Annotated in this window: 104 protein-coding genes, 3 tRNA genes, 2 pseudogenes and 1 riboswitch (2 of these 110 only partly in view); of the genes and pseudogenes, 67 read left to right on the forward strand and 42 right to left on the reverse strand. The window is 64.3% G+C overall.

The annotated features are described in order from the left end of the window. Positions 1-303: the 5' portion of a universal stress protein gene (locus QM701_RS21505; protein WP_415169037.1), read on the reverse strand. 150 nt of this gene lie to the left of the window's left edge; 303 of the gene's 453 nt are visible here — the first part of the coding sequence; the start codon lies at positions 301-303; its stop codon lies beyond the left edge, outside the window. A 145-nt stretch (positions 304-448) separates the two neighbouring features. On the opposite strand from QM701_RS21505, the gene QM701_RS21510 reads away from it, so the two are divergent. The 5 genes from QM701_RS21510 to hemN all read left to right on the forward strand — a co-directional run bounded on the left by QM701_RS21510 (position 449) and on the right by hemN (position 4,364). Continuing rightward, entirely contained in the window at positions 449-892 is a 444-nt protein-coding gene (locus QM701_RS21510) for a hemerythrin domain-containing protein (RefSeq protein ID WP_415169038.1), read from the forward strand. Between the two features lie 7 nt (positions 893-899). After that, positions 900-1,145, forward strand: coding sequence for a DUF2249 domain-containing protein (locus tag QM701_RS21515; protein ID WP_415169039.1), 246 nt, complete (start codon positions 900-902; stop codon positions 1,143-1,145). 5 nt (positions 1,146-1,150) lie between these two features. After that, positions 1,151-2,461 carry a hypothetical protein gene (locus QM701_RS21520; protein WP_415169040.1) on the forward strand — a complete coding sequence of 437 codons (1,311 nt, stop codon included), beginning with the start codon at positions 1,151-1,153 and terminating at the stop codon, positions 2,459-2,461. Then, a complete protein-coding gene (locus tag QM701_RS21525) occupies positions 2,458-2,850 on the forward strand; it encodes a SirB2 family protein (protein ID WP_415169041.1) in 393 nt (130 codons plus the stop codon). The genes QM701_RS21520 and QM701_RS21525 overlap by 4 nt, the downstream gene beginning before the upstream one ends. A 113-nt stretch (positions 2,851-2,963) precedes the next feature. Further along, positions 2,964-4,364 carry an oxygen-independent coproporphyrinogen III oxidase gene (gene hemN, locus QM701_RS21530; RefSeq protein ID WP_415169042.1) on the forward strand — a complete coding sequence of 467 codons (1,401 nt, stop codon included), beginning with the start codon at positions 2,964-2,966 and terminating at the stop codon, positions 4,362-4,364. A 123-nt stretch (positions 4,365-4,487) separates the two neighbouring features. On the opposite strand, the gene QM701_RS21535 is transcribed toward hemN, so the two are convergent. Further along, positions 4,488-5,762: a diguanylate cyclase gene (locus QM701_RS21535; RefSeq protein WP_415169043.1), complete on the reverse strand. Its 1,275-nt coding sequence runs from the start codon at positions 5,760-5,762 to the stop codon at positions 4,488-4,490. 131 nt (positions 5,763-5,893) lie between these two features. Between QM701_RS21535 and QM701_RS21540 the strand changes: the two genes are divergently transcribed. From QM701_RS21540 to QM701_RS21550, 3 genes are read left to right on the forward strand one after another with little or no spacing between them, the layout of a single operon-like run. Continuing rightward, on the forward strand, positions 5,894-6,574 hold the full coding sequence (locus tag QM701_RS21540; protein ID WP_415169044.1) for a sulfite exporter TauE/SafE family protein: 681 nt from the start codon (positions 5,894-5,896) through the stop codon (positions 6,572-6,574). Position 6,575: 1 nt separating this feature from the next. Continuing rightward, positions 6,576-9,002 (forward strand): heavy metal translocating P-type ATPase, encoded by a 2,427-nt coding sequence (locus tag QM701_RS21545; RefSeq protein WP_415169045.1) that lies wholly within the window; start codon positions 6,576-6,578, stop codon positions 9,000-9,002. A 17-nt stretch (positions 9,003-9,019) separates the two neighbouring features. Then, positions 9,020-9,259 (forward strand): heavy-metal-associated domain-containing protein, encoded by a 240-nt coding sequence (locus QM701_RS21550; RefSeq protein WP_415169046.1) that lies wholly within the window; start codon positions 9,020-9,022, stop codon positions 9,257-9,259. A 23-nt stretch (positions 9,260-9,282) separates the two neighbouring features. Here the strand turns inward: QM701_RS21550 and QM701_RS21555 are convergent, their stop codons facing one another. Continuing rightward, positions 9,283-10,524 carry a diaminopropionate ammonia-lyase gene (locus QM701_RS21555; protein WP_415169047.1) on the reverse strand — a complete coding sequence of 414 codons (1,242 nt, stop codon included), beginning with the start codon at positions 10,522-10,524 and terminating at the stop codon, positions 9,283-9,285. Positions 10,525-10,747: 223 nt separating this feature from the next. Here QM701_RS21555 and QM701_RS21560 point away from each other — a divergent pair, with 223 nt between their 5' ends. Further along, complete coding sequence (locus tag QM701_RS21560) at positions 10,748-11,353, forward strand: MSMEG_1061 family FMN-dependent PPOX-type flavoprotein (RefSeq protein WP_415169048.1); 606 nt, start codon at positions 10,748-10,750, stop codon at positions 11,351-11,353. 166 nt (positions 11,354-11,519) lie between these two features. On the opposite strand, the gene QM701_RS21565 is transcribed toward QM701_RS21560, so the two are convergent. After that, positions 11,520-12,443, reverse strand: a complete 924-nt coding sequence (locus QM701_RS21565) for a LysR family transcriptional regulator (protein WP_415169049.1) — start codon at positions 12,441-12,443, stop codon at positions 11,520-11,522. A gap of 96 nt (positions 12,444-12,539) precedes the next feature. Here QM701_RS21565 and QM701_RS21570 point away from each other — a divergent pair, with 96 nt between their 5' ends. Beyond that, positions 12,540-13,040, forward strand: a complete 501-nt coding sequence (locus QM701_RS21570) for a DMT family transporter (protein ID WP_415169050.1) — start codon at positions 12,540-12,542, stop codon at positions 13,038-13,040. A gap of 611 nt (positions 13,041-13,651) precedes the next feature. Here the strand turns inward: QM701_RS21570 and QM701_RS21575 are convergent. The 7 genes from QM701_RS21575 to uvrC form a co-directional block, all read right to left on the reverse strand. Beyond that, a complete protein-coding gene (locus QM701_RS21575; RefSeq protein WP_415169051.1) occupies positions 13,652-14,488 on the reverse strand; it encodes an SAM-dependent methyltransferase in 837 nt (278 codons plus the stop codon). Next, a complete protein-coding gene (locus QM701_RS21580; protein ID WP_415169052.1) occupies positions 14,485-15,840 on the reverse strand; it encodes an APC family permease in 1,356 nt (451 codons plus the stop codon). The genes QM701_RS21575 and QM701_RS21580 overlap by 4 nt, the downstream gene beginning before the upstream one ends. Before the next feature lie 338 nt (positions 15,841-16,178). After that, a tRNA-Gly gene (locus QM701_RS21585) sits at positions 16,179-16,254 on the reverse strand. Between the two features lie 7 nt (positions 16,255-16,261). Further along, a tRNA-Cys gene (locus QM701_RS21590) sits at positions 16,262-16,335 on the reverse strand. A 61-nt stretch (positions 16,336-16,396) separates the two neighbouring features. After that, positions 16,397-16,472, reverse strand: a tRNA-Gly gene (locus QM701_RS21595). A 59-nt stretch (positions 16,473-16,531) separates the two neighbouring features. Then, complete coding sequence (pgsA, locus tag QM701_RS21600; protein WP_415169053.1) at positions 16,532-17,110, reverse strand: CDP-diacylglycerol--glycerol-3-phosphate 3-phosphatidyltransferase; 579 nt, start codon at positions 17,108-17,110, stop codon at positions 16,532-16,534. After that, complete coding sequence (uvrC, locus tag QM701_RS21605; protein ID WP_415169054.1) at positions 17,110-18,927, reverse strand: excinuclease ABC subunit UvrC; 1,818 nt, start codon at positions 18,925-18,927, stop codon at positions 17,110-17,112. The genes pgsA and uvrC overlap by 1 nt, the downstream gene beginning before the upstream one ends. Positions 18,928-18,974: 47 nt before the next feature. Here uvrC and earP point away from each other — a divergent pair, with 47 nt between their 5' ends. The 3 genes from earP (at position 18,975) to QM701_RS21620 (ending at position 21,809) form a co-directional block, all read left to right on the forward strand. Next, complete coding sequence (gene earP, locus QM701_RS21610) at positions 18,975-20,147, forward strand: elongation factor P maturation arginine rhamnosyltransferase EarP (RefSeq protein WP_415169055.1); 1,173 nt, start codon at positions 18,975-18,977, stop codon at positions 20,145-20,147. A gap of 57 nt (positions 20,148-20,204) precedes the next feature. Then, positions 20,205-20,762, forward strand: coding sequence for an elongation factor P (gene efp, locus QM701_RS21615; RefSeq protein ID WP_415169056.1), 558 nt, complete (start codon positions 20,205-20,207; stop codon positions 20,760-20,762). Positions 20,763-20,855: 93 nt separating this feature from the next. Then, positions 20,856-21,809 carry an AEC family transporter gene (locus tag QM701_RS21620; RefSeq protein ID WP_415169057.1) on the forward strand — a complete coding sequence of 318 codons (954 nt, stop codon included), beginning with the start codon at positions 20,856-20,858 and terminating at the stop codon, positions 21,807-21,809. A 12-nt stretch (positions 21,810-21,821) separates the two neighbouring features. On the opposite strand, the gene QM701_RS21625 is transcribed toward QM701_RS21620, so the two are convergent. The 3 genes and pseudogenes from QM701_RS21625 to QM701_RS21635 all read right to left on the reverse strand — a co-directional run. Beyond that, on the reverse strand, positions 21,822-22,454 hold the full coding sequence (locus QM701_RS21625; RefSeq protein ID WP_415169058.1) for a LysE family translocator: 633 nt from the start codon (positions 22,452-22,454) through the stop codon (positions 21,822-21,824). Positions 22,455-22,568: 114 nt separating this feature from the next. Continuing rightward, positions 22,569-22,982 carry a universal stress protein gene (locus tag QM701_RS21630; RefSeq protein ID WP_415169059.1) on the reverse strand — a complete coding sequence of 138 codons (414 nt, stop codon included), beginning with the start codon at positions 22,980-22,982 and terminating at the stop codon, positions 22,569-22,571. A 43-nt stretch (positions 22,983-23,025) separates the two neighbouring features. Continuing rightward, positions 23,026-23,796: pseudogene (locus tag QM701_RS21635) on the reverse strand (universal stress protein); the annotation flags it as partial. 158 nt (positions 23,797-23,954) lie between these two features. On the opposite strand from QM701_RS21635, the gene rnk reads away from it, so the two are divergent. From rnk to QM701_RS21650, 3 genes are read left to right on the forward strand one after another with little or no spacing between them, the layout of a single operon-like run. Further along, positions 23,955-24,341: a nucleoside diphosphate kinase regulator gene (rnk, locus tag QM701_RS21640; protein ID WP_415169060.1), complete on the forward strand. Its 387-nt coding sequence runs from the start codon at positions 23,955-23,957 to the stop codon at positions 24,339-24,341. A 29-nt stretch (positions 24,342-24,370) separates the two neighbouring features. Next, positions 24,371-24,670, forward strand: a complete 300-nt coding sequence (locus QM701_RS21645) for a helix-turn-helix domain-containing protein (protein ID WP_415169061.1) — start codon at positions 24,371-24,373, stop codon at positions 24,668-24,670. Beyond that, positions 24,667-24,894: a hypothetical protein gene (locus tag QM701_RS21650; RefSeq protein ID WP_415169062.1), complete on the forward strand. Its 228-nt coding sequence runs from the start codon at positions 24,667-24,669 to the stop codon at positions 24,892-24,894. Before QM701_RS21645 ends, QM701_RS21650 begins: the two co-directional genes overlap by 4 nt. Positions 24,895-24,904: 10 nt before the next feature. On the opposite strand, the gene QM701_RS21655 is transcribed toward QM701_RS21650, so the two are convergent. Both QM701_RS21655 and prpB read right to left on the reverse strand, forming a co-directional pair. After that, complete coding sequence (locus tag QM701_RS21655) at positions 24,905-25,849, reverse strand: LysR family transcriptional regulator (RefSeq protein WP_415169063.1); 945 nt, start codon at positions 25,847-25,849, stop codon at positions 24,905-24,907. A gap of 54 nt (positions 25,850-25,903) precedes the next feature. Then, entirely contained in the window at positions 25,904-26,794 is an 891-nt protein-coding gene (gene prpB / locus QM701_RS21660; protein ID WP_415169064.1) for a methylisocitrate lyase, read from the reverse strand. 104 nt (positions 26,795-26,898) lie between these two features. Between prpB and QM701_RS21665 the strand changes: the two genes are divergently transcribed. The 3 genes from QM701_RS21665 to QM701_RS21675 all read left to right on the forward strand — a co-directional run bounded on the left by QM701_RS21665 (position 26,899) and on the right by QM701_RS21675 (position 28,223). Continuing rightward, positions 26,899-27,174 carry a hypothetical protein gene (locus QM701_RS21665; protein ID WP_415169065.1) on the forward strand — a complete coding sequence of 92 codons (276 nt, stop codon included), beginning with the start codon at positions 26,899-26,901 and terminating at the stop codon, positions 27,172-27,174. A 102-nt stretch (positions 27,175-27,276) separates the two neighbouring features. Continuing rightward, entirely contained in the window at positions 27,277-27,744 is a 468-nt protein-coding gene (gene tadA / locus QM701_RS21670) for a tRNA adenosine(34) deaminase TadA (protein WP_415169066.1), read from the forward strand. Further along, positions 27,741-28,223, forward strand: coding sequence for a L,D-transpeptidase family protein (locus QM701_RS21675; protein WP_415169067.1), 483 nt, complete (start codon positions 27,741-27,743; stop codon positions 28,221-28,223). The genes tadA and QM701_RS21675 overlap by 4 nt, the downstream gene beginning before the upstream one ends. A gap of 3 nt (positions 28,224-28,226) precedes the next feature. Here the strand turns inward: QM701_RS21675 and QM701_RS21680 are convergent, their stop codons facing one another. Continuing rightward, positions 28,227-29,252: a YgfZ/GcvT domain-containing protein gene (locus QM701_RS21680; protein WP_415169068.1), complete on the reverse strand. Its 1,026-nt coding sequence runs from the start codon at positions 29,250-29,252 to the stop codon at positions 28,227-28,229. A gap of 131 nt (positions 29,253-29,383) precedes the next feature. Here QM701_RS21680 and mltG point away from each other — a divergent pair, with 131 nt between their 5' ends. From mltG to QM701_RS21710, 6 genes are read left to right on the forward strand one after another with little or no spacing between them, the layout of a single operon-like run. Further along, entirely contained in the window at positions 29,384-30,391 is a 1,008-nt protein-coding gene (mltG, locus tag QM701_RS21685; RefSeq protein WP_415169069.1) for an endolytic transglycosylase MltG, read from the forward strand. An 18-nt stretch (positions 30,392-30,409) separates the two neighbouring features. Next, positions 30,410-31,033: a dTMP kinase gene (gene tmk / locus QM701_RS21690; protein WP_415169070.1), complete on the forward strand. Its 624-nt coding sequence runs from the start codon at positions 30,410-30,412 to the stop codon at positions 31,031-31,033. Further along, a complete protein-coding gene (gene holB, locus QM701_RS21695; RefSeq protein WP_415169071.1) occupies positions 31,030-32,085 on the forward strand; it encodes a DNA polymerase III subunit delta' in 1,056 nt (351 codons plus the stop codon). Before tmk ends, holB begins: the two co-directional genes overlap by 4 nt. Beyond that, positions 32,078-32,449: a PilZ domain-containing protein gene (locus tag QM701_RS21700; RefSeq protein WP_415169072.1), complete on the forward strand. Its 372-nt coding sequence runs from the start codon at positions 32,078-32,080 to the stop codon at positions 32,447-32,449. The genes holB and QM701_RS21700 overlap by 8 nt, the downstream gene beginning before the upstream one ends. 9 nt (positions 32,450-32,458) lie before the next feature. Continuing rightward, a complete protein-coding gene (locus QM701_RS21705; protein WP_415169073.1) occupies positions 32,459-33,247 on the forward strand; it encodes a TatD family hydrolase in 789 nt (262 codons plus the stop codon). Further along, positions 33,237-33,899 (forward strand): ankyrin repeat domain-containing protein, encoded by a 663-nt coding sequence (locus QM701_RS21710; RefSeq protein WP_415169074.1) that lies wholly within the window; start codon positions 33,237-33,239, stop codon positions 33,897-33,899. Before QM701_RS21705 ends, QM701_RS21710 begins: the two co-directional genes overlap by 11 nt. A gap of 13 nt (positions 33,900-33,912) precedes the next feature. Here QM701_RS21710 and QM701_RS21715 read toward each other — a convergent pair whose 3' ends face one another. Both QM701_RS21715 and QM701_RS21720 read right to left on the reverse strand, forming a co-directional pair. Further along, positions 33,913-35,325 carry an exonuclease domain-containing protein gene (locus QM701_RS21715; RefSeq protein WP_415169075.1) on the reverse strand — a complete coding sequence of 471 codons (1,413 nt, stop codon included), beginning with the start codon at positions 35,323-35,325 and terminating at the stop codon, positions 33,913-33,915. A gap of 135 nt (positions 35,326-35,460) precedes the next feature. Continuing rightward, complete coding sequence (locus QM701_RS21720) at positions 35,461-36,138, reverse strand: GntR family transcriptional regulator (protein ID WP_415169076.1); 678 nt, start codon at positions 36,136-36,138, stop codon at positions 35,461-35,463. A gap of 77 nt (positions 36,139-36,215) precedes the next feature. Between QM701_RS21720 and QM701_RS21725 the strand changes: the two genes are divergently transcribed. The 6 genes from QM701_RS21725 to QM701_RS21750 all read left to right on the forward strand — a co-directional run bounded on the left by QM701_RS21725 (position 36,216) and on the right by QM701_RS21750 (position 40,748). After that, positions 36,216-37,613: an acyclic terpene utilization AtuA family protein gene (locus QM701_RS21725; RefSeq protein WP_415169077.1), complete on the forward strand. Its 1,398-nt coding sequence runs from the start codon at positions 36,216-36,218 to the stop codon at positions 37,611-37,613. After that, positions 37,606-37,911 carry a DUF4387 domain-containing protein gene (locus QM701_RS21730; protein WP_415169078.1) on the forward strand — a complete coding sequence of 102 codons (306 nt, stop codon included), beginning with the start codon at positions 37,606-37,608 and terminating at the stop codon, positions 37,909-37,911. Before QM701_RS21725 ends, QM701_RS21730 begins: the two co-directional genes overlap by 8 nt. Positions 37,912-38,027: 116 nt before the next feature. Then, positions 38,028-38,189 carry a hypothetical protein gene (locus tag QM701_RS21735; protein WP_415169079.1) on the forward strand — a complete coding sequence of 54 codons (162 nt, stop codon included), beginning with the start codon at positions 38,028-38,030 and terminating at the stop codon, positions 38,187-38,189. After that, positions 38,186-38,929 carry a metal ABC transporter ATP-binding protein gene (locus tag QM701_RS21740; protein WP_415169080.1) on the forward strand — a complete coding sequence of 248 codons (744 nt, stop codon included), beginning with the start codon at positions 38,186-38,188 and terminating at the stop codon, positions 38,927-38,929. The genes QM701_RS21735 and QM701_RS21740 overlap by 4 nt, the downstream gene beginning before the upstream one ends. Before the next feature lie 132 nt (positions 38,930-39,061). Continuing rightward, complete coding sequence (locus QM701_RS21745; RefSeq protein WP_415169081.1) at positions 39,062-39,805, forward strand: metal ABC transporter permease; 744 nt, start codon at positions 39,062-39,064, stop codon at positions 39,803-39,805. Between the two features lie 43 nt (positions 39,806-39,848). Next, entirely contained in the window at positions 39,849-40,748 is a 900-nt protein-coding gene (locus QM701_RS21750) for a metal ABC transporter substrate-binding protein (RefSeq protein ID WP_415169082.1), read from the forward strand. A 103-nt stretch (positions 40,749-40,851) separates the two neighbouring features. Here QM701_RS21750 and QM701_RS21755 read toward each other — a convergent pair whose 3' ends face one another. Next, a complete protein-coding gene (locus tag QM701_RS21755; protein ID WP_415169083.1) occupies positions 40,852-43,737 on the reverse strand; it encodes an adenosylcobalamin-dependent ribonucleoside-diphosphate reductase in 2,886 nt (961 codons plus the stop codon). 571 nt (positions 43,738-44,308) lie between these two features. Here QM701_RS21755 and QM701_RS21760 point away from each other — a divergent pair. From QM701_RS21760 to QM701_RS21815, 12 genes are all read left to right on the forward strand, one after another. Then, the gene (locus tag QM701_RS21760) at positions 44,309-45,508 is read left to right on the forward strand and encodes an acetate/propionate family kinase (RefSeq protein WP_415169084.1); all 1,200 of its coding nucleotides are present in this window, start codon (positions 44,309-44,311) and stop codon (positions 45,506-45,508) included. A gap of 168 nt (positions 45,509-45,676) precedes the next feature. After that, on the forward strand, positions 45,677-46,534 hold the full coding sequence (locus QM701_RS21765) for an HDOD domain-containing protein (protein ID WP_415169085.1): 858 nt from the start codon (positions 45,677-45,679) through the stop codon (positions 46,532-46,534). A gap of 13 nt (positions 46,535-46,547) precedes the next feature. Further along, entirely contained in the window at positions 46,548-46,760 is a 213-nt protein-coding gene (locus tag QM701_RS21770) for a hypothetical protein (RefSeq protein WP_415169086.1), read from the forward strand. 60 nt (positions 46,761-46,820) lie between these two features. Continuing rightward, a complete protein-coding gene (locus QM701_RS21775) occupies positions 46,821-47,279 on the forward strand; it encodes a YccF domain-containing protein (protein WP_415169087.1) in 459 nt (152 codons plus the stop codon). Between the two features lie 465 nt (positions 47,280-47,744). Then, positions 47,745-49,844 carry a TonB-dependent receptor plug domain-containing protein gene (locus QM701_RS21780; RefSeq protein ID WP_415169088.1) on the forward strand — a complete coding sequence of 700 codons (2,100 nt, stop codon included), beginning with the start codon at positions 47,745-47,747 and terminating at the stop codon, positions 49,842-49,844. A 348-nt stretch (positions 49,845-50,192) separates the two neighbouring features. Further along, positions 50,193-50,945, forward strand: a complete 753-nt coding sequence (locus QM701_RS21785) for an ABC transporter substrate-binding protein (protein WP_415169089.1) — start codon at positions 50,193-50,195, stop codon at positions 50,943-50,945. Positions 50,946-51,043: 98 nt separating this feature from the next. Next, the gene (locus tag QM701_RS21790) at positions 51,044-51,796 is read left to right on the forward strand and encodes an AAA family ATPase (protein ID WP_415169090.1); all 753 of its coding nucleotides are present in this window, start codon (positions 51,044-51,046) and stop codon (positions 51,794-51,796) included. A gap of 49 nt (positions 51,797-51,845) precedes the next feature. Further along, positions 51,846-53,183: a nitrogenase component 1 gene (locus QM701_RS21795; RefSeq protein WP_415169091.1), complete on the forward strand. Its 1,338-nt coding sequence runs from the start codon at positions 51,846-51,848 to the stop codon at positions 53,181-53,183. Between the two features lie 18 nt (positions 53,184-53,201). Further along, positions 53,202-54,431, forward strand: coding sequence for a nitrogenase component 1 (locus tag QM701_RS21800; RefSeq protein ID WP_415169447.1), 1,230 nt, complete (start codon positions 53,202-53,204; stop codon positions 54,429-54,431). 8 nt (positions 54,432-54,439) lie between these two features. Next, positions 54,440-55,456, forward strand: coding sequence for a FecCD family ABC transporter permease (locus QM701_RS21805; protein ID WP_415169092.1), 1,017 nt, complete (start codon positions 54,440-54,442; stop codon positions 55,454-55,456). Next, positions 55,449-56,204 (forward strand): ABC transporter ATP-binding protein, encoded by a 756-nt coding sequence (locus QM701_RS21810; protein ID WP_415169093.1) that lies wholly within the window; start codon positions 55,449-55,451, stop codon positions 56,202-56,204. Before QM701_RS21805 ends, QM701_RS21810 begins: the two co-directional genes overlap by 8 nt. Then, positions 56,201-56,770 carry a hypothetical protein gene (locus tag QM701_RS21815; RefSeq protein WP_415169094.1) on the forward strand — a complete coding sequence of 190 codons (570 nt, stop codon included), beginning with the start codon at positions 56,201-56,203 and terminating at the stop codon, positions 56,768-56,770. Before QM701_RS21810 ends, QM701_RS21815 begins: the two co-directional genes overlap by 4 nt. A 71-nt stretch (positions 56,771-56,841) precedes the next feature. On the opposite strand, the gene QM701_RS21820 is transcribed toward QM701_RS21815, so the two are convergent. Together QM701_RS21820 and queF are read right to left on the reverse strand one after the other, a co-directional pair. Then, a complete protein-coding gene (locus QM701_RS21820; protein WP_415169095.1) occupies positions 56,842-57,567 on the reverse strand; it encodes a UPF0149 family protein in 726 nt (241 codons plus the stop codon). Between the two features lie 5 nt (positions 57,568-57,572). Beyond that, positions 57,573-57,992: a preQ(1) synthase gene (gene queF / locus QM701_RS21825; RefSeq protein ID WP_415169096.1), complete on the reverse strand. Its 420-nt coding sequence runs from the start codon at positions 57,990-57,992 to the stop codon at positions 57,573-57,575. Between the two features lie 122 nt (positions 57,993-58,114). On the opposite strand from queF, the gene smc reads away from it, so the two are divergent. Genes smc through QM701_RS21860 form a run of 7 tightly spaced genes read left to right on the forward strand, consistent with a single transcriptional unit; the run spans position 58,115 to position 67,697 of the window. Further along, complete coding sequence (gene smc / locus QM701_RS21830; protein ID WP_415169448.1) at positions 58,115-61,612, forward strand: chromosome segregation protein SMC; 3,498 nt, start codon at positions 58,115-58,117, stop codon at positions 61,610-61,612. Positions 61,613-61,620: 8 nt separating this feature from the next. Continuing rightward, positions 61,621-62,943, forward strand: a complete 1,323-nt coding sequence (locus QM701_RS21835; RefSeq protein WP_415169097.1) for a cell division protein ZipA C-terminal FtsZ-binding domain-containing protein — start codon at positions 61,621-61,623, stop codon at positions 62,941-62,943. Between the two features lie 17 nt (positions 62,944-62,960). Beyond that, positions 62,961-65,015, forward strand: a complete 2,055-nt coding sequence (gene ligA / locus QM701_RS21840; protein WP_415169098.1) for an NAD-dependent DNA ligase LigA — start codon at positions 62,961-62,963, stop codon at positions 65,013-65,015. Then, positions 65,012-65,884 (forward strand): UTP--glucose-1-phosphate uridylyltransferase GalU, encoded by an 873-nt coding sequence (galU, locus tag QM701_RS21845; RefSeq protein WP_415169099.1) that lies wholly within the window; start codon positions 65,012-65,014, stop codon positions 65,882-65,884. Before ligA ends, galU begins: the two co-directional genes overlap by 4 nt. Next, a complete protein-coding gene (locus tag QM701_RS21850; RefSeq protein WP_415169100.1) occupies positions 65,881-66,429 on the forward strand; it encodes a hypoxanthine-guanine phosphoribosyltransferase in 549 nt (182 codons plus the stop codon). The genes galU and QM701_RS21850 overlap by 4 nt, the downstream gene beginning before the upstream one ends. Before the next feature lies 1 nt (position 66,430). Then, a complete protein-coding gene (locus QM701_RS21855) occupies positions 66,431-67,186 on the forward strand; it encodes an S-methyl-5'-thioinosine phosphorylase (RefSeq protein WP_415169101.1) in 756 nt (251 codons plus the stop codon). A gap of 1 nt (position 67,187) precedes the next feature. Further along, positions 67,188-67,697 (forward strand): peptide deformylase, encoded by a 510-nt coding sequence (locus QM701_RS21860; RefSeq protein WP_415169102.1) that lies wholly within the window; start codon positions 67,188-67,190, stop codon positions 67,695-67,697. Between the two features lie 42 nt (positions 67,698-67,739). Here QM701_RS21860 and QM701_RS21865 read toward each other — a convergent pair whose 3' ends face one another. From QM701_RS21865 to QM701_RS21880, 4 genes are all read right to left on the reverse strand, one after another. Further along, positions 67,740-68,741, reverse strand: a complete 1,002-nt coding sequence (locus QM701_RS21865) for a peptidoglycan-binding protein (protein ID WP_415169103.1) — start codon at positions 68,739-68,741, stop codon at positions 67,740-67,742. 185 nt (positions 68,742-68,926) lie between these two features. Next, positions 68,927-71,512 (reverse strand): [protein-PII] uridylyltransferase, encoded by a 2,586-nt coding sequence (locus QM701_RS21870; protein WP_415169104.1) that lies wholly within the window; start codon positions 71,510-71,512, stop codon positions 68,927-68,929. After that, positions 71,509-72,321, reverse strand: a complete 813-nt coding sequence (gene map, locus QM701_RS21875; protein ID WP_415169105.1) for a type I methionyl aminopeptidase — start codon at positions 72,319-72,321, stop codon at positions 71,509-71,511. The genes QM701_RS21870 and map overlap by 4 nt, the downstream gene beginning before the upstream one ends. A 111-nt stretch (positions 72,322-72,432) precedes the next feature. Continuing rightward, positions 72,433-72,891, reverse strand: coding sequence for a DUF4124 domain-containing protein (locus QM701_RS21880; protein WP_415169106.1), 459 nt, complete (start codon positions 72,889-72,891; stop codon positions 72,433-72,435). A 61-nt stretch (positions 72,892-72,952) separates the two neighbouring features. On the opposite strand from QM701_RS21880, the pseudogene guaB reads away from it, so the two are divergent. The 5 genes and pseudogenes from guaB (at position 72,953) to QM701_RS21905 (ending at position 79,884) form a co-directional block, all read left to right on the forward strand. Further along, a pseudogene (guaB, locus tag QM701_RS21885) lies at positions 72,953-74,414 on the forward strand (IMP dehydrogenase). A 61-nt stretch (positions 74,415-74,475) separates the two neighbouring features. Continuing rightward, complete coding sequence (guaA, locus tag QM701_RS21890) at positions 74,476-76,038, forward strand: glutamine-hydrolyzing GMP synthase (protein WP_415169107.1); 1,563 nt, start codon at positions 74,476-74,478, stop codon at positions 76,036-76,038. Positions 76,039-76,375: 337 nt separating this feature from the next. Then, positions 76,376-77,593, forward strand: a complete 1,218-nt coding sequence (locus tag QM701_RS21895) for a tyrosine-type recombinase/integrase (RefSeq protein ID WP_415169108.1) — start codon at positions 76,376-76,378, stop codon at positions 77,591-77,593. Positions 77,594-77,763: 170 nt separating this feature from the next. Continuing rightward, on the forward strand, positions 77,764-77,952 hold the full coding sequence (locus QM701_RS21900) for a helix-turn-helix domain-containing protein (RefSeq protein ID WP_415169109.1): 189 nt from the start codon (positions 77,764-77,766) through the stop codon (positions 77,950-77,952). A 378-nt stretch (positions 77,953-78,330) separates the two neighbouring features. Beyond that, positions 78,331-79,884, forward strand: coding sequence for a Fic family protein (locus QM701_RS21905; RefSeq protein WP_415169110.1), 1,554 nt, complete (start codon positions 78,331-78,333; stop codon positions 79,882-79,884). 214 nt (positions 79,885-80,098) lie between these two features. Here the strand turns inward: QM701_RS21905 and QM701_RS21910 are convergent, their stop codons facing one another. The 3 genes from QM701_RS21910 to QM701_RS21920 form a co-directional block, all read right to left on the reverse strand. Next, positions 80,099-81,202 carry a hypothetical protein gene (locus QM701_RS21910; RefSeq protein WP_415169111.1) on the reverse strand — a complete coding sequence of 368 codons (1,104 nt, stop codon included), beginning with the start codon at positions 81,200-81,202 and terminating at the stop codon, positions 80,099-80,101. 88 nt (positions 81,203-81,290) lie between these two features. After that, positions 81,291-82,955: a UvrD-helicase domain-containing protein gene (locus tag QM701_RS21915; protein ID WP_415169112.1), complete on the reverse strand. Its 1,665-nt coding sequence runs from the start codon at positions 82,953-82,955 to the stop codon at positions 81,291-81,293. Beyond that, complete coding sequence (locus QM701_RS21920; protein WP_415169113.1) at positions 82,952-84,856, reverse strand: ATP-dependent nuclease; 1,905 nt, start codon at positions 84,854-84,856, stop codon at positions 82,952-82,954. The genes QM701_RS21915 and QM701_RS21920 overlap by 4 nt, the downstream gene beginning before the upstream one ends. 595 nt (positions 84,857-85,451) lie before the next feature. Here QM701_RS21920 and QM701_RS21925 point away from each other — a divergent pair. The 3 genes from QM701_RS21925 to QM701_RS21935 all read left to right on the forward strand — a co-directional run bounded on the left by QM701_RS21925 (position 85,452) and on the right by QM701_RS21935 (position 87,552). Then, complete coding sequence (locus QM701_RS21925; RefSeq protein WP_415169114.1) at positions 85,452-86,393, forward strand: hypothetical protein; 942 nt, start codon at positions 85,452-85,454, stop codon at positions 86,391-86,393. 406 nt (positions 86,394-86,799) lie between these two features. Then, positions 86,800-87,000 carry a hypothetical protein gene (locus tag QM701_RS21930; protein ID WP_415169115.1) on the forward strand — a complete coding sequence of 67 codons (201 nt, stop codon included), beginning with the start codon at positions 86,800-86,802 and terminating at the stop codon, positions 86,998-87,000. A gap of 54 nt (positions 87,001-87,054) precedes the next feature. Continuing rightward, the gene (locus tag QM701_RS21935) at positions 87,055-87,552 is read left to right on the forward strand and encodes a hypothetical protein (protein ID WP_415169116.1); all 498 of its coding nucleotides are present in this window, start codon (positions 87,055-87,057) and stop codon (positions 87,550-87,552) included. A gap of 83 nt (positions 87,553-87,635) precedes the next feature. Here the strand turns inward: QM701_RS21935 and QM701_RS21940 are convergent, their stop codons facing one another. The 3 genes from QM701_RS21940 to QM701_RS21950 are packed head-to-tail and all read right to left on the reverse strand — an operon-like array spanning position 87,636 to position 90,271. Then, positions 87,636-88,580: a DUF2726 domain-containing protein gene (locus QM701_RS21940; RefSeq protein ID WP_415169117.1), complete on the reverse strand. Its 945-nt coding sequence runs from the start codon at positions 88,578-88,580 to the stop codon at positions 87,636-87,638. Next, complete coding sequence (locus tag QM701_RS21945) at positions 88,577-89,812, reverse strand: hypothetical protein (protein WP_415169118.1); 1,236 nt, start codon at positions 89,810-89,812, stop codon at positions 88,577-88,579. Before QM701_RS21945 ends, QM701_RS21940 begins: the two co-directional genes overlap by 4 nt. Positions 89,813-89,866: 54 nt before the next feature. After that, positions 89,867-90,271, reverse strand: coding sequence for a glyoxalase superfamily protein (locus tag QM701_RS21950; RefSeq protein WP_415169119.1), 405 nt, complete (start codon positions 90,269-90,271; stop codon positions 89,867-89,869). Between the two features lie 643 nt (positions 90,272-90,914). On the opposite strand from QM701_RS21950, the gene QM701_RS21955 reads away from it, so the two are divergent. The 4 genes from QM701_RS21955 to QM701_RS21970 all read left to right on the forward strand — a co-directional run bounded on the left by QM701_RS21955 (position 90,915) and on the right by QM701_RS21970 (position 99,482). Further along, positions 90,915-95,036 carry a hypothetical protein gene (locus QM701_RS21955; RefSeq protein ID WP_415169120.1) on the forward strand — a complete coding sequence of 1,374 codons (4,122 nt, stop codon included), beginning with the start codon at positions 90,915-90,917 and terminating at the stop codon, positions 95,034-95,036. Next, entirely contained in the window at positions 95,036-97,219 is a 2,184-nt protein-coding gene (locus tag QM701_RS21960; protein ID WP_415169121.1) for a hypothetical protein, read from the forward strand. Before QM701_RS21955 ends, QM701_RS21960 begins: the two co-directional genes overlap by 1 nt. A gap of 622 nt (positions 97,220-97,841) precedes the next feature. Further along, a complete protein-coding gene (locus QM701_RS21965; protein ID WP_415169122.1) occupies positions 97,842-99,098 on the forward strand; it encodes a tyrosine-type recombinase/integrase in 1,257 nt (418 codons plus the stop codon). Positions 99,099-99,269: 171 nt separating this feature from the next. Next, positions 99,270-99,482, forward strand: coding sequence for a hypothetical protein (locus QM701_RS21970; RefSeq protein WP_415169123.1), 213 nt, complete (start codon positions 99,270-99,272; stop codon positions 99,480-99,482). Positions 99,483-99,515: 33 nt separating this feature from the next. On the opposite strand, the gene QM701_RS21975 is transcribed toward QM701_RS21970, so the two are convergent. The 3 genes from QM701_RS21975 to QM701_RS21985 form a co-directional block, all read right to left on the reverse strand. Next, positions 99,516-100,760, reverse strand: a complete 1,245-nt coding sequence (locus tag QM701_RS21975) for a metallophosphoesterase (RefSeq protein WP_415169124.1) — start codon at positions 100,758-100,760, stop codon at positions 99,516-99,518. Positions 100,761-100,834: 74 nt separating this feature from the next. Further along, positions 100,835-101,227, reverse strand: a complete 393-nt coding sequence (locus QM701_RS21980) for a hypothetical protein (RefSeq protein ID WP_415169125.1) — start codon at positions 101,225-101,227, stop codon at positions 100,835-100,837. A gap of 13 nt (positions 101,228-101,240) precedes the next feature. Then, positions 101,241-101,849, reverse strand: coding sequence for an RNA polymerase sigma factor (locus QM701_RS21985; RefSeq protein ID WP_415169126.1), 609 nt, complete (start codon positions 101,847-101,849; stop codon positions 101,241-101,243). Positions 101,850-102,478: 629 nt separating this feature from the next. Between QM701_RS21985 and QM701_RS21990 the strand changes: the two genes are divergently transcribed. From QM701_RS21990 to mntP, 3 genes are all read left to right on the forward strand, one after another. Next, positions 102,479-103,153 (forward strand): hypothetical protein, encoded by a 675-nt coding sequence (locus QM701_RS21990; RefSeq protein WP_415169127.1) that lies wholly within the window; start codon positions 102,479-102,481, stop codon positions 103,151-103,153. An 84-nt stretch (positions 103,154-103,237) separates the two neighbouring features. Continuing rightward, complete coding sequence (msrA, locus tag QM701_RS21995; protein ID WP_415169128.1) at positions 103,238-103,951, forward strand: peptide-methionine (S)-S-oxide reductase MsrA; 714 nt, start codon at positions 103,238-103,240, stop codon at positions 103,949-103,951. A 270-nt stretch (positions 103,952-104,221) separates the two neighbouring features. Continuing rightward, positions 104,222-104,384, forward strand: a riboswitch (yybP-ykoY riboswitch). A gap of 14 nt (positions 104,385-104,398) precedes the next feature. Then, positions 104,399-104,971: a manganese efflux pump MntP gene (gene mntP, locus QM701_RS22000; RefSeq protein WP_415169129.1), complete on the forward strand. Its 573-nt coding sequence runs from the start codon at positions 104,399-104,401 to the stop codon at positions 104,969-104,971. 59 nt (positions 104,972-105,030) lie between these two features. Here mntP and QM701_RS22005 read toward each other — a convergent pair whose 3' ends face one another. Then, on the reverse strand, positions 105,031-107,124 hold the full coding sequence (locus tag QM701_RS22005) for an ATP-dependent helicase (RefSeq protein WP_415169130.1): 2,094 nt from the start codon (positions 107,122-107,124) through the stop codon (positions 105,031-105,033). Positions 107,125-108,293: 1,169 nt separating this feature from the next. Continuing rightward, complete coding sequence (locus QM701_RS22010; protein ID WP_415169131.1) at positions 108,294-109,382, reverse strand: ornithine cyclodeaminase; 1,089 nt, start codon at positions 109,380-109,382, stop codon at positions 108,294-108,296. A gap of 128 nt (positions 109,383-109,510) precedes the next feature. On the opposite strand from QM701_RS22010, the gene QM701_RS22015 reads away from it, so the two are divergent. Continuing rightward, complete coding sequence (locus QM701_RS22015; protein ID WP_415169132.1) at positions 109,511-109,936, forward strand: Lrp/AsnC family transcriptional regulator; 426 nt, start codon at positions 109,511-109,513, stop codon at positions 109,934-109,936. A 377-nt stretch (positions 109,937-110,313) separates the two neighbouring features. On the opposite strand, the gene QM701_RS22020 is transcribed toward QM701_RS22015, so the two are convergent. The 4 genes from QM701_RS22020 to QM701_RS22035 form a co-directional block, all read right to left on the reverse strand. After that, positions 110,314-110,802 carry a uracil-DNA glycosylase gene (locus QM701_RS22020; RefSeq protein WP_415169449.1) on the reverse strand — a complete coding sequence of 163 codons (489 nt, stop codon included), beginning with the start codon at positions 110,800-110,802 and terminating at the stop codon, positions 110,314-110,316. A gap of 345 nt (positions 110,803-111,147) precedes the next feature. Next, positions 111,148-111,582 carry a hypothetical protein gene (locus tag QM701_RS22025; RefSeq protein ID WP_415169133.1) on the reverse strand — a complete coding sequence of 145 codons (435 nt, stop codon included), beginning with the start codon at positions 111,580-111,582 and terminating at the stop codon, positions 111,148-111,150. Beyond that, on the reverse strand, positions 111,561-111,902 hold the full coding sequence (locus tag QM701_RS22030; protein ID WP_415169134.1) for a hypothetical protein: 342 nt from the start codon (positions 111,900-111,902) through the stop codon (positions 111,561-111,563). Before QM701_RS22030 ends, QM701_RS22025 begins: the two co-directional genes overlap by 22 nt. Before the next feature lie 155 nt (positions 111,903-112,057). Next, positions 112,058-112,507 (reverse strand): MerR family transcriptional regulator, encoded by a 450-nt coding sequence (locus QM701_RS22035; RefSeq protein ID WP_415169135.1) that lies wholly within the window; start codon positions 112,505-112,507, stop codon positions 112,058-112,060. A 90-nt stretch (positions 112,508-112,597) separates the two neighbouring features. Between QM701_RS22035 and QM701_RS22040 the strand changes: the two genes are divergently transcribed. Continuing rightward, positions 112,598-113,545 (forward strand): SDR family oxidoreductase, encoded by a 948-nt coding sequence (locus QM701_RS22040; protein ID WP_415169136.1) that lies wholly within the window; start codon positions 112,598-112,600, stop codon positions 113,543-113,545. A 149-nt stretch (positions 113,546-113,694) separates the two neighbouring features. Here the strand turns inward: QM701_RS22040 and QM701_RS22045 are convergent, their stop codons facing one another. Further along, positions 113,695-114,239, reverse strand: partial view of a saccharopine dehydrogenase family protein gene (locus tag QM701_RS22045; protein WP_415169137.1) — the 3' portion only. The gene runs 535 nt beyond the window's last position; only the last 545 of its 1,080 coding nucleotides appear in the window; its start codon lies beyond the right edge, outside the window; the stop codon is at positions 113,695-113,697.

Raw genomic sequence — 114,239 nt, forward strand, 5'->3', positions numbered from 1 at the left:
GATGGCTTCATACGGAACGTCGCTGGTCGCGGTCAGCTTGGTGCATGGCACGCCGGCTTCCTGGCAGAGGTTGGCGGCGAAGCCGAGGATTTCCTGCCCCTGCGTCTCGGCCAGCTCCGCGAATTTTTCCGGCGAGGTCGTGTCTATCAGCACGCCTTCGCCGTAGTAGGTGACGGGATATTCGGGCTTCGCATAGAAGGCGGTTATTCTCGCTCCGGCCTCCTTGGCGAAAGAAACGGCGCGCCGCACGGTGTCTTGCGAAAGCTCCGAACCATCGGTGGGAACGAGGATATGTTTGAACATGGCGACTCCTTTTTTGTCGTTTATCCCTGTCCCTAATATAGATGCCGGATGCGGCAAAGCCAAGCGGCGCCGGATTTTGATGTCGGTCAATGCAGCCGGAGCGCCCGTTCCGGACAATGCCGGAAACGATTCGAGAGGATGTGCCATGGAAACTATCCGCGACTTGCTGGGCGTTCATCACCGCCAGTGCGACGAACTGTTCGCCGCCGTCGAACAGGACATCGAGGCCGCCGACTGGGAAAAGGCGGCGGCCGATTTCGTGCGCTTCAGGGACTCGGTGCTGCGCCATTTCGAGGCCGAGGAATCCGTCCTGTTCCCCGCCTTCGAGGCGCGCACCGGCATGACCCACGGACCGACCGCCGTGATGCGCAGCGAGCATGCCCAGATCCGCGAACTGATGGAGGCCGCCGCTGCGGCCATCGAGGCGCGCGACGCCGACGACTACGCCGGCTATGCCGAGACCACGCACATCATGACGCAGCAGCACAACATGAAGGAGGAGAACGTGCTGTATCCGATGTGCGACCAGCATCTGGCCGGAGCCTCGGCGGCGCTGGTGGCGCGCATGCGCGAAGGCATCGCGGACTAGGCCGCCCATGAACGGAGAGAACGCCGATCGCGGGGCGGACCGGGTGGTCGACGGGCGCGAGCTCGAACCGCCGGAACCCTTCATCCTGACCATGGAGGCGCTGGACGAGATCCAGCCCGGGCAGAGCGTGCTGCTGCGCCTCAACCGCGAACCGTTTCCGCTGTACCGGGCGCTGGAACTCAACGGCTACGCTTGGGAAACCTCGCATGGCGAGGACGGGACGGTCGAGATCCTGATCCGGCACCGGCCGTAGCACGCATGCAGGGTCTGCTTTCCTACGACCGGTCGCCGCCGATCGCGGCGCCGTTCCGCTTTTTCCTCAGCGCGCCTGTTTTCGGCGTGGCGGCCGGCATGCTCCTGGCGTGGTCGGGACCGAACGCCTTCCTGTCGCGCTGGACGCCCGAGGCGCTGGCGCTGACGCATCTGGTGACCGCCGGCTTCATGCTGCAGGCCATGCTCGGCGCGCTGATCCAGGTGCTGCCGGTCGTGGCCGGCGCCAACATCCGGCGGCCGGCGCGGGTCGCGGCGGTCGTGCATGCGGCAATCACCGCCGGGGCGGTGCTGCTGGTGGCCGCCTTCCTGAGCTTCGTGCCGTGGCTGTTCGTCCTCGCCGGCCTGTGTTTCGCGGGCGGCGGCGGGCTGTTCATCGGCGCCGCCGCCTGGGCGATGCGCGGCGTGCCGGCGACCGGGCCGACCCTCGGCGGGCTGAAGACGGCGCTCGGCGGACTGGCCGCGACGATCGCCCTGGGCGTGCTCATGGCGCTGGGGCTGGCCGGCTGGGCCGACCTGCCGCTGCTGTTGCTGGCCGACCTGCACCTGGGCTGGGGATTCGCCGTCTGGGGAATCGGCCTGCTGGCCGCCGTGGCCTACGTCGTGGTGCCGATGTTCCAGATCACGCCGGGCTATCCCGCGGCGCTGAGCCGCCGGCTGGCGCCGGTGCTGCTGCTGGCCGCGCTCGCCTGGAGCGGCCTGGCGCTGGCCGGCAGCGAACCGGCCGCGACCGTGGCGGCGCTGGCGCTGGTCCTCGCCGCGGCCCTGTTCGCCATGGTTACCCTCGACTTGCAGCGCCGCAGCAAGCGGGCGCGTTTCGACACCAACCAGCAGTGCTGGCGCGTGGGCATGGCGAGCGTGTTTGCCGCCGCCCTGCTGTGGGCGCTCGCCATGGCCGTGCCGGCCGTCGGCAACTGGCCGGGCTGGCCGGTGACCGGCGGCGTCCTGCTGATGTACGGCGGTTTCGTGTCGGTGATCACCGGCATGCTCTACAAGATCGTGCCGTTCCTGGTCTGGCTGCATCTGCAGAACCTCGGCCGGGGCCTGCTGATCGCGCCGAACATGAAGAAGGTGATCGACGAACGGGCGATGCACCGGCAGATGCTGGCGCATTTCGCGGCCGCCGGCCTGCTGCTGGCGGCGACCTTCCGGCCCGAGGCGCTGGCTGTGCCGGCGGGCGCCGCCGTCGCCGTCTCGCAGGCGTGGCTGGCGCGCAACCTGTGGTCGGCGGTCCGGCTGTTCCGCGCGCAGCGGCGCAAGATCGAACGGCTGGCCGAGGAGAGGAAGACGGCGCGATGATGTATCTGGTCCTGCGCGACGTGCATATCACCTGCGTCATCCTCAGCGGCATCGGATTTTTCCTGCGCGGCTGCTGGCGGCTGCTCGATTCGCCGCTGTACCGGCGGCGCTGGGCGAAAATCCTGCCGCACGTGGTCGACACCGTGCTCCTGTCCAGCGCCGTCGCGCTGGCGGTGATCAGCCAGCAATACCCGATCGAGCAGCCCTGGCTGACGGCCAAGGTGATCGGCCTGCTGGCGTACATCGGCTTCGGCATGGCGGCGTTCCGCTTCGGCCGGAGCCGGCGGCAGACCGCCGTGTTTTTCGTGCTGGCCCTGTGCGCCTACGCCTATATCGTCTCGGTCGCCCTGACGCGGCATCCGGCCGCCTGGCTGGCGCCGCTGTTCTGATTTGTCGCGGGGATTCACCGTGATAGAGTGACGCGGCGACGGGCTCCGCGCGGTTCGCCGAACCCCGGCCGGAAGCCTTTGTCGAAACGACACGACCACGATTCCGATATCCCATGGCGTCCTTTACCGACCACCTCGTCTTCGACGAAGCGCTGATCCGCCGCTTCGACATCAACGGCCCGCGCTACACCTCGTACCCGACGGCCGACCGCTTCGGCCCCGAATTCGGCGCCGACGCCTACCGCGAGCGGCTGGAGCGCCGGCGCGACGATCCGCAGGACCGCAAGCCGTTTTCGCTGTACTTCCACCTGCCGTTCTGCACCACCATCTGCTACTACTGCGCGTGCAACAAGATCATCACCAAGGATCACGGGCGCTCGGCCAAGTACCTGAAGTACCTGGGCCGGGAGCTCGCGCTGCAGACCGGCTTCCTGGACCCGGACGACAACGCCGTCGAGCAGCTGCACTGGGGCGGCGGCACGCCGACCTTCCTGTCGCACGACGAGATGCGCCAGCTGATGGACATGACGCGCCGGCATTTCCGCCTGCTCGACGGCGGCGAGTATTCGATCGAGGTCGATCCGCGCAAGGTCGACCGCGCCACCGTGGACCTGCTCGCGGAGCTGGGCTTCAACCGCATGAGCCTGGGCGTGCAGGACTTCGACGAGCGCGTGCAGCAGGCGGTCAACCGCATCCAGAGCGAGGAGGAGACCTTCGCGGTGATGGACGCGGCGCGGGCCAACGGCTTCAAGTCGATCAGCATCGACCTGATCTACGGCCTGCCGAAGCAGTCGGTGGAAGGTTTCGACCGCACGCTCGACCGCGTGCTGGCGGCCAGCCCGGACCGGCTGTCGATCTACAACTACGCGCACCTGCCGACGCTGTTCAAGCCGCAGCGGCGCATCCTCGACGCCGACCTGCCGACGCCGGATGCGCGCCTGCAGATCCTGGCGCGGGCCATCGACAAGCTGACCTCCGCCGGCTACGTGTTCATCGGCATGGACCATTTCGCCAAGCCGGACGACGAGCTGGCCGTGGCGCAGCGCGCCGGGCGGCTGCACCGCAACTTCCAGGGCTATTCGACGCACTCGGACCGCGACATGCTGTCCTTCGGCATCACCTCGATCGGCAAGGTCGGGACCAGCTACAGCCAGAACGTCAAGACGCTGGACGAATACTACGAGCGCCTCGACAACGGCATCCTGCCGGTCTTCCGCGGCATCAGCCTGACGCCGGAGGACGTGCTGCGGCGGGCGGTGATCCAGTCGCTGATGTGCCATTTCGAGCTGTCGTTCGCGGCGTTCGAAAAGGAGTTCGGCATCGATTTCCCGCGCCACTTCGCGGTCGAGCTCGCCGAACTTGGCGAGATGGAGCAGGCCGGCCTACTGCGCATTGAACCCGGCCGGATCGTCGTCCTGCCGCCCGGACGCATGCTGGTGCGCGCCATCTCCATGGCCTTCGACGCCTACCTGCGCGCCAACCGGACGCAGAACCGCTATTCGAAGGTGATCTGACGCCGGCGAAAAAGCCGTCTAACCACAACGGGCACGACGAACACAACGAAAAAAAGATTTTGTCTTTCGTCGTGCCCGTTGTGTCGTTGTGGTTAATTCTTTTGCCTTGTCCCGCGCTGAATATCAGCCGCCGCCTTCGCCCGAGAAGACGCAGTTGCGGCCGGCGCGCTTGGCCTGGTACATGGCCATGTCGGCACGGCCGAACACGGTTTCGTAGCCTTCTTCGGGATGCAGTTGGGCGACGCCGAAGCTGGCGGTGACGCGCAGCCCCGAAGGGGCCAGTTCCTCGATCAGTTCGCGCAGCGCCTCGGCTTGGTTGACCGCCCGGAATTCGTCGCAGTCCGGCAGCACCGCCATGAACTCCTCGCCGCCCATGCGGGCGACGATGCCGGCGTCGCCGAGAAACTGCGTGACGGCCGCGGCCACGGCAACCAGCACGTGGTCGCCGACGGAATGCCCGTGGTTGTCGTTGATCCGCTTGAAATGGTCGATGTCCAGGGTGATCAGGCTCAGCGGCCGGCGCGAGGCCTTGGCCTCCTGGATCAGTGTCTGCGAGCGTTCGCTGATGTAGTGCCGGTTGTAAACCGAGGTCAGGCGGTCGCGCATGGCCATTTCGTAGAGAATGGCGTGCTGTTCCTCGAGATAATCCAGCGCCTGGCGCAGCTGCACGAGGTTGCCGACGCGCACCTGGAACTCTTCCGGCACGACGGGCTTGAGCACGAAGTCGTTGGCCCCGGAATGCAGCATTTCGACGCGCCGCGCCACATCGTCGAAGCCGGAGATGGCGAGGATCGGAATCTTGCCGGTGCGGCCGGGCAGGCCGCGGATGCGGCGGATCACGTTCAGGCCGGTGAGCGCGCCTTCGAGCACGTAATCGACCAGCACCAGATCGAACGACTGCCGCGCGAGCAGCGCCAGCGCTTCTTCGCCGCTGCCGGAGCGCGCGGTCTTCAGGCCCTGGGCGTGCAGCAGCTTTTCCAGGTAGCCGGCCTGCACGGCGCTGTCCTCGATCAGCAGGACGCTGGCGCGCAGTTTCGTGGTGCTGCGGGCGGCCCAGCGGGTGACGTATTCCTCGAACACGGCCGGTTCGCTTTTCGAGAAGCATTCGGTGACGCCGAGGCCGAGCGCCGCCGCGCCGACGGTTTCCTGCGAGCCGGTGAGCATCACCGAGGGATGCTTGCCGATCAGCCCGCGCTCCTTGGCGGCGGCATAGAATTCGAGCCCGGTCATGTCGCTCAGCTGCATCGCGAAGCAGAGGAAATCGACCGGCTCGCCCGCCAGCTGCCCCAGCGCCTCCGCGGCGGTCTCGACGCCGACGGCCTGGATGCCGTTCTTGGAAAAGAGCGAGACGAAGATGTTGCGGATCATGCGCGAGGGTTCGACGATCAGGGCTCTCATGGCACTCCTGCGTTCCTGGATGGATTCGCGAAATTATCCCCGACCCGGACGAACATGGCGAGTTTCCGCTGCGTCCGCGGGCACGCCGCCCAAGTCGGTTAAACTTCCCGTTTCCCGGAGGTCGCCGCGCGATGCATGAATCGTCCTTTTTCGCCCTGTTCCTCGTCGGCCTGCTCGGCGGCACGCATTGCGTCGGCATGTGCGGCGGGATCGTCGGGGCGCTGTCGGTCGGCGGCGGCAACAAACCCTCGCTGCACCTGGCCTACAGCGCCGGGCGGATCGCCAGCTACGCCGCAGCCGGCGCGCTGGCCGGCGCCGTCGGCGGAGCGGGCGTGGCGCTGTCCGGGACCCTGCCGGCGCGCATGGTGCTGTCGGTGTTCGCCAACCTGATGCTGGTGGCGCTCGGCCTGTACCTGATGGGCGCGACGCGCGTGCTGGCCTTCACCGAACGGGCCGGCCAGCGGCTGTGGCGGCGAATCCAGCCGCTGACGCGGCGCTTCCTGCCGGCACGCACGGTGGCCCAGGCCTTCCCGCTCGGGCTGCTGTGGGGCTGGCTGCCGTGCGGGCTGGTCTACAGCGCGCTGGCCGTCGCGCTGACCAGCGGTTCGGCGTGGCGCGGCGCCGGCCTGATGCTCGCGTTCGGCGCGGGAACGCTGCCGACCCTGCTGCTGGCCGGTTTGCTCGCCGCGCGATTGAACGCTGCGCTCGGTCGGCCGGTCGTACGCATCGCGGCCGGATTGATCATCCTCGCCTTCGGGGTGTGGGGACTCCGCGCCTTCCTCGGTATTTCCTTGCCTGTGCATCATCATTGACATGTCTTCTTCCGTACCGCCTGCCGCCGCCGCCGATTCCCCGGCGCGGCTCGACTTGCCCGTCAGCGGCATGACCTGCGCCGCCTGCGCGGCGCGCATCGAAAAAGTCCTCAACCGCCTGCCGGGCGTGACGGCCAGCGTCAACCTGGCGTCCGAGCGGGCCAGCGTCGAACTGGCGCCGTCCGGCGCCTCGCCGCGGCAGGTGGTCGACACGATCGAGAAAGCCGGCTTCGGCGTGCCGCCGCAGACGCTGGAGCTGGGCATCGAAGGCATGACCTGCGCGGCCTGCGCGACGCGCCTGGAAAAGGTGCTCAACCGCATCGAGGGCGTCGAGGCGGCGGTCAACCTGGCGTCGGAACGGGCGCGCGTGCGCTACCGGCCGGGCGTGGCGACGGTCGGGCAGCTGCTCGACGCCGTCGCGCGGGCGGGCTTCGCGGGCCGGCTGGTCGACGACCGCTCGCGCGAGGAGGACAAGGCGCGCAAGCTCGCGGCCTACCGCGCCGAGCTCCGGCGCTTCTGGATCGCCGCGGCGCTGACCCTGCCGCTGGTCGCGCAGATGGCGACGATGTTCGGCGCGGACGCGCTGCGCGGGCAGCATCACGATCTGCTGCCGCGCTGGCTGCAGCTGGCGCTGGCCACGCCGGTGCAGTTCTGGATCGGCTGGCGTTTCTACGACGGCGGCTGGAAGGCGCTGCGCGGCGGCGGGGCGAACATGGACGTGCTGGTCGCGCTGGGCACCAGCGCCGCCTACATATTCAGTCTGGCGGTGACGCTCGGCGGGCTGCACGATCTGCCGGTCTACTTCGAGGCCTCGGCGGCGGTGATCACCCTGGTGCTGCTCGGCAAGCTGCTCGAAGCGCGCGCCAAGGCGCGCACCACGGCGGCGATCGAGGCGCTGGTGCGCCTGCAGCCGAAGACGGCGCGCGTCGAGCGCGACGGGCAGCTGCTGGAGATCGACGCGGCGCTGCTGATGCCCGGCGACGTGTTCATCGTGCGGCCCGGCGAGAGCGTGCCGGTCGACGGCGAGGTGCTGGACGGCGCGTCGAGCGTCAACGAGGCGATGCTCACCGGCGAGAGCATGCCGGTGGCCAAGCATCCCGGCGAGCGCGTCTTCGCGGCGACGGCCAACGGCGAGGGCATGCTGCGCTGCCGGGCCACCGGCGTCGGCGAGCATACGCTGCTGGCCGGCATCATCCGGCTGGTGGCCGAGGCGCAGGGTTCGAAGGCGCCGGTGCAGCGCCTGGCCGACCGCATTTCGGCGGTGTTCGTGCCGATCGTGTGCGGCATCGCACTGGTCACCTTCGCCGGCTGGTGGCTGGTCGGCGGGGCGTTCAACGAGGCGCTGATCAACGCCGTCGCCGTGCTGGTGATCGCCTGTCCGTGCGCGCTGGGCCTCGCCACGCCGACGGCGATCATGGTCGGCACCGGGCAGGGCGCGCGCGCCGGCATCCTGGTGAAGAACGCCGAGGCGCTGGAGCACGCGGAGAAGACGCGCATCCTGGCCGTTGACAAGACCGGGACGCTGACGCTCGGTGAGCCCGAGGTGACCGACGTGGTGCCCCTGGCCGATATCCCGGCCGACGCGGCGCTGACGCTGGCCGCCGGGCTGGAGCAGGGCTCGGAGCATCCCCTGGCCAAGGCCGTCCTGCGCGCGGCGCAGGCCGCCGGGGCGGCGCTGCCGGAACTTGCCGGCTTCAAGGCGACGCCCGGCGCGGGCGTGGCCGGCGCGCTCGGCGGCCGCCTGTTCCAGCTCGGCGCGCCGGACTGGTTCCCCGGCGCCGCGCTGCCGGCGGACCGGCTCGCCGCCCTGCAGGGCGAGGGCAAGACCGTCGTCGTGCTGGCCGAGGAGGGCGTCGCGCTGGCCCTGATCGCCATCGCCGATCCGCTGCGCGAGTCGTCGCCGGCGGCCGTCGCCCGGCTCAAGGCCATGGGTGTGCGGGTGGTGATGCTGACCGGCGACAATCCGGTCACCGCCGCGGCGATCGCGCGCCGCGCGGGCATCGACGAATTCCGCGCCGGCATTTCGCCGGCGGACAAGGCCGGCGCGGTCAACGCGCTGAAAACCGAGGGCGCCGTGGTGGCGATGGTCGGCGACGGCATCAACGACGCGCCGGCGCTGGCCGCCGCCGACGTCAGCTTCGCCATGGGCGCGGGCTCCGACGCGGCCATCGAGGTCGCCGACGTCACGCTGGTGCGCGGCGACCTGCATGGCGTGGCCGACGCCATCGGCCTGTCGCACGCCACGCTCGGCAAAATCCGGCAGAATCTGTTCTGGGCCTTCATCTACAATCTGCTGGGCATTCCGCTGGCGGCGCTGGGCTGGCTGAATCCGGTGGTGGCCGGCGCGGCGATGGCCATGAGTTCCGTGTCGGTGGTGTCGAATTCGCTGCTGCTCAAGCGCTGGAAGGCGCAATCGACCGTTCGCTGATCTTTGGGGAGAACACAATGAAACGTCTTGTCGTGGGAGTCGCCGGCATGAGCTGCCAGGGCTGCGTGAAGAACGTGACGGGGGTGCTGCAGGCGCTGCCCGGCGTGGCCGAGGTCAAGGTCTCGCTGGAAGAGGCCAGGGCCGAGATCGCCTACGACCCGCAGCTCGTCAAGCCCACGCAGTTCAAGCAGGCCATCGAGGGCGCGGGGTTCGACGTGGTGTGCGACGGCACCTGCCCGGAGTCCTGCGCCTCGTAGACCGCCGGCGTTCGCGCCGGGCGCTACGCGCGGCGTGAAGGCCGCGCGTCCTTCCAGGCGGCTTGCCGGTCCAGCACGGCGTTCGCGCTCAGGCCGACCAGTTGCTCGTAGACCGCAGGCGCCGTCGCGCCCTCGGTGTTGATGAGCAGGACGCGGGCGTCGGCGTCGAGCCGCGTCCGCCGCGCCCATTCCGCGTTTCCGCGCAAGGCGATCAGCCCCGCGAGCCCGGCCGCGCCCGATTCCCCCGCCACCAGCGGAACGTCCCGTTCGCTGCCCGACGCCAGCCGGCGCATGGCCTCCACGGCCGCCGCGTCGTCGACGGCCAGGAAATCGTCCACCGCGGGCTGCAGGTAGCGCCAGGCGAGCGGCGAGGTTTCGCCGCAGGCCAGTCCGGCCATCACCGAATCTACCGAGCCGCTGGCCCGGGCCGCATGGCCGGCGATGGCGCTTTGCAGCAGGCAATCGGCCTGGCGGGGCTCGACGACCACGCAGTGCGGCCGCCGCGCGCCGTGCAACTCCCACAGATAGCTGACAATGCCGGCGGCCAGGCCGCCCACGCCGCCTTGCAGCAGCACGTGGGTGAACGCGCAGGGTTCGCCGGCGCACGCCCCGGTCTGCTCGGCGAGTTCGTCGGCGATGGTGCCGTAGCCTTGCATCACGTCGCGCGGGATGTCCTCATAACCCGCGTAGGAGGTGTCGGAAACCACCTGCCAGCCGTGCTCGTCCGCCAGCCGGGCGGCCTCGCGGACCGAGTCGTCGTAGTCGCCGTCGATGCGCACGATCCTGGCGCCTTGGGCGGCGATGGCCTGCTCGCGCTCGCTGCTCACGTGGGCGTGCAGCACGATCACGCAGCGGCAGCCGGCGTCACGCGCGGCCGCAGCGAGGCCCCGGCCGTGGTTGCCGTCGGTGGCGCTGATCACGGTGCAGTCCCGCAACAGGCCGGCGTAGCGGCCGGACAGGATGGCCGTCGGCTCCAGGTCGCGGCCGGCATGCAGGCGCAGGATCAGCCGCACCAGCGCGATCGGCGCGCCCAGCGCCTTGAAGCTGCCGAGCGGCGAGCGCACCGCTTCGTCCTTGACCGCGACGCCGGCCACGCCCAGCGCGGCGGCCAGGTCCGGCAGCCAGTACAGCGGCGTGGCGCCGGGCGCCAGTCCTTTCCAGGCCGACAGCCAGGCGCGGCTTTCGCGCGCCCGCGCGATGCTCAGCAGCTGTTGAAGCTCGGCGGGGTAGGGGCCGCGCACGGCGCGCAGGTTGGAGAACAGCATGATGGCCTCCTTGGCGATGGGGATGCGGCTTCGTTGAAATGTTATTCGGCCAGGCCGGGAATAAGTTCGTATTCGAGAGCAACGACGTCAAGCCGTCCAGGACGCCGGCGGCGATGAACCGCGTCAAGACGGAACTGGAGCCCGGCGGATTGACGGCCCTCTCGCCTCGTGGCGCCGCGAGTGCTAGAGTTTCACCCTTTCCCTCGCCACGCATCCCAGGCCGATGATCGTCGATTCAGTCGCCCAGTTGAGGGCGTTGTACCCCCATCCCACCGAACGCATCGTCAAAAAACAGCTGTGCAGCCTCGACCGGCATTGCCGGCGCATCATCGAACTTTCCCCGTTCGTCGTGATCGCCAGCGGCAACGCGGATTTTGCCATGGACGCCTCGCCCCGAGGGGGCGCTCCCGGCTTCGTCAAGGTCACCGACCCGAAAACGCTGCTGATCCCCGATGCTCCCGGCAACAACCGGCTGGACACCTTCGAGAACATCATCGCCACGCGGCGGGTCGGCCTGCTGTTCCTGGTTCCCGGCCTCGACGAGACGCTGCGGGTCAACGGCGCGGCGCGCCTGTCCCGTTCCGAGGCGCTGATCGGCCTGTTCGCGGCGGAAAAACGTCCCCCGAAACTGGTGATCGAGGTGACCGTCCATGATGCCTATCTGCATTGTCCGAAGGCGCTGATGCGCTCGGACCTGTGGAATCCCGCGGTGCAGATCGACCGCAAGACGCTGCCCACCGTGATCGAGATGATCAACGACCAGACCGGGATTCGCCTGCCGGTCCAAAACCACGAAGCCACCCGCGCCAACTTCGAAAAGGACTTGTGACCGTCCCGCTGTAATTCGAGTTCGCCGCCTGCATGTCGGAAATCCTGCTCTTGCAGTGGGATTGGCTCGACCTGCCCAACGGCCGGGTGGTCTGGCCGGACAGCAAGACCGCGGCGGAGCGTCCTGAGAGATTGGACGGCGACCTGGCCCTTCGGTATGAGGCCGCCTATTTCCCTGCGACGTGTTGGATCGGCCGACTGCAATCCATAACAACACTTCTGAACCAATGATGTGCCGAATCAGCATCCCGACGTATATGCCACGCTTGCTGGAACGCGAAGCGGGGCAGCTCAAATGGCGGCAAGAACCGCATCAGCCCTTGGTCATGGGGTACATGATCCAGTGTTCGACTGGCAACGGTCAGAATCAAATCTGTGTCGGCCAGTACCTCGGTCGAAGCTCGCCAATGCGGCAGAACAAGCGCGATATGCCTGCACCGCCCTTGAGCGGTCAAGGCTGCGTCGATCTCGTTCTCGGTGTTCGGCCTCGTGGCCACCAACACATGCGGACGCGCGATCCACTTGTCCAATGACAGCTTGCCGCGCAGGGGTAACGAGCGTTTGTCGGCAACGCTGACGAAGTGCTCCTCGAACAAGGTCTCAACCACGATGCCGCTTGCGGTGTGCGGGAATACGCCAAGAGCCAGGTCGATCTCGCCATCCGTAAGCTGGGCTAGCATGGCTTCACGACTGGCCTGGCACACGATTACGTCGATGCCCGGTGCCTGGTCGCGCAGCCGTTTCACCAGAGTTGGTAGAACAAGATGGGCCGCGTAGTCGGACATGGCAACGCGAAAGTAGCGTATTGCCTGGCGAGGGTCGAAGGCGCCTTCATGCAGTAGTGCGTTGAGCTGATTAAGGGCCAACTCCAGGGGTTGCAGAAGATCCTGGGCGCGTGGTGTCAACGCCATGCCTGCGCCGCGCCGAGTCAGCAATGGGTCTCTGAATATATCCCGCAACTGCGCCAGTGCATGGCTAACCGCCGGTTGGCTCTTGTGCAGCCGCAACGCAGCCCGTGTGACGTGTTTTTCCGCCAGCAAGGCATGAAGCGTCAGCAGCAGGTTGAGATCAATGCGTCGAAGATCATCCATGAAACGAATGATATATGTGCAAATTAAGAATTTCCATTCTTAATTTAAATATATGAATATGCAGCATGTTTTTTATCCGTGATGAGGTGTTTTCGTATGCAGTGGCTATCCTCTTTATCCAGCCTGCTGCCAATGGCGATTGCCGTGGTGGCGGGCGCTGCCGTTCCTTTTCAGGCCGGAAGCAACGCCGCACTGGGTCGCGCCCTGGGCCATCCATTGTGGGCTACCTTGTCTTCGTTGGCTGTCAGCGTACTGGTCGTCGTGCCTTTGATGCTGCTGATGCGCGTCCCGGCACCGGCTTTGGGTGCTGCGGCGCAGGGACCTGCCTGGTGGTGGCTAGGCGGTGTGGCCGGCGTGGCCTACATCACTGCCGCGCTCATATTGACGCCCAAGCTGGGTGCAGCCAGCTTCATCGTTAGCGTCATTGCGGGCCAGATGCTGGCATCGCTGCTGATCGACCACTATGGCTTGATGGGGCTGGCCCCCAAACCTGCCGGCGGGTGGCGGGTAGCGGGTATTGCGTTGATCCTGCTAGGAATGGTTGTTGTGCAGATGAACAGTTCGCCAGCGGTCCCGGTATCTGGTCCCGCATCATGAGAAGAATCTGCAATGGCTTCCGGTATTGGGCGTGGTGCCGTTCGCCCGCACTACGCGCAGCATGGGCCTGATTCAAGGCACGCATGCCAAGAACGGAAAAGCCGCCCCCACGTGAGCTGGGACGGCTTTGGATTGGTGCCCGAGGCCGGAATCGAACCGGCACGCCTTTCGGCGAGGGATTTTCTTCCCACTTCGACTTTCGCCGCCGCCCTGCTCAACGCAGGGCGTTCGTGGTCTGGAGCACGCCTTCACCATAGCCTCGCGGCCGTAGGTGCCCGCCGTCTGCTCTCTACACCTTCCCAAGCTGTTGCTCGGGCTTGGCTCGGCGTTGGCTCGGCTGCCGAAGCATCCAGGGCTTTCGCCGAATTTGACGGGCTTCACTTCGGGCGTTTCCCCCCGAAGGCTCAAATTGTTCAAGTCCCTTGTGTCTACCGATTTCACCACTCGGGCGGCGGCAGCGATTATACGAGGTGGAAAAGAAAAGGGGGACGCGGGTTTCGTTTTATGGGGCGGCTGATCCGCCGGTTCGGCGAATGCTACCGCTGACCCGAAAACAAATGGCGCTTCGGGAATCGAAGCGCCATCTTTCAGGGAGGGGCCATGCAAACGGTTCAACGCCCGATCAAAGTGGCGCTCCACGTCCCTTTGTTGTCGGTCGTTCCTCGCATTTCATTTCCGTCCACCACGCCGGTATAGCGTTCCTTTCCCACGGAGAACTGGATTCGCGCGCCGTCAAGACGCGCATCGCCGATCGGCAGCGCCGTATTGCCGTTGCGCAATGTGCCCTCCAGCATCTGGAAGGTCTGGGTGAGCACCAGTTCCTTGTCCGCCATTCTCCAGGTTCCCGCCACCTGGGCCGGAATCACCCACTTGTAGGCGTCGCAGTAGGTGGAGCAGCCCTCCTTGACCCGCGCCACTTCGTCCGGCTGCCACTTCTCCATGGTGAACGAATTGGAAACCACCCGCGTCCCGGGTTTCATTTTCAGCAGCGTGGGGCGCAGGCGAAGGTTCAGGTCCGGCAGCAGAAAAAGCGTCACGACCGTCGCGTCCGAAAAGTCCGACTCGAAGATGTCCGCCCGCTCGAACGTGGCGCGTCCCGCAACGCCTTCGGCCGCGGCCGCCCGCTGGGACAGCGCGACCATCTCGGGATTGAACTCGATGCCGCGCGCTGTCGCGCCGCGTTTGGCCGCGGTGATGACCAGCCTGCCGTCACCAGAGCCCAGATCGACCAGGCGGTCTGCGGGCGTCAGCTTCGCCATGTCGAGCATGCGATCGACCAACGCCTGCGAGGTGGGCACCCAGATGACGTCCTTGCCCGGCTGGCCGACGCTGGGCGCATAGGTGGAGGCCGGGGGCGCGCTGGTCTGCGCGCCTGCGTTGCCGCTCAGGACGAACGCGCAGGCGGCCGCGGCGGCGAAGAATTTTTTCGAAGGCATCAGCATCATCATCGTTTTTCCGTGGCAGAGGTTGCTGGAAGACGGCGCTCGGGCACGGCGTCCTGCTCCGGCGCATCCTCCTCGCCCTTGCGCTGGAACAGGAGGATCGGCGCGCCGGCCGCGAGCACGGCGAGGCCGACCAGGGCGGCGGTACCCGTGTACATAATGCTGGCATAGGCCATGTACAGGCAGGTCAGGCAGAAAATGATCGGCGTGAGCGGATAGAACGGCACCCGGTACGGCAGTTCCCGTAGCGGCTGGCGCCGGCGCAGCACGAGCAGGGAGAGTCCCACCATCAGCAGGAAGCCCCAGAACACCGGCGCGGTGTAGTCGACCATCGCCTTGAAGCCGTCCCGGGTCACCGCACCCAGCGCGATCAGGGCCAGCGCGATGATGCCCTGGGCGATCTGGCCGTTGGCGGGCGTCTTGCCACGCCCGTCCCAGACGCCGATCCAGCGCAGGACCGTCATGTCGCGCGCCATGGCGTAGAACACGCGCGCCCCGGTGATTATCGTCGCGTTCAGGGTCGAAATGGCGGCCACCACGATCGCCACGGTCACCGCGGTTTCCCCGGTCGGCCCCGCCACCGTGCGCATCATTTCCGCCGCCACGGCATCCGATGCGCGCAGGCCGTCGAGTCCGAGAATGGAGAGCAGCGCGAGATTGGCGAGGGTGTACAGCGTCACCAGGATGAACGTGCCGATGGCCAGCACCTTGGCGATGTTGCGGGGCGCGTCCTTGAGTTCGCCCGTCAGGTACGCTGTTTCGTTCCAGCCGCCGTAGGTCAGGAGGACGAAAATCATGGCCATCCCCAGCGCCGCGGTTTCAGGCGGCATGGATGCGGTGCTCCGCGCCGGCGCGTCCGCGGAGCCGAAAAGACCGAACAGGATGATCGCGACGACGGCGCCGATCTCGATGAAGGTCACCGCGATCTGCAGGTTCTTGCTCTCCGTCGTGCCGACGACGTTTACAGCCGTCAGCGCGATGACGGCCAGCGCCGCGTACAGCGCCGGCCCGTACGGCCCGGCGGGCGCGAGCTGGGCGACATAGTCCCCCAGCGTAAACGCAACGGCGGCAATGGCTCCCGTCTGAATGACAGTGCATCGGGCCCAGCCGAACATCATTGCCACGGATCTGCCGTAGGCGCGCGACAGGAAATGGTATTCCCCTCCCGCATGGGGATGCGCCGCGGCCAGCTCCGCGTAGCAGAGCGCGCCGATGAGCGTCATCACTCCGCCGAGCACCCAGACGAGGAGGAACATTCCTTCGGAGCCCACGCTGCCGGCGACGATCGAGGGCGTGCGGAATATGCCGATGCCGACGACCAGACCCACCATGATCGTGGTTGCATCGAAAACCGACAATACGGCCTCAGGCTTGGCTCGATACCGATCCGCCATCCCAGTCCTTTTGCTCAATCGTCCGGACGACCATCCTGGACGGAAAACCGTGCGCGGGCTTCATCGATGACGAACCTCGCTCGGCGCAGGCGGGGCCGCCGATCCGTTCCGGAAAACAGGCGGCTCCGTTCAATCGGGCGTTGGCTCGGTTAGACTGCGGCGGACCGGCTCGGTTCGCGTCGCGTGGCCGAGGTCTCCGGCTCAGCTCCGGAGCGATGCCTGCGGGGGCGCGGCCGCGGGTAGGACGGGGCCGGAATGAAAAAGGGGCTTGCGCCCCTTTTTCATCGACCGATAGAGATATTTGGAGCGGGAAACGAGTCTCGAACTCGCGACCTCAACCTTGGCAAGGTTGCGCTCTACCAACTGAGCTATTCCCGCGAAAACCTGGAGGCGCGAGCCGGAGTCGAACCGACCTAGATGGATTTGCAATCCACTGCATAACCGCTTTGCTATCGCGCCGCGTCCATCTTGCGATGGCGTCCCACAAACAAAAAAAGCCGCGAGGCTTTTCTTGGAAAACTGGAGCGGGAAACGAGTCTCGAACTCGCGACCTCAACCTTGGCAAGGTTGCGCTCTACCAACTGAGCTATTCCCGCAAAAGCGAGTGCGCATTATATAGGCTTGATACGGCCTGTCAACGCTTGAAGCCGATTTTTCAATGCTTCCGATCCTGTTCGATGAGGTAGGGCCATGCCATCCTCATGTAGTAGCCCATCGACCAGAGCGTGAGCACGGCCGCCACGTAGATCAGCCACGTGCCCAGCAGGTGGATGTCGATGCCGGCGATGGGCTTGTGGTAGAGCAGCAGCGGAATCGCGCTCATCTGGGCGGCGGTCTTGACCTTGCCGATCATCGACACGGCCACGCTCTTGTGCGCGCCGATCTGCGCCATCCACTCGCGCAGGGCGGAAATGGTGATCTCCCGGCCGATGATGATGACCGCGATCAGCGCGCCGACGCGGTCGAGATACACCAGGATGATCAGCGCGGCGGCCACCATCAGCTTGTCCGCCACCGGGTCCAGAAAGGCGCCGAACGCCGAGGTCTCGTTCCAGCGGCGCGCGAGGTAGCCGTCCAGCCAGTCGGTCCACGCGGCGACGACGAACACGACGGTGGCCGTCACGTCGCGCCCGACCGGATGCATCCACGCCTCCGGCAGGTAGAAGAGGGCAACGAGCAGCGGAATCAGGATGATTCGCAGCCAGGTCAGCAGGATCGGAATATTGGTTGGCATCAGTGCAGGGCCGCGTAGATTTTTTCGGCCAGTTCCCGGCTGATACCCGGAACGGCGCTCAGTTGGTCGACTCCCGCGCCGGCAATGCCCTGTAATCCGCCGAAGCGCTCGATCAGCGCCTTGCGCCGCCGCGGCCCGACGCCGTCGATGTCCTCGAGGCGCGAGGTCCGGCGGGTCTTGCCGCGCCGCGTGCGGTGCCCCGACACGGCGAAACGGTGCGCTTCATCGCGGATTTCCTGGATCAGATGCAGTGCGGGATGCTCCGGCGCCAATTGTACCGGTTCGCGCCCGTCCGGGAAGACCAGCGTCTCCAGTCCGGGCTTGCGCCCTTCGCCCTTGGCCACGCCGAGCATGGGCAGATGCGACAGGCCGAGCTCCCCGAGCGCCGAGGCGGCGGCGCCGACCTGGCCCTTGCCGCCGTCGATGAGGATCAGCGACGGCGCCGGGCTTTCGCCGCTGCCGACCTTTTCGTAGCGGCGCAGGACGGCCTGGCGCATCGCCGCGTAGTCGTCGCCCGGCTGGATGTCCTTGATGTTGAAGCGCCGGTATTCCGACTTGCGCATGCCGGCGCCCTGGTACACCACGCACGAGGCGACGGTCGATTCGCCCTGCGTGTGGCTGATGTCGAAGCATTCGATGCGGGTTTCCCGGTCCTCGTCGGCTTCCAGGCCGAAGGTTTCGCGCAGGGCGTCGAGGCGGGTTTCCTGGCGCGCGAGCTGGCTGCGCCGGGCGACGATGGCCAGGCGGCCGTTCTGTTCCGCCATGTCGACCCAGACCTTGTGCACGGTCCGGCGCGGCGCGGCGATCGGCACCGGCCGGCCGGCCAGTTCGGCGAGCAGGGCGGCCGCCTCGCCGTCGGACGGGGCGAGGTTGACGAAGATGCGCGCCGGAATGGGGTGCGCCGAGTAATGCTGGAGCAGGAAGGCGGCGAGCACTTCCTGCGGCGTGCTGTCGCCGGCGTTGCTGGGGAATTGCGGCTTGTCGCCGAGATGCCGGCCGCCGCGCACCATGGCCAGGTTGACGCAGAGCATGCCGTTCTCCTCGACCACCGCCACCACGTCCGCGTCCTCGCCGCGCGCGCTCTCGACGTACTGCCTGTCCTGCACGCGGCGCAGCGACTGGATCTGGTCGCGGTAGGCCGCCGCCTGCTCGAAGGCCAGCTCGGCGGCGGCCTTGTCCATGGCCTCGCCGAGCTGGCCGATGACTTCCTGCTGCCGGCCCTGCAGGAACATCGAGGCCATGCGCACGTCCTGCGCGTAGGCTTCCGGCGCGATCAGCCCGACGCACGGCCCCGAGCAGCGCTTGATCTGATAGAGCAGGCACGGGCGCGAGCGGTTGCTGAACACCGAGTTCTCGCAGGTGCGCAGGCGGAACATACGCTGCAGCAGGTTGAGGCTGTCGCGCACCGCAGCGGCGGACGGGTAGGGCCCGAAATAGTCGGCGTTGCGGTCGGTCGCCCCGCGGTAGAAGGCCAGCCGCGGATAGCGGTCGTGCGAGATGACGATGTACGGGTAGGATTTGTCGTCGCGGAAGAGGATGTTGTAGCGCGGCGCGAGGGTCTTGATCAGGTTGTTTTCGAGCAGCAGCGCCTCGGCTTCCGAGCGCGTGACGGTGGTCTCGACCCGGGCGATCTGCGCGACCATCAGCGCGATGCGCGGGCTCGGATGGTTCTCGCGGAAATACGAGGCGACCCGCTTCCTGAGGTTTTTTGCCTTGCCTACGTAGAGTACCTTGCCCTGCGCGTCGATCATGCGATAAACCCCCGGCAGGTCGGTCAGCGTGTCGAGCAGGGCTTTCGGATCGAAGGTTTCGTCCATGGACGCGGGGCGGTACGATGTGGCGTTCGATGGTATCACGAGCCCCCATGCACACCACCGCCCGCCCCCGTTGGGACATCTTCTGCAACGTCGTCGACAACCTCGGCGACATCGGCGTGTGCTGGCGCCTGGCGCGGCAGCTGGCGGGCGAGCACGGCCTGGCCGTCCGCCTGTGGGTCGACGACCTGGCGGCGTTCCGGCATCTGTGCCCCGAGATCCGCGCCGATCTGCCCGAACAGGCGGCGCAGGGCGTCGAGGTCCGGCGCTGGGCGCGCGAATTTCCCGGCACGAATTCCGGCCTGATGCCGGGCGACGTGGTCGTCGAGGCTTTCGCCTGCCGGCTTCCCGAGGCCTTCGAGGCGGCCATGGCGCGGCGCGAGCCCAGGCCGGTGTGGATCAACCTCGACTACCTCACCGCCGAATCGTGGATCGAGGGCTATCACGCCTTGCCTTCGCCGCATCCGCGCCTGCCGCTGACCAAGTATTTCTTCTTCCCCGGCTTCACCGAGGCGACCGGCGGCCTGTTGCGCGAGGCCGATCTGGAGCGGCGCCGGCAGGACTTCGCCACTTCTCCGGCAGCGCGCGCCGGCTTCCTCGCCCGGCTCGGCGTGCCGGCCACGGCGTTCTCCGGCGCCGACACGCTGCTCGTTTCGCTGTTCAGCTACGAGAACGCGGCGCTTCCTGGCCTGCTCGACGCCTGGTCGCGCGGCGACCGGCCGGTGCTCTGCCTGGCGCCGCCGAGCCGCAACCAGCCCGACCTGGAACGTTTCGCGCGGCGGCGCCTGGCGGTTGGCGACGTCGTCCGCGCGGGCCGGCTGGAACTGCGCCTCATCCCCTTCGTCCCGCAGCCGGACTACGACCCGCTGCTGTGGTCCTGCGACCTCAACTTCGTGCGCGGCGAGGACTCCTTCGTGCGCGCGCAATGGGCCGCCCGGCCGCTGGTCTGGCACATCTATCCGCAGGCGGAAAACGTCCATCACGTCAAGCTGTCCGCCTTCCTCGACGCCTGCTGCGCCGGGCTGGCCGACCCGGCGGCGGCCGCCGTGCGCGAGTTTTCGCTGGCGTGGAACGGTGTCGGGCGGATCACGGCCGAACGGTGGGAGCACTGGGCGGCGCAGTTGCCGGCCTGGCGGCGCCACGCCGGGGAATGGCAAAAAAAACTGATAAAACAGCAGGATTTGTGTTCCCGCCTGGTTCAGTTTTGCCAATCCAGGCTATAATGCGCGGCTAAATTTTTTACGGCTACCACCGGAATTTCTCTCGGAACCAACCCACTTATGAAAACTGCTCAAGAACTCCGCGCCGGCAACGTGTTCATGGTCGGCAACGACGCGATGGTCGTGCTCAAGGCCGAATACAGCAAGTCCGGCCGCAACGCCTCGGTCGTCAAGATGAAGATGAAGAACCTGCTCACCGGCGCGCCCAGCGAGACCGTCTACCGCGCCGACGACAAGTTCGATACCGTCCAGCTCGACCGCAAGGAAGTCACCTATTCGTATTTCGCCGACCCGATGTACGTGTTCATGGATGCCGAGTACAACCAGTACGAGATCGAGGCCGACTACATGGAAGACGCCCTCAAGTACCTGGAAGACGCCATGCCCTGCGAAGTGGTTTTCTACAACGGCAAGGCCATCTCGGTCGAACTGCCGACCAGCCTGGTGCGCGAAGTCATCTATACCGAGCCGGCGGTCAAGGGCGATACGTCGGGCAAGGTGATGAAGCCCGCCCGCCTGGCGACCGGCTACGAAATCCAGGTGCCGGCCTTCGTCGAAATCGGCGACAAGATCGAGATCGACACCCGCACGGACGAATACCGCGCCCGCGTCAAGTAATCCGGCCAGCGAGGATTCATCCTTCCGTACCGAAAAAAGGCAGCCGAGGCTGCCTTTTCTTCTTGGCAAGCCCCGAATCGCAAATTCCGCAACATGCTCGACATCCTGGTCATCACCGGCCCCATCTACCTCTGCATCGCCGTCGGCTATCTCACTACCCGTCTGGGCGTCTTCGCCCGCGACGACCGCCGGGTGTTCGGCAAGTTCGTCATCAACGTCGCGGCGCCGGCGCTGCTGTGCAAGGCGCTGGCCGAGCGGCCGATCGGCGAGATCCTGAATGTGGGCTATATCCTGGCGTATCTGGCCGGAACCTTCGCGGTGGGCGGCCTGGGCTTCCTGTGGTGCCGCCTGCGGCGCATGGACAGGACCAGTAGCGCCCTGGCCGTCATGGGCATGGCGTGTTCGAACAGCGTCTTCATCGGCTACCCGCTCATCCTGCTGGCGGCGCCGTCCGCCGCCGGCCTGTCCATGGCGCTCAACGCGCTGATCGAGAACTTCGTGGTGACGCCGCTGCTGCTGGCCCTGGCCGAGAGCGGCCGGGTGGCCTCCGGCCGCTGGTACCGCGTCCTGGGCCGGTCGCTGCTTCGCCTGTTCGCCAATCCGATCATCGTCGCGCTGGTGTGCGGCTTCGCCATCTCGCTGCTGGGCTGGAAACTGCCGGAGTTCGTCAGCCGCACGCTCGGCCTGTTCGCCGTGGGCACCGGCGGGCTGTCGCTGTTCGTCATCGGCGGCACGCTGGCGGGGCTGCCACTGCGCGGGGCGATGCAGCGGGTCGCGCCGATTGTCGTGGCCAAGCTGGTTTTCCATCCACTGGCCGTCTTCCTGGCGCTGCTGGCCTTGCCGGCCTTGGGCGTGCCGCCCGTCGAGCCGGCGCTGAAAACCGCTGCGGTGCTGATGGCGGCGGTGCCGATGATGGCGATCTATCCCATCCTCGCGCAGATTTTCGGCCAGGAAGACATGAGCGCCACCGCGCTGCTGCTGGCCACGGCGGCCTCGTTCTTTACGCTCAGCGCGCTGCTGTGGATGCTCGCGGCCGTGCCGGCGTAGGGCTCGGCTTCCTCAGCGATCGATCAGCGCCAGCCGCGTCGCCAGCCCGACCAGCACGGCGCCCAGCGCGCGGTCCAGCGTCCTGGCGAAGCGGGGGCTGCGCCGCAGCCGCCCGGTCAGGCGTTCGCCGAGCAGGATGAGGGGCGGCTCGATCAGCGCCGCGACGACGATGATCAGCACCCCATGCAGCATGAGCTGCGCCCACACCGGTCCGGCGCCCGGCACGGCGAACTGCGGCAGGAAGGCCATGAAGAAAATCGCTGCCTTCGGATTGAGCAGGTCGACCAGGACGCCTTGCCGGAAGACGGGCCAGAAGCCGCCGGCGCTCCTGACGCCTTCGTTGATGAACGCGCCGCCGGCGTGCCGGATGTTCCGGAGGCCGATCCAGACGAGATAGGCGACGCCGCCCCATTTCACGATCGAGAACGCCGTCGCCGACGCGGCGAGGATCGCCGAGAGGCCCAGCGCGGCGAGCAGGACGTGCACCAGCGCGCCGGTCCACACGCCCAGCATGGCCGCCGTGCCCGCCCTGGCGCCGCTCTTGACCGTGTGGCCGAGAATGAAGGCCATGTCCGGCCCCGGTGCGATGTTGAGCAGCACCGCGGCCGACAGGAAGGTCGTCCAGTGAATGAAGTCGTAGGCCATGCCGGGTCCCTTGTGGTGTTGCGGCGAGCGCGCGGGAGATGCCGCCGCGCCGCGTTCCGCCAAGGGGTCTTATACGTTTCCCCCCGGAATACCGCAAGGGACCGGCGCGCCGGGTCACTTGACGATGGTCAGCGGCTGGCGGATTTCCAGGACGACCCGGTCGGCCACCGAGCCGAAGCCGTGCGCGCCGAACAGGCGCCGCCGCCGGGTGCCCATCACCACGTGCGCGTTCCTGAACCGCTTCGAGGCTTCGAGAATCCTGGAGACGGGGTCGCCCGCGAGGACGTGCAGCTCGTGCGGCAGCCCGGCCGCCGCGAGCAACGCCGCCGCGCTCCCGCACTGGGCGAGGCCGCGCTCCCGGCCATCGCGGCTGCGCGCCCCGTCGTCCGGCGAATGCCCGTGCGCCTGCACGTTCAGGAGATGGATCGTCGGCCGGCGCTCGCCGGCGGCGAGGTGGCCGATCAGATAGCGGACCGCGTGCAGCGCAGCCGGCGTGCCGTCGCAGGGGACCAGCCAGTTCAACGTCATCCCGCGCCGCGCCGCGCGGGGGGTCGTTCTGCCTGACCAGCGTGATCGGCGTCCGGCAGGTTTCGGCGATGTCGAATGCGACCGAGCCGAAGAACATCTGGCCCAGCCGATTGAACAGCTTCGAGCCCATGACGATTTCCGCGACGCCTTCGCCTTCGGCGTAAGCGCGGATCGATTCGCCGGGGAAGCCCGAGGCGATGGTGAGCCTGAACGGAATCCGCAGCTGGGAGAGCAGGCCGCGGATGGTTTCGGTTTCCTGCAGGCCGAACCGGCGCAGCTTGTCGCCGGATTTCCTGTCCGACCGGTCGACGAGTTGGGCGTTGAAGAGATGCAATTCGGCACTGGGAACCCGCTCCATCATCTGGAGGGCGACGAGGATCGAACTGAACGACGCCGGCGAATCGATGACCGGCACCAGCAATTTGTAGGGCGCCGCGACTTGCGCCGCCGGACCGAACCATGCGGAGATGGACGGCGAAGGCGCGTCCTCCTCGTGGCCGGCGTTCTCCCAGACGACCGGTGCATGCGCCGGGAAGCGTGCCGATTCCACGTCCGCATTGTCGCGGGAGGCAGGCATCAGTCCGGGGTGCCTGGCGGGCTGGGAGGAGATCCATTGCGTTTGACCTGTCATGGGGCGCGTGCTCCGGTAGAGGCGGGCGGAACCCGTCCGCCGTTTTTCAGCCCTCAATCCTAGGGGTTGCGCGAGATGCCGGTAAGTACGGCCGGCGCACAAGACTGTTGCGATAGATTCGACAATCCCGGAGGCGTCCTCTTCGGCGGAGCGTGCGCGAGGCCGCCGTTTTGCCGCAACCATTACCAAGCAGAAAGTGTCTTGCGACGGCTTGCCGCAACATATCGTTCCACCGGGATTGTAGAAATTGCGGATACACGCTGATTCCGGTGCGCCGGCTTATTAATTCGGCCCGGGTCCGTTAGCATGGCGTCACCATGAACACGACATGTGGATTGACTGTGACCGCTCCCAGCGAAACCCTGAGCCCTCTCGGCGTATTCGTCCTCGACGTCGACTACCTGCGCCTGCGCGAATTGCCGATGTCCGACGCCCTGGACGGCGAGCTGGACCGGGCGACGATCGTGCCCCGCGAGCGCTTCCCGGAAAACGTCGTCGCCATGCACACGCGCTGCGTCTATCTCGACGAAAGCACCGGCGAGCGCCGCGAAGTCGAACTGGTCTATCCCGATGAAGCCGATCCCGCGCAAGGCAGGATCTCGGTGCTGGCCCCCGTCGGCTGCGCGCTGCTGGGACTGACGGTCGGCAGCGCCATCGACTGGGGGTTCCCGGGCGGCAAGGTCCGGCGGCTGCGGCTCGAACGCATCCTGGCTGCCTCCTCGGACTGACCGACGGATCATGGCCGGGAAGGAGCGACATGGACAAGGAACGCACGTGCTATCTGCTGCGGCCCCGGCGGCACGCCTGGAGCCGCCTGCTGGCTGAGGAAGCGGACCGGCTCATGGTCGGCCGGACGGACAAGGTTTTCCAAACGCTTCTGCAAGTCTTCGAAGCCACGCTGATCGAGCGCGCCCTGGCGACGGCCGGCGGTTGCCACGCCAGGGCGGCTGGCTTGCTCGGTATCGGACGCACCACGATCGGGCGCAAGATCAATACCCGGAAGTCAAGCGAAGCCGAAGCGGATCGGCTTCCTGTCGGCGAAGGAGGAGGTACATGATCGAGGCACGTGTTTTCAAGCGGTCGATTCTTCGCGAGCTGTACGAGAGTTCCTGCCTGTGCAGGAAGCGCCTGGCGGCGAAGTGCGGCGTCGATGCCGCCAACGCCTGGTTCCTGAACGCCCTCAAGGAGCTGTGCCGCGAGGGCAAGATCCATCGTCTGCGCCAGAAGGGCCGCCCGACGATCTACATCCTGTCGTCCTACGACGTGCCGCAGCCCGCGTAGCGGCGGGGCGTCACCGGCTGGGGGCGGGCGGCGGGCGGCGCGGCTCGTCCAGGCCGCGATCCCAGTAAGGCTCGTCCCCGATGAGCGCCAGGAAATGGTCGATGAAGACCCGGATCTTGGCCGGCAGGTGCCGCGTCGGCAGATACATGGCGTACACGTGCGATTCGACCGGAATGTAGTCGGACAGCACGTCCATCAGGGTGCCGTTCTGCAGGTCCTTGCCGATGATGAAGGTCGGCAGGATGCCGATGCCCAGGCCGCCGAGGACCGCCTGCGACAGCGCCTCGTCGTCGTTGACGTGCAGGCTGCCGCGCACGGGCACCGAGATCGCCCCGTCGGGGCCGTTGAAACGCCAGCGCCCCTGGTCCTCGGCGTGCGTGTAGTGCAGGCAGTTGTGCGCCGCGAGATCCTGCGGATGCGTCGGGATGCCATGCTTGGCGAAGTAGCCCGGCGTGGCGCACAGCCGCCGCCGGACCGGGGCGAGCTTGCGCGCGACCCACTGCACCGGCGGTTCGCCGGTAACGCGGATGGCGACGTCGATGCCTTCCTCGGCGAGGTCGATCCAGCGGTCGGTGATCGTCAGGTCGATCACCAGGTCGGGATGGCGCGCCAGGAAATCGGCCAGCGCGGGCGCCAGATGCAGCGTGCCGAAGGCCACCGACGACGCCACCCGCAAGGTGCCGCGCGGCTGCAGGTTGAGGCTGGCGACCAGCGTTTCAGCCTGCGCGGCTTCCTGCAGCATGCGGCTGCAATGGTCCGCGACTAGCGCGCCGATCTCGGTCAGGCTGACGTGCCGGGTGGTCCGCTGGACGAGGCGCGCGCCAAGCGACTTCTCCAGCTTGGCGACGGATTTGCTGACCGCCGAACGCGAGATTTCGAGCCGCCTCGCCGCCGCGGAAAAGCTGCCCGACTCGACGACCTGGGCGAAGATGGCCATCAGATTGAGATCGATCATCGCGGGATGTCCCGGTACGGCTCGTCGGCGCGGCGCATGGCGGAGGCGGCGGAATCAGGCCTTGCCCTGGCGCCCGAACACGGCGTCCAGCCGCTGCTCGAACGCATGGTAGCCGATGCTTTCATAGAGTTCGGCGCGCGTCTGCATAGTGTCGATGACCGTCCGCTGCGTGCCGTCGCGGCGCAGCGCGCCGTAAACATTGGCGGCGGCCTTGTTGGCGGCGCGGAAGGCCGACAGCGGATAAAGCGCGATGGACACGCCGACCGAGGCCAGCTGCTCGACCGTGAACAGCGGCGTCGAGCCGAACTCGGTGATGTTGGCCAGCACCGGCACCTTGACCGCGTCCACGAATTTCCCGTACATGCCCAGTTCGGTCATCGCCTCCGGGAAAATCATGTCGGCGCCGGCCTCGACGCAGGCCACGGCGCGTTCCAGCGCCGCCTCCAGCCCTTCGACGGCGAGCGCGTCGGTGCGGGCCATGATCACGAAATCCGGGTCGGTGCGCGCGTCGACCGCGGCCTTGATGCGGTCGACCATTTCGTCCCTGCTGACGATTTCCTTGTTCGGACGGTGGCCGCAGCGCTTGGCGCCGACCTGGTCCTCGATGTGCATGCCGGCGGCGCCCAGCTTGATCAGCGTCCTGGTGGTGCGGGCGACGTTGAACGCCGACGGACCGAAGCCGGTATCGACGTCCACCAGCAGCGGCAGGTCGCAGACGTCGGTGATCCGCCGCACGTCGGTGGCCACGTCGTCGAGCGTGGAAATGCCCAGGTCGGGCAGCCCGAGCGAACCGGCGGCGACGCCGCCGCCGGACAGGTAGATGGCGCGGAATCCCGCCTGTTTGGCGAGCAGGGCGTGGTTGGCGTTGATGGCGCCGGGCATCTGCAGCGGCGTTTCCTGGGCGACGGCGAGGCGCAGGGCTTTTCCGGGGCTAGCGTGAGGCATCAGGGCTTCTCCTTGGCGGGCATGTGGCCGGAATTCGGTGAAAATTGCTATCGGAAAAATTTGGGTGCAAACTTCGTCCCCATTGCGCGGGTCTAGGAAGACGGATGAACGCCAGCATTCTCGATTATCTGAAAGCCAACGGCGAACAGCTCGACGTGGACATGTCGGCCGCGTTGCGCATCCCGTTGCCGCAACTGAAAACGCTGGTCGAGCAACTCTCGGCTTCGGGCGACGTCATTTGCTGCCATGTTACGCGCTTTATCGACGGCAAGAAAATCGAGGGCACCAGCTGCCGCCTGTCGTGCGATCTGCCGGCGCCTTCGCGCGGCCGCAAGCCGGGCGGACGGAAAGACGCCGCCGCCGACGTTTTCCCCGAGTGACCGTAGAGGTCCGGCCGTGGCTGGCCGGGTGGCGCGATGCCCGACGCGGCCGCGATGCGCGCCGCCGGCGCGGTTTCCCACGGATTTTCGATCGGATTGTGGATGAATGACGAGTTTTTCATGCGCGAGGCGCTTTCCCTGGCGCGTTCCGCCGAGTGCCTCGGCGAGGTGCCGGTGGGCGCCGTGGTCGTCTGTGAAGGAAAGATCGTCGGGCGCGGCTTCAATTCGCCGATCGGCGCCTCGGACCCGACCGCCCACGCCGAAATCGCCGCCTTGCGCGACGCGGCGCGCAACCTGGAAAACTACCGCCTGCCGGGCTGCGAGCTGTTCGTGACGCTGGAGCCGTGCGCCATGTGCGCCGGGGCGATCCTGCACGCCCGCCTCGCCCGCGTGGTGTACGGCGCCCGCGACCCGAAGACCGGCGTGCATGGCAGCGTGGTCGACCTGTTCGCGGTCGAGCGGCTCAATCACCACACGGAAGTCGTCGGCGGGGTGCTGGCCGAGGAGTGCGGCCAGGTGCTGTCGGATTTCTTCGCGGCACGCCGGGGCAGGAAGACGGTCGACGCGTGAAGATCCTCGTTTCCCTGGCCCGGCAGCGGCTGACCGTGTGCGACGACGCGGGCCGGGCGCTGCGTTCGTATCCCGTGTCCACGGCGGCGCGGGGCGCGGGGGAGCGGAACGGGAGCTTTTGCACACCGCGCGGGAAACACCTGATCCGCGCCAAGATCGGCGCCGGGCAACCGCTGGGCGCGGTCTTCGTGGCGCGGCGTCCGACCGGGGAAATCCATTCGCCCGAACTGGCGGCACAACATCCCGGACGCGACTGGATGCTGACCCGCATTCTCTGGCTTTCGGGGTGCGAGCCCGGCTTCAACCGGCTGGGCGAAGTCGATACCATGCGGCGCTTCATCTACATCCACGGCACGCCCGATACCGAGCCGATGGGCCGGCCCGGATCGCACGGCTGCCTGCGCATGCGCAACCGCGACCTCATCGAGCTGTTCGACCTCGTGCCGGTCTATACGCCGGTGGAAATCAGCGAGGAGTGATCTTCACTCGCCGACGGGCGTGAGGCCGGTCAAGCCGATGCCGCCGCCCTCGGCCGGGACCGCGCGCAGTTCGCCCTGGCCGACCGCGTCCTCGAGGAGCACCGCGAGCGCGTCGTAGCCGCCGCCGGGCGCCGCGGCGGCGTTGGCGATCTGGCCGCACGGCTGGTCCGGCGCCTCGGGGGAAAATACCGGCATGCCGGCCGCGAGCGGCGCGGCGGCGCGCGCGCGGTAGAGGTGGCGCTTGACCTTGCCCAGGTACTGGGTGCGCGCCACGACTTCTTGGCCGGGATAGCAGCCCTTGTGGAAACTGACGCCGCCGATCCGGTCGAGGTTCGCCATCTGCGGCACGAAGGCTTCGCGGGTGGCCTCGACGATCCACGGAATGCCCGCCGCCACGTCGAGCCATTGCCAGGCCGGCGCGCCGGCCGGGGCGGCGACGGCGGCGAGCCGCTGCCAGGTCCCGGCGGCCGCGCCGACGGCGACGGCGACGAGATAGCGCGCGTCGTCCAGGCGGACGACCGCGCCGTCGGCGAACCCGGCCGTGGCCAGCGCGGCGTCCGGCACCGGCAGGCCGGCGTTTTGCAGCGCGGCGGCGGCCTGCGGGCCGGACACGCCGATGAGCGCGTGGTCGGCCGAGCGGTCGCTGATCTTCACCTGCGAGCGCAGCACGTAAACCTGCAGGCGTTTCTGGATGAATTCCCGCTGGTCGGCCGCAAGCAGCGCGAGGTAGGCCGCGTCGCGGCGGAAAAGCAAAAAATTCGCCAGCATCCGGCCCTTGGGCGAGCACCACGCGGCGTACTGGGCGCTGCCCGCCGCGAGATGATTGACGTCGCTGGTCAACTGATTGTGCAGGAAGGCCCGGGCGTCGTCGCCGGCGCATTCGATCAGCCCGAGGTGCGTCAGCGGCACGATCACGGTCGCCTCGCGCGCCGCCGCGAGTTCGCCGGCGGGATTGCCGAAATCGCTGACCTTGCCGTCGTCGATGCGGGCGCCCTGGGCGCCGAGATACTCTTGCCAGTCGGCATTCATCGTGGTTTCCTCGCGTGGTTGCGGCCGGACTGCCCGCTACGACCAGGAAAGGGCCGCTCCGGTTCAGTCGATGGGGATTCGGCTATTATATCGCCTCCCCGAAATCCACCCCCGATACAGAGCCGGCGACGATGATTCGATTGGTGAAAAGGACGTTGCTGGCCGGACTGCTGCTGGCCCTGGCGGCCGGCGGATGGTTCTGCTGGCGCGTGGCGTCGCCGCTGCACCTCGCCGCGGAGCGCGTCGAGTTCGACGTGGCGCCCGGCAGCGGGATGCGCGCGGCGGCGCGGGACATCGCCGCCGCCGGCATCGATTTCGAGCCGTGGATGCTGGTGGTGCTGGGCAAGCTGCTGCGGGTCGAGGGGTCGATCAAGGCCGGCAGCTACGAGATCGGCCGGGGCACCACGCTGCTCGATCTCCTGCACAAGCTGACGCGCGGCGACGTCACGCAGGCCGAAATCGTGTTCATCGAAGGCTGGACCTTCCGCCAGATGCGCGAACGCCTCAACGCCCATCCCGACGTGCAGCACGACGGCCGGGACCTGCCCGACGCCGAGGTCATGCGCCGGATCGGCGCGCAGGGCGAAGGCGAGGCCGTGCCGGAAGGCTGGTTCTTTCCCGACACCTACCTGTTCTCCAAGCGCAGCAGCGACCTCGACATCCTGGCCCGCGCGCACCGCGCCATGCGCCGCCACCTGGAACGCGAATGGGCGCAGCGCTCGCCGCAGCTGGCGCTGTCCACCCCCTACCAGGCACTGATCCTGGCGTCGATCGTGGAAAAGGAAACGGGCCGCGAAGCGGACCGGCCGCTCGTCGCCGCGGTGTTCCAGAACCGGCTCCGGCAGGGCATGCTGCTGCAGTCCGATCCGACGGTGATCTACGGCCTCGGCGAGCGCTTCGACGGCAATCTGCGCAAGCGCGACCTCGCCGCCGACACGCCCTACAATACCTACGTGCGTGCCGGCCTGCCGCCGACGCCGATCGCCATGCCCGGGCTGGCGTCCCTGCAGGCCGTGCTGCGTCCGGCACCGAGCAAAGCGCTCTACTTCGTGGCGCGCGGCGACGGGAGCAGCCATTTCTCCCATTCGCTCGAAGAACACAACCAGGCGGTCAACCGCTACCAGCGGAACGCGCGCTGAACGGCCGGAGGAAAACGAGTGTCGGCAAGCAAGGGAAAATTCATCACCTTCGAAGGCATCGACGGCGCCGGCAAGAGCACGCACATCGCCACGGTGGTCGATCTGCTGCGCGCGCGAGGGCTGGACGTGGTGTCGACGCGCGAGCCGGGCGGCACGCCGCTCGGCGAAAAACTGCGCGAACTGCTGCTGCACGAGGCGATGCACTTGGAGACCGAGGCGTTGCTGATGTTCGCCGCGCGGCGCGAGCATCTGGCGCAGGTCATCGAGCCGGCGCTGGCGCGTGGCGCCTGGGTGGTCTGCGACCGCTTCAGCGACGCGACCTATGCCTACCAGGGCGGCGGGCGCGGGCTGGACAAGGCCAAGTTCGCCGTTCTGGAGCAGTGGGTGCATGGGCATCTGCAGCCCGATCTGACCTTCCTGTTCGACCTGCCGCCGGACGTCGCCGGCGAACGCATCGCCAGGCAGGGGCGCGAGCTGGACAAGTTCGAGCAGGAACGCGCCGACTTCCACGAGCGCGTGCGGCAGGCCTACCTCGAACGCGCCGCGTCGGCGCCGCAGCGGATCTGTGTCGTGAATGCCGGGCAGGCCCGGGAAGAAATCAAGAAAATAGTTGAAGAGACTGTTTTAACACATTGTTTATGAACATTTACGAGTTGCACGAAAAAACCTGGAGGCAGCTCGTCGAGCGGCGCGAGCGGCTGCCGCACGCGCTGCTCCTGAGCGGCCAGCGCGGCATCGGCAAGTTCGCTCTGGCGCGCGCTTTCGCCGAGTCGCTGCTGTGCGAGAACCCGCTGCCGTCGCGGGCGGCCTGCGGTGCGTGTCTGGCATGCGGCTGGATGGCGCAGGGCAACCATCCGGATTTCAGGCAGGTCCAGCCGGAGGCGCTGGCCGAGGACGACGGTGAAGGCGGCGAGGGCCGCGAGTCCGGCGGCAAGAAGAAACCGAGCCAGCAGATCACCATCGACCAGGTGCGCGCGCTGGACGACTTCCTGCACGTCGGAACGCATCGCCACGGCGTGCGCGTCGTGCTGCTGCATCCGGCCGAGGCGATGAATCGGGCGACCGCCAATTCTCTTCTCAAGTCACTTGAAGAACCTGCTGTAGATACGTTGTTTTTATTGATTTCCAATGAGCCGGAACGCTTACTGCCGACGATCCGCAGCCGGTGCCAGCAATTGCCCGTGCCGCTGCCGGAACCGTCCCGTGCGCAGGCGTGGCTGGCCACGGCGGGCGTCAAGGACGCCGCCCGCTGGCTGGCGCTGGCCGGCGGTTCGCCGCTGCTGGCCGCCGAACTGGGGACAGGCGACGAGCGCGTGCTGCTCGACGCGCTGGTGGCGGAGCTGGCGAAAGGCGGCCGCATCGATCCGCTGGCCGCGGCGGCGGCGCTGGATCGGGCGGTGAAGGCGGAGAAGCGCCCGGCGCCGTTGAAGCGCGTGGTCGAATGGGGGCAGAAATGGTTCGTCGACCTGATCCTGCTGCGCGCCGGGCAGGCGCCGCGCTATTTCCTGGCGCAGGCCGACTCGCTCAAGGATCTGGCCGGGCGCGCCGAGCTGCCTACGCTGCTGGCATTTGCCCGGAAAGCGTTACAATACCGGCTGCAATGCGAACAACCCTTGAACAGCCGCCTGTTTCTAGAGGATTTTTTCCTGAACTACGCGGCGCTGTTCGAACCTGTCCGAGACGGTCATGGCTGAATCTACCGAACACAAGCCCGTTACGCCGCGCCCCAGCGTGCTGTCGCTGAACATCAACTCGAAGTCGGCGCTGTACGCAGCGTACATGCCTTTCCTCAAGCATGGCGGGATTTTCATTCCGACCACGCGCAGCTACGGCATCGGCGACGAAGTGTTTATGCTGCTCGCCCTGATGGACGATCCGACCAAGCTGCCGATCGCCGGCACCGTGGTCTGGATCACGCCGCCGGGTGCGCAGAACAGCAAGGCGCAGGGCATCGGCGTGCATTTCAAGAGCGACGAAAGCGGCATCGAGGCCAAGCGCAAGATCGAGGGCCTGCTCGGCGGCGTGATGCAGTCGAGCCGCCCGACGCACACCATGTAGGCAGGGCCGATGCTGGTCGATTCCCACTGCCATCTGGACCTGCCGGAGCTGGCGGGCAATCTCCCCGAGGTGTTCGCGGCGATGCGGCGCAACGGCGTCGGATGCGCGGTGTGCATCGGCGTGACGCTGGAGGATTTCCCGCGCATCGCGGTGCTGGCCGAGGTGCACGCGCACGTCTTCGCGACGGTCGGCGTGCATCCCGAGAATACCGGGGTGCGGGAGGCGACGGTCGAGGAACTCGTCCGGCTGGCGGCGCATCCGAAAGTCGTCGGCATCGGGGAGACCGGGCTCGATTACTACTGGCACAAGGACGCGCCGGAATGGCAGCGGGAGCGTTTCCGCGCGCACATCCGGGCGGCGCGGGAGGCCGGCAAGCCGCTCGTGGTGCACAACCGGGACGCCACGGCGGACACCCTGCGCGTGCTGGAAGAGGAAAACGCCGGCGAGGCCGGCGGCGTCCTGCATTGCTTCACCGAAACCTGGGACGTGGCGCAGCGGGCGCTGGATCTCGGCTTCCACATTTCCATTTCCGGGATCGTCACCTTCAAGAACGCGCAGGCGGTGAAGGACGTCGCCCGCCGGGTGCCGCTCGACCGCCTGCTGGTGGAGACCGATTCCCCGTACCTGGCGCCGGTGCCGTTCCGCGGCAAGCTCAACCAGCCGGCCTACGTCAAACATGTCGCCGAGGAGATCGCCGCCTTGCGCGGGCTGCCGGTCGAAGCGGTGGCGGCTGCCACGACGGACAACTTTTTCCGCCTGTTCCCCCTGGCCCAAGCGAGTTTTTCCCATGAAAAGTAGATTCTTCGCGTTGCTCTGCGCGCTCGTTCTCTCCGCTTCGGTGTTCGCCGGCGCGTACGAGGACATGGAGGAGGCGATCATCCGCGGCGATACGGGCGCGGCGATCGCCCTGATCAACCGCGGGGTGGACGTGAATACCGTCAACCGGCAGGGCAACACGCTGCTCACCCAGTCGATCCAGCGCGACCTGCCGGAACTGTTCGATTACCTGATGCAGCGGAAGGCGCGGGTCAACCTGCGCAACCGGAACGGCGAGACGGCGTTGAGCATCGCGGCCTACCTGGGGCGCGCCCGCTACGTGCAGCGGCTGGTCGATGCCGGCGCCGAAGTGAATTTCTTCGGCTGGCCGCCGCTCGCGTATGCGGCGTACAACGGCCATACCGAGATCGTCGAGTACCTGATCAAGCGGGGCGCGGACGTTGACGCGAAAACCGAGAACGGGTCGACCGCGCTGTTCTTCGCCGCGCGCTTCGGGCATATCGAAACGGTTCGGGCGCTGCTGAAGCATCAGGCCGATCCGACGATCGTCAACGACAACGACGAGACGGCCGTCGACTGGGCGCTGAAGGGCAAGAACACCGACATCGAGGATATCCTGCGCGCGGCCGGCGGGCGCTCCGGCAAATCGGTCACCATCGACCTGTCGAAATAGTCCGCGCGACGGCTTACGACAGGGGCGGGCTGACCACCCTCAGACGGCCTTCCTGCAGGCATTTGACGACGATCCGGTAGATGTCCGGATCGAAGCACGGCGAACCGTCCGCAGTCCCTCTCCCGGCGCCTTCCTCGAACAGCGCGCGGAGCGTCGTTTCGTCGCTGGCCGTGCCGAGATACCCCCAGTCGTTGATCACGTGCGCGTCCTCGCGCATGCCGAACTCGTCGCGCTCGACCAAGGCGATCGGGCCGGGGTAGGGCCACGGGCGTATCCGGTGCTTGGCCAGCGCGGCCATCAGCCGGGCGCTGTGCAGCGAGACCGGCTCCTTGCCGACGCAGGCGCCGCGGCAGCCGCGCTGCCGGTAGGCGACGCAGGCTTCTCCGGCGCGGCCGTTGCCCAGGCCGGTGAAGTGGTGGCACAGGCGGTGCACCTCCGCCAGCTTGCGCAAGGCCTGGATGGCCTCGCGCCGGCCGTGGTACAGGCCGAACAGGTCGTCCGTGCGGGCGAAGTCGATCTCGCCGGCATGCACCAGCTCCGGACGGAAATCACCGTCGCCGTGGCGGACGAGGCGCCAGGAATACAGCTCTTCCGGCGGCCGGCGCCGCGCCGCGTTCAGTTCGAGCTCGCGCAGGCGGGCGCCGAACTCGCCGGCCGCTTCGCGCCATTCGATCCGCCACGCATCGCGCACGAGCGCCGAATCGCGCCTGGCCGGCGCGAAATGCGCGAAGACCTGCTGGCGGAGGTTGGCCGCCCGCTTGGCGGTCAGCAGCGCGCCGTCCTGGCCGAACACGGCGTAGGCGCCGGGCGCTTCGGGCAGGTCGTCGAGCAGCGCCGGATCGAGCTGCGGCGGCAGTTCGGGGCGGCCGGTGATCCGTTCCACCGCGTCGCGGATCGTTTCTCCCGGCAGCAGCGTGTGCCAGTGCCGCCAGAGGTCCCACAGCACGCGCGCGTCGCCCAGCGCGCGGTGCCGCTCGCCGGCCGGGATGGCGACGCCGTAACGCTCGACCAGCGTGTCGAGGTTGTGCCGGCGATGCCCGGGAAAGAGCGCGCGCGAGAGCTTGACGGTGCACAGGCTGGTGGTGCGGAAATCGACGCCGGCGCGCCTGAATTCGTGCTTGAGGAAACCGTAGTCGAAGCGGGCGTTGTGGGCGACGAACAGGCGGCCCCGCAGCTTCTCCACCAGGGCCGGCGCCACCTGGGCGAAGGTCGGCGCCGATGCGACCATCGCCGTGTCGATGCCCGTCAAGCCGGTGATGAAGGGCGGTACGGGCCTGCCGGGATCGACCAGCGTGCTCCATGCGCGCACGCCGTCGCGGTCGACTTCGATGAGGCCGATTTCGATGATCCGGTCGTTGGCGAAATTGGCGCCGGTGGTTTCCAGGTCTACGAAGACCAGGGCGTCGTGCGCGGGGAAAGTGCTCATCGGTTCCTGTCGGCGGAAAAAGATAACGGGCGCCTGCTGCCGCCCGTCGTCCGGTTTGCGATCGGCTCCATTCTACGCCGTTGCCCGGGGCGCCCGAATCGTTCCGTTGCCGCCGGGGCGGCGGGGCGCCTCGTTTCAGCCTTGCGCCCGGATCTGGGCGAGCAGCCGGTCCCGGCTGTGGCGCACGTGCTCGCGCATTGCCCGTTCGGCACCGTCGGGGTCGCGCGCGTGGATGCAGTCGATGATCGCGTGGTGTTCCCGGGCCGTGACCAGGGCGATGTTGTCGGGTTGCCGCACCGCATGCAGGCGATACAGGCGCAGCAGCGAATACAGGTCTTCGCACAGCAGGCGCCTGATCCATTGGTTGCGGCTGCCGATGGCGATCTGCAGGTGGAAGTCACTGTCCAGCTGGCCCGAGAACATGGGTTGGGGACCTTCGTCGATCAGCCGCTCGATGCGCGCGGCCGTCTCGCGCAGGCCGCGGATTTCATGGACGGTCATCTGTTCGGCCGCCTGCCGGCACGCCATGCCTTCGAGCGCTTCGCGCATGGCCAGCAGTTGTTCGAGGTCGTCGAGCGACAGCTGAACCACGCGCACGCCGGCGTGCGGCGTGCGTTCGAGCAGGCGCCGTCCTTCGAGCGTGCGAATGGCTTCGCGCAGCGGTCCCCGGCTGACGCCGAGCGTATCGGCCAATTGCTGCTCGGGCAGCCGGTCGCCCGGCTGCAGTTCGCCGCGCATGATCAGCTCTTCGAGCCGGGCGACGGTGTCGTCGATCATCACGCCGGAGGACGGGAGGGGTTTGTCGATCGTCATGCAGGGACTTTAGCACGTAGTTGACGAAACTTCTAAATTGTAGACAATAATAAGCATCGTATACACAAGGATAAGTCATGCCTTCTTCTCCTCCTGCATCCTTTTCCCCCATCAACATCCTGGTGCCTGTCGGGGCGCTGGGGCTCGGCGTCAAGGAAAGCGACGTCTTCGCGCGCGTGGGCGAGGCGCATGCCATCGCCTGCGACGCGGGCTCGACCGACAGCGGCCCGGCCTACCTCGCTACCGGCAAGGCGAAGTATTCGCGGGATTCGATCAAGCACGATCTGTCCATCCTCATGCGCGCCCAGGCGCAAGCCGGCATTCCCTTGCTCATCGGTTCCTGCGGCACGTCGGGTTGCGACCAGGCGCTCGAATGGACGCGGGACATCGCGCTGGAAATCGCGCGGGAACATGGCCTGCATCCGCGCATCGCCTTGCTCTACTCCGAGCAGGCGCCCGAACTCATGGCGAAAAAGGCCCGGGAGGGCAGGATCAGCCCGCTGCCGCCGATGCGGGACAGCGATCCGGCGCTGTTCGAAACCTGTGACCACATCGTCGCGTTGATGGGGCCGGAGCCGTATGTCGCCGCCCTGGAAGCCGGCGCCGACATTGTGCTCGGCGGACGCTCGACGGATTCCGCGGTGCTCGCCGCGGTGCCGCTGATGCGCGGCGCTGGGGAGGGCCTGGCCTGGCACGCGGGCAAGATCGCGGAATGCGGTTCCTTGTGCACCACGCATCCGCGCGAGGGCGGGGTGATGATCCGGGTCGGCCGGGACGATTTCACGGTCGAGCCGCTGGGACCCGGCAATCAGTGCACGGTCGAAACCATCGCCGCCCACATGCTGTACGAGAACAGCGATCCCTTCCTGCTGCAGGAACCCGGCTGCATCCTGGACGTGACGCAGTCCACTTATTCCGCCGTTGACGAGCGCATCGTGCGCGTCACCGGCTCGCAGCTCGTCGCGCAGCCCTACACGATGAAGCTCGAAGGCGCGAGCGGATGCGGCTACCAGACGATCATGCTGGTCGGCATCCAGGACCGCGAGGTGCTGGCCAACCTCGACCGTTTCATGGCGCAGATGCACGACGTGCTGACGGCGCGGGTCCGTCAGAACATGGGCGAGCGGGCCGGGGAATTCGATGTTTCCCTGCGCGCCTACGGCTGGAACGCGGTATCCGGCGAGCAGCCCGATGCGCGGACCGCCGCGCCGCGCGAAGTGGGGCTGCTGTTCGTCGCCACCGCGGCGACGCAGGAAATCGCCACCCAGATCGCCAAGACCTGCAATCCCTGGCTGTTCCATCTGCCGCTCAATCCCTGCCAGGAATTGCCGAGTTACGCCTTCCCGTTTTCTCCCGCGGAAATGGAGCGCGGGCGGGTGTACGAGTTCAAGCTGAACCACGTCGTACATGTGGATGACCCCATGGAATTGGTTCGTACCGTGTTTCTTTACGCCAAGGAGAACGTTCATGCCTAAGGTGAGCGAGGTTTGCCGGCACGTGCGATCCAAGAACGCGGGACCGTTCTGGATCACGCTGGACCTGTGGTTCCCGGATCGCGCGTCCTTTGACCGCTACAGCACGTCGCCGGCCCTGCAGCCCGCCGCGATCGGGGCGCTGTATGGCGCCGATCCGGAGCAGATAAAGTTCTTTCCGGTGCCGAATCTGTGCGTGGTGAAGATTTCCTACCCGCGCGCCCGCGCCCAGGGCGGAGTGATGGAGCGCGACATGCACGGCGGGCAGCAGTTCGTGCGTTTGCTCGACGTGACGCTGTAAGACGATTCCGCGCGGCCGCTCCAGCGGAGGCGACATTTAGGGCATAGATGCAACTTTGTTGCATCTATGCCCCGTTTCTGGTTCAATGGACCCCTCGTTTTCCTGGAGGGAGCGTCTTGCTCGAACCATCCGCCACTCATCGTCATGGCCATTCGCCGGCGGCGCGCGCCGGCCGCAGCGTCTATGCGCTGTCGTTCTGGACGCGAATCCTGTGGGTGCTGCCGCTTTGCCTCGCGCTCTGGCTGGGCGTCTTGTGGGCGCAAGGAGGCTGGTTTTGACGGCCACGATCGAATTGCTGAACCTGACGGTGAGCTATGACCGGCATCCTGCCCTGCATCACGTCAGTGGCAGTTTCGCGGCAGGTTCGCTGACGGCCGTCGTCGGGGCAAACGGCGCGGGAAAAAGCACCTTGCTGAAGAGCATCGTCGGTCTGGTGCCGGTGGAATCCGGCACGATCCGCTTCGGCGAGCCGCGGGCGCGGATCGCCTATCTGCCGCAGCAGACGGAGGTTGACCGCGCCTTCCCGATCACGGTCATGGACTGCGTGCTCATGGGCGACTGGCGCCGCAGTTCGTTCTGGCGGCAGATCGGCGGCCAGGCCCAGGAGCGCGCCCACGCCGCGATGGCGACCGTCGGTTTGTCCGGCTTTGGCGACCGCTCGCTCGCCTCGCTTTCGTCGGGCCAGTTCCAGCGCGTGCTCTTCGCGCGGATGCTGATGCAGGATGCGTCGCTGCTGCTGCTCGACGAGCCGTTCAATGCCGTGGACGAACACACCACCCACGACCTGATGAAAGTGGTACAAGGCTGGCACGGCGAGGGTCGCACGGTTCTGGCGGTGCTCCACGACAACGAGCTGGTGCGCGCCTATTTTCCGCGGACCCTGGTGCTCGCGCGCCATGTGGTGGCCTGGGGCGAGACGGCGGAAGTGCTCCGGCGGACTCCTCCCGCGCGGGCGCGCATTGCCAACGAGGCGTGGGATGAGACGGCGGACGTGTGCGATGTCGAGGACGCCGCATGACTTTTCCGGACATCCTTTTTCTGCTGGGCGAACCGTTCGGCGATAACGCATTCATGCGGCGCTCGCTCGTGTCGGTGATCGCCCTGGCGGTCAGCGGCGCGCCGCTGGGCGTGCTGTTCGACCCTGCGCCGGATGAGCCTCTTCGGCGATGCGCTGAGCCATGCGGTCCTGCCGGGCGTCGCCATCGGCTTCATGCTGTACGGCTTGTCGCTGCCCGCGATGAGCATCGGCGGCCTGATCGCGGGACTGGTGGTCGTCGGCCTGGCCGGCTGGGTCAGCCAGCACTTCGGGTTGAAGGAAGACGCCAGCCTGACCGCGTTTTATCTGATCGCCCTGGCGCTCGGCGTGCTGGTGATTTCCCTCCAGGGTACGCAGATCGATCTGCTGCACATCCTGTTCGGCAACGTGCTGGCGGTGGACCAGGAAGGGCTTTTGCTGGTCGTCTCGACGTCGAGCTTCTCGCTCCTGGCGCTGGCGGCCTTGTACCGGGGGTTTCTGCTGGAAAGCTTCGATCCGGGATTCCTGACCGCCAACGGCGGCCACCGCGGGGTTTACCAGCAGCTTTATCTGATGCTGGTCGCGCTCAACCTGGTTGCCGCCTTCCAGACGCTGGGCACGCTGATGGCCGTCGGCTTGATGATGCTGCCGGCGGTCTCGGCGCGCTTGTGGCATCCCCGGTTGGCCGGCCAGTTCGTGGTGAGCGGCGTATTGGCGATGGCGGCCGGCTTCGCGGGGCTGCTGGTGTCCTATCACGTGAATCTCCCGTCCGGGCCGACGATCATCGTGTGCGCGGGATTGCTGTACCTCGTCTCGCTGGTTGTCGCCCCGTCGGGCTGGCTGTGGCGCGTCATCCGTTTCCGCCACCTCAAGGCCTGAGGGGTTACGGGCGGCGGCTGATCTTCAACGAAAGGAGCGTGAAATGAAAAAGGTTTTCCGTACTATCCTGTGCGGCCTGTTCCTGTGCCAGGCGACCGGCGCCTGGGCCGCCGATCGGATTCCCGTCGTGGCGAGCTTCAGCATCCTCGGGGATCTGGTTGCCGTGGTCGGCGGCGACCGCGTTTCCGTCACCACCCTGGTGGGGCCGGACCAGGACGCGCATGTCTTCGAGCCGCGTCCGTCGGACGTCAAGGCGGTGGCCCAGGCCCGCGTTTTCGTCGTCAATGGCCTGGGTTTCGAGGGATGGCTGAACAGGTTGCAGCGCTCGGCGGGCTTCAAGGGCACGACCATCGTCGCGGCGGAGGGCGTGCGGGCGCGGAAAATGGAGGACGAGGACCATCCCGGGCGGACGGTGACCGATCCGCATGCCTGGCAGGACCCGAGCAACGTCAAGATCTACGTGCGCAACATCGCCCGCGGGCTGAGCGAGCTGGACCCGGAACATGCCGCCGAATACCAGTCCAACGGCACGGCGTACGCCGCGCAGCTCGACGCGCTGGATGCCTGGGCCCGGGAACAGTATCAAAGCATTCCGGCGGAAAAGCGCCGCCTGATCACCTCGCACGATGCTTTCGGCTATCACGCGGCGCGTTACGGCGTGCAATTCCTGGCGCCGCAGGGCGTAAATACCGAAAGCGAACCGAGCGCCAAGGAGGTTGCGCGGCTGATCAAGCAGATCAAGCGCGACAAGATCAAGGCCGTCTTCATGGAGAACATGAGCAACCCGAAACTCCTCGCCCAGCTGGCCCGCGATGCGGGAGTCTCGCCCGCCGGCAAGCTTTATGCCGATGCCTTGTCGGCGAAGGACGGCCCCGCCGCCGATTACCTGACCATGATGCGCTACAACGTGCAGCAGATTCTCGCGGGACTGCGCGCCAACTGACCGGTCAGCCGGCTACGCAAAGCCGAGGCGCGTGTCGGGCAATCGACACGCGCCTCGGCGTTTTTCCAGGGCGACAGCGGCGTCCTTGGCCGGCGGAGACGCCTCAGCCGCAGGTGCCGACCGCGCCGCAGGCGGTGCAGAAGTCGCAGCCGTCCTTGCGGATCATGGTGTGGTTGCCGCATTCGCTGCATAGCTTGCCGGCGGTGGGCTTGGGCGCGGTCTTGCTGGCCGGCGCCTCGAGGATGCCCATCTGCTGCAGCGGGAAACCGTTCTCGTCGAGGATACCGAGCATCGCGTAGCGGTGGATGATCAGACTGGCGATGTAGGCCACGGTCGACGGGTAGGTCTGCTGCCGGCGCGTGCCGGGCACGAAGGCCATGAAGTCGCCGAGCGGCTCGGGATAATCGAGCAGCTTCCGGAGCTTCATGCCGATCCAGGCGGGGTCGAGCACGCGCATGTCGAGCGAGAGCAGCTTGGTCAGGCCGTCGAGGGCGCGCGGGTAGTTGCCGGCGAGCCACACCGAATAGGGGCGCGTGACGCCGTCCGGCAGCATGATTTCCTTGAGCCCGAGGACGAAATCCTCGCTGGTCGCCGGATTGAGCACGTCGACCGTCCAGGAGAGGGTGCCGTCGGTGCCGGTCTTCGGCTCCTTCAGGCTGAACAGCGCGTCCAGCACCGGCGTCGGGCCTTCGTTGTTGAACGCGCCCAACTGCTCGACGCGGTACTCGATCAGGCGGGCCATGGCGGAAACGACCGAGGGCATGCGCTTCCTTTCGCCGTGCGGCGGGAAGGACATGTCGAAGCCTTCGCCGTCCGGTGTCTTGGCCAGCGATTCGAGCTTGAGCTTGAGCCAGCCGTGATCGTTGGCGCGCATGTCCATCGACAGGGTCTTGGCCACGGCGCCGAGGCCGCGCGGCTGCGCCGGCCCGTTGACCCAGGCCTCGAACGGCCAGGAGCGGCCTTCCTGGTCGACGTGGCCGACGAACAGGGCGAACTTGCCCTGGCCGTGGTCGATCATGTAGGTCCAGGCCATGTTGCCTTCGGGCAGGTTCGGACGGCCCGGCCAGCGCAGGCTGGACAGCACCGGCGCCGGCAGGTTCTTGATCGACAGCCGGCGATTGGCGTCGCCGTTGACGAAGTCCTGCGGCTGCTTCTTCTCCTCGGCCTGCTTGGCCGGCTCGACCGAGAGCACGGCGCCGAGCACGCTGTTGGGGCGGTAGGTGGCGAGCCCCTTGAGGCCGGACTTCCAGGCGCTCATGTAGAGATCCTGGAAATCGTCGTACGGGTAATCGGCGGGCACGTTGACCGTCTTCGAGATCGAGGTGTCGATGTACGGCGCGACCGCGGCGACCATGTTCTTGTGCGCCTCGGCGGAGATTTCCAGCGCGGTCACGAAATAGTCGGGCAGGTTCTCGACGTCGCCGCCCAGGTGCTTGTACAGGCGCCAGGCGTAGTCCTCGACCGCGTATTCCTTGAGCGTGCCGTCGGCCATGCGCTTCTTGCGGCTGTAGGTCCAGGAGAAGGGCGGTTCGATGCCGTTGCTGGCGTTGTCGGCGAAGGCCAGCGAGATGGTGCCGGTCGGCGCGATCGAGAGCAGGTGCGAGTTGCGGATGCCGTGCTTGCGGATCTCCGCCTTGATCTCGGCCGGCAGGCGCGAGGCGAAGTTGCCGCCGGACAGGTACATCTCGGCGTTGAACAGCGGGAAGGCGCCGCGTTCCTTGGCCAGTTCAACCGAGGCCAGGTAGGCGGTATCGCGCATCTGTTCCGAGATGCGGGAGGCCATGGCGGTGGCTTCCGGGCGGTCGTAGCGCAGGCCGAGCATGCACAGCGTGTCGCCGAGGCCGGTGAAGCCGAGGCCCACGCGCCGCTTGTTGGCCGCCTCCTCACGCTGGCGTTCGAGCGGCCAGGCGGTCACGTCGAGGACGTTGTCGAGCATGCGCTGGGAGACCTTGACCACCTCGCCGAAGGCGGCGAAGTCGAACTCGGCGCGGTTGGAGAAGGGATTGCGCACGAACAGCGTCAGGTTGATCGAGCCGAGGCAGCAGCAGCCGTACGGCGGCAGCGGTTGTTCGGCGCAGGGATTGGTGGCCTCGATGACTTCGCAGTAGTACAGGTTGTTGTCCTTGTTCATGCGGTCGAGGAACAGGATGCCCGGCTCGGCGTGATCGTAGGTGGACTTCATCACCTGGTCCCACAGGTCGCGCGCGCGCACCTTGCGGTAGACCCAGACGCCGTCGTCGCGCTGGTAGGCGCCGCCGAGCTTCATGTCCGCGTTAGGCTCGGCGCGATGGACGAGCTCGACGTCGGTGTCGCTGTCGACCGCCTGCATGAAGCTGTCGGTGACGGCGATGGAGATGTTGAAGTTGGTCAGGTCGCCGCTGTCCTTGGCGTGCACGAACAGCTCGATGTCCGGATGGTCGCAGCGCAGCACGCCCATCTGCGCGCCGCGGCGCGCGCCGGCGGATTCGACCGTCTCGCACGAGCGGTCGAACACGCGCATGTACGAGACCGGCCCCGAGGCGCGCGACTGCGTGCCCTTGACCTGCGCGCCCTGCGGACGGATCGAGGAGAAGTCGTAGCCCACGCCGCCGCCGCGGCGCATGGTCTCGGCGGCTTCCGCCAGGGCGCTGTAGATGCCCGGCCGGCCGTCGACGATCTCGACGATGGAGTCGCCCACCGGCTGCACGAAGCAGTTGATCAGCGTGGCGGCCAGCGTAGTGCCGGCGGCGGAATTGATCCGGCCGGCGGGGACGAAGCCGTTTTCCTGCGCCCAGAGAAAACGCTCCTCCCATTTCGCGCGATGCTTCTCGTCCTCGTGGGCGGCGAGCGCCCGGGCGATGCGGCGGCGCACGTCATGCACGTTGGTCTCGGACCCCTTGGCGTACTTCTCGACGAGGACCTCGGTGGAAATCTCCTGTCCCGCCAGCGGGGCGATTTCAGGAACTTCCGCGATCGCGGTGAGGGAAAGCTGCTGCGTGTTCTGGCTCATGGTCTGCCTTTCGTGGTTCGCGTGTTCAGGGTGATGCTTGCGGCCGGCATCCAATGTCGATTCGACATCGTCCGACAAGTTCTGTTGCCGCCGAATCCGTTTCCAGGCCGAAACCAATCGGATATCATGCGGTATGGAACGATCGGGCAGGGGGTAAAGCTACTATATGTAGTGGTGTAATGCAAGAAAAACGCTATATGTAGTTGTTTTTTACGTTTTGCTGAGTCAAAAAAAGCTGTTGAATCACGTAATTGCATAATGTGAAATGTTGGGGCGGAGCGCGGGCGGGCACGGCGTCCCGCCTGGCCGATTCGCGCGATAGCTGCCCAGGGGTGTGCGATAAACGCGCAAAAAGTCTGTTTGATGATCGACGGCGGCGTGGGCGAGGCCTACCATCGTCGTTTTTATCCAGCGGGGCGGCGGCGCGCGCCGCCTTGGGCGCGGCGGGGCGCCGGAGCGGCTTCCGTGCCGCGGCGGGTGTTACCAACGAGAAGGGGTGTTTCGCCTATCGTGTCGGTGCGGTGGCGACGTTTTTCCAGGCGCTGTCCTGGTCATTTCAGGGGAAAAAATAATGTTCGTCTTTGTTTTGAATTGCGGCAGTTCATCGTTCAAGTACCAGTTGCTCGACATGTCCAACGAGCATCGCGTGGCGGCCGGCCTGGTCGAGCGCATCGGCATGAAGGATTCGGTGCTGACCTACGAGCCCGCGCACGGCGAGAAGATCAAGGAAACGGCCGACATCGCCGACCATGAGGCGGCGATCAAGAAGGTGCTGAACAAGCTGATCGACCCGCGCGGCGGGGTCATCAAATCCCTGTCGGACATCGCCGCCATCGGCCACCGCGTGGTGCACGGCGGCGAGAAGTTCTCCGGCTCCGTGCTGATCACGGACGCGGTGATCGCCGCGCTCAAGGAGAACATCCCGCTCGCGCCGCTGCACAACCCGCCCAACATCACCGGCATCGAAGCCATGCAGAAGGCGCTGCCGGGCGTGCCCAACGTCGGCGTGTTCGACACCTCGTTCCACGCCACCATGCCGCCGGAATCCTACGTTTACGCGCTGCCCTACGAGTGGTACGAGAAGCACCACGTGCGCCGCTACGGCTTCCACGGCACGTCGCACCGCTTCGTCTCCGAGCGCGCGGCGCAGATTCTCGGCATCGCCAAGGACGATTTCAACTGCATCACCTGCCACATGGGCAACGGCTCGTCGTTCACCGCGGTCAAGAACGGCAAGTCGTACGACACCAGCATGGGCATGACTCCGCTCGAAGGGCTGGTCATGGGCACGCGCTGCGGCGACGTGGACGCCGGCATCCCGAACTATCTGGCGGCCAACGTCAACATGTCGTTCGCCGACATCGACAACGCGCTGAACAAGAAATCCGGCCTGCTGGGCGTTTCCGGCGTGAGTTCCGACATGCGCGATCTGTGGAAGGCCGCCGCCGAGGGCAATGCCCGTGCCAAGCTGGCCATCGACGTATTGCGCCACCGCACGCTCAAGTACATTGGCGCCTATGCCATCGAACTCGGCCGCGTCGACGCCATCCTGTTCACCGGCGGCATCGGGGAGAACGACATCGCCTTCCGGGCGTCGGTCGTCGAGCGGCTGACCACGCTGGGCGTCAAGCTGAATGCCGAAGCCAACAACGCGCGCGGCGCCGAAGTGGTGATTTCCTCCGCGGATTCGCCGATCAAGGTGCTGGTCGTGCCGACCAACGAGGAACTGGTGATCGCGCGCGATACCCGCGACATCGTCGCCGCGCGGTAAGCGCATGGCGATCCTTCCCGCGCGGCGGGGAGGCGGGAAGGGCGGCGCTGGCCGCCCTTTTTTTGTCGCGGCGGTGGCGCGCCTCGCCGAGGCCGACATGGGGCGCAAAAGGCTTCCGCATCAGTTTAAAATGCGTGGAATGACCTTGCGATCGAGAAGGAGTCAAGAGTGAGCCCTGCGATCCACCGCGCCTCAGCGGCATTCCGCGATGCGTTCGCCCACGCGCAGGCGGGAGAACTCAATTTTCCGACCAGCCTGGATGCGAGCCGGCGCGTGCTGAAGGCGGTGGAGAATCCCGACATCGGCCTGGCGACGCTGGCCAAGATCGTGATCTCCGAGCCGCTCCTGTCGGCCAAGGTGATCCGGCTCGCCAATTCCGTGGCGATGAATCCGACCAGCCAGGTGATCCGCGACGTGCGGCTGGCCGTGGTGCGCGTCGGGATGGACCCGATCAAGGCGCTGGCGATGGTGCTGATCATGAACCAGCTGCGCCAGTCGCAGCGCCACGGCAGCACGCGCAACCTGTCCAACCGCCTGTGGGAGCGCAGCGTCAACGTCGCCGCCCTGGCCTACGTCATCGCCAAGAAAATGACCGCGTTGAATCCCGACGAAGCGATGTTCGCCGGTATCGTGCATGACCTCGGGCGCTTCTACCTGCTGGCGCAGGCGGTCGACTACCCCGAACTGCTGGAAAACCAGGCGGCGCTCGCGGAAGCGATCAACGACCTGGGCGAACGCGCCACGCGCCGGGTGCTCGGCGAACTCAAGCTGCCGGGCTCGGTGGTCGATGCCGTCCTGGCGTCGCGGGAGTACGGGAAAACCATGCCGCCGGCAAGCCTGAGCGACGTCCTGTTCGTCGCCAGGGCGCTGTCGCCGCGGCCCGACCCCTTCGACGCGCTCGATGCGCGGGCCATCCCCGCCGCCGACGCCGCCACGGCGTTCGAACTCGACCAGAGCACCGTGGCCGAAGTCATCGCCGCCTCGGGCGACGAGATCTACTCGATCGTCGTCGCGCTGGAATCCTGACCGGTCGGCGATCGTGCGCGCGCTTGTGATGGCGATGGCCGTGCTCATGGCGGCCGGTTGCGGCGCCGAAAGCGTCGGCACGGCGGCCACCGCCGCCCGCTTGCAGGCCGAGCAGGCGCGGCAGGGAAAAGAGACGCTCGACGCGGTGAAAGCCGGCCTGGACGCGGCCGCGCAGACCTCGCAGGAGCGGCTCGAACGGGCGGAAAAGGGCGAGAGCGAAAAATGACAGGCCGTCCGGCCGTGCCGCCCCGGCGCGCGTCAGGCGGGGAATGAAGAAAGGATTCAAATGGGCGCGATCGGCAATTTCCTGTGGTTCATCCTGGGCGGCGTGTTCATGGGCCTGGGCTGGTGGCTGGCCGGTCTGCTGGCTTTCGTGTCGATCGTCGGTATTCCCTGGGGCCGGGCCTGCTTCGTGATCGGCAAATTCACCTTCTTCCCGTTCGGCAAGGAGGCCGTCGACCGCGAGGACCTCTCGGGGAAAGGCGACGTCGGGACGGGATTTCTCGGCGTGCTGGGCAACATCGTGTGGTTCGTCCTGGCCGGCTGGTGGCTGGCCGTCGGGCACGTCATGTCGGCGGCCGCCTGTTTCGTGACGATCATCGGCATCCCGTTCGGCATCCAGCACCTCAAGCTCGCCGGCATCGCCCTGGCCCCGATCGGCAAGACCATCGTGCCCAAGGACGTGGCCGCGGCGGCCCGCGGCAGTAGGGCGCAGGCCGATCTGTCGCGGATCAGGAGAGAGTAGGGCGCCAGCCCCGGAAATCTCCGGCAGAGACTGCATTCCAGAAGAACGACCCGCGCGCGGCCGGTAACGGCCGCCGAGCCGGCGTTCGCCCGTGGCGACGGCAATCTCGCCGTTCGTCCCCAATCCGCCAGACCGCTGCCGCCATTTTGTCCGGCCCGACACCGCTGTTCGGCCGGGCTTTCCCGCTGCGATTTCGCACCCGGCTAAAGACTCCTTCGGCCAAGCATTTTCCGCACCGCGTTGCGCGGAAATTTGCCTGCTTGATGCCATTGATATCGATTCTCATTGACATGTCTTAACATGATTACGTAATATGGTGATTGATTCTCATTAACCTTTTTGAATTTTCATTGATTCGATTCAGTTATTGCCTGGATGCAACCATAGACAAACGGAGATGAAATGCGGCATGAACGGAGAAACAAGCGGTTGAGGGTTCGTATCGGTAAAGGAATGCTGGCCGTCATGGCGGCATTCCCGGCATGGGCGCTGGCGGACTCGGCGGATGCGGAAAAAACTTTGGGTGAAATCCACATCTCGACGACGAAATCGACGATAGAAAACGAGGATTCCACGCGCGCCATAAGCGTCGTCAAGCGGGAGGACATCGAGAATCATGCGACGACCGGCGGCATCCAGGAGGCTTTGGCCAAGGTTCCCGGCGTCGCCTACGCCCGCAGCGGCGGCCTGGGCGGCCAGATCGTCATGCGCGGGTTCAATTCCAACAGCACGCGTTCGATGCTGGCGATCGACGGCGACAGATACCGCGGGAGAAGCACGCTCGAATTCAACCTGATCGACCCCAATGCGGTCGAGCGCATCGAGGTCCTCCGGGGGCCGGCTTCCGTCCTGTGGGGAGCGGACGCGATGAACGGCGTGGTGAACGTGATCACGCGCCGGGCCAAGGTGTCGCGTGACGAACCGTTCGCGCTCGACGCGAAGCTGAAGTCGATCGAATACAACAGCGTGAACGACCTGTGGGCGGGCCGTGGCGAGATCGTCGGCGGCGGCAACGGTTTCGACGTCCTGGTCGGCATGAATTACCGCGATGCCAATGACTATCAGACGCCCAAGGGCGTGGCGCGGAACAGCGATTTCGAATCCAAGGGGCTGGATTTCCGCCTCGGCTATTCGCCGACGGCGCTTACCCGGTGGGAACTGGCCGGCCGCCTCCAGGAAGCGACCACCGGCCGGGCCGGCGGCCTGGGGGCCGCTCCGGGAGCGCCGTGGCTGATCGTCAGGGAGGACCCCATCAAGGAACGCTATCTGAAGCTCGGCGTGGAGACCAAGGAACTCGGACGTTTCGCCGATCTGTTCGAAGGCAGCCTGTACGTCAGGAAGCTGGAGACGGACATCTACCAGCAGAACGCCACCAACGCCAGCGGCACCCTGGCGGCGCAAACGACGCATCAGCACACCGAGGTTCATACGCCGACGGTATTCGGCGGGAAAATGAATGCGATCAAGGAGATCGCCGACCATGTGGTGGCCTACGGCATGGATTTCTATCACGAGAACTTCAACAGCCGGCGGGCGGAGGCGTACAAGACGAATACCGCGACGGGGCTGCCCGTTTCCAAGCCGGCCTGGAGCGTCCTCGAACGGGGTTCGACGCAAACCAACATCGGGTTCTATGCCAGCGACGACTGGAAGGTGGCGCCCGACCTCACTCTTTCCGGCGCGGCCCGGTGGGACCGGATCAAGACGGTCATCGACCCCAAGCCGATTCCCAACGAGGCCGCGTTCATCACCCAGGCCATCAACCAGGCGGGCCGTACCAGGATCGACAGCCCCGTAACGGGAAGCGTCGGCGTCAAATGGGACTTCGTTCCCTCCTGGAGCCTGGTCTCCCAGGTGAGCCAGGGATTCCGCGCGCCGTCGGGCAACGAGCGCACCTTGTCGACCTCCAGCGGCACGGTGCCGACGATTCCTTCGCCGGATCTGGAGCCGGAACGCAGCATGACGTACGAGGCCGGCATCCGCTTCGGCGACGCGGGGGCGCGTTTCAATGCGACCGTCTTCAAGAGCGACTACAAGGATCTGATCCGGCTCGTCAAGATCGGCTCGAACTATTACCAGCGGCAGAACGTCCAGTCGGCCGAGATCACCGGCGTCGAGCTGGATGGCGAGCTGCGGATCGGGAAGCCCTGGCTCCTGCGGGCGGCGATGACCGCGACGCGGGGAACGAACAAGACCGCGGACGCGCCGCTCGACTCGATTTCGCCGCTCACCGGATGGTTCTCGGTGCGTTACGGTCCGGAGGGTTCCCCCTGGTCGGTCGAAACCGTCGTCCGGGGCGCGGCGCGGCATTCGCGCGTCGAACCGGACGCAGGAGCGCCAGCGGCCGGGCTACGGGACTCTCGACATCTATGCCAACGTGGGCTTGGGGCAGCTGACCGGCGACGCCGCCCTGAAACAGTGGCGGGCGGTGGCGGGTTTCCAGAACCTGTTCGACAAGCTCGTCGTCAATTCGGTCGCCGCGGAAAACCTCAACTACGCGCAAGGCAGCATCGGCAATCCGCTGATCGAGCCCGGCCGGTCGTTCATGGTCAAGCTGGTCCATGACTACTGAGATGCGGCGCGCTCTTTTGGGCCTGGGCTGCCTGCTGCCCGTCCTGTCGTCGATTTCCTTCGCCGCGGCGGCGGCATCCATCACCGACCAGAATGGGCGGCAGGTGGCGCTGCCGGACCGGGTCAGCCGGGTGGCCACCCTGGTGATACCGAGCGCGTCGATGGTGATGGCCGTCAACTTCGGCCCGTCGCGGCTGGTGGCCATCAATCCCTCGTCGAAACAGGAGATCGAGTACGGACTGCTCGGAAAGATGTTTCCGTCCGCGAAATCGATTCGCAGCGACGTGGCCGGCGACGGTTTCTTTCCGAACGTCGAGGCCTTGCTGTCGAACTCGTCCCGACGTGGCCATCCAGTGGGGCGACCGGGGCGCCAGCATCGTCGATCCCATCGTCAAGGCCGGCGTGCCCGTCGTCACGCTGCGCTACGGCAGCAGCGCATTCGCGGCCGACTGGCTGGAGCTCTCCGGAAAGGTCCTGACCGGGCGCGAATCCCGCGGCATGGAGCTGGCGGCCCGCTTCCGCGCAGCCAGGGCGAAAGCGGCCGAGGCCGCCGCGGCGATCCCGGAAAAGCAGCGTCCCAAAGTCGTCTTCCTTTACCGCACGCAGGGAAATTCCTATCAGGTCGCCGGCAGCAACACGAGCATGGACTCGGACATCGAACTGGCTGGCGGCATCAACGTCGCGGCCAGGCTTCCCGGCTTCGTGCAGGTTGGGGTCGAGCAACTGCTCGCCTGGTCGCCCGACCTGATCCTGCTCAACAACTTCGAGAAGGACCTGCGCCCGGATCTGCTGCTCGGCAACGCCTTGCTGGCCAAGCTTCCCGCCGTGAAGGAAAAGCGGGTTTACGTCTATCCCAGGGGCGGCTTTCGATGGGACCCGCCGAGCCAGGAGTCGCCGCTGACCTGGCGGTGGCTGCAGACGCTCTTCCATCCCGACGTGAAGCGCGACGACGCGCTGCGCGCGGAGATCGCTGGCCATTACCAGCTGTTGTACGGCTATTCGCCGACCGACCAGGACATCGACGCCGTGCTGCGCATCGATGAAAACGGCGGTAGCCGCCACTACCTAGAAAAATTCGCCAAGCGGAAGAACTGAACATGCCTGCACATGATGATTGCCTTGCCTTGCATGAAGGCGCGTGCCAGGGGTTGGAAGCCGACGATTCGGCGCCCGCCCAAGGCGAATCCGGGGATGTGTTTTCCCCTCAGAAGATCGCGGTTTACGGAAAAGGCGGGATCGGCAAATCGACGACGGTCTCGAACCTCTCGGCGGCCTTGTCGGTGCGCGGCCTCAAGGTGATGCAGATCGGCTGCGACCCGAAGGCCGATTCGACCAAGACGCTGACCTGCGGCAGGAAAATCCCCTCGATCCTGGACGTGCTGCGCGGAAAGAAACACGGCTCGACGCTCGAAGATCTCGTTTTCGAAGGCTTCAACGGAATCTACTGCGTGGAGGCAGGCGGTCCGGTTCCGGGAATCGGCTGCGCCGGCCGCGGCATCATCACCGCGTTCAATCGCCTGGAAGAGCTCGACGCCTACGCCAGCCTCAAACCCGACGTCGTGTTGTTCGACGTGCTCGGCGACGTGGTCTGCGGCGGTTTCGCCATGCCGATGCGCGGCGGCTACGCGGACCGGGTCGCCATCGTCAGTTCGGGGGAAATGATGGCGGTCTATGCCGCGCACAACATCGCCCAGGCGCTGCGCGGCTTTTCGGCCAGGGGCTACGCGAAGCTCGCCGGGATCATCCAGAACTCCAGGAACATCGACAACGAGGACGCCATCGTCAGCCAGGCGGCCAGGGAGCTTGAAACCGAAGTCATCGGCGTCATTCCGCGCTCGGGCTGCGTGCAGGAGGCGGAGAACATGGGGAAAACGGTCGTCGAAGCCTTCCCCGACTCCCCGCAGGCGGCGGTTTACCTCGCCCTGTCCAAAACGCTGTTCCCCTGAGCGCCGCTGCCCATATTCCCCCTCATCAACTTTTTGCGAAACGGACAACATGGATTTCATCACGATGCGGCAAGCGCCGTCGAAGCGCAGCATGCGGATCGGCGCCGGAGTCGAGCGGGCCGACGAGGTGCTGGGCAAGACGGCGGCGTCGAACTGCTTTCATTACTGCGCGCCGACCCACGGCGGATGGGGCGTCATCCGGACGGCCATGCTCGTCCCGGAAATGTACATGCTGTTCGTCTCGCCGGCGGCCTGCGGCCGCCACGGGGCGATCGCGGCCATCGAACAAGGCTGCAAGGAGCGCGTCGGCTATTTGTGCATAGAAGAAGACGAAATCGTCATGGGCAGCTGCGAGGATGAAATTCGCCGGGCGCTGCCCGCGCTCTTTCCCCGGATAAGCCCCAGGCCCAAGGCCTTCATGATCGTCGTTTCCTGCATCGACGATCTGTTGGGCACCGACTACGACCTGATGCTTGCCGATTTCGAGGCGGCTTTCGGGATTCCCTTCAGGCTGGGGCGGATGAATCCGACCAGCCTGGATTCGAAGCTGCCGCCGGGGATTCGCATCCAGCGCGACATGTATGACTTTCTTTCCCCCGGCCGGGGCGCCGAGGACATCATCGGCCATCTGGGAGCGTTTCAGCCCATTTCCGCCGAATCCGAATTGAGCCGGTTTCTGCGGGAGCGGGCCGGGCTGCCGCTGGTTCACCTCGCCCAGTGCGGCTCATTCGACGACTTTCAGCGCCTCGCCTCGGCGCGGCTGAATCTGGTGACGCGGCCCGAAGGCTTCGAGGCGGCGTCGAATCTGAAGAAAAAGCTCGGCACGCCATTCCTGTTCATCCCGACCGCGTTCAGCCATGCCGCGATTGAACGAGCTCATGGCGCCGTGGCGGGATACCTGGGCCGCGAGTTCGACCATGGCGACGCGCTCCGCCTGCGCAAGCAGTCCGAAACCGAAACGCGCGAAGCCGCCGGCCAGTATTCGATCGCCATCGACGATACGGCGACCTGCAGCCCCTTCGATCTGGCGAGGGCGCTGGTCGAGGCGGGATTCCACGTCAAGGAAATATTCACGCATAAATTTCCTCAATACGAACGCCCGGCGTTCTCATGGCTGTCAACGCACTCCCCGGATACGCTCGTCACCTCGCCCGTCCATCACAGCACCAGTTGGCTCCGGCCCAAGGCGCCCACGGCCGATCTCGCCATCGGTTTCACGGCGGGTTATCTGACGCAGGCGCCGTTCGTCGTGCCGCTGGCCTTCGACGAAGGCCTGTCCGGCCATCACGGCGTCTGTTCGGTGCTCGGCAGGATCGCCCGGGCCGTGACCGCGCCGGCCGGGGAGAGCCTCGAAAAAATGGTGCGCGCTTACGGACTGGTCGTTTGAGGGGGCGCCGTGAGCTACATGTTCAAACATCTGCCGCCGTTCGCCGCCGATTATTCGGGAGTGGCCTCGGCCTTGCACGACCTGGGCGGCCTGATCGTCATCCACGATGCCTCCGGGTGCACGGGCAGCTTCACCGGCTACGACGAGCCGCGCTGGTACGCGGGAAGAGCCGGCGTGTATTGCTCCGGGCTGCGCGAATTCGACGCCATCCTGGGCAACGATCAGCGCCTGCTCGACAACATCCTCGACATCGTCCGGGCACAGGATTTCTCCTTCGTCGCGATCGTCGGCAGCCCCGTGCCGATGCTGATCGGCTTCGATTTCGAGGGCTTCGCCAATCTGGTCGAGAACGAAAGCGGACTGCCGGCTTTCGGTTTCCCGACCACCGGGCTCGCGTGTTATCACCACGGCTTTGCCAGCGCCTGCATCGCCTTCGCCGATCGCTTCCTGCCGAAAAAAGGCGTCCGCCGCCGCGCGGGCACGCTCAATATTCTCGGCGCGTCGCCTCTGGACAATTTCACACCCGCGACCGTCGACCTGCTGAAGGCGTGCGTCGCCGATCTGGGCTGGTCGGTGACGTCCGTCTGGGGGCAGGGCAGCGAATTCTCCAGGATGGCGGAAGCCGCGAGCGCCGAGGTCAATCTCGTCGTATCCAGCACGGCGCTGCCCCTGGCGCGCCATATGGAACGGCGGTGGGGCATTCCTTGCGTAGCGGGCATCCCGTTCGACGATCGGGCTGCGGCGGCTCTCGCGCAGGCGTTGCGGCAGGCTCGGGAAGGGATGGCCGCCGCGGCGGCGCCTCCGGCGTCCCCGCTTTCCCGCTGCGCCGACCAGGATGCCGGCTCCGTGCTGCTGATCGGTGAGCAGTTCCAAATGAATGGCCTGCGATCCCGTCTGCGCCAGTATTGCTCCGGCGTGTCGATCGCCGTCGGCAGTTTCTTTGCCTGGGATGCGTCCTTCGCCGAGGCGGGCGACACGCTTCTCGGCAACGAGGAGGAGGCGCTGCGTCTCCTGCAGGCGCGGAATTTCGACGTCGTGGTCGGCGATCCGCTGTTCCGTTCGCTGCTGGGCCATGCCCCGCACACCTGGTATGTCGACAACCCCCACTATGCCGTGTCGGGAAGAATCCACCGCGAACACGCCTTGGCGACCCATTTCGGCGCCTCGGGGCTGGCCTTCGCGCGGCAGATCGAAGCCGCCGTGCTGGCCAGCCGGGCGACGGGATCACGACAGGTGCGGGCTTCATGAGGAAGGTCATGCAAGGAGCGACGGGCCCCTGCGTGTTCATGGCCGTCCTGGTGGTTTCCCTGGGGTTCGCCTTGTCCGTGGGCCGGTTCAACATACCTCTCGATGCGGTCGTCGGCATCGTGCTCGATCCATTGATGCCGTCCGCACATTCTTGGAGCACGACCGAGGCGCACGTCGTCTGGGGCGTCAGGATTCCCAGGGCGCTGCTCGGCGGGACCATCGGCGCCGGCCTGGCCGTCGCCGGCGCGGCCTTGCAGAGCATATTCCGCAATCCGCTGGCCGATACGCAAATACTCGGCGTGTCGTCCGGGGCGGCGTTCGGCGGCGTGCTGGGGATCATTTTCTTCAGTACGGGATGGCCCGCCATGGCCGGCGCGTTTTTGGGCGGCTTGGCGGCCCTCGCCAGCATCTTCTGGCTGGCGGGCGGCCAGCGGCCGCAGCAGGGCGGCACCGTGATGCTGGTCCTGGCCGGGCTCGTCGTCAGCGCCGTCGGCTCGGCCGGCATCGCGCTGCTCAAATACGCCGCGGACCCCGACAATCAGTTGCCCGCCGTCGTTTTCTGGCTGCTCGGCAGCCTGGCGGCTGCCGACAACGAACGGCTGTGGATCGCGCTCGTTCCGATCGGCGTTTCAACCGTCACGATTCTCGGCCTGCGTTTTCACCTTTCCGCCCTGGCGGTGGGGGAGGAGGACGCGAACAGGCTGGGGATTCCCGTGCGCACCTTGAAGATTCTGGCGCTGCTCGCCACCGGAATGATCACCGCGGCGTCCGTCGCCGTGAGCGGCATCATCGGCTGGGTCGGGCTGGTCGTGCCCCACCTGATCCGGTTGAGCATCGGCAGCAACTACCGCTGGTTCTTCCTGAACACCCTGCTGGCCGGCGCCTCCTATCTGATCATCGTCGACACCGCGGCCAGGACGCTGGTGGCCGCCGAGATTCCGCTCGGCGCGCTGACCTCGCTGCTGGGGGCGCCGATCTTCGCCATCCTGCTGCGGCGTCTGGCCAGGGAGCGGGCGCATGGGTGAGGCCATCCGCGCCACGGACATCGGCTACCGCTACGGCGCCGGCTGGGTTTTCCGGAATCTGCACCTCAAGCTGTCCGCCGGCCAGCTCACCGCGATTCTCGGTCCGAACGGTTGCGGCAAATCGACGCTGCTGTCGGTCCTCTCGGGCAGCCGGACGCCGATGGAGGGAACGCTGACGTCCCGCCGTGCGCGGCTTGCGTTCGTGCCCCAATCGCTGGAGACGTCGCTGCCGTTTACCGGCATGGACATGGTGCTGCTCGGCCGCGCCCGCTCGGTCTCGCTCTTCTCGACTCCGGGTCAGGCCGATCATGCCGCCGCGCACGCGGCGCTGGGAGAGCTGGGCATCGGCCATCTCGCGGATCGGGAATTCCACGTCATGTCGGGCGGCGAGCGGCAGCTCGTGCTCATCGCGCGCGCCCTGGTCTCGAAATGCGAGGTGCTGCTGCTCGACGAGCCGACCGCGGCCCTGGATTGGCATCATCAGGCGAAGGTGCTGAATCTGCTGCGCCAACTGGCCGATGCGGGACTTGCCATCGCGTTCACCACGCACTCTCCGCAACACGCCCTGGATTTCGCGGATCGCGTGATGCTGATGACGGCGCCGGCGCAGCAGGTATACGGCCATCCGGGGCAGGTGCTCGACGAACCGGCGCTGTCGCGGCTCTATCGGGTTGCCGTCAGGCGCATCGATCTGGCGGACCGGTCGCTGTCCACGGCCGTTCCCGTTTTGAGGCCCGCGGCAAGATGAGGCGGGCGTTCGCAGTCCTGGCCGCGTCGATCGTGGTGGCCGCTGGAGGGCTTCCCGGCATCGGCGCCGCGCAAGAAGCCGATCATCGGATCATCGTTCCCCTGCCGGATGAGGATCGGGCGCGTCTCCAGGAGGATATGCGCGAATTCCTGAGACAGAACACCGGCTTGCTGAATGCGGTGATCGACGGCGACATGGACAGGGTGCGCGAAATGGCGCAAGGCGCCCGCCCGCCTTTACCGAGAATCCGGGCCTTGGCGTCCGGCGCTTCCTTGCCTTCTCCGGATGGGAAAAACCCGGCGGTCCCACCGGAAGCAGGCGGGCGGCAGCGTCCCTTAACATTGTTCGAACGGATGCAGAGGAACCTGCCTCAACCCTTCAAGGACATGCTGCTCGGCATGCGCGAAACGGTGGCGGAAATAGAAAGGGATGCGCGGGAGATCGGAGATTCGAAACACACGCTACGGCAGCTCTCGACGATCCAGGGCCTGTGCGTGTCCTGCCACGACTTGTACAAGGTCGTGTCGAAACCACCGGGAGCCCCCAACCTTGCCGAACAGGATTGACCCGAAGCCGGCAAGCCGCCGGCCGGGCGCCTTTTCCTCTTTGATCCCGGTCGCCTGTTTCCAGCGCCGGGCTACTGCTCCCTCCCACAGCACTGCTTGAACTTCCTGCCGCTGCCGCAGGGGCACGGGTCGTTGCGGCCGACGTGCGGCGCGTCGTTGCGGATGGTCTCGACGCCGCGCTTGGCCAGCCAGAAACGGTAGATGTCGGCGACCGCCTGCGGCAGGTCGTCTTCGCATTCCTGCTCGATCGCGGCGCGCTCGTCGCCTTCTGGCCACGCCTCGCCGTGCTCCTTCGCGGCGGCTTCCGCCTCGCCGGTGAGCACCATCAGCGGGAAAAGGCGCTCGTCCAGGTAGTCGGCCTGTTCCTCGGCCTCTTCCCCGCCGTCTTCCTCGATGCACTCGAACCAGTCCTCGGCGGCCTGATCCACGCCCGCCAGATAGGCCTGGCACCACGGCAGGTAGTCGCTCGGGCCGTCGCCGTTTTCATCCTTGGGGTAGAGCAGCAGGGCCGGCGGGTCGCCGGCGGCGAGGTCGGCGGCGAGCGCCTCGGCGAATTGCCGGATCAGTTCGGCGGCTTCGCGGCCCGCCTCGCTATCCAGGGCGTCCTCACTGCCCAGGATGTTGACCAGCCGGTCTTCCTCGTCGATCGGCTGCGGGCCGGAAAGCGCGGCGCAGAGGTAGCCCTGGATCTCGTCCAGACGCATCGCCTCTTCGAGCTCGGGCGCTTCGAGCAGGGTTTCCAGGCGGTCGAGCTGCTCGTCGCCGAGTGGGGGGGGCATCGTATTCGGAGTGGTCATGGCGATCATCCTCGGGTGCTGGACTGGGCGGCGAATTCGGCAAGCTCGATCTTCGGTTCGGGCTTCCATCCCTTCTTGCGGTGCTCGGCGACGACGTTGGTGAAGATGCCACCGCGCACGAAGAAGCGGGCGGTGACGCGCATGAAGCGCGGCTTGGTGGCCTTCACCAGGTCGTCGAGAATGCGGTTGGTGACCGCCTCGTGGAAACAGCCCTCGTCGCGGAACGACCAGATGTACAGCTTCAGGCTCTTGAGCTCGATGCAGGTCTTTTCCGGGATGAACTCGACGGTCAGCGCGCCGAAGTCGGGCTGGCCCGTTTTCGGGCACAGGCAGGTGAATTCGGGGATTTCCATGTGGATGAGGAAATCGCGGTGCGGCGCCGGATTCGGAAAAGTTTCGAGCGTCTTGGAGGGCTGGGTCGTCATGGGGCAAACGGTCCGATCGAACAAAATGCTATTATAGGCGCCCCGACACGCCGGTGTCGTCGTCATAGTTCGATAAACCGTCCAAATCGTTCACGCAGCCTCCCGGGGCTGCGTTCCGCTTGATGCGCCTGACAAAGCTCAAACTCGCCGGATTCAAGTCCTTCGTCGACCCGACGACCATCGCTCTGCCGGGGCAGCTGGTCGGCGTGGTCGGCCCGAACGGCTGCGGCAAGTCCAACGTGATGGACGCGGTGCGCTGGGTGCTTGGCGAGTCGAAGGCCTCGGAGCTGCGCGGCGAGTCGATGCAGGACGTGATCTTCAACGGCTCCGGCACGCGCAAGGCCGTCTCGCGCGCGTCGGTGGAGTTGGTCTTCGACAACTCGCTCGGGCGCATCGCCGGGCAGTGGTCGCAGTACGCCGAGCTGTCGGTCAAGCGGGTGCTGACCCGCAACGGCCAGTCCGAGTATTTCATCAACAACCTGCAGGTGCGGCGCAAGGACATCACCGACCTGTTCCTGGGCACCGGCCTTGGCCCGCGCGCCTACGCCATCATCGGGCAGGGCACCATCTCGCGCATCATCGAGGCGCGGCCGGACGAACTGCGCGTCTTCCTGGAGGAGGCGGCGGGCGTCACCAAATACAAGGAGCGGCGCAAGGAGACCGAAGGGCGCCTGGCCGACACGCGCGAGAACCTGACGCGGGTCGAGGACATCCGCACCGAGCTCGGCGCGCAGATGGAGCGCCTGGAGAGCCAAGCGGCGATCGCCCGGCAGTACCGCGACTACCACGACCAGCTGACGCGCAAGCAGCACCTGCTCTGGCTGTTCCGGCGCAACGAGGCGCAGGCCGAGCGCGAGCGGCTGGGGCGGGAGATCGAGGCGGCGGCCACCGGGCTCGAAGGCGAGATCGCCGCGCTGCGCGAGACCGAGGCCCGCCTGGAAGAGGCACGCGAAAGCCACTTCACGATGAGCGACGGGCTGCACAACGCGCAGAGCGCCCTGTTCACGGCCAACGCCGAGGTGGCGCGGCTGGAAGCGGAAATCCGCCACCGCCGCGAATCGCAGCACGAATACCAGTCGCGGCTGGCGCAGCTGGGCGACGACCAGGTGCATTGGCAGGCGCAGATCGAAAAGTTCGACGCCGACCATGCGCGCTGGCAGGAGCTGCTGACGCTGGCCGACGAGCGCGTCGAGCAGGGCGAGCTGCTGCTGGCGGGGCGGCAGGAACGCCTGCCGATGGCCGAGGAGGCGCACGCCGCGGCACAGGACGAGGTCAACGCCCAGCGCAACGAAGTGGCGCAGGCCGACAAGCTGCTGCAGGTCGAGATCGCCAACCGCGGCCACGCGCAGCGGTCGCTGCAGATCGTCGCCGGCCGGCGCGAGCGCCTGCAGCAGGAGCGCGACGCGCTGCCGGTGCCGGACACCGCCGAATACGAAATCAAGCAGGAGACGCTGGCCGAACTGCGCGAGCGCATTGCCGAGGCGCAGGAAGACGTGATGCGCCGGCAGCAGGAGCTGCCGCTGCTCGAACGGCAGCGCCGCGACGTCATGGCGCAGGTGCAGCACGCGCAGAAGGAACGCGCCGAGGCGCAGGCGCGCCGCACCGCGCTGGAGCAGCTGCAGCGGCGGGTGCAGGGCGACGGCAAGCTGGGCGACTGGCTGCACCGGCACCGCATCGACGGCCGCCATCCGCTGTGGAAGTCGTTGCATGTCGAGGCGGGCTGGGAAGACGCTGTCGAGGCGGTGCTGCGCGAGCGCCTGAACGCGCTGCCGGCCGAAGCCGCCGATCCGGCGTGGAGCAAGGACCGCCCCGGCGGCAAGCTGACGCTGCTGCTGCCGCAGGAAGCCGCCGCGCGGCCCGCCGACGGCGGCCTGCGCGCGCGCATCCGCTGCGACGATCCGCGCCTGTCGGCCGCGCTCGACGACTGGCTGGACGGCGTTTTCGCCGTGCCCGACCTGGCCGCCGCGCTGGCCCGGCGCGAACGCCTGGCGGCGGGCGAGTGCTGCGTGACGCCCGGCGGCGACGTGGCGACCCGGCAGAGCGTCACGCTGTTCGCCCCGGACGCCGCCGAACACGGCCTGCTCGAACGGCAGCGCGAGATCGAGGAACTCGGCGGCATCATCGCCGGGCTCGAAGCGCGGGTCGAGCAGGAGCAGGCGCGGCTGGCCGAAATCGAAGCGCGCGCGGCCGACGCGCAGAACGCCGTGGAAGCCGCGCGCCGGGAACTCGACGACCTGCAGGAACAGGCGCACGCGATCCAGGTCGAGACGCTGAAGCTGGCGCAGATGCTCGAACGCTTCCGCGAACGGCAGGCGCAGATTGACGCCAGCCTGGAGGACATGGCGGCCGAGGAGGAAGCGGAGAACGAGCGCCTGTTCGTCGCCGAGGAGGCGATCGAGGCCCAGCGCGAGCAGATCCGCGAACGGCAGCAGGCGATGAACGGGACGCTGGCCCGCCTGGAGCAGGCCGAGCGCGCCCTGCGCGAGGAGCGCGAGCGGGTCAACGCGGCCGAACGCGACCTGCGCGAGGCCCAGTACTCGCAGCGCGAATGCCGCGGCAAGCTGGAGGAGCTGGCCAACAACCGCGCGCTGGCGCGCAAGCAGCTCGCGCGCATCGTCGAGGAACTGGCGCATTGCGAGGAGAACGCCAGCGCCATGCAGGCCGAGGATCTCGAACCGAGCCTGCAGGAGGCGCTCGAACGGCGCGTCGCCGGCGAGCACGCGCTGGCCGCCGCGCGCGACGCGCTGGAAGCGGCGACCGGCGGGCTGCGGGGCCTGGAAGAGCAGCGCATGAAGATCGAGCAGGGGCTCGAACCGCTGCGCGCGCGCATCGGCGAACTCCGGCTCAAGGAGCAGGCCGCCGCGCTCAACGTCGAGCAGCTGGCCGCGCAGCTCCTGGAGGCGAAGGCGGACGAGGCCGGCCTCGCGCCGGAACTGGTGGCGGCGCGGCCCGGCCCGCTGCAGGGCGCGATCAGCGGCCTGCAGCGCTCGATCGAGGCGCTCGGAGCGGTTAACCTGGCGGCGCTGGAGGAACTCGAATCGGCGCGCGAGCGCAAGGGCTTCCTCGACGCGCAGTCGGAGGACCTCACCCAGGCCATGGAAACGCTGGAGAACGCCATCCGCCGCATCGACCGCGAGACGCGCGACCTGCTGCAATCGACCTACGACGCGGTGAACAAGAGCTTCGGCGAGCTGTTCCCGATCCTCTTCGGCGGCGGCGAGGCGCGGCTGATCATGACCGGCGAGGAAATCCTCGACGCCGGCGTGCAGGTCATGGCGCAGCCGCCGGGCAAGAAGAATTCGACGATCCACCTGCTCTCCGGCGGGGAGAAGGCGCTGACCGCGATCGCCCTGGTGTTCTCCATGTTCCAGCTCAATCCGGCGCCGTTCTGCCTGCTTGACGAAGTGGATGCGCCGCTGGACGATACCAACACCGAACGTTTTTGCGCCATGGTGCGGCGCATGTCGGCCAACACCCAATTCCTGTTCATCAGCCACAACAAGATCGCCATGGAAATGGCGCAGCAGCTGGTGGGCGTCACCATGCAGGAATCCGGCGTGTCGCGCATCGTCGAGGTCGATATGGAAGAGGCGCTGCGCATGCGCGAACAGATCGTTTAGGACAAGAGATGACCGAATTGCAGATGGGTTTGATCGGCCTCGGCGCCCTCGCCGTGGTGGGCGTGCTGGCCTACAACAAATGGCAGGAGGTGCGTCAGCGCCGGCAGGCGGAGAGCGTGCTCAAGGCCGACCACCCGGACGTCCTGCTCGACGGCGGCGCGCCGGAAGCGGCGGCGGACATGGTCGAGCCGGGCGGCGAGTTCGGCGAAGCCGTCCCGCCGGAACCGGAATTTTCTGCCGGCGAACCAGTGGCGGCGGAGGCGCGCGTCGAGCCCGTGCTGCGTTACGAACCCGACCCCGAGGAACTGGCGCCGCTGGACGCGCCGATCCCCGATCAGGCGGCCCCGATCATGCCGGAACCGCCGCTGCAGGCCGCGTCCGAGGCGTTCCAGTCAGAACCCGAACCCGTCGGCGCGGGCGGGCCGGCGGATCATCCGGCCGGCGCCGCGGCCGGTTCGCCGGCCGATCTCCCGGCCGCGTCCCCGGCGGGCGCCGTCGCGGAGGCCGCGCCTTTCCTCTCGCCACGCATCGATTTCATCGCCGCCATCGACGTGGTCGAGCCCGTCGCAGCGCAGCGCATCGTCGACGCGCCGAGGGACGCGCTGGCGCGCGTGCGCAAGCCGGTGCGCTGGATCGGCTACGACGAGGCGTCCGGCGAGTGGCAGCCGATTTCCGCGCGGCAGGGCGGCGAATACCGGCACATCCGGGCCGGCCTGCAGCTGGTAGACCGCCAGGGCGCGGTCAGCGAGAACGATCTGGCGATCTTCGCCTCGGCCATGCAGGATCTGGCCGACCAGCTGACCGGCATCGCCGATCTGCCGGCACGCCAGCAGGCGTTCGAGACCGCCATGCAGCTCGACCAGTTCTGCGCCGGCGTGGACATCCAGATCGGCATCAACGTGATCAGCCAGGGGCAGGCGTTTCCAGGCACCAAGCTGCGCGCGCTGGCCGAGGCGGCCGGCATGACGATCGACGGCGGCCGCCGGCGCTTCGTGCGCCGCGACGAGGACGGCAACGTGCTCTACGCGCTGCTGAACCAGGAAGAGCCCGGTTTCTCGGCCGAGACGATGCGCAGCATGAGCACGCACGGCCTGACCTTCCTGCTCGACGTGCCGTGCGTGGCGCACGGCGAACGCGTGTTCAACCAGATGGTCAACCTGGCGCGGCGGTTCGCCGACGTGCTGCACGGCGTGCTGGTCGACGACAACCGCCGGCCGCTGTCCGAGGCGGCGCTCGAACCGATCCGCCGGCAGATCGCCCAGTACCAGGCGATGCTCGCGGCGCGGCAACTGCCCGCGGGCACGCCGCTGACGCAGCGCCTGTTCTCCTGAGCCGGAACGCCGCGCGCATGAACGCTGAGGAACGCGCCAGGGCGCTGCGCGCCGAGATCGGGCGGCACGATTACCGCTACTACGTCCTCGACGACCCGTCGATCCCGGACGCGGAGTACGACCGCCTGTTCCGCGAACTGCAGGCGATCGAGGCCGAGCATCCCGAGCTGGCGACGCCCGATTCGCCGACCCGGCGCGTCGGCGGCAAGGCGCTCGACATGTTCCAGCCGGTGCGCCACGTCGTGCCGATGCTCTCCATCCGTACCGAGACCGATACCGAGGCCTCGGGCGCGTTCGCCTTCGACGCGCGCGTGCGGCGCGAGCTCGGGCTGGGCGAGGGCGATCCGCCCGTCGAATATGCCGTGGAACTGAAGTTCGACGGCCTGGCCATCAGCCTGCGCTACGAAAACGGTGTCCTGGCGCGCGCGGCGACGCGCGGCGACGGCCAGACGGGCGAGGACGTCACCGACAACGTGCGCACCGTCAAGCAGATTCCCCTGTGCCTGCATCCGGCGCCGGATCAGCCAGCGCCGCCGGAAGTGCTGGAGGTGCGCGGCGAGATCTACATGAAGCGCGCGGATTTCGAGCGCTTCAACGCGCGGGCGCAGGCCGCCGGCGAAAAGACGCTGGTCAATCCGCGCAACGCGGCGGCGGGCAGCATCCGCCAGCTCGATTCGAGGATCGCCGCCAGCCGGCCGCTGTCCTTTTTCGCCTACGGGCTGGGCGAAGTGCGCGGCTGGCCGGTGCCGGCGACCCACGGCGCGGTCCTCGACGCCCTGCAGGCCTTCGGCCTGCCGGTCTGCGCGGAGCGTGCCGTGGTGCGCGGTCCGCAGGCGCTGGCGGACTTTCACGCGCGCGTCGGCGCGGCCAGGAATGCGTTGCCGTTCGCCATCGACGGCGTGGTGTACAAGGTCAATGCGCTGGCCCTGCAGCGCGAGCTCGGCTTCGTCTCGCGCGAACCGCGCTGGGCCGTGGCGCACAAGTATCCGGCCGAGGAAGCGGTGACCGAGGTGCTCGGCATCGGCGTGCAGGTCGGCCGCACCGGCGCGCTGACGCCGGTGGCGCGCCTGGCGCCGGTGTTCGTCGGCGGCGTGACGGTGACCAACGCCACGCTGCACAACGAGGACGAGGTGCGGCGCAAGGACGTGCGCATCGGCGACACGGTGATCGTGCGCCGCGCCGGCGACGTGATCCCCGAGATCGTGCGCGCGGTGCCGGAAAAGCGTCCGCTCATGGCGCCGGAGTTCATCATGCCGCGGCTGTGCCCGGTGTGCGGCTCGCAGGTGGTGAAGAGCGAGGACGAAGCCGTGGCGCGCTGCGGCGGCGGGCTGTACTGTCCGGCGCAGCGCAAGCAGGCGCTGATCCATTTCGCCTCGCGCCGGGCGATGGACATCGAAGGGCTCGGCGAAAAGCTGGTCGACCAGCTCGTCGAACTCGACCTGGTGCACACGCCGGCCGACGTGTACGCGCTGGCGCTGCCGACGCTGGCGGAGCTCGAACGGATGGGCGAGAAATCGGCGGCCAACCTGATCGCCGCGATCGAGCACAGCAAGCGGACCACGCTGGCGCGTTTCATCTACGCGCTCGGCATCCGCAACGTCGGCGAGGCGACGGCGCGCGACCTGGCGCTCCACTTCGGGAATCTCGATTGCCTGCTGGCAGCCGACGAGGAGGCGCTGATGCGGGTGGCCGACGTGGGGCCGGTGGTGGCGCAATGCCTGCGCCAGTTCTTCGGCGAGCCGCACAACCTGGAAGTCGTCCGGCAGCTGCGCGCCGCCGGCATCCACTGGCCGGAAGGCGAGCCGCGGGCGGCGGGAACCGGGACGCTGTCGGGCAGGTCCTTCGTGCTCACCGGCACGCTGCCGTCGCTCTCCCGCGAGGAGGCCAAGGCGCTGATCGAGGCGGCGGGTGGCAAGGTCACCGGGTCGGTGTCGAAGAAGACGGATTTCGTGGTGGCCGGCGCGGAGGCCGGGTCGAAACTGGAGAAAGCGAAGGAGTTGAACGTAAGTGTCATCGACGAGGCGCAGTTGCGCGAACTCGTCGGCATGCCAGAGGAAAGGACGAAACCATGACCAAAGTCAGAAAAGCCGTGTTCCCCGTCGCCGGATTGGGGACCCGTTTCCTGCCGGCCACCAAGGCCAGCCCCAAGGAGATGATGCCGATCGTCGACAAGCCGCTGATCCAGTACGCCGTCGAGGAAGCCGTCGCGGCCGGGGTGACCGAGATGATCTTCGTCACCGGGCGCACCAAGCGGGCCATCGAGGACCACTTCGACAAGGCCTACGAGCTCGAAAGCGAACTGGCGCTGCGCCACAAGAACGACACGCTGGAGTTCGTGCAGAACATGCTGCCCAAGCAGATCAACTGCATCTACATCCGCCAGCCGGAGGCGCTGGGGCTGGGCCACGCCATCCTGTGCGCCAAGCCGGTGATCGGCGAGGAGCCGTTCGCCGTGCTGCTGGCCGACGACCTGCTCGACGGCCAGCCGCCGGTGATGAAGCAGATGACCGACGTGTTCGACTACTATCGCTGCTCGGTCATCGGCGTGCTCGACGTGCCGCCGGCGGAGACGCGCAGCTACGGCATCGTCAAGTCCTCGTCGATCGCCGACAGCCTCGAGCGCATCGAGGCGATCGTCGAAAAACCCAAGCCCGAGGAGGCGCCGTCGACCCTCGGCGTGGTCGGGCGGTACATCCTGACGCCGCGCATCTTCCATCACCTGGAAAACGTCGGCACGGGCTCCGGCGGGGAAATCCAGCTGACCGACGGCATCGCCTCGATGCTGCGCGAGGAGCAGGTGCTGGCGTACCGCTATTACGGTACCCGCTACGATTGCGGTTCCAAGCTCGGCTACCTGCAGGCCACCGTCGAATTCGGCCGGCGTCATCCGGAGGTGGGGAGCGATTTCACCAACTATTTGAAACACTTGGGCGAGGTATGACAGACTTTCAAGAGGCGCGGGCAATTCTCGCCGGGTCGGAAATCATCCATTCGGCGGAGACGGTGTCCGCCGCCGTGACGCGCGTCGCCGCGCAGATCACGGAAAAACTGGGGGAGAGCAATCCCCTGGTGCTGTGCGTCATGAGCGGCGGCGTCCCGTTCGCCGGGCAACTGCTGATGCAGCTGCGCTTCCCGCTCGATTTCGACTACATGCACGTGACCCGCTACGGCCAGGAAACCTCGGGCGGCGCGCTGTCGTGGCGGGCTTCGCCGCGCACGCCGGTCGAAGGGCGGACCGTGCTGATCGTCGACGACATCCTCGACGAGGGCTTCACCCTGGCGGCGATCGTCGAGCGCATGCGCGAACTCGGCGTCGCGGCCTGCTACACCGCGGTGGCGACCGACAAGCTGAACGGCAAGACCAAGCCGCTCAAGGCCGATTTCGTCGCGCTCACCGTGCCGGATCGCTTCGTTTTCGGGTACGGCATGGACGTGCGCGGCAAATGGCGCAACCTGCCGGCCATCTACGCCGTGAAGGAGAGCTGAGATGCTGGCGGTCATCGGCGGCAGCGGACTTTCGAAACTGGCCAACCTCGACGTCTCGCACCGCGAGGTGCTGCGCACGCCCTACGGCGAACCGTCCGGCGCGGTCACCTTCGGGCAGATCCGCGGCTGCCCGGTGGCCTTCCTCGCGCGGCACGGCTACGGCCACACCATTCCGCCGCACGAGGTGAACTACCGGGCCAACATCTGGGCGCTGAGCAAGCGCGGGGCGCAAGCCATCGTCTCCGTGGCCTCGGTCGGCTGCATCCGGCCGGACCTGAAACCCGGCGACGTGGTCATCCCGCACCAGATCATCGACTACACCTGGGGCCGGAAGAACACGTATTTCGAGGGGCACGACAGCGGCGTCGTGCATATCGACTTCACCGACCCGTACGATGCGGGCCTGCGCGCCCGGCTGATCAAGGCGGCCGGCCTCGCGGGCGTGGCGGTCAGCGAGGCGGCGGTCTATGCCGTGACGCAGGGGCCGCGCCTGGAAACGGCCGCCGAGGTCAACCGTTACGAGCGCGACGGCGCCGACGTGGTGGGCATGACCGGCATGCCCGAAGCCGCGTTGGCCAGGGAACTGGGCGTGCCCTACGCGGCGATCAACGTGGTGGCCAATTACGCGGCGGGGCGCGCGGACAGCCTGAACGGCATCCACTTCGACAAGCTCGAAGCGGTGCTGGCGGAATCCATGGGCCGCGCGCGCGCCATCATCGACAGCCTGGTGGACTGTGGCGATCCGGCCGGTTCTTAGGATGGGCGACGCCCGCCTGCTGCAGCGGGCGGAGGAAGTCGTCCGGTTCGGCACGCCGGAACTGCGCGCGCTGATCGCCGACATGGAAGACACCATGCACGCCCTGGACGGCGCCGGCCTGGCCGCGCCACAGATCGGCGTCGGGCTGCGGGTGGTCATCTTCGGCTTCGATTTCAACCCGCGCTATCCGGAGGCCGGCAGCGTGCCGTACACCGTCCTGATCAATCCGGTGCTGACGCCGCTTGCCGAGGAGATCGAGGAAGGGTGGGAAGGCTGCCTGTCGGTCCCGGGCTTGCGCGGCGTGGTGCCGCGCTGGCGGCACCTGCGTTACGAGGGCTTCGATCCGGAGGGCAGGCGCATCGACCGGACCGTGGAGGGTTTCCATGCGCGCGTCGTGCAGCACGAGACGGACCACCTGGACGGCATTCTGTATCCGATGCGCATGCGGGACATGAGCCGCTTCGGCTTCACGGACCTCCTGTTCCCGGACCAGGCGGGCGCGTCCGAGTGAACGCCGCCGCCCGGCGGGCGTCCGGGCGGCGCGGCTCCAGGCTTACCTCGAAAGCTCGGCGATGGTCGCCTGATCCAGCGCGCCGGTCACCGGAATCCGGCGCGACTGCTGGAAGCGGCTCAGCTGCGACTTGGTGCGCGGCCCGAGATTGCCGTCCGGCTTGCCGACGTTGAAGCCGAGCTCGTTGAGCTTGTCCTGGGCCTCGAACAGCGTCATCGCGCGCTGCGGCCCGGCGGTGGCGCCCTGTACGGCCAGATTGCCGCCCGTGCCGAGGCCGCCCTTGACTTCCTGCGCCTTGTAGCTGCGCACGGCGCGCACCACGCCGTTGTAGGAATCCATGAACGCCGCGACGATCACCTTGCCTTCCGCGGTGTTGGCGTAGCCGCCGCCGGACGCGCCGAAGCCGCTGCCGAGCATGCCGCCGAACATGCCGAAGTCCCAGTTCCTGGCGCTGCCCTCGGCGGCGGCCAGCTGCACGCCGGAACGGTTGTCGACCAGCGTCAGCAGGGTGCTGGCTTCCTTGGCATTGAGATTGCCGCCGATGCGCGCGCCGATCGGGCCGAGCAGCCCGCCGACGGCGGCGCCCATGCCGCCGGCGTTGTTGTTGGAGAAGGTGATGGACGGCGAGAGCGAGTAATCCGCCGAGACCATCTGGCCCTTGCCGAAGTTGGAGCTCGAACGCAGTTCGCCGGTCTGCGACAGCGCGCGTTCCTGCATCATGTTGTCCATCGCGCGTCCGCGTTCGACCACCACGAAGCAGTTCGACTGCTGGATCATCAGCTTGAGCACCGGCGAGGTGGAACCCAGCCGGTACTGGCCGGTGAGGATGCCGTACCACGGGGCGGTGGTGTCCTCGACCAGGGTGATGGTGCCGAGCGAGGCGTCGCAGCGTTCCAGCTTGTTGTTGGCGTTCTGGCTTTGCGAGCCTCCTGCCGATCCCGTCGCTTCCGTTTTGGCTTCGGACGAGCCCATCTGCATGTTCGAGCACGCGGCCAGGGCCAGCGCAACGGCGGAGAGGACGGGCAGTGAGACGATTCTATTCATGGGCAGCTTTCCTTTCATGGAGTAGACGGTTGCTACGAGGAGGGAGGACTGACAGGGCAATGCCAATGTCAGTGAACAAGCCGGAAAGCATTATGCCATGAAAATGGCCGCGCATCCCTATGCAATAGAGATGCGCGGCCGGGATGATTGCCGGATCGCCGGACGTTGCCGGCGGCGGGGCCGGGTCAGGATTGCAGCTGGTTCAGCAGTTCCGTTTCGAGTTTGATCCGGCTGGCGCTGTTGACGAGATCGCCGCCGGTGATCAGGAAGGTGTCCTCGACCCGTTCTCCCAGGGTCACGATCTTGGCGGTGTGGAGGCTCGCACCATGGGTGGCCAGCACGCTGGCGACGGTGTACAGCAGGCCGGGACGGTCGGCGGCGCTGACGGAAAGGACGAATTGCGCGTCCTTCTCGTCGTTCTCGATGGTCACCTGCGGCCGGATCGGGAAGTGCTTCACCTGGCGCGAGATGCGTCCCTGGGCCGGCCGTTCCGGAGGCCCCTGCTGGAGCAGGCGCTCCTTCAGCTCGTGCTCGATGTAGTGGATCATGCTGCGGTCGCTGTCGCGCCCGGTGACGTCGAGCATGATGAAGCTGTCCAGCGCGTAGCCGTGCTTGGTGGTGTGGATGCGCGCGTCGAGGATGTTGTAGCCCGCCCGGCTGAAAAAGCCGACCATGCGGGCGAACAGGTCGCGCTGGTCGCGCGTGTAGGCCATCACCTCGATGCCGTCGCCGTGCGGGTTGAGGCGGGCCTTGACGACGGGCTCCTCGGTGTTGATGCGGTAGTGCAGGGCGCGCGCGTGCCAGGCGATTTCCTCGGCGGAATGGCGCAGGAAATACACCGTGTCGAGCTGGTTCCAGAGCTGTTCGTGGGCCGATTCGTGAATGCCGTGGTAGAGCATCAGGCGCAGGGCTTCCTCCTTGCGCTCCCTGATGATGCCCTGCGCCGGCACTTGTCCGCCCGACAGCAGGAGGCGGCGGGTCTGGTTGTACAGGCCTTCGAGCAGTTGGCCCTTCCACGAATTCCAGACTTTCGGGCTGGTACCGCGGATGTCCGCCACGGTCAGCAGGTAGAGCGCGGTCAGGTGGCGCTCGTCCTTGACCATCCGGGCGAACGCGGCGACCACGTCGGGATCGGCGATGTCCTGTTTCTGGGCGACGTTGGACATGACCAGGTGGTGGCGCACCAGCCAGACGATCAGCTCGGCGTCCTCTTCCGCCAGTCCGTGCTCGTCGCAGAATTCCAGGGCGTCGAAGGCGCCGAGCTCGGAGTGGCCGCCGCCGCGTCCTTTGGCGATGTCGTGGAACAGGGCGGCGATGTAGAGCAGCCACGGCTTCTCGAATTCGCTGATCAGCTGGCTGCAGAACGGGTACTCGTGGGTGAAGTCGGTGTCCGAGAAACGGCGCAGGTTGCGCAGCACCTGCAGGATGTGCTGGTCCACGGTGTAGACGTGGAACAGGTCGTGCTGCATCTGCCCGACGATGGCGCCGAACTTCGGCAGGTAGCGGCCGAGGATGTCGAACTGGTTCATGCGCCGCAGTTCGTGCAGCACGCCGCGCGGCTGCTTGAAAATCTCGATGAAGCGTTCCTTGTTCAGCGGGTTCTGCCGGAAGTCGTCGTCGATCAGCTTGCGCGCGCGCCACAGCGAGCGGATCGTCCGCGCGGTCAGGCCTTTCAGCTCCGAATGCTGCTCCATCAGCAGGAAGGCTTCCAGCATGGCGGGGGGATGCTCGGTGAACACCCGCTCGTGGGTGACGTCCAGCAGCTGGTGCGCGTTCTGGAAACGCTCGTTGATCAGGATCGGCGCATGCTCGGCCGAAGGGAAGATCGCCGCGCCCATGTTCTGCAGCAGGATCGTGTTGAGCTGCATGATCGTCTTGGCGGTGCGGTAATACTCCTGCATCAGCTGCTCGCTGGCGCGCCGGGTCGGCTTGTCGCGGAAGCCGAGCCGTTCGGCGAGCGCTGTCTGGTAATCGAACAGCAGGCGGTCTTCCTGCCGCCCGGCGTGGTAGTGCAGCTGGATGCGCAGGTTCTGCAGGAAGCGCTCGCGGCGATCCAGCCCCTGTTCTTCCTGGTAGGTGATGAAGCCGTGGCGCTTCAGGTCGCGCCAGCTGTTGCCGTAGCCCGTGGCCTGCGCGATCCACAGGATCGTCTGCAGGTCGCGCAGCCCGCCCGGACTGTCCTTGCAGTTGGGTTCCAGGCTGAACGGCGTTTCCTGGTACCGGCGGTGGCGTTCTTCCTGCTCGACGCGCTTGGTGTGGTAGAACGCCTGCGGATCGAGGTGTTTCTTGAATTCGGAGGCCATCCGGCTGAACAGGCCGTAGTTGCCGACGATCAGCCGCGCTTCGACCAGCGCCGTCTGGACGGTCAGGTCGCCGTCGGCCTCCCGCAGGCAATCCTCGACGGTGCGCACGCTGTGGCCGATCTCCAGGCCGATGTCCCAGAACAGGCCGACCAGCTGTTCGAGCTGCCCGGCGCGCGCCGGGTCGGGATCGTCCGGCAGGAGAATCAGCAGGTCGATGTCCGAAGACGGCCACAGCTCGCCGCGGCCATAGCCGCCGACCGCGCAGAGCGCCATCGAATCGGGCAGGTGCAGCTCGGTCCACAGGTCGCGCAGCGCCTCGTCGATCAGGTGGCAGCGTTCGTAGAGCAGGCAGGCCGGGTCGGGGTCGTAGCTGGACAGATATTGGTCGCGCAGCGCGCGCTGGCCTTTCTGAATCCGCGACTTGTAGCGGGAAAGGAGCTGGGTGCGCTCCGCGGCATCGAGTTTCATCGATTTGCCGGTCCGACCCAGTCGGGGGCCGGGCGCATGCCCTCGGAGACGGTGAGGATCTCGTAGCCGGTTTCGGTGACGAGGACGGTATGCTCCCACTGCGCGGACAGGCTGTGGTCCTTGGTGACCACCGTCCAGCCGTCCGCCAGCGCGCGGATGGCCGCCTTGCCGGCGTTGATCATCGGTTCGATGGTGAAGATCATGTTCGGCCGCAGCACGACGCCCGTGCCGGGCTTGCCGTAATGGACGACCTGCGGATCTTCATGGAAGCTGGCGCCGACGCCGTGGCCGCAGAATTCCCTGACCACCGAGAATCCGGCGCCCTCGGCGTGCTGCTGGATGGCGTGGCCGATGTCGCCCAGGCTGGCGCCCGGACGGACCTGCTCGATGCCCTTCCACAGGCATTCGAAGGTGACGTCGCAGAGCCGCCGGGCCTGGATCGAGGTCTCGCCGATCAGGAACATGCGGCTGGTGTCGCCGTGGTAGCCGTCCTTGATGGTGGTGATGTCGATGTTGACGATGTCGCCGCTCCGGAGCTGCTTCTCGCCGGGGATGCCGTGGCAGATCTGGTGGTTGACCGACGTGCAGATCGACTTCGGATACGGCTTGTAGCCCGACGGCGCGTAGTTCAACGGCGCCGGGACGCAGCCCTGCACGTTGACCATGTAGTCGTGGCAGAGCGTGTCCAGCTCCCCCGTCGTGACACCGGGTTTCACGAACGGCGTGATGTAGTCGAGCACTTCCGCGGCCAGGCGGCAGGCGACCCGCATTTTTTCGATTTCGTCGGGGGTTTTGAGAATGATGCTCATGATTTCGGGCGCGAACGGACAAGCCTCGAAGGATAGCGGACTACTCGGGCTCAGGCAATTTGCGCGGGAATCCGGTTCGCCCGGCCGGGGCGTCTCAGCCCCGCGCTGAGGTCATTTGCACTGCGCTTCGAGAAAGCGCTTCGTTTTCGCCGTTTCCTGGTCGCGCTGCGCGTCGTCCAGGTAATAGCGTTCGCCCTTGTCGTCGCGCAGGGCGATCCGCTCGCCGGATTCGAGCGCCTGCAATTGCCGGCGCGCATTCTGGCAGCTCTCGTTGCGTTCGGCGGAGGCGACTTCATCCTTTTTTGCCTTCTCGGCGTTCTCCTGCGCTTCCTTCTGCCGCTTGCGGAATTCCAGTTCGCGGTCGGCCAGCGACGGTTGTTGCTTGGCGCCCGTTTTCGCCGGCGAGGCCGAGTCGATCTGTTTTTGCAGGGTGACCTGGCCGACGGGCGGTTTGTCGGAAATCACGGTTTTCCCGTTCTGGTCTTTCCATTGATAGATTTGCGCGCTGGCCGGCAACGCCAGGCACAGCGCGGCGGCAAGCAGGGAAAGGGTGGTTCGTCTAGGTCGCATGGTCGTCCTGAGTGGTGGCGCATGCTGTATAATACGTTTTTGTGACATCGGATTAAAGGTTATGCGTGTAATTCAGAAAGCATTGACTTTTGACGACGTTCTGCTCGTTCCCGCCCACTCCGCCGTTCTCCCCCGCGATGTCCGCCTGCAGACCCGGCTGACGCGCAACATTTCGCTCAACATGCCGTTGATTTCGGCGGCCATGGACACGGTGACCGAGAGCCGCCTGGCCATCGCCCTGGCCCAGGAAGGCGGCATCGGCATCGTGCACAAGAATCTTTCCCCCAAGGCGCAGGCGGCCGAGGTGGCCAAGGTCAAGCGCTTCGAATCGGGGATTCTCAAGGACCCTATCACCGTCCCGCCGACCATGTCGGTGCGCGACGTCGTCGAACTCGCGCGTGCGCACAAGATTTCGGGATTCCCGGTGGTCGAGGGCGCGCGCGTGGTCGGCATCGTGACCAACCGCGACCTGCGCTTCGAGACCAATCTCGACCAGCCGATACGCAACATCATGACCCCCCGGGAGCGCCTGGTGACGGTCCGGGAAGGCGCCACGGTCGAGGAAGGCAAGGCGCTGATCCACAAGCACCGTCTGGAACGGGTGCTGGTCGTCAATGACGCTTTCGAACTGCGCGGGCTGATCACCGTCAAGGACATCATCAAGACCACGGAGCACCCGGACGCCTGCAAGGACCCGCACGGACGCCTGCGCGTCGGCGCCGCCATCGGCGTCGGCGCCGGGACGGAGGAGCGCGCGGAATTGCTGGCCGAGGCCGGCGTTGACGTGATCGTGGTTGACACGGCGCACGGGCATTCGCAGGGCGTGCTGGACCGTGTGTCCTGGGTCAAGCGGAATTTCCCCGCCGTTCGACGTGATCGGCGGCAACATCGCCACCGGGGACGCGGCCAGGGCGTTGCTCGACCACGGGGCCGACGGCGTCAAGGTCGGCATCGGACCGGGCTCGATCTGCACCACGCGGATCGTGGCCGGCGTCGGCGTGCCGCAGATCACGGCGATCCAGCTGGTGTCCGATGCCATCCGCGACACGGGCGTGCCGCTGATCGCCGATGGCGGCATCCGCTATTCGGGCGACATCTGCAAGGCGATCGCCGCCGGCGGGCACTGCGTCATGCTCGGCGGGCTGTTCGCCGGCACCGAGGAAGCGCCGGGTGAGGTGGAGCTGTTCCAGGGGCGCTCCTACAAGTCCTACCGGGGTATGGGGTCCATCGGCGCGATGGCCGACGGCGCCGCCGACCGGTATTTCCAGGACAGTTCCGCCAACATCGACAAGCTGGTGCCCGAAGGGATCGAAGGTCGCGTCCCGTACAAGGGCTCGGTGCTCGCCGTGATCCACCAGCTGATCGGCGGCCTGCGCTCCTCGATGGGCTATCTCGGGTGCGCGACCATCACGGAAATGCACGCGCGGGCGGCGTTCGTCGAGATCACTTCCGCCGGCGTCCGCGAATCGCACGTGCATGACGTCCAGATCACCAAGGAAGCGCCGAACTACCACGTGGACTAACCAGTTTTTTTGCAGCGAAGGGCGGCTCGGATGGCCGCCCTTGCTTATTCAGGGCTCGAAAATGGCACACCAGAAAATCCTCATCCTCGATTTCGGTTCCCAGGTCACGCAACTGATCGCCCGCCGGGTGCGCGAGCAGCAGGTCTATTGCGAACTGCATCCCTTCGACGTGGGCGAGGAGTTCATCCGCGCCTTCGGGCCGGCGGGCATCATTCTTTCGGGCGGGCCGAATTCGGTCTACGAGGCGCAGGAATGGCGGGCACCGCAGGTCGTGTTCGAGCTGGGCGTGCCGGTCCTCGGCATCTGCTACGGCATGCAGACCATGGCGCAGCAGCTCGGCGGCAAGGTCGAAAGTTCCGGCAAGCGCGAGTTCGGCTACGCCGAGATCGAGGTGCGCGGGGATGCGGCGCTGTTCAAGGGAATCCACGATCGCCTCGACGGCGCAGCGCGCTATCTCGACGTCTGGATGAGCCACGGCGACAAGGTGACCGAACCGCCGCCGGGCTTCAAGGTGATCGCCGGCAACGAGGCCTGCCCGATCGCCGCGATGGCCGACGAAACGCGCGGCTTCTACGCGGCGCAGTTCCATCCGGAAGTGACGCACACGCTGCAGGGCAAGGAGATTTTCGCCCGTTTCGTGCACGACATCTGCGGCTGCGGGCGCGACTGGAACATGCCGGACTACGTCAATGAAGTCATCGAGAAAGTTCGGGCACAGGTCGGCACGGAAGAAGTGATCCTCGGCCTGTCCGGCGGCGTCGATTCCTCGGTGGTCGCCGCGCTGCTGCATCGCGCGATCGGCGACCAACTGACCTGCGTGTTCGTCGACAACGGCCTGCTGCGTCTCAACGAAGCCGAGCAGGTGATGCAGACCTTCGCCCGCAACCTCGGCGTGAAGGTGATTCACGTCGATGCCACGCAGCAGTTCCTGGGCCATCTTGCCGGCGTGACCGACCCGGAACAGAAGCGCAAGATCATCGGCCGCGAATTCGTCGAAGTGTTCCAGGCCGAAGCGAAGAAGCTGCCCAACGCGAAATGGCTGGCGCAGGGCACCATCTACCCGGACGTGATCGAATCCGCCGGTTCGAAGACCAAGAAGGCGCACACCATCAAGAGCCACCACAACGTCGGCGGCCTGCCGGAGACGCTCAATCTCAAGCTGCTGGAACCCCTGCGCGAACTGTTCAAGGACGAGGTGCGCGAACTCGGCATCGCGCTCGGCCTGCCGCACGCGATGGTTTACCGCCATCCCTTCCCGGGTCCGGGCCTCGGGGTGCGCATCCTCGGCGAGGTCAAGCGCGAGTACGCCGACCTGCTGCGCCGGGCCGACGCCATTTTCATCGACGAACTGCGCGCCGCCGACTGGTACGACAAGACCAGCCAGGCCTTCGCCGTTTTCCTCCCGGTCAAATCCGTGGGGGTGATGGGGGATGGACGGACCTACGAATACGTGGTCGCCTTGCGCGCCGTGCAGACACAGGATTTCATGACGGCGCACTGGGCGGAACTGCCGCACAGCCTGCTCGGACGGGTGTCCAACCGGATCATCAACGAGGTGCGGGGCATCAACCGGGTGGTGTACGACATCTCGGGGAAGCCGCCGGCGACGATCGAGTGGGAGTAGGGATTAATTTTTCCCCATATAAATCAATGCGTTAAACAAGCCTGCAAAGATAATTCACTGGCAGCGCAGGCTTCGTAAGCTGTTGATTTAAATTGTTTTCTCATCTGAAACCTTTACGAGTCAGGCGTTGCCAGGCGACGAATTTGACGGTATCGCTAACGGTACGAACGAGTTCTTTGCGCTAGGCCGTTTTGGGGCAAGATTTGGCGGTCACAGAAATACCGTCTGTGACGGTAGAAATTGATCCCTGAAGCTAGGTTTCATGCAGGTTCGCGGGCATCTGTATGCCTCTTGATTGGTGACGGCAATTGGCCGTCTCGATCAGGAGAAAAATTAGATGCTCACAGACCTTGCCCTTCGAAACCTCAAGCCTCGCGCGACCCTTTACAAAGTTGCTGACCGCAATGGCATGTACGTGGCTATTCTGCCGACGGGCTCCATTTCCTTCAGGTACGACTACCGCATCAATGGCCGGCGCGAGACGCTGACTATTGGTCGCTACGGTTTTGGTGGCATCTCGCTCGCCGCGGCACGGGAAAAGTTGTTGGATGCCAGGCAATTGGTGCGCGACGGCATTTCACCAGCCCTGCAGAAGCGGCGAGAGAAGGCCCGCGGCCCCGAAACCAAGACTTTCAGTGACCATGCGATCCAGTGGCTTTACGGGGCCACCATGGCTGATTCGACGCGGTCGATGCGTAAGAGCGTGTTGGACCGCGACATCCTGCCGACCTTCAGCAAGCGCCTTTTGAGAGAGGTTCATGTAGAGGATCTGCGCGCACTGTGCATGCGAGTGAAAGAGCGAGGGGCGCCAGCGACGGCGATTCATGTGCGTGACATCGTCAAGCAGATCTATGGTTACGCCAACCTGCACGGGGAGAAGGTGACCAATCCTGCCGACGAACTTGGCCCGGGATCCATCGCTATGTTCGTGCCCAAAGATCGGGTGCTATCTCAGGTGGAAATCCAGTTGATGCATCAGCAATTGGATCGTGTACCGACCTATCCTGCCATTCGGCTCGCGTTGCGTTTGATTCTGCTGACGCTGGTGCGCAAGAGCGAACTGATTGAGGCAACTTGGAACAAGGTTGATTTCGAGGCGGCTGTATGGACTATCCCGAAGGCTCGCATGAAGGGGAGGAGGGCGCACAATGTGTACCTGTCTTCTCAGGCGCTCGACATCATGATCGCACTGCGCACATGTGCCGCCGGATCAAGGTATGTATTGCCCTCACGATACGACGCGGATCGATGCATGTCGAAGGCCACGCTGAACCGCGTCACACAGCTAATCGCTGAACGGGCGAAAGAGGCGGGGTTGCCATTGGAGCCATTCACCGTCCATGATTTGAGGCGAACGGGCTCCACGTTGCTCAACGAAGCTGGTTTCAATGGTGACTGGATCGAAAAGTGCCTTGCACACGAAAGCGGACGCTCTTCGCGGTCGGTCTACAACAAGGCGGAGTATTCAAAACAGCGTCGTCACATGCTCCAAGAGTGGGCGAACATGGTCGATGCATGGGCCGTCAGCGAGACATACATGCCTATACTGACCTGACATACATGGTGGCAGTTTTTGCTCGAAGACAAAGCCGCCCATTCGGGTGGCAATTTTCGGGTCATCATTGGTATGGGGAGGACTGCTGAATTATCGACTTACTTTAATTAATGTATCCCGAGGGCTACATTGTTGTTAATTAACTGCCATTTAGATGCCCAGGGGACACAGTGACAACACTTGCCGATGTTGCCGAGATGCTCAGGAGTGCTCGCCGTGAAGCGCGGCTAAGTCAGGATGGACTCGCACAGCGGGCGGGGGTTTCACGCACAACTGTGACGCGCATGGAAACCTTGGCCAAGGGCGATATGAGCGTGTCTGTGCTGGTACGCCTGCTCGAAGCAGCTGGCTATGACTGAGGCTGGCAAAGCTTGGGCATGTGCGCACGCTCGAGGACATCTTGGCGGAGCAGCGCCAAGGTGATCTTCCATAAAGCTCGACATCCTGGTCGGTGCAAGACCGGTACTAAGCCTCCAGGAATCTTGTTCCTCTAGGGATTTTTTGGGGCCTCGGTGTCGGGTACGACTGTTGTCGAAGACCCTGCTGTGTATATTCAGATCATTTCTGCTCGCTCTTTGAAGAGGGTTGGAGGGCGAGTTAATTTGCCGCATAATCGTTTTTGAGCAACGAGCATTGAATGAAATTGATTTGACGCAACCTTAATCTAGTGGATGCCGACTCCTTGCTTGCATCATTGTTTTTGAGCAAACGAAAGCTGTATTTCCTGGAGACGCCGCATGACCGGACTACCGACGGAGCCGATTGGTGCTGCCTGGCTGGCGCAGACCTACGGTGTGATGCCACTGGGGAGGCTGCCCGTGGTCAGCCAGATCGGGGGACGGCGCGCGACGCAGGTCGACAACGGCTTCCGCTCGGAGGTCTACACGGAAGCCATGCGACCAAGTGCGGAGCCAGCGGCGCACCTGCAGTTTCACCTTCGTCACGAGGTACCCCATCTGGAATTCCTCGCTCGCCTCTTCGAGCGAAGCGGTCCGGATTTCGTTCAAGCCTGGGTCATGGCCGAACCGACTGGGCAGTATGCCCGTCGGGCCGCCTTCCTGTACGAGTGGCTGACGGGAGAGACGCTGGCGGCGCCGGAGCGCCTGGGGGGGAATTACATCGATGCCATTGACGATGCCAAACTGGTGGCGGCATCACCCGACCGGGTCGTCAAAGTGCAGCGCTGGCGGGTGAACGACAACTTACCGGGGACTCGGCGTTTTTGCCCCATGGTGGTCAAGACCGATGCGGTGAATCGGGCTGCCAGTCTGGACGTTCCTCGCCTGTTTGGGGAACTGACCGCCGAGTTTGGCGAAGACCTGTTAATGCGGGCGGCAGTCTGGATGACACTGCGGGAGAGCAAAGCAAGCTTCGCCATCGAAGGGGAAGCCGATCGGGCAGGGCGGGTGCAGCGTTTTGCGGATGTGATGGCGCGGCGTACCGGTCAGGGAGATTTACCGTTTAGCGATGCCGCGCTGGCCGAGTTGCAGCAGGAAATCCTGGGTAATCGGACAACGATTACCCATTTCGGGATGCGCCAGTCTCCCGTGTTCGTCGGCGAGACGGTGCGCTACCAGGAGGTCGTGCACTACGTGGCGCCACCGGCTGACGAGATCGCTGCGATGCTGGACGGGCTGCAGACGTTCCTGGAAAGAACGCAAGGTCAGTCACCCACGATGCGCAGCGCAGTCGCTGCTTTCGGCTTTGTCTACATCCACCCGCTGGCCGACGGTAATGGCCGTGTGCATCGCTTCCTGGTCAACGACGTCTTGCGTCGTGATGGCGTGATCCCGGAGCCTGTAATTCTGCCCGTATCCGCCGTCATCACGGACGACGCCGGGGAGCGGCGCGGCTATGACCGGGTGCTGGATGAGGTGTCCAAGCCCCTGATACAGGCCGTGCGAGAGCAGATCGTGTTCGAGCCAGTGCGGACTACCTACCCGGATGGCGTGGTGTCGAATTTCGCCTTCCACGGTGCCGAACAGGCCAGGCCGCTGTGGCGTTATCCCGATCTGGGGCCTCATGTGGTGTTCCTGTCCAACGTCATCGGGCGGACACTGACCGAACAGATGCGCGAAGAGTCTCGTTACCTGCGCAGCCATGCACGGGCACGTGCTGCACTCAAGGAAGTGGTCGAGATGCCGGATCAACAGGCGGACAGGGTGCTGCGCTCGCTTGAGCAAAGCCGTGGCGAACTCAGCAATGTGCTTGCCAAAGAAATGCCTGTGTTGCGGCAACCCGGTGTGTGGGCGGAAATCGTCGAAGCTGTCACCCAAGCGTTTCAGGATTAGGATAGGACAAATCAGGACAAGGCCACGTTCCGGCAGCGGCCAGGCGAGGTGATGGGATGATGAGAGGCGATGTTCTACACCTTGGTGGCTATCGGCAGGAGGAATTCATGTCGCAGGCGCCTAAACCTGCTGTAATGGCTGATGAGATGATCGATCTTGGGCATTGGAACCACAATGATTAAATGCTCAAAGTGCAAATTACAGGATCGCTAGACTAGGTATGTCGATCAAGCAGGGAGTTCAACGCTTCAAGGCTGTTAGCAAATTCATAAAACGAAGAATAACGGCCTTGTCGGGACAAGGCGACCAGATTTGAGATCCATCGGTCGATCGCAGCAAATGACCCCGAATAGGCCAAGGCATAAATCAATAATTCACGATCAAAAAAATCGTTGGGTGAGTTCTTTCGTGTGACGTCTAAGCCACTAATGGTTTGTACTTCAACAAGGGCAGCGAGCGCAGGGGTAAAGCGAAGCAGGTGTTCAATAGCGCTTCCGTACCGTCGACTCCTGGGCAGTGCGTCGATCTTCGACGTTATTCGGAGTCGCTCCGATATCGTCATGTCAGCCTGCATCTTTTTAAGACGGGGAAGAACATGTTCTCTAGCAACACATTCGGTTTCGATGCGGCGGGCAAGGTCTACGGAATTGCCAGCCAACTCTCGGCGTTGTCTGGACGCAGTCAAGGGGTCGTACTTTGACGACAAGGGAGGGCTGGACTTGTCGCCTAGCCACTTCACCAAGGTTGTAAGTCTCATCGACGAGACGGATTGATGGAGGTGAGCATTCCCTTGCTGAGTTAGTGAAACCTCGGCTTTGATTAGTCGATAGCCCGGAGCGAGATAGCTCAATAAGGGACCAAAGCGTTGATTCAGAGAGAGTGGTGTAAAAATTCCCGTTATTAAATAGCTCAGAAAAGATTCAATTTCATGATCGAAGATCTGTTCGTGCGAGCGAAAAGTCACGTTTTCACTCAATTCTTCCATGAGTTCAGCCATGCGTGTCAGGGACGCTCCAGTCTGTTTGCGCAACTCCCATATGGTTGGTGGGGCAAGCGGACAGATGATTTTTTCTGCATTTTTAAGACGTATTAGTCTGTCTGCGATCTGAGCGGCCAGTTCATCGTTTCTATCCGCCAGCCGAATCCAGATACTGGTATCCAGAAGAAGAATGTGTCGGCGTGAGAGCGTGGCGATAAGGTGGGGGTCAAGTTCGAATGCGTGGTCGTACTGTTCACTATCAATAGCTAGTTCAAACCGAGGTAATGATGAAGTCGGTACATAAGGTATTGGGCTTCTCTGGGGAAGTTCGATATCCATGGCTTTGATTGTTAGCCGTTGCAAGTGCTGAGAGCGTTCGTTGGTGGGTGGCGGTTTGTGTTGATGTTACCCATGTGATGCAATTTCACTAAGTATCGAGAAATGGCGTGGCATAACTCAGGAATTCGGCGTGAGGCGTTCTGTTTTCCTGCCACCGGCGAGGATTGGATGGTGGAGTGTCTCGGCGCTCGCATACCGTCAATATCAACCTTCTTTTGGCACGCGAGATGCCGACAAAATAAGCGCAACGCTCAGCATCTTCTTCTCCCCAGAAGGTTTGGTTCTCGACACCGAGAACGATGACCGAATCGAATTCGAGTCCTTTGCTCTTGTGAATCGTCAGGAGGCGGACGGCCTGATCGTCAGAGAAACGCGTCAGAACCTTGGGCAAATCCGGTTCCAACCTCAGTAACTCGTCGATGTGGCTCTTGGTGTCATTGACGATCTCTTTGAGCCGCGCTTTCGACTCGTAATCCGGTGAAAGCGCGGATAGGGTCTCCACCCCGACCTTGTTCAGAAATGAGCGGACGAAGTCCCACCAGCCTGTAAACGGATCACCCAGAGCCGTGGCCAAAGCAACATTTCTTCGTTGTTCGGCAATGAAGCGATGAAAATCCTGCAGGATGCCAGACTGTATATCCTCGTCGGCGAAAGGAATGATCTGCGCCATCAACCGGATCCAGGCTTTGGGTTCCCGCTGTCCGTAAAGGCAGGACAAGAAATCGACGACCAGCCTGGCGGCTGGTTCCACCGAGATATCCTGGATTTGTTGTTCGTTACGAAATGGGATGCCTCGCCGTTCTAGCGCCGCCATCAGGTGATCGCCGTAGAGGTCGGGTTGGCGGACGAACAGGACCGCGATTTCCGAAGGAGCGAGCTGCTCACGGTTGATCCAACTACCGATGAGGTCCGCCAGATACTCGGCTTCCGCTTGGCTGTTCGCAAATTGCCATGTGCAGATCTGGCCTTCGTCCCCTGCAAGCTGTTCATCGGGCATGACGGCAGCCGGGTCCATCCGCCTGATGATTTCATTTTGCATGCGCAGCAGGCGAGGCTTGGAGCGAAAGTTCCGGTACATGTTGAGCGGCTCGGCTGCGAAGTCCGCTGCGAAGGTCTGGAATATGCCATCGAGCGCGCCCGCCCAGCCCATGATTTTCTGTTTGGTGTCGCCGACCGCCGTCAAACGGATTGCTGTCCCCTGAAATGCGAGCTTCACCAAGACGTACTGCTGATCGGTGCAATCCTGAAATTCGTCAAGGAAGACGTCGCTGTAGGTAAGCCGAACAGCGTTGCGGGCCACGGCCGATGTTTCGAGAATCTGAATGGCGAGAGGGACGAGATCGGTGAATTCGATCTGCCGTCGTGTGATTTTCCGGTCGCCGATCTTGTAGTCGACATCGAGCGCATCCCGCCCGGTCAGCACCGGACGGAAGCGGTCGATGATCCGTTTGGCAAATGCGTGGAAGGTGTAACTGTCGAAACGCGAGGCCAGTTCAGCACCACAACGACGCAGCACGCGATTCTTCAAGTTCTTGCTCGCATCGACCTTGAACGAGATGGCCAGTATCCGCTTCGGATAGCGGCAGGTTCCCGTTCTCAGTAGGAAATCGGCGCGCTGCGCAAGCATTTCCGTCTTGCCGGCGCCCGGACCGGCCGTCAGGGCTAGGCAGCGCCGTGTCTCCCGTGCGGCCCGCAAGGCGTTGGGTTCAAGCGTCAGTCCATCTGCCGGATGCCAATCGTTGACCGCGATCACTCGGGTAGTTCCTCCAGCTTGGCGATCACCGCTTCCGCCAGCCGTGCCAGCGATGCTGGCATGTCGGCGAGCAATTCTTCGTCGCTCAACTGAGCCAAGGCGTCGATGTGGGCCGCCGGCTTGCTGTCCAGCTTGAAACGCTTATGATAGGTGCCGAACAGTGCACGTTCGTCGTCATCGTATTGTTCCGCATCACCATGGCTGTCACCTAGGACAGCCTTGATGGTGGCTTCGCCTGGAGGCTTCTGTTCAGCGCGGTATTCATCCGGGAAAGCCTGCAGCATCGCGAAGTCGAGGTCCATCGGATAGGAGAAGAAGACACTTCGATTCTCCAGTTGCTCGAGGTAGTTGGGATAGGCGCGGACCTTTTCCTCCGCGGAGTTCCAGTCAGGAATGCCGTAATTCGAGGGTAGCTGGTTAGCTGGAGCATGTTCCCCCAACTGATCATTGACGTACTTGAATCGTCCCCAACCCCCTTGGTGACGGGCCACGTCCAAATCGAGCAGGGTGAGATAGGGAATTTCCAGAGCGGAGAGCAAGCGCCAGCAGTGATTGACGTGACGGCCGCCCAGCGGCGCGACGGTCACGGCGGACTCGTTGACTGGAATACCCTTGGCCCGCAGGATGCGGGGCAGGACGATTTCTTCGCTGTCGCCTTCACCCAGAATGACCAGGCGGGAAAAGTAGATCTCGGGGTAAGCCTGTACGGCTTCACGGACGAACTTGTGCGCTACATCGGTTTTTTTCGGCAAGCGGATGCGAGTGATCTTGGTGGTCCGCTCGCTGGTGAGCCGCAGGTAGCGGATGTGCCTGGGGTTGACACGCCGCAGCATGGAAGGCGCATGGGTGGCGATCAGGGCCTGAGCGTCTTCATTCCCCGTCATGGCGACAAGGGCATTCACAATCCGTCCCAAGTAGTGGGGTGATAGGCTGTTCTCGGGCTCCTCGAGGGCGATGATCGTAAATACCGGCGGACGCAGTTTGTCGGGATCGAAGGTGTCGTCGTCGCCTGCGAGCACTGCGCGTCCGATGGACTGGGTTGAGAGTACCAGCGACAGGTACAGCATGGATTTCTGACCATCACTTAGCCGGGAAAAATCGACTAGGTCGTCGTCATGCCCTGGAGAAAATGAAACGGACAGGTGACGCAACAGGGCTTCAATCTCGGATGCGACGAAGGTGATGTGGGGGTCGGCGAAAAAGTTGCCTTTGTGCAAGGTGCTCCAGGCTGTCTTCAGGCTCTCGCTCAGCGTCGTGATCGACGGATTGTCGGCTAGGCTTTCGCTGATCTGTTCCGCGAGGTCTTTGATTTCTTCTCGCTCGTCATCCCAGTTCACGGCTCGCAGCATCCGTCCAAGCAGAGCATTGGTACCGAACGCGATATGTTCGGCCGGATCACGTCGAGCGGGTAGGTAGTGGACCTGCACATGGTTATGTTCCGCCCGCGGAACCTGTGCCGTCGTAAGTGGGGCACCGTCGGCATTCAGATCGAGCACGTAGACCAGGGTTTCCTCGATATCACCGTCTATGCCCATCGAGGCGCTCAACCGATATCGAACGCGGGGTGGACCGTCGACGGTGTCCAGCCGCATGTGGCCAAAGTGGGGGGCTACCGTGGAGGTATCGTCATCGTCTTCGAGTTCCGGGAAGGTAAAGTCGGCTTCAATCCAGAGCGTTCGCTCGTCGGGTACATCTTCTTCGTCGTAGGGGGCGTGGAAGTCTGATCGCCGAATCCGTCGTAGCGAGGGGTCAAAAGCGAACAGGCGGCAGAGTGCCTGAAGTGCCGCCGTCTTGCCCGCCCCGTTTGGGCCGATCAGATAGGTAATGTCGTTGAGCGTGAGTTCGGTGGGCTCGGGGCCGAAGGATTGAAAACCCGATAGACGAATGCTATCCAATTCCATGCATCTGACTCCCTGTCATGGTTTGTTGTTGTAAGGGCTGAAATTTGAGGAGGAGGCCAGTCTGGAGACTCTGGTCTATGATGGAGCAACGTCGGACTGACGATCAAACTTCTACGCGGTCACTGTACATGACAGCGCTATTGGATGAGCAATGAAAATGGGATGTAGTCGGTGATGTTTCACCGGCTCATTGAACCGAAAGGCCGGCTCATCGGCTACTGGACGATGGACAATCCGGTCAGCACGAAAAAAACGCCTCGGCAAGCCGAGGTGGTAGCGACAAAAAGAGTTTGAAATAAACAACGGAGATACTGTGACGAGGAAGAAGGGGAGTGGAGCTTGGCACGAAGGGAAGGGCTGTACCGTGACAGCTAATGCAAAAAAGGGGACTTCGGACACGGGGCGATACCGTGTGCTAGCCTATCAGCCTTTATCGGTAAACATGGCATCGCAAGTGCTCGATGGGTTGTCGATCCAGAAGACTAACTGCAGCATTTCCATCAGAAGCGTACAAGAGAGCGAGTGAACAAAGCTTCTGTCGGGCGGTTCGCTTCTGGCTATTGAATTCGAGGCCGGAACAGATGAGGATTTGCTGGTGATGGCGCGCCGCGGTCTTTCATTGCTGGAGGATTTTCTTTCGGCAATTTCTCTGGTCTCGGGATCGCCTTTTCAGGCGAGCGAGCCGCTCCAAGTTGCCCAGCTCGGTAGGCAGGAGGCCGACGAATGCGAGTTCCTGATGTTCATGCGCCTGCCGCTAAAACACTGGCAGCCAGCCATCACGAACCAGACGGTTGCCCAGGCAAGGCATCTTCTCGCCCATTGGGATGGGCTCGAATCAGGCCATCGTCTTCGTCGGGCGGCGCTCCAATACCGGGAGGCGATTGGAAACCTGGACGACACGGCGGCCTTCCAGGAGGCCTACATCGGCTTGGAGTCGATGGAACCGCCCCTGGCCAAAGCCGCAGCTCTGACACCCGGAACGGAGGAGGTCAGGGGTAAGTGCGAATCCTGTGGCCACGAATTCACCCGCAAGAGGAGCGCATTGGTCGGGCTTCGCACCTTCGTGCTGGCTGACCTCAATCCAAGCAATGCCGAAAAGGAGCGCAAGGCCGATTGGAAACTGATCCATGACCTGCGTAATGATCTGATGCATGGGCTGATCGATCTGGATAAACTCGGCAGTCGCTCCCACCGCGCACTGCTTGCGGCGATGCACTATCTGCAGTCCGCCATCTTCTACATGTCGCACGCGACGGAACTGGTGACCGAGCAATACAAACTTGCTCGTGGTGGCCCGATGTACTTGGCGGCCGGTGCCTACCGAGTGGATTCATGGCCCTCTTTGGACGAATGGGGTGCGATCCTCGAGAGTACAGAGTTCTCGTGGGTGCCCCACGAGACGTATGGATTCGTGCCGCAGATCGCTTTTAGGAACGGTGGCCTCAAGGATCTCGATGTGGGGTTTGCAGTGCTTGGGGAACCGTTCTCTTTTGCCACGATGAACTCGATCAAGAGCACTCGCTACGAGCGTGATTGAGCGACGTCGGTATCGCGCTGAAAACCTCTCCGAGCTGTGGATCATGGTTCCATGCTCAACTATTGCGTCGCTGCCTCGATGCTTTGCGTCGAGGCGTGTAGGGCTTCACGACGCACCAGCCGCAATTGCGCATGATGGCTACAGTGGCGGGCGCGTTGGCCGCAGTCGGCGATCCGTTTGCGTTTGCATTCAATGTGCAATTGTCAGCCGATGCCGTCCAGGGAGGCTTCTGCCCACGCGCTATCGATTTTGCAAACGGTGACTTATAATCGTCGTAAGCCGCGTCACGCTGAACCTTCTGCCGGGTTAAACGACGTTCACTGAGAAGCACCTTGTCAGACCGTGCCCTTTCTTCGGTCGATGCGTAATCGGCAGACGTTGACCAAAAGCCTGGAAAGGAAGAGGCATGTCCGATTCGACGTTTTATGTTTCTCACGCTGCAATCCGCAATCTGAAGGCGCTCGCAGCGCATCGCGTCCCCCACGTTTCATCTTCCCATCTCAGTGAAGCGATCGCCGCTGCACTTGGCTTCAATACATATGCGGCCCTGCGTAGCGAATTCGCACAGCACTCCACCGTCGAGGTGTCAAAGCCCGATAACGGTTGACTCAGGGAGCGACTTAGGCGATTCGGCTATTCGGCGTTCCCGTTGGCGAATGTGTTGCCTGAACTCGATTGCTCCTATTCTCCATTCAAGACGACCCCCTTGCGTGCCAAAAAGGGGATCCGCTGGCAGGCTTGGCGAAATCTTATGGTGGCGGCAATTAATGCAGGGCTCGCCCAGCGACAGTTCGGCTTGTCTCCGACGGATAACTGGTGGGAAGGTGGCACCCCAGATTCCCATCACTGTGAGCGCGGCCTGTTCCGTTTCCAGTTTGATCAAGAGACACCTGCCATTGCTTGTGTGGACGCGATCAGCGGTGATGAATTGTCGATTTACGTCGTGCTCGATCCGAAGCATCGCGATGTCGATCCTTACTTTTTCCATCCGTTTCGCGATGGTGAAGCATATGCCCACGGTTGGCTCGAGCGACGGCTAGGTGTCTGGATTCAGGATGGGGGAGAGGATTTCTCCTGTCGCCGCGTCCTGCTACCTAAACTTGCAAACCTGTCCATTGAGCCAGCGGGGTATTCAGACCTGGGCAGCTTCATCATGTAGCTTGCGACCTTGGCTTTAGTGCCTGGGCGAGAGCTCTCCCCGCGTGCAAGGGGATTTTTGAATCCCCTTGCAGTTACAGGTTTTCAGACCTTCACGACCTGATGGTAACTCTCAGCGGGCACTAGAAAGTCATGCGTACGGCGGGGGCGCATGCGGCGCGGGCGCAAAGCATCTAGGGCATCAGCTTCAGCGACCAAGAGGTCGTAAAAGTCTTCTGCGCGCACCGACTTTTCGTCGTCGGACCGGAGACGGATCATCGGTAGTCCCGAGAGCTTGAACAAAGTATTTTTCAGTTGGTCCCGCTCGACGGCTTCCTCTGAGTCGTGGAAAGCAGAATCGAGCTCTATCCCGGCGACTGGATCTTCATCGTCCGTACAGAGCAAGATATCGACTTGTGCCGACCATCCGTAGCGGTGGGTGCGAATCGGTACTAAGGCCTCGAGTTTGCTCAGATCGATGAAATTCCGGAGGGGGACATTGGGGTAGACCCGCAGCGATGGGAAAAACTGCCTGACGGCGCGCAGGAATTCCCGCTCTTGCTGGCTCGCACAAACATTCTGCCGAAAATCGAAAGCATCGACGTTCGACCAAGTTTCGATCGAAAAGGCACTAACGATCGCCACGCGCTTGACTTCGGTAGCTCGTAGCGGAGGCGGAAAAACCGTACGTCGCGAGCCTTTTTCGTCGACCTCGTCAAAGGTTAGTAGCGGCGCTACCGGTCGGTTGGTGGCTGGTTCAGCTTCTGCAAACGCGGTATCGATACGCTCGTTGATTTCCTTCAACAGATCATTTTCCACGAGCAGCAAGCGCCCGCCGCGTATCAAGCGATACAAGCGAACGATTGCCGAGGCGGTCAAGCGGTCGTGTCCCAGCGCTTCGCGCAATAAGGGTGGGAAAGTACGCTGAGTGAGGGCGGTCAATGCAGGTTCCCACGCCTTGGCATCCCGGTATTGCTCGAAGGCCTCGAGAAATGCAGCCAATTCGCGTGCCTCCAAAAGTTCGCGCATTTTTGCAGCGGCCGGGCTCATTGCGCTTCCTCCGCGACCGAAAAGCGAGCGTACAGCACATGCCCAAAAGCCCACGGCCAGGCTTCGATGGCGGATTCCTTCGTAAATTGTTCCGGAATGGGGAAAAGATGTGGCATCACGGCGACATGCATCACCAAACCCAAGGTGTTGACTGAAGTGCGGAACTCTTCGGCGTCACTGGCATATACCAGATAGGGGAGTTCATGCTCCATGGTCAGCCCATTGCTGGCAATCAACTGGTGCATGTGTAGCGCACTCGCAAACGTGTCAACCGCCTCGCGTAACGCCTTGGCGGTCTCGTCGTCAACGAACTCGGGGCGGACGTACCGGACCGAACTGATTCGCGGCATCAGGCTGCGCAGCAAGCTGTCGTCATCGACGCGCACCATCTCCGAAAGATTGGGCCTCGCGAAAAGGTCGTTGGGCTTATCAGCCTGTAGGTTTTTCAACAATTCGAAAACGAAACCCGCCGGCAACTGCGACTGCATCGGCTGCGGCGCTTGTTCGAAACGTTCGAGGTAGGCTTCCCAGGTGAGTCCAGCCCGGTTGAGCAGGTGCAAGACCCGATGCAGGTCAACGCGGTAGGTTTGCGGAAGACCTGTCAGGTACTCGATCCGCTTGTTCAAGTCATGATGGAGAAAACCGCTGGCGTGGATTCGCTTCGCGAGCTTGTAGCGGCGTAGCAGCCGTTCGCAGTCGTTGATGCCGATTTGGCGGAATACGCGGCCTGGTACGTATTCGTTGGGCTTGATCGTTTCGACCGCCCACACATGTCGGATGCCGTTGACGAACCAGGCGCCGCCACCTTCGGTTGGAGTGGTAATGCTGATCGATGGCATGACACAGGTTCGATCATCGCGCAGCGACAACTCGAGTTGATGCCAGCAGGTCAATTCATCGCCACGGGCGATTTCGTAGCCACTCTGCGGGTCATCTTCATGATCTTCGCGCAGCAATACCAATTCGGAATTCGGTACATCGGCCACCGTGACGGCATTGATGCTGCCCGGCCGATCATGGGAATTCGCGCAGAGGTAAAGAACAGCACATCCGTCCACCACGGCAAGACCGTTTTCTTCGAGATGGCGCCTCAGTTTCTCAAGGGCGACTGCGGAACCTGTCAGCCAATCATCGTCTTCGGAAAGCGAGGTGATGACACCGAGGGGCCAAGCATCGTTACCTATCCGTCCTGATTCCTCATCCTTGTTCGGTACCGGCGTCGACAAGGTCAATACTTTGCCACTGAAGTTCAGGGTCAGGACACCGAGAGGAATTTGTCCGCGAGCCTAGAGTCGGTCGGTCCATGTTCGAAGTGCGGCGGACAACTCGTTCCAGGACGCAAACTTGGATTCCTGCGTTTGATCGGTATCGAATGCAAAGAAGCGCAGTCTGGAAATGGTTGGCTGGTCGCAGGTATGCCAGCTGCCATTACCGCTCAAGCGGGCGATGGCCTGTAGGGCGTTCGAGTGCTTGATTTTGATGCCGCGGGCCGTAAGTGCTTGAGCCAGGCGTCGGGCAAGCTGCTTGTGATCCTCATCCGAGGAGGGATTCAGTTCCTGAAACAGATCGACTGCGGACTCGAAGGTGAAGTGCGGAGAACGAGCCTTGATGAAAGTCCATAGTGCTGCGGCACTGGCCTCGACAGACAAGGGGACGTGGTTCGACGAATTGGCCGAGAATTGGGAGGACATGACAAATCTCCATGAGGGAAAGCTCGGTAACGAACGGCACGCGTTGTTCGGCTTTCCCGGAGGTCATATCAAGCCGGCGAAGAGGAGTGGGTAAAGCAGGCTGGTTTTGCCAGGCCGGACGGTGTCCGGTGCGTGCGCTGACGGGAGCAACTCACCCACGGTTCGGCTGAACCGCGCGATCATGAAATCAGGTTTTAAGGTTGGCGTCAAGTTGGCCGATTCTGGACTGATCGTCGTTTGGTCTGTGTGCAAAGCCGCCAATGCGCCTTTGATGAGGGGGGGGCAGTTCAATCCTGTGAACACTGACATTTCAAATCATTGGACCGTTGCTTCAGGGCACTCAGCGATGCTGCCGCTCGCGCCATCCCGTGCGGGGACTTGTTGATAGAGCGGAAGCTTCTGTGCCTGGTTTACGCAACGGTGTAACGGAACTCCGTGCTTCCGTTGACGAGTTTATGCTGGTAATGTATGCTTCTGAAACGATGAATCTCCTTTTCACTATAAGCCTGCTTTGCGAAGCTCCCAGAGCCAACGCTTGGTCATTAGTGCTGGGGAGAGTTGCAATAAGAACGTCGTTGCCCCATTTGCTGGAACTGCAGGATTCCTCTTGGGATTCGTTCGACGTATTCGCGCGGGCGGGCGAATGACCCAAAAACCATCCCGGACCGCGACAGAGATTTTTCTCAAGGGCTTCAAGGAACCCTATTTGCGCTCGAATGACCGGCCGTTCATCAAACTCTTGAACTGGTACACGGGCATCGGAAAGACTTACAACGCCGCAGCCTTCAGCATCGAGTTGTTCCTCAAATGTGACGTCATCCCCGTCTTCATTGCTCCACTGCAATCGCTGGTCTCTCAGTTTAGCGGTGAAGTACGTAAGCATGAGCAGGCCAGGAACTATGCCGACGATCTTGCACGAGCGGTGCTCGAGTATGGTGCGGATATCCCGGTCTATCGGCTGTACTCGATTGATTACCACGTTAACGACCGTACCTTTTTCAGCGCTTGTCTGGCGCTGGTGCACTGGTTGGAGCGCCACCCCCAAGTTGTCACGAAGATGGAGCGCTCGCCCAAACACGCGGACACCGAGAAAAGCATCCGCAGCCGCATTCAGGAACTGCGCGCCAAAGCGGCTTCGTGCGAACAGTCCAACTTTCTCGGAATGTCCACTGCAGACGATACTTACGAGGATACAAGAGCGGCGTATTTGAAGTCGGCAAGACAAGCCCGCAGTCTCGCCGACAGGTTCGTCTGGAAGCTGATTCAGTTGGATGTAGAAAGCCGGTCCGCCGATCGTGACGAAGATCGGCATATGCAGGCTCGAGAGGTTGCGGAACTCGTGAGACGCCTTCACCCGCTCCAGGCCTTTCTTGATGCGCCAGGCATCGTTGTCAGTACGGCTTCCAAGGCGCAGGTGGCACACAAGGTCTTTGCGGCTGATGGAAAGGGTGGCTTCAAACAGCACGACTGGGAAAGCCTGCCGCTGTTCCTGGAGGAGCTCAATCAAGACGGGAGTGCCCTTGGTCTGCTGGTGTCCCGGTGTCCAGATTCTGCTCGCGTCGTTACGTTCGTCGATGAGGAGGAAGACTCCTACTGGTATTTGTTCGAACAGCGCAAGTCGGTGGTGAACTCCGGCGGCCGGAATGACCTGAACCTGGTCATCACGGAGTTTTTCCAATACTTCGACCTGAAGTGGCCGATGGCTTTCGAGCGCCTTGAGCTGTCTGGCCCGCGGCGGGAGCTGGCGTACAAGGTATACAACCATCTGGAGGACTTCGCTTGTATCAGCAAAGGTCTGGAAGATGAGTTCAAGTTGGAGGTCGAACGTACGAAGGCATCGTTCATCCTGCCGCAGCGCAGGGTTGAGCTTTTGCGTACAAAGCTAATCGAACTGTCTCCGAAAGCCGCGAATCATTTTTCCGACGAGGAGTTGCTCGAGGTTCTCACGCAGCTTCATGAGCGTAATGACGCCCATGCTGACTTCAAGCGGTTTCGTCAAAAGGCACGGGTCCTCCAGCGGATTCGCTCATACGTGCAGGATATCAGGCGGCCTGGTCAGGGCACCGATTACGACGTTTTCGTGAATTTGCACGACCTCGTAGTGAATAAGAAATTCTTCACCATGAGTCGTTCGACGTACGGCGAGGTCTTGGACCAGCCCGGACAAACCTTTTTCACCGAGTCGGCCAGCGTGATGGATACCGAGTTCCTGCGCCAGGTTCAGCTCATGAAAGACACGGCGCATCAGACCATCCGCTTGCTGTACCACGATGGCAACATCCCCGAAGGGGCGTATAGCCTGTACGACTACCTTCGCTTGGTGATCTTTATGGCGCGCGTTTTGGCGGTGACCAGTGGAGAGGATGCCATCGAGATGTCCAAGGTGGACCAAGAACGCTACCCCAGCCTGGACAGGTTCCGTTCCGATGTACGCCGGCTTTTCGACGGCAAGACAGCTTCCGAGGGGCTGGAGACCGAGGTGAGCGATAAGGAATTGCTCACGGATTCGTTTTTGTTCGAACACACCAAGTCCGTTGTGACGCTGGAGGAGAGCCGCAACCAGGCCGAGGAGTACAACAAGGAGGCGGACATCTGCCTCACCCTGACCATTACCTCCCTACGTGCCACACCCGAGGAGGACATTGTTCGAGCCCTCGGACGAACGAACGGCGTGTACCTGATGAGCGCCACTGGCGGTTTGGATTCCGCCTCGTCGGGTGCCTTCAACACGAAACACCTACGCCGCTATTTGGAAGAGCGCGGTGGCCATTTCTCAGAGATGGGAGACGACGAACTGGAGGTGGTTGGCGCCCAGGCACTGGAGTTCCTGAAGAAGCGGGAGCGGAAGGTCGTCATCCTCGACGACGAAGACCCAGCACCCACGTTCGAGACTTCGACGGCATTCAAAGGGTTGTACCAGCTGTTTGATGATGCTCGCCCAAAGAAGGGCGAATCCGGCTACGGGCCGTTGAACAGACACAAACGGCACGAACTGCAGGGCCTGGTCGCCAGCCTGGACAAACTTATGGCAACTAGCATTCGCTCGGGCCTCGTTCTGTGCCAGACCACCCAACATGTGAAGAAATGCCTGATTCGCTTGGCCAACTCTTCGCTGGGGCTAGTCACGCAGAAAGACACTACGGGCGACTACTTCGTGGTGAAGCCGCGGGCTGTACCGACTTATCACGATTTTGGGGAGACCGAAGAAATTCATATCGTTCTGTACTCGGCGGAACGCTTCCGAAAAAAGGACCGCACCAAAACAGGCGCAACTGAAGAGGACGACGACAAGGGGCAGTTCAATAAGGAATTGGAGGATGCGCTGGATATCAGCCGCAAGAAGGTACTGCTTTGGACGGCATACGCGTCGGCCTCTCGCGGTATCAACTTCCTGACCAAGCAGCACGGAACTGAGCGCGATTTCGAACTGTTCTGCCTCCTCAATGACCCGTACTACACTCGGCATACTCGGTCTGGCTCAAGCGGCTTCTCGATGGAGATGTTCCAAAGCTTTGCGCAGGTACTGAGGGATGACGTTCCAGAGTGGGCGGCCATGTCCAAGGGCGATCTGCTGTTCGAGTATTCGCGTAACCGCTGGAAACGTCTGCGCAAGGAACACGTCATCGACATCACTCGGACGGTGTTCCAAGCCCTCGGCCGCGGCGAGCGCAGACCCAAAGAGAAGATGCTGTGCCAACACCTCTATGTCAGCTCGGAGGCTGCTCGGATGGTTCACCTGGGCCTGAGGCACGCACCCGAACTGCGCAAACGTGCTTCTCCGGCGCAACGCGCCGTCTTGGAACGGCTGGCCTTGCATCATCGCAAGACAGGTATTTTTGCGTCAGTTGCCGAACGGGAGAACCATCACATTGAGAGTTTGCAGAAGGCGGTGGCGTTTAGGGAGTTCACCAGTTCGATGCCAGCTCGCTTCCGGTCTGACCTGGCAGCCCGTACGACGTGGGAGTTGCTGTTCCGCTCCACTATGTTTAGCGATCCGGTTAAGTACCTGGAGGACCTGCGGGCCAGCGGAGTCCCCGAGGCTTACTTAGACGGTTGCTTCGTGGAAGTGCCAGCTGGTGCCGACGTCTACACCAGGCTGTTCTCCATGGCTGGCATGTCTGATCTAGTGATTACGGATGCTGACGACGGAACGGAAGCGTTCGATTGGACGGGCATGGTGGCGCCCGACAGCCTAGTGTCGCGCCTCTCGGAAAGAACACAACGTCTCCTGAGGGAGTGGCGAGGCTTCCGTCTGGTAGACAAGACCAAGCGACTGCTGCCGCAGCCTTGGTTTGTGACTGAAATTATGAAGGGCTACATCGCGGAGCTTGAGTTCGAACAGTATGTTGGCGAGCAGTTCAACGTTTGGGCCAAGGACCTGCAGTTAGGAAGCGGTCCGGTTGAATATATCCGACCGGAACTTCACCCCCTCTATGCCGACCTCTACCAGCTCTTTGACTACTACCTGCGGCCCGCTCCGGATGTGTGGGTAGCAGTGGACTTGAAGAATTGGACCCGGAACACCGATAGCCTCAAAAAGCAGCAGCTGCAGGAGACCGCGGAGAAGAAGCACGCCAAGCTTCGCGAGCTGCTACCAGAGGCAATCGTTCACACGCTGTACGTCAACTTGCAGGGCGCCCACAAATTTGCAGTGACTCGCCCGCCGCAGGGCACCATTCGCTTCATGGCCATGTACGTGCAGAACACCGGTGAAGCCGGGTGGATGCCCAATGCGAACCTACGCGACGCCATTCTTGGAAAATAATGTCAATCCAAACACTTGACCCCCAGGTCACAGCGCATGCGCGGCTGAACGCGCTCAGATTCAATTGCTCGGTGGCAGAGGCAGCGCAGCATCTGGCCCAGTGGCAGGCTGGCCAAGGTAGTCTGCTTGTGCCCATCCCTGTGGCGATGCCCAAGGGGGAAGAAGGGGCTTCTCGCGGCGCGGGGTTTTTCCGGGAAAGAGCCAAGCTTGTGCGAGCCGAAATCGCCAAGGCGCTTGACCTAGACGGAGAGGCTGCTTCGAAATTGTCGTTTACGATGGCCGGCAAAGATGCCTGGTACCTCGGCCCACGCCCGAAGCTTGATGTTCCGTCGATGCTGGCCGCGGTGGCCGCGCAGCCGGCCAAGTTCATTGAGCTCATGCTGATGAAGGAGTTGATCGAATCCGCGGCCTTCGAGGAGGACACGTTCATTCGAGGCGGCTTTGGGCCAAGTGTGTACCTGGGTAGCGTCAGCCAAGCATCGAAGAAGTACCTCCAGTTAGCGGAAGCCGAGTTCGAGGTCAACATGAAGCACGGCCTCGTGCTATGTGACGTCAAGTCAAAACGGTTTGCTCGCAAGGCTTCTGCGGACTCCGAGACTGCCGCGGCAACGCGTCTCGCCTCGGCAGGCGAAGGCTACCTTATAGGGGTGACCCGCATTGTCCCGGACGATTTTTTCGAGGTTGACGCACGTAAGAACCCGATGGAGGGCCTGAGCCTCGACCGCGAGAAAATCAGGCGCACCCGGCTGTACTACCTCAACGTGCTCACAGAATTCGCAGCTCGCTTGTTCGTCAGGGCCGATATTGATTTCGCATGCGAAACCTTCGTTGCGACTCACTACGTAGACAACGCGTACATTCCCCTCGAGCCGCTGGCGAACCTGCAGCGTCCTTTGGTCGTGGTGAACACCACGGCGGAAGCAATGGACCACGATGCCATCGCTCCATTGGCGAGGTTCCCCGAGTACTTGCCGGACTATCACGTTGCGGGTAACAAGAAGACGCATTTTCTAGCCCCGGATGTGCGGGTAGCGGATAGCGTACCCGTTCAGCTCGATGGTGGCCTGAACTACCTTTTCTTGAACGGCGAGGGCGATGAGGAATCGGGGAGTATTCGCCTCACTAAGGGTGGTCCGGGCAGCGACAAGCAGCCGGTGCGGCCTGAGGTTGCATATACGGCACTGGCCAAGGGCGAGGGAAGGGCGGACCCGTACACGGAAGCGAAGTTTCACAACCTGCTTGCCAAAGCGATCTTCCAAGTAACCGCACAGGGCCTCAACTACGGCCCCAGAGCGCTTGCAGCGCTCCGACCGGGCAAGGCGAAGGACTCTGACGCCCGGCAACTACAGGAAGCTCTCAAGCGATGTCTCGTCGAGCTCTCGCTCAAGGAGGTTTTGCTGGGCAAAAAGCCAGTTATGGTCCCATCGATGCCCGACGCTGTCCCACGGCAGCTAACACTTCTCGCAACTAGACGCATCAAGCTATCTGGCCGACAGGCACCGGAACAGATGGTAGCGGCTGTCAACGTGATGATCGAGGGCTGTGCGGTGTGCGTTACGCGGACTCGCCGCACCCCATGGGGGAAGCCTGGCGCGCTGCTGGAGTTCATAGCAGAGTTTCCTTTCCTGCAAGAGAGCGGCAAGAGCTGGATTCGGGACGGGCAGTTCTGGGTCGTCGATGCCAGAACTGGCGACAGGTTCACCGTCTGGGCCGGCACGTTCGTGCCCAAAATCATCCTCAATGACGCCTATCCAGGCATCGAAGCAGCCATCGCTGTACAGGACGAGCACCAGGCTGTACAGAAAGAGGAGGGCGGCGAGGGCCGGCTCCTTTCCAAGAGCCGCGACTTCAACCTATTGCCGTACTACATCTCGATGTTCAGACCGGAACATGTGAAGCATGGCGAGCGAATTGGGCTGAAGATGCCTGTGCAGGACTGTGGTTCGTGGGTGCGGCTATTTGTACCGCCGGAAGGCGGTATTAACGGCTCCGGGGACGCGCTTTCCGGCATGCGAGACGTAATGCACTATGGCGCTGACGGTACTGCCAGCAAGGATGGTCTGCTGGATCTGCCTCTGGTGCAGTTGTACTTGCACACCATGACCAATGGTGTGCTTGTTGGGGGAGACAATTCAAAGATGAGCGTACTTGAGAAGCTTGCGCGTTTAGCCTTGGAGAACTGACTCTCGTATTGTGATGCGTCAGGGGGCTGAATCTATCCTGTTGTAGCAAGGCTACTAATGCTGGATATCCGTCACTGGCCTCCCATTTTCCCGTTGGTAGTAGATACCGAAGGAAGCTATGGCATCATTTGATGTGTGGGCATAGGTAAGTGTGGGTGGTGTATCAGATGCTGATGTCTTCACCATCTAGGCGTATCATGTCGTCCCACTCTGGCCCACTGGTTTTGACGGTATCTCTGACGGTATGAAGGATTTTATGGAACGCTACAACCCTAGGAACACAAGCGTGTGGCGGTCCAGTGAATAATCGAGTGGGAGTGACAGAACGTCCTTCGGGGACTATCGCCAGCTATCGAAAAACTAACTTAACGTGTTGATTTAAAAAGAAACACGTTTCGTTGGCTATCGGTGGCTATCGCCGGCTAGCGAAACAGGTTGGCGGTAGAAGTGACGGTAAGAACCGGAGACCGGATTAAGACCCTCCCGTTTACTATTGAGACCAAACCGGTCTTTGACGGTAAAAAGTTCCTCTGGAAAGCTTGTTTCATGCGGCTTTCCGGGCATCAACGGGTCTCCTGGCCCCTGACGGTAAAAGCCGTCACGAACAGGAGGAAAAACCTCGATGCTTACCGACACTGCACTGTGTAATCTGAAGCCTAAGTCAATGACTTATAAGGTTTCTGATCGGGATGGGATGTACGTGACGGTATCGGCCGCCGGTACCGTCACCTTCCGCTACGATTACCGTCTCAACGGGCGCCGTGAGACCCTGACCATCGGCCGCTATGGTCCTGGCGGCATCTCGCTGGCGCTGGCCCGCGAAAAGCTGCTCGACGCCAAGAAGGCCGTCGCTGCTGGCCGTTCCCCGGCACTGGAAAAGCAGCGTGAGAAGCGCCGGCTGACCGCGGCCAAGAACTTCGGCGACGTCGCCCTCAAATGGCTGGCGGACGCCCGGATGGCTGACAGCACGCGCGCGATGCGCAAGCACGTCATCGATCGGGACATCCTGCCGGTGTTTCAGAACCGGCTGCTCAACGAAATCACCGCCGATGACCTGCGTGCCTTGTGCAGCAAGGTGAAGGCGCGTGGCGCGCCCGCCACCGCGGTGCATGTCCGCGACATCGTGAAGCAGGTTTACGCGTTCGCCATCCTGCACGGCGAGAAGGTGGACAACCCGGCCAGCGATGTGGCGGCCGCTTCGATCGCGACCTTTGTGCCTAAAGACCGGGCGCTGTCGCCCACCGAGATCCGGCTGGCGTTCCATCAGTTGGACTCCATCGCGACCTATCCGACGATCCGCCTGGCCCTGCGCATGGTGCTGCTGACTCTGGTGCGCAAGAGCGAATTGATCGAGGCCACCTGGAGCGAGATCGACTTCGAAAACGCCACCTGGACGATCCCGAAGCAGCGCATGAAGGGGCGCAACCCGCACGTGGTTTATCTGTCGCGGCAGGTCCTGGACATTCTGGTGGCGCTGCACACTTGTGCGGCTGGCTCGAAGTTCGTACTGCCCTCGCGTTACGAGCCGACGCGTTGCATGTCGCATGCGACCCTGAACCGCGTCACCCAGCTCATCGTCGAGCGGGCCAAGGCCGCGGGCCTGCCGCTGGAGCCTTTCACGGTGCATGACTTGCGCCGCACCGGTTCGACGCTGCTCAACGAGGTGGGCTTCAACGGCGACTGGATCGAAAAGTGCTTGGCGCACGAGGAAGGGCGCTCCTCGCGCTCGGTCTACAACAAGGCCGAGTACGCCGAGCAGCGGCGCCACATGCTGCAGGAGTGGGCGGACATGGTCGATGCCTGGATTGACGGGCGGATCCATGTACCGAAGCTGCTGCCGGAGAATATATCGGTCCCGGTCCTCAGCCCGGCTTTGTGAAAGCCGGTTCTGCTTCTCGCTTGTGAGTGTTCCTGCTCTTGCCAAAACCTGCTTCCAGCAGTCGAAGATCTGGATGCGGCCAAATACCACTCGCGTGTTTATCTCGTCTGCATGCTTTGCCCTGTGTTCTGCGGGCACAGGGAGGCTGGACGCAGCCCAGAAGCGAAATCTATGACCTATGAAGAACACCTCGACGAGGTGACCACACTTATCACCGAAAAATACGCGCTTGCGGATCAAGACGCTATCGAACTGGTGATGCGTGCTCAGGCGGACGACTACTTCAGCGGCCACGACGATGACCCATCGATCTGTACCCTGGACCGCGCGCACGAAGACGCGCGGACGGTGTTCAAGAAGTACAGGGCCAAGAAACCAAATTGAGGAAGCGGATCGGCATAGGCCGGCGTCATCAAGTCAAGCCCTGGTTAAGCGTAATACAGTAATTTCCGAGGGCGCGCCGAAGCGTTTAGGTGGTCCCCAGTAGCCGGTACCTCGACTGGTGTAAACCGTCAGCCGACCGAGCCGGTGCAAGCCGGCGGTAAATGGCTGCTGCAACGGCACGAAAAAATTCCACGGCCAGAACTGGCCGCCGTGGGTATGGCCGGAAAGCTGGAGGTCGAAGCCGGCGGTTTCGGCGACGCTCGCCGAGCGGGGTTGGTGAGCGAGAAGGATGCGCAGCAGGTCGGGCGGACTACCCGCCAACGCGGCCTGCGGATCGCTGGCCTGGGCTGGATCGAACGCGCCCGCCGAAAAATCGGTCACTCCGGCCAGAACGAAGCGGGCGCCATGGTGGTGGATGACGACGTGGCGGTTGTGCAGCCCACGCAGTCCAATGCGTTCGAACTCGCGCATCCAGGCCGCCGCACCGGAATAGTATTCATGGTTGCCGGTCACCACGTAGCTGCCATGCCGGCTGCGCAGACCGCCAAGCGGCGCGGTATCGTCGCGCAACTGTTCGACGCCGCCATCGACCACGTCGCCAGTAATGACGACCAGATCGGCATCGAGCTGATTGACGCGGTCGACGATGGCCTGGACGTAGTCGCGCTTGATCGTCGGCCCAACGTGAATGTCGCTGAGTTGGACAACGGTGAGTCCTGCCAACTCTTTCGGCAGATTGGCCAGCGGGATATCCACATTGACGACGCGGGCCACCCGCCGGGCATTGACGTAACCGACCAGCGTGAACAGGCCCGCCAGTCCAAGGACGGCAACGGCCGTTGGCTTGTTCAGCAACGACGCATCCGCGAACAGCCGAACGACATCCCGCAGCACAGTCAACACCAGCACCGAGGAAAACGCCCCCATCGCCAGACCACTCAGCCAACTCAGTCGGTCGGCCAGTGTCTGGCTGGTCACGACGAAGCGTCCCAGTAAGCCAAGCGGCACCAGGCAGGTAGAAACAACAAGCCCGCCAATCACCAGCGCCAAGCCGGTCGCATCGAGGTCCAGGGCTGGCAACAGGCGCCAGCCGATATAAGCATGCAGGCCGCCGATCAGCGGCAGAAAACGCCATAGGGCACGGCGCAGGCGACCCGGCAGCGCAGCATGGCTCGTCGATGATTGATGTACGGCTCGGGTCATGGATATAGGGGCGTTTGTACAGGCGTTGCCCGTGCGAACGCACGGCAAAGGCCCGGGGTTGGAGTGCTGCTTCATTGACGCCTTGGTCTCGTGGCGGTTCAATCCAGCCGTGTCGGCCCGGCCGCAACCGGGCGCGGCAACATCGTCGCTCAGGCGCTGCCGGACGGCTTGTCGTCCGCGTCGCCACGGGTCCCCGCCCCTTCGGCTTTACGCGAAGAACAGCAGCTGCCCCAGCGGCTGTGGAAGCGCCCCTTGAGCTGTTGGCGCTCTTCCGGCGTCATGCTTTCCCAGTAGGCCCGGCGCTCGCGCCAATGGCTGTGGAAGCCGCCGCGCAGGCCGCCGAAAAGAATCCGGCTGAGCACCAGTACGCCAAGCGCCTGCCAGTATCCGATGGGGCGGACGCCGGAAAACAGGTCGGGCAGCAGGCCGTTCCACAACAGCATGACGGCCCAGGCGACGACGGCGAGGCCGGCCACGGCCAGCAGGCCGATCTTGATGCAGCGCGAAGTGCAGCCGGAATTGTCGCTGGAGCATTTCATCATGGTCATTCCTTGTTCAAGATTGTTCGTCGGAGTGTTCGTCGTAGAGGGGTCGAAGGCGATCGCGCAGGTGCAGAACCGCTTGCCGCTTCCAACCGAGCAGGGTGTTCAGGGGCGTGCCGCTTGCCGCCGCCATTTCGTTGAAGCTGCGCCCCTCCAGCTCATGGGCGATGAATACGTCACGCGGCCCGGGGGGCAACTCGTCGAGAGCTTGTGCGATGGCATCCAGCCACAGACGACGCCGGTACGCCGCCTCGGGGCCACCATCACTGGCCGGCATGGCGTTCTCCAGCCAATGAGTCGTGTCGTCGCTTTCCTCTGGGCCAGCGGACGGCAAGGCCTCCTCGCGCCGCTTGCGGAAGCGGTCAACGATACGATTGCGCGCCACCCGAAACAGCCAAGCGCCGACCTGCTCGATCGGTTCCGGCAAGCGCCAGGCTTCGACCAGTTCGAAAAAAACATCCTGCAGTATGTCCTCCGCCTCTCCCGGGTCGGAGACACGCTGACGAATGAAGCTCCCCAGCCGTCCGCTTTCACGGGCAACGGTTTCAGTCAGACGTCTGTTCCGCTCGGCCATCAGGATGGTCTTTTCGTAAGGCGCAGGAAGGGGAAACGATGTATCCATGCCTGTGTAGACGAACGACAGGAGCGGATATTGCGAGAAAGGTAAAAAAAATGCGCGGCACCCGCATGCCCGCAGTCAGGCCTGGTTGCCAGAGCTCGTCTGGTTTTCTGCGTACAGCTGGACTGCGGTTGCCGGCGCTAAGTGCGGTTGTGTGAGGGGAAATGGTATGAAGCCCTTTCTTGGGCGCGCTGCCGATGGGTGGGGGTCGGTTTACTGTTATCGCAAAAAGATCACTGTAAGTGATCGAATTTATCGGCTGCCGAACCACCGCGCCAATACATCCTCCAACTGGCCGTGATCCACCTCGCGCCTGGCCGTTGTCCGCTGCGCCAGCTTGTGTAGCTTGCGTCGCACGTCTGGTAGATCAGCTCATGATGAAGCCCGATTATGAAAATAGGCTTCGTCGCTGGCGACTCTCGTTGACAATCCGGGGCTTTCCAGCGGCAGACATTGAAAACAGAACAGGCTCTTTCCCACCCATCCCGAGAACGCAGCACTCAACCACGAAGGCTGCGCACGCCCCAGCGTCTTCACGCCTGCCGCGCAGGATTGCGTTCAGCCCACACCGGTAGCGAGAACCTGAAGCACGCCCCTTGGCCCGGAATGTCGAGCAGGGCAATCCCCCGGCCATGCAATATGCGATCTGGCGTGCCTTCAACAACCAGTACTGGCCCGCGCACTATTTCATCGATGCCCGGGGCCGCCTGCGCCACCACCATTTCGGTGAAGGCAACTACGCCGAGTCGGAACGGGTGATCCAGCAACTGCTGCAGGAGGCCGGCGCCGTGCAAGTGGCGCAGGGGCTGGCGGAAGTGAACGCCGGAGGCATCCAGCAGGCTGCCGACCTGGACTCGGTCCGCTCGCCGGAAACCTACCTCGGATACGCGCGCGGCGAGAACTTCGCCTCCACGCCCAAGGCCGTGCATGACCAGGCGGTGGCCTACGCGGCCCCGGCGCGCCTGCCGCTCAATGCCTGGGGTCTGGCGGGCCGCTGGAATGTGAACGCCGAGAGCGCCACGCTGGCTGCTTCCTCCGGGCGCATCGTCTACCGCTTCCACGCGCGCGACCTGCATCTGGTGCTGGGTCCGGGGCCCGATGGCCGGCCGGTGCGCTTCAAGGTCAGCATCGATGGTCGGGCGCCGGGCGAAGCCCGCGGCATGGATGTCGCGGCGGATGGCAGCGGCACCGTGGCGGAGCAGCGCCTTTACCAGTTGATCCGGCAGCGAGGCGACATCACCGAGCGCACCTTCAGCATCGAGTTTCTGGATCCGAACGTCTCGGCCTATGCCTTCACCTTCGGATGAACCACGCCATCAGCGCTCGCCGGGCCCCCGCTCTTTTCTTGCACAGGACGGTACGACATGAATGCATACGCAAACCCTTCGAACATGCTTCGCCGACGCCGGCTCCTTCAGGTTCTGGCCGGCGGCTCGATCCTCCTGGGCGGAGGATTGCTCTGGCAGACTGCCGCGCGCTCGGCCGCGGACGAGGCGGTGCGGATTCCGCCTCCCGCGCAGGACCTGCCGCCCTCCGGCCAGGGCGTGGAGAAGGCCATCTTTGCCGGCGGCTGTTTCTGGGGCGTGCAGGGCGTCTTCCAGCACGTCAAGGGCGTCCAGCGCGCCGTCTCGGGCTACAGCGGCGGCACGGCCTCCACGGCGTCCTATGAAGCGGTCAGCAGCGGCCGCACGGGACACGCGGAGTCGGTGGAGATCACCTACGACCCTGCGCAGGTGAGCTACGGCACCTTGCTGCAGATCTTCTTCTCCGTCGCGCACGACCCGACGCAGTTGAACCGCCAGGGGCCGGACATGGGCCCGCAGTACCGCTCGGCCATCTTCGCCACCAGCCCGGCGCAACTGAAGGTGGCGCAAGCCTACGTGACGCAGCTCGATGCCACGCGCTTGTTCGGCAAGCCCATCGTGACACGCCTGGAAGACAAACCCAGCTTCTTCCCGGCGGAGGTCTACCACCAGGATTTCATGACCGAGAACCCGCGCTACCCCTACATCGTCGTGAACGATCTACCCAAGGTGGAACACCTCAAGCGACTGTTCCCCGACCGCTACCGCAGCGAGCCGGTGCTGGTGAAGCGGCCTCGGTAGCACCTGCCGTGGCTCCGGGCCAATGTCCGGAGCGGGGCAGAAGATCGTGGCAGGCCGCAAAGAATGGGGATCGCCCCGGCACCGATTTCTCGACGGGTGGCGATCCGGCGCGGACTTCGGTCTGTTGCCCCTCCATGCCGGGAGGCCGTGTTCGCTTTTCGTTCTCGTGCGGGCTCAGCCTGACCTGTGCACAGACGGTTGCCACGGCCGAGAGCGGCAATCCCTGCGACTTCCTTCGAGGTGGGCGGTCTGGTAGCATCACGTCTTCTCTTGGGGAGTAGCCTGCTTCCAACGTTTGGAAGCGTCCGCGTCAACACACTTGAGCCGTCCTGCGGCTCATGGCGCGGGTAGCCGATCCGGTTGGCGAGACCAACGATGCGCCAGCACGACGACAGGTCGGGCTATGTTGGCGTGTCGTTGTGCTCATGCCCGACCGTGGATTACCTCATGAACTTCATCTCCACCGCCGCACTCGCCATGGCGATGTCCACGGACGCCTTCGCAGCAGCCGTTGGCAAAGGGACCGCACTTCGGAAGCCTCGTTGGAGCGAGGCGCTCCGCACCGGTGCAATCTTCGGGGTCATCGAAGCGATCACCCCGCTCGCGGGTTGGGCGCTGGGCCTGGCCGCCGTCAATACCCTGAAGGCATGGGATCACTGGATCGCGTTTGTCCTGCTCGGCGCGCTTGGCATTCACATGGTCGTGGCTGCGCTCAGAAACGATGAGCCCGCTGCGGAGCAAGACAAGCCGACGCGGCACAGCTTCGCACGCCTCGCCATCACCGGCTTCGCGACCAGTATCGACGCGATGGCCGTCGGGGTCGGCCTGGCCTTCCTCGATGTGAACATCGTGCCCGTGGCCGCGGCCATCGGCGTTGCAACCTTCGTGATGGTGACATTGGGCGTCATGCTCGGGCGGGTCCTTGGCGCAGTTGTGGGAAAACGCGCCGAACTCCTCGGCGGCATCGTGCTGTTCGCGGTCGGGGCGACCATCCTGTACGAACACCTGAGCGCGATCTGATCGCCCGCGGGGGCTCGGCAAGCGTGATCAACATTTTCAGATACGCTGCGGTCAGGTATTCACTTCCACATTTCCCGCATGCGCGCGGCGAGGTCGAGGCGCTGGCCGGGCTCCATTGGATTCCGGCGCTGCCATTCCTCGAAGCCCGGCAGCTCCGGCAGCGGCCAGCTGCGCTCCTCGAAGTATTTCAACAGACGATTGGGAATGAAGCGCGTGCGGCCGGCATAGACGTGCCGGTCGCCTCCGCCCGTCGGCCCGGTGGTGTAGAAACGCTGCGGCACCAGCAGTTCGAGATGGTCCTTGGCGCGGGTCATGGCCACGTACAGCAGGCGCCGTTCTTCCTCGATCTCCTCTTCGCTGCCGGTGGCCAGGTCGGAGGGCAGGCCGCCATCGACCACATTGAGGATCGACACCGCCTGCCATTCCTTGCCCTTGGCCGAATGGATGGTCGACAGGATCAGGTAGTCCTCGTCGCGCAAGGGGACGCCGGCCTCGCTGGCGTTCGCCTCCGGCGGGTCGAGCGTCAGCTCGGTGAGGAAGCGTTCCCGGCTCGGGTAGGTGGCCGCGATGCGCGCCAGTTGCTGGACGTCGGCGCGGCGCGTCTCGGCATCCTCGAACAGCCGCTCCATCTGCGCGTCGTACCAGCGCGTCACCTGCTCCAGGGGCAGCGGCCAGGCGCCGGCCTGCTCCAGCCCGTCCAGCAGCGCGACGAATTCCAGCCACTCGGCCCGGGCCTTCTCCGGCACGGGCTGTTCGGCCAGCAGCAGGCAGCCCGGCGGCGCTGCCTGCAGGTTGTCGAGCACGCGGCTGGCGGTCTTCGGGCCGATGCCGGCCAGCAGCTGGAGCGCCCGGAAGCCGGAGACGCGGTCGCGCAGGTTCTGCGCCCAGCGCAGCAGGGCCAGGATGTCCTTGACGTGCCGGGCCTCCAGGAACTTGAGGCCGCCGAACTTCACGAACGGGATGTTGCGCCGGGTCAGCTCGATCTCCAGGCGGACGCTGTGCGACGCGGAGCGGAAGAGCACGGCCTGGGCCTTGAGCGCCACGCCCTGCTCGCGTCGCAGGAGGACGTGCCCGGCCACGCAGGCGGCCTGGTCCGTCTCGTCGCGCACGGTCACCAGCACCGGCTTTTGCGCGGCGGCGCGTTCGCTCCACAGGTCCTTGGTGAAACGTTCCCGGGCCTCGGCGATGACGGCGTTGGCCGCGGCGAGGATGGGCTGCGTCGAGCGGTAGTTGCGTTCGAGGGCGATCACCCGCGCCGGCGGGTCGAAGCGCCCCGGGTAGTCGAGGATGTTGCGCACGGTGGCGCCGCGGAAGCGGTAGATCGACTGGGCGTCGTCGCCGACCACGGTCAGGCCCCGGCCGTCCGGCTTCATGGCCAGGAGGATCGCGGCCTGCAGGGGATTGGTGTCCTGGTATTCGTCGACCAGCACATGGGGGAAGCGGCGGCCGAGTTCCCCGGCCAGTTCGGCATCGCCGACCATCTGTGTCCAATAGAGGAGCAGATCGTCGTAGTCGAGGACCCGCTGCGCCTGCTTGGCTTCGACGTAGGCCAGGAACAGCGGCTTCAGCTGCGCCTCCCACTCGCTGCACCACGGGTAGGTGGTCTGCAGCACGGTCGCCAGATCCGCCTGGGTATTCACCACGCTGGAATAGATCGCCAGGCAGGTGCCTTTGAGCGGAAAGCGCTTGCCCTGGCCGGAGAAGCCCAGCTCGTGGCGCACCAGGTTCATCAGGTCGGCGGAATCTTCCCGGTCGTGGAGGGTGAACGCCGGGTCGATGCCGATCCGGCCGGCGTAGTCGCGCAGCAGCCGGGCGCCGACGCCGTGAAAGGTGCCGGCCCAGGCGAAACCGCCCTCCGCCAGCCGGGCGTGGCGGGGCGAGACCTGGCCGGCGATGCGCTGCACCCGCCGGGTCATTTCGTCGGCGGCGCGGCGCGAGAAGGTGAGCAGCAGGAGCCGGTCCGGATCGGCGCCGTGGGCCAGCAGATGCGCCACGCGGTGGGCCAGGGTGTCGGTCTTGCCGGTGCCGGCGCCGGCGATGATCAGCAGGGGCGCGCAGACGTCCGTTTCGCCGATGCCGTGAGTCGCCGCCGCGCGCTGCGCATCGTTGAGGCGGGCGAGGTAGGCCGGGATTCCGGCCGCCGCTGCGCTCATGGACGGCACGGCTCCGCCGGCCGTTCCCGTGAAACGGGGGACTGCGGTTGCAGCGCGACCGGGACGTCGCATTCCGGGCAGACGCGGTATTCGGCGGCGCCTTTCAGGGCGGTTTCCATCCGGCCCGGATCAATCGGGGAATGGCAATACGGGCAAATGAAACGCGGGGGGCGAACGGACATGGCGGATTCCTTGAATACTGTGATTATATACAGCTTCAGATTGCCAGCAAGGAACCGGGTTCGTTTGACAAAACGTGAAAATCTGGACCCTGGCCAAAACCGCCGTTATCGACAAACTGACGAATTGCCCCACAGAATACCGGGACAAGCCTGTGGATAAGGACTGGAAAACGCGCCCAGCCCATTCAAGGGAAAGAAAATTTCAGGACTGCTCTGAAAATAGGCAGTGGCCGCTTCCGGCGGCCGGCATTACGCAGCGTTACACAAAGCATGGCGATCCGATACAGACACGGGCGAGCTGCCGCCCTAGACTGCACTCGTTGCTTCAGCGTCCCCCGCTGGCAATGTTTGACCCTCCCTGACCCATCTCCACGATGGGATTTATCCCGAGCCACACCGGCCCGGGATTTTTTTGCCCGCTTAATGCGAGCAGTTGTTCCGTGGCATCGCCCCGGGTTTCAGAAGCGGTCGTTCGGCCGTTCGCTTTCAAGAATCGTTCAGCGGCAGCAGTTGGCCGTTATGAATAGCTATTCGTAACGGCCAGAAGCGGATTTTCGACACCACCAGTGAGCAGTCATTTGAACAGCTGCTCCACTTCGAAACTAACCAGACCGCTAACGCGAATAAATCGGCCTTTGCCGACGTCGGATTTTTAGCCAGAATCGGGCGGCAATACGCTAATCACCTGCCGTTCAGCAAAAAATCACGTTGACCGGCTGAGGCCAGTTCATCGCCGCGAATGCCCGATTCAGCGCCTCAGGCCAACGTCCGGATTGGCCGAAGGACTTTCCGTCCAAACAGCGTCACAAAAATTTATGGCGGTGGTGCTCCTTCGAGCGATCGCGATCCTCGACGGCGGAACCAACGCGATCGAGTTCCAGACCGACGCTGCTGCCTTATACCCTGTTCGCTTTCGTCGCCTCGATCACGCCGGGGCCGACCAAGCTGCGGGGCGCTGACGCAAAGCGCGCGGCACGGCCCCCCAGCTCAAGCAGCGCGATTCATCGTCGGCTGTTGCGCCGCGGATTCCTTCCGCGCAGGTGCCGGGCGAATGAGGTTGAACAAATCCTTGGGGTTGGCCACGTCCGGAATCAGCGAGATCGGCTGCCCCAACCCCAACGCACGGGCCGAGTCGCGCATGTAACGCAAGGCCGAATAGTCTTCGAGCGCGAAGCCGACCGAATCGAACAGCGTCACCTGCCGGTCGTCGGTCCGGCCTGCGGCCTTGCCGGCCAGGACCCGCCAGAGTTCGGTCACTGGAAAATCGATCGGCATTTGCTGCACGTCGCCTTCGATGCGCGTCTGCGGCTCGTATTCGACGAATACTGACGCGCCATTCAGCACGCCGGGATGCATTTCAGTCTTGCCGGGGCAATCGCCGCCGACGCCATTGATGTGCATGCCGGGTTCGAGCATGTCCGGCATGATGATCCGGGCGCTGGTCTTGTCGGCCGTCACGGTGGTGACGATGTCGGCGCCCCGTACCGCTTCGCGCACACTTTCGCACAGGCGCAAACGCAGGTCCGTGTGCGCCAGGTTGCGTACCAGCTTGGCCATCGCCGTACTGTCGATGTCGAACAGGCGGATTTCCTCGATGCCCAACAAATGGTGAAACGCCAGGGCCTGGAATTCGCTTTGCGCGCCGTTGCCTATGAGCGCCATGGTCCGACTCGCGGGACGCGCCAGCGTCCGTGCCGCGAGCGCCGACATGGCCGCCGTACGGATCGCCGTCGTCAGCGTCAATTCGCTCAGTAACTCAGGGGCGCCGGTGTTGACGCGGGCCAGTACGCCGAAGGCCATGACCGTCGGCAGACCGAGCGTCGTGTTTTTGGGATGGCCGTTCACGTATTTGAAGGCGTAGTGGGCACTGTCGGAAATCGGCATCAGCTCGATTACGCCGTCGGCCGAATGACTGGCTATTCGGGCGCACTTGTCGAACGCCTCCCAGCGCAGGTAATCGGCATGGAGGTAGTCGGCAACACCGCGCAGGCACGTTGCGACACCCAGCGTGTTGACCAACTGGGCGATGGTTTCGGCGCTGAGGAATTGGGTTTGGACGCGGGATTCGATTTTCATGATGCGGCGGCTCCTGTGGGGGCTCGCACTGAGTCTCTCAATTCCGCATAGCAATGTGAATCGTCAACATTGATTGCTTTTCACCAAAAATTTATCATTTAGAAAATCATTATTGACGAAATGACAATATGGACGCCACTGATCAACAATTACTCTCGTTCCTGCGTAAAAATGCCCGCACCAGCATTGCCACGCTGGCACAGAAACTTGGAGTCTCGCGGGGAACGGTCACCAACCGCATCACACGGCTCGAAGATGCGGGAATCATCGTCGGTTACACAGTCCGCCTGCGACCCGATACCGAGCCGAATGAAATTCGCGCATGGATGAGCATCGCGGTCGAAGGCAACGAAACACGCGCAGTCATCTCCAACCTTCTTGGCGAGCCCGGCGTTGCCAGCCTGCACGACACCAACGGGCGTTGGGACTTGCTCGCCGAACTGCGCGCCGCCAACCTGTCGGAACTATCGCAGGTACTCGAACGAATCCGCTTGGTACGGGGAATCAGCAGCACCGAGACGAGCATTCACCTGCAGACCTATCGATTGTCATGAAGCAACGTAGCGGACGGCGTCCAGCGCAAGCTTTCCCGATTCCTTCAAGATGCGATCCGATTCTACGCTGACAGCAGGCTACAACTCGGCCAATCCGGCTGTTGGCCTGAGCACTGGATCGAGCAGAGATGCGTCCGTTGTCTGCCGCTCAGCCTCGAAAGGCCAAGAACGACAGTTTCATAACCCGGCGAGTTCGTGCTTCCGACCCTCAACCGATATTCACCGTCTTGTTGTCACTACGGCAGGTTTCTGGGTGGAGTGGTCATGCAGTGCGTGTTCTGACCGAGAGCTACTCGGCCAAAGCGGTCGCTTAAACCGTAACGAGGAATGGCGGCTTCCACTTCGAAAGCAGCGCTGAAGGCGGGACGTGCCTCCGTTCAGAACAGCGAGGCCGTTTTAGGCTGTAGCCCATGCAGTAAGGCTACCTTTTGCAGGAATTCTGTTTGACCGCCATAGCTTGGGTGTCGCACCTTCACGACGGGCAGATCCGTCGAAGCGACGCGTACAGCAGCTAAAGCGGCGTCGTTGCCGATTGCGACCAATCGACGCGGCTGTAGTAAATCGATCAGCAGTTTTAGGAGCTGCAGCCCCGCCTCGCGCTCACGCGAGTTGTGCATTCGATTTGAGAAAGGATCGTCCACTTCGTGTGGATGCAAAGGGAATACGTTCCACAGAAATATTCGGTCTTCAATCTGACTCAGAACATCCCAGATTACAGCCGCCGTCCGCTCTGCGACTGCAGATCCTTTGGTCGGACGCTCGATGGGGACGCTCCAGCGCTGTGCATGGTGCTCTAGATGTACGTCGTCCGTCAGAGCCAGACCAGTCGCCGCCCTCCCCGGTAGCCGAGATCTCGTCCGATCCAGGTGGCATCCACCGGTGCATGCGAGGCTTGCTCTAACATGGTCGACAACAACCTAGCCCGAAGTCGTGGTGCATCAGCTCGATCATGCACTGGACAACGGTCGATATACGGATTGAAGCAGTTCTCAAAACGTAATGACGCAACCGCGTCGACAAAGGGGTGTTGTTTCATTAACGGGTCCAATCCGGTCGTTCGTATCTTATGGTCCACATTGTGCGATGCCAACCCCACCCTGCCTCCTAGATAGATACTAACCTTTCGGAAAACGTCGTAGCCTCGGCGAGTCGAGCGCTCCTAGAGCTTGAGTCGGTATTGGTGATGATTGCTACACCACCGTTTCCACTTCTTACCTCAAGCTGAGCCATTCATACGGCTCTCCCCGAAAACCGGAGGCTCCGAGGCTTTCGAGCCAAGCCACAAATGCTGCAATGAGCTCCGGATCATCGAATTTTGAATGCCCGATACCGGTTTTGCAAAGTGAGCGCCCTTGGGCGTCGTGCAGGTCTGGGAGCATGGGGCCATTGCCACCAACGTAAAGAAATTGCCGGCTGATGAGTACCCGGCTGACGCCCGTGTCTCTTGCAATATGGCCGGGGGCAGCACTTCCGTCCTCGCGACTGTGGAACGAATCGCGTTGCTGCCATGGCGTATTCGGTCCAGTTCTGAAGTAGATGTTGTCGCCGCAGCTTTGTTTTCGGCTTCCTCGGCGAAAAGGTTGCTTGGCTCGAAATCTGGGGTCGGTGCTGTATTCGTCCCAACTCAGCGCCTCCTCAACACGCATCGCAAACCGACGAGACGATGCCGCCGCGCGTCAAACTCCGCCGGATTGATCTCATCCGGTCGCGCGGTGGATGACAGCAGCGCCATCCGCGTCGGATCGGCCAGCCAGTCCTTCACGGACGCATCGGCGAGCGGCCATTTCAGCGAGCGAGGCTCCAGCGGCGAGAGGCCACCCAGCGGACTCACGATGCGCTGCTCGTATCCATTGGCGGCGAAGACCTGCCACGCATGGGTTAGCTCCGATAGCCACAAGCCGGTTGGCTGCGTCGGATCTTGGTAGTGAGCGACGTTGGTGACAACGTGGAGTATGCGCTTGGTCACGCGTAACCTCCTCGAATCGTGTGTGGCCCGAACAAAGCCTGTGTGAAATACCTGTCCATCTCGTAGACCTTTCCAGTAAGGAACCAGTGGATGAACTCTAACGTTGAATACAACTTCAATATCAAGCGGCATATGCACCTTGGTGCGATGCCCCTCTAATGGCGGCGACGGGCCCTCCTGGTGGTCGGGGCACTGTCCGCCTCTACCAACCGCATTTCCGACAGAATGCGCCGGGCGTTGGCGGCGCAATCCATGTCCTGCGGCTTGGCTTCGATCTGCGCCATCAGTTCGACCAGATGGGCCTTGCTTTGTGCGAGCTGTGCTTGCAGGGCCTCAATGTCCTGCACCTTGCGGCGCAGCGTGTCGATCAGAGTGCCATGATCCCAGCTAGCGAGATCGCTGGGCAGCAACGTGCGCAACTCATCCAGGCTGAAGCCCGCACGCTGCCCGGCCGCGATGAGCTTAAGCGCCAATACCGCGTCGTCGGGGTAGCTGCGGTAGCCGTTTTCCTGGCGCTCGACCGCCTTGAGCAGGCCGATGCGTTCGTAGAAGCGGATGCGCGAAGGCGCCAGGCCCGTGCGCTGCGCGAGTTCTCCAATTTTCATGATCGAGGTGCCCCGAGTGACTACAGAGTTTGACATTAAACATTACTTCAAAGTTAACCTTGAGGCCATCGCACTACCAGGTGCAACTTCATGAAGGCGGACGGAATGCAGACGATATTGGGGGCGAACGGCCAGATCGCCGTAGAGCTGGCGCGGGAGCTACAGCGCAAATACACGAACGATGTGCGGCTCGTAAGCCGCAATCCACGCAAGGTCAACGACACCGACAGTCTGGTGTCCGCCAACCTTCTTGATGCGAAGCAGACCCTGGATGCGGTCAAGGGCAGCAGCATTGTCTACTTCACGGCCGGCCTGCCACCAGACACGGCGCTATGGGAAGCGCAGTTCCCCACAATGCTGAAGAATGCCCTGGATGCCTGCCGCGTGGTTGGCGCGAGCTTCGCCTATTTCGACAACACCTACATGTATCCGCAGGATGCGCGGCTGCTGACCGAGGAAACGCTCTTTGCTCCGGTGGGTCGCAAGGGCAAGGTGCGCGCAGCGATGGCCTCGATGGTGCTCGAAGAAATGGCACGCGGCGAGATCCCCGTGCTCATTGGCCGGGCCCCTGAGTTCTATGGCCCGGGCAAGACGCAGAGCTTCACGAACGCGCTGGTCATCGAAAAACTCCAGGCTGGCAAGAAGCCGCATGTGCCCGTGCGCGACGATACGCGGCGCACGCTCATCTGGACGCCCGACGCGAGCCGCGCCCTCGCGGCCCTGGGCAATGCACCCGATGCCTTCGGCCAGATCTGGCATCTGCCGTGCTGCGACGACCGGCCGACGTACAAGGAGTTCGTCGCGGTGGCCAGCCAAGTCTTCGGGCGCGAGCCTTCCTATGCAGTCATCGGCAAGCTGACGCTGACCGCGGCCGGGCTGTTCTCGAAGCAGGTGCGCGAGATCAGGGAGCTGCTGCCCCGCTACGAGCAGGACAACCTTTTCGATTCCACGAAGTTCAAGCGCCGCTTCCCCGAGTTCGAGGTGACGACCTATCGGGAGGGCTTGGAGCTGATACGGCGGGAGTGGTTAGGCAAATAGATGCTCCGGCGCGCGACTGGCGGGGCGGAGCACCGTCCGATCCTGCCTCGGGGCTGGCCAACACCTGATCGCGCAGACGCCGGAAGCTATCGAATAAATAGCTCCCGGCGCTTTCCTGATGGTCACTTCAGGTCGATTCGACCATCCACCTAGACGATCTGTAGAGGCCCTGATCCGGGCAGGTGCGTCACCAGATCGGCGACCACCAACCTGGCCGGTGTGTAGGCGCCGCCAGTGGGCCGGGCCGTCATCAGGTATTCGACCATGGCCAGCGAGCCGGTGATGGTCAGGCTATAGCCGTTGGCGGTGCGGATGCGCGCGGTCTTTTTCTCTCCGCGCGCGTTGCTGGCCTCGCCCCAGATGAAGGTGGGCATCTTCTCGCGCTTTTCCTCGCTGGGTCCCTTCACCGTCCTGGCGATGTGCGCCTTTATCAGCTTCTGCACCCACGACAACCCCAGCAGCGGCCGGACATAGTTGGCGCGCCTGGCGCTGGCGATCATGCGGGGCGAGCCTGGAATGAATACCTGAATGTTCGGAATGCCGGTGGTGTGGTACGCGGTGGATACGTCGCCCCAGGGGATGGTCATCGCGTCTTTCTCGCCGTCGCCGAAGTCGATGCGGCGCACCTCGTAGGCCAGCGGCACGGTGACGATCTTCCCGTCGCGGCGCACCTTGCCGCCCTGGGCCAGCCCCT

It is taken from the genome of Propionivibrio sp. (assembly GCF_047602565.1).
In the GTDB taxonomy this organism is placed as follows: Bacteria; Pseudomonadota; Gammaproteobacteria; order Burkholderiales; family Rhodocyclaceae; genus Propionivibrio.

Coding starts and splice junctions, on each gene's coding strand:
- QM701_RS21745 (WP_415169081.1), top strand. CDS start 39,062: ATGAGCCTCTTCGGCGATGCGCTGAGCCATGCGGTCCTGCCGGGCGTC.
- QM701_RS22025 (WP_415169133.1), bottom strand. CDS start 111,582: ATGCGTGTTGAGGAGGCGCTGAGTTGGGACGAATACAGCACCGACCCC.
- QM701_RS21645 (WP_415169061.1), top strand. CDS start 24,371: ATGGACAAGGAACGCACGTGCTATCTGCTGCGGCCCCGGCGGCACGCC.
- QM701_RS22005 (WP_415169130.1), bottom strand. CDS start 107,124: ATGAGCGCAGCGGCGGCCGGAATCCCGGCCTACCTCGCCCGCCTCAAC.
- QM701_RS21565 (WP_415169049.1), bottom strand. CDS start 12,443: ATGGATGATCTTCGACGCATTGATCTCAACCTGCTGCTGACGCTTCAT.
- QM701_RS21860 (WP_415169102.1), top strand. CDS start 67,188: ATGGGCGACGCCCGCCTGCTGCAGCGGGCGGAGGAAGTCGTCCGGTTC.
- QM701_RS21510 (WP_415169038.1), top strand. CDS start 449: ATGGAAACTATCCGCGACTTGCTGGGCGTTCATCACCGCCAGTGCGAC.
- QM701_RS21570 (WP_415169050.1), top strand. CDS start 12,540: ATGCAGTGGCTATCCTCTTTATCCAGCCTGCTGCCAATGGCGATTGCC.
- QM701_RS21940 (WP_415169117.1), bottom strand. CDS start 88,580: ATGAGCCCGGCCGCTGCAAAAATGCGCGAACTTTTGGAGGCACGCGAA.
- QM701_RS21905 (WP_415169110.1), top strand. CDS start 78,331: ATGACCGGACTACCGACGGAGCCGATTGGTGCTGCCTGGCTGGCGCAG.
- mltG (WP_415169069.1), top strand. CDS start 29,384: ATGATTCGATTGGTGAAAAGGACGTTGCTGGCCGGACTGCTGCTGGCC.
- QM701_RS21910 (WP_415169111.1), bottom strand. CDS start 81,202: ATGGATATCGAACTTCCCCAGAGAAGCCCAATACCTTATGTACCGACT.
- QM701_RS21955 (WP_415169120.1), top strand. CDS start 90,915: ATGACCCAAAAACCATCCCGGACCGCGACAGAGATTTTTCTCAAGGGC.
- QM701_RS21720 (WP_415169076.1), bottom strand. CDS start 36,138: ATGACGATCGACAAACCCCTCCCGTCCTCCGGCGTGATGATCGACGAC.
- QM701_RS21535 (WP_415169043.1), bottom strand. CDS start 5,762: ATGAGAGCCCTGATCGTCGAACCCTCGCGCATGATCCGCAACATCTTC.
- QM701_RS21750 (WP_415169082.1), top strand. CDS start 39,849: ATGAAAAAGGTTTTCCGTACTATCCTGTGCGGCCTGTTCCTGTGCCAG.
- QM701_RS21970 (WP_415169123.1), top strand. CDS start 99,270: ATGACCTATGAAGAACACCTCGACGAGGTGACCACACTTATCACCGAA.
- QM701_RS21865 (WP_415169103.1), bottom strand. CDS start 68,741: ATGAATAGAATCGTCTCACTGCCCGTCCTCTCCGCCGTTGCGCTGGCC.
- smc (WP_415169448.1), top strand. CDS start 58,115: ATGCGCCTGACAAAGCTCAAACTCGCCGGATTCAAGTCCTTCGTCGAC.
- QM701_RS21835 (WP_415169097.1), top strand. CDS start 61,621: ATGACCGAATTGCAGATGGGTTTGATCGGCCTCGGCGCCCTCGCCGTG.
- QM701_RS21855 (WP_415169101.1), top strand. CDS start 66,431: ATGCTGGCGGTCATCGGCGGCAGCGGACTTTCGAAACTGGCCAACCTC.
- QM701_RS21775 (WP_415169087.1), top strand. CDS start 46,821: ATGGGCGCGATCGGCAATTTCCTGTGGTTCATCCTGGGCGGCGTGTTC.
- tadA (WP_415169066.1), top strand. CDS start 27,277: ATGAATGACGAGTTTTTCATGCGCGAGGCGCTTTCCCTGGCGCGTTCC.
- QM701_RS21800 (WP_415169447.1), top strand. CDS start 53,202: ATGTTCAAACATCTGCCGCCGTTCGCCGCCGATTATTCGGGAGTGGCC.
- QM701_RS21650 (WP_415169062.1), top strand. CDS start 24,667: ATGATCGAGGCACGTGTTTTCAAGCGGTCGATTCTTCGCGAGCTGTAC.
- hemN (WP_415169042.1), top strand. CDS start 2,964: ATGGCGTCCTTTACCGACCACCTCGTCTTCGACGAAGCGCTGATCCGC.
- QM701_RS21810 (WP_415169093.1), top strand. CDS start 55,449: ATGGGTGAGGCCATCCGCGCCACGGACATCGGCTACCGCTACGGCGCC.
- QM701_RS21665 (WP_415169065.1), top strand. CDS start 26,899: ATGAACGCCAGCATTCTCGATTATCTGAAAGCCAACGGCGAACAGCTC.
- guaA (WP_415169107.1), top strand. CDS start 74,476: ATGGCACACCAGAAAATCCTCATCCTCGATTTCGGTTCCCAGGTCACG.
- prpB (WP_415169064.1), bottom strand. CDS start 26,794: ATGCCTCACGCTAGCCCCGGAAAAGCCCTGCGCCTCGCCGTCGCCCAG.
- QM701_RS21725 (WP_415169077.1), top strand. CDS start 36,216: ATGCCTTCTTCTCCTCCTGCATCCTTTTCCCCCATCAACATCCTGGTG.
- queF (WP_415169096.1), bottom strand. CDS start 57,992: ATGACGACCCAGCCCTCCAAGACGCTCGAAACTTTTCCGAATCCGGCG.
- QM701_RS21950 (WP_415169119.1), bottom strand. CDS start 90,271: ATGTCCTCCCAATTCTCGGCCAATTCGTCGAACCACGTCCCCTTGTCT.
- QM701_RS21540 (WP_415169044.1), top strand. CDS start 5,894: ATGCATGAATCGTCCTTTTTCGCCCTGTTCCTCGTCGGCCTGCTCGGC.
- QM701_RS21625 (WP_415169058.1), bottom strand. CDS start 22,454: ATGGCCTACGACTTCATTCACTGGACGACCTTCCTGTCGGCCGCGGTG.
- QM701_RS21990 (WP_415169127.1), top strand. CDS start 102,479: ATGCAATATGCGATCTGGCGTGCCTTCAACAACCAGTACTGGCCCGCG.
- mntP (WP_415169129.1), top strand. CDS start 104,399: ATGAACTTCATCTCCACCGCCGCACTCGCCATGGCGATGTCCACGGAC.
- QM701_RS21620 (WP_415169057.1), top strand. CDS start 20,856: ATGCTCGACATCCTGGTCATCACCGGCCCCATCTACCTCTGCATCGCC.
- QM701_RS21920 (WP_415169113.1), bottom strand. CDS start 84,856: ATGGAATTGGATAGCATTCGTCTATCGGGTTTTCAATCCTTCGGCCCC.
- QM701_RS21960 (WP_415169121.1), top strand. CDS start 95,036: ATGTCAATCCAAACACTTGACCCCCAGGTCACAGCGCATGCGCGGCTG.
- pgsA (WP_415169053.1), bottom strand. CDS start 17,110: ATGCCAACCAATATTCCGATCCTGCTGACCTGGCTGCGAATCATCCTG.
- QM701_RS21815 (WP_415169094.1), top strand. CDS start 56,201: ATGAGGCGGGCGTTCGCAGTCCTGGCCGCGTCGATCGTGGTGGCCGCT.
- QM701_RS21870 (WP_415169104.1), bottom strand. CDS start 71,512: ATGAAACTCGATGCCGCGGAGCGCACCCAGCTCCTTTCCCGCTACAAG.
- QM701_RS22010 (WP_415169131.1), bottom strand. CDS start 109,382: ATGAAAATCGAATCCCGCGTCCAAACCCAATTCCTCAGCGCCGAAACC.
- QM701_RS21895 (WP_415169108.1), top strand. CDS start 76,376: ATGCTCACAGACCTTGCCCTTCGAAACCTCAAGCCTCGCGCGACCCTT.
- QM701_RS21520 (WP_415169040.1), top strand. CDS start 1,151: ATGCAGGGTCTGCTTTCCTACGACCGGTCGCCGCCGATCGCGGCGCCG.
- map (WP_415169105.1), bottom strand. CDS start 72,321: ATGAGCATCATTCTCAAAACCCCCGACGAAATCGAAAAAATGCGGGTC.
- QM701_RS22040 (WP_415169136.1), top strand. CDS start 112,598: ATGAAGGCGGACGGAATGCAGACGATATTGGGGGCGAACGGCCAGATC.
- QM701_RS21560 (WP_415169048.1), top strand. CDS start 10,748: ATGATCGTCGATTCAGTCGCCCAGTTGAGGGCGTTGTACCCCCATCCC.
- QM701_RS21795 (WP_415169091.1), top strand. CDS start 51,846: ATGGATTTCATCACGATGCGGCAAGCGCCGTCGAAGCGCAGCATGCGG.
- QM701_RS21655 (WP_415169063.1), bottom strand. CDS start 25,849: ATGATCGATCTCAATCTGATGGCCATCTTCGCCCAGGTCGTCGAGTCG.
- QM701_RS21630 (WP_415169059.1), bottom strand. CDS start 22,982: ATGACGTTGAACTGGCTGGTCCCCTGCGACGGCACGCCGGCTGCGCTG.
- QM701_RS21525 (WP_415169041.1), top strand. CDS start 2,458: ATGATGTATCTGGTCCTGCGCGACGTGCATATCACCTGCGTCATCCTC.
- uvrC (WP_415169054.1), bottom strand. CDS start 18,927: ATGGACGAAACCTTCGATCCGAAAGCCCTGCTCGACACGCTGACCGAC.
- QM701_RS21780 (WP_415169088.1), top strand. CDS start 47,745: ATGGCGGCATTCCCGGCATGGGCGCTGGCGGACTCGGCGGATGCGGAA.
- QM701_RS21880 (WP_415169106.1), bottom strand. CDS start 72,891: ATGCGACCTAGACGAACCACCCTTTCCCTGCTTGCCGCCGCGCTGTGC.
- QM701_RS21985 (WP_415169126.1), bottom strand. CDS start 101,849: ATGGATACATCGTTTCCCCTTCCTGCGCCTTACGAAAAGACCATCCTG.
- QM701_RS21965 (WP_415169122.1), top strand. CDS start 97,842: ATGCTTACCGACACTGCACTGTGTAATCTGAAGCCTAAGTCAATGACT.
- galU (WP_415169099.1), top strand. CDS start 65,012: ATGACCAAAGTCAGAAAAGCCGTGTTCCCCGTCGCCGGATTGGGGACC.
- QM701_RS21930 (WP_415169115.1), top strand. CDS start 86,800: ATGTCCGATTCGACGTTTTATGTTTCTCACGCTGCAATCCGCAATCTG.
- QM701_RS22015 (WP_415169132.1), top strand. CDS start 109,511: ATGGACGCCACTGATCAACAATTACTCTCGTTCCTGCGTAAAAATGCC.
- QM701_RS22035 (WP_415169135.1), bottom strand. CDS start 112,507: ATGAAAATTGGAGAACTCGCGCAGCGCACGGGCCTGGCGCCTTCGCGC.
- msrA (WP_415169128.1), top strand. CDS start 103,238: ATGCTTCGCCGACGCCGGCTCCTTCAGGTTCTGGCCGGCGGCTCGATC.
- QM701_RS21545 (WP_415169045.1), top strand. CDS start 6,576: ATGTCTTCTTCCGTACCGCCTGCCGCCGCCGCCGATTCCCCGGCGCGG.
- QM701_RS21730 (WP_415169078.1), top strand. CDS start 37,606: ATGCCTAAGGTGAGCGAGGTTTGCCGGCACGTGCGATCCAAGAACGCG.
- holB (WP_415169071.1), top strand. CDS start 31,030: ATGAACATTTACGAGTTGCACGAAAAAACCTGGAGGCAGCTCGTCGAG.
- QM701_RS21575 (WP_415169051.1), bottom strand. CDS start 14,488: ATGATGATGCTGATGCCTTCGAAAAAATTCTTCGCCGCCGCGGCCGCC.
- QM701_RS21700 (WP_415169072.1), top strand. CDS start 32,078: ATGGCTGAATCTACCGAACACAAGCCCGTTACGCCGCGCCCCAGCGTG.
- earP (WP_415169055.1), top strand. CDS start 18,975: ATGCACACCACCGCCCGCCCCCGTTGGGACATCTTCTGCAACGTCGTC.
- QM701_RS21755 (WP_415169083.1), bottom strand. CDS start 43,737: ATGAGCCAGAACACGCAGCAGCTTTCCCTCACCGCGATCGCGGAAGTT.
- QM701_RS21820 (WP_415169095.1), bottom strand. CDS start 57,567: ATGACCACTCCGAATACGATGCCCCCCCCACTCGGCGACGAGCAGCTC.
- ligA (WP_415169098.1), top strand. CDS start 62,961: ATGAACGCTGAGGAACGCGCCAGGGCGCTGCGCGCCGAGATCGGGCGG.
- QM701_RS21980 (WP_415169125.1), bottom strand. CDS start 101,227: ATGATGAAATGCTCCAGCGACAATTCCGGCTGCACTTCGCGCTGCATC.
- efp (WP_415169056.1), top strand. CDS start 20,205: ATGAAAACTGCTCAAGAACTCCGCGCCGGCAACGTGTTCATGGTCGGC.
- QM701_RS21680 (WP_415169068.1), bottom strand. CDS start 29,252: ATGAATGCCGACTGGCAAGAGTATCTCGGCGCCCAGGGCGCCCGCATC.
- QM701_RS21760 (WP_415169084.1), top strand. CDS start 44,309: ATGTTCGTCTTTGTTTTGAATTGCGGCAGTTCATCGTTCAAGTACCAG.
- QM701_RS21550 (WP_415169046.1), top strand. CDS start 9,020: ATGAAACGTCTTGTCGTGGGAGTCGCCGGCATGAGCTGCCAGGGCTGC.
- QM701_RS21975 (WP_415169124.1), bottom strand. CDS start 100,760: ATGAAGCAGCACTCCAACCCCGGGCCTTTGCCGTGCGTTCGCACGGGC.
- QM701_RS21805 (WP_415169092.1), top strand. CDS start 54,440: ATGCAAGGAGCGACGGGCCCCTGCGTGTTCATGGCCGTCCTGGTGGTT.
- QM701_RS21710 (WP_415169074.1), top strand. CDS start 33,237: ATGAAAAGTAGATTCTTCGCGTTGCTCTGCGCGCTCGTTCTCTCCGCT.
- QM701_RS21555 (WP_415169047.1), bottom strand. CDS start 10,524: ATGCTGTTCTCCAACCTGCGCGCCGTGCGCGGCCCCTACCCCGCCGAG.
- QM701_RS21850 (WP_415169100.1), top strand. CDS start 65,881: ATGACAGACTTTCAAGAGGCGCGGGCAATTCTCGCCGGGTCGGAAATC.
- QM701_RS21705 (WP_415169073.1), top strand. CDS start 32,459: ATGCTGGTCGATTCCCACTGCCATCTGGACCTGCCGGAGCTGGCGGGC.
- QM701_RS21715 (WP_415169075.1), bottom strand. CDS start 35,325: ATGAGCACTTTCCCCGCGCACGACGCCCTGGTCTTCGTAGACCTGGAA.
- QM701_RS21515 (WP_415169039.1), top strand. CDS start 900: ATGAACGGAGAGAACGCCGATCGCGGGGCGGACCGGGTGGTCGACGGG.